This window comes from Paenibacillus sp. FSL R5-0912, assembly GCF_000758605.1.
Taxonomy (GTDB): Bacteria; Bacillota; Bacilli; order Paenibacillales; family Paenibacillaceae; genus Paenibacillus_AQ.
Map to the genome: position 1 here is coordinate 4,323,852 of NZ_CP009282.1, position 115,343 is coordinate 4,439,194.

The 115,343-nt window shown below is 51.3% G+C and carries 110 protein-coding genes (1 of these 110 only partly in view); 26 read left to right on the forward strand and 84 right to left on the reverse strand.

Annotated features, from left to right (window positions below):
* Nucleotides 1-10 precede the first annotated feature (10 nt).
* The 16 genes from R50912_RS18155 to R50912_RS18230 all read right to left on the reverse strand — a co-directional run bounded on the left by R50912_RS18155 (nt 11) and on the right by R50912_RS18230 (nt 16,167).
* A complete protein-coding gene (locus tag R50912_RS18155; RefSeq protein WP_042137854.1) occupies nt 11-1,567 on the reverse strand; it encodes an ABC-F family ATP-binding cassette domain-containing protein in 1,557 nt (518 codons plus the stop codon).
* Nucleotides 1,568-1,712: 145 nt separating this feature from the next.
* Entirely contained in the window at nt 1,713-3,242 is a 1,530-nt protein-coding gene (locus R50912_RS18160; protein WP_042236873.1) for a serine/threonine protein kinase, read from the reverse strand.
* A gap of 117 nt (nt 3,243-3,359) precedes the next feature.
* A complete protein-coding gene (locus R50912_RS18165) occupies nt 3,360-4,391 on the reverse strand; it encodes an SAM-dependent methyltransferase (RefSeq protein WP_042242689.1) in 1,032 nt (343 codons plus the stop codon).
* A gap of 32 nt (nt 4,392-4,423) precedes the next feature.
* Nucleotides 4,424-5,206: an ABC transporter ATP-binding protein gene (locus R50912_RS18170; protein WP_042236875.1), complete on the reverse strand. Its 783-nt coding sequence runs from the start codon at nt 5,204-5,206 to the stop codon at nt 4,424-4,426.
* Nucleotides 5,206-5,529: a thioredoxin family protein gene (locus R50912_RS18175; RefSeq protein WP_042236877.1), complete on the reverse strand. Its 324-nt coding sequence runs from the start codon at nt 5,527-5,529 to the stop codon at nt 5,206-5,208. Before R50912_RS18175 ends, R50912_RS18170 begins: the two co-directional genes overlap by 1 nt.
* Nucleotides 5,526-5,867 carry a cyclic-phosphate processing receiver domain-containing protein gene (locus tag R50912_RS18180; protein WP_042236879.1) on the reverse strand — a complete coding sequence of 114 codons (342 nt, stop codon included), beginning with the start codon at nt 5,865-5,867 and terminating at the stop codon, nt 5,526-5,528. The genes R50912_RS18175 and R50912_RS18180 overlap by 4 nt, the downstream gene beginning before the upstream one ends.
* Nucleotides 5,867-6,724: a deoxyribonuclease IV gene (locus R50912_RS18185; protein ID WP_042236881.1), complete on the reverse strand. Its 858-nt coding sequence runs from the start codon at nt 6,722-6,724 to the stop codon at nt 5,867-5,869. The genes R50912_RS18180 and R50912_RS18185 overlap by 1 nt, the downstream gene beginning before the upstream one ends.
* Nucleotides 6,714-7,529 carry an Fpg/Nei family DNA glycosylase gene (locus R50912_RS18190; protein WP_042236883.1) on the reverse strand — a complete coding sequence of 272 codons (816 nt, stop codon included), beginning with the start codon at nt 7,527-7,529 and terminating at the stop codon, nt 6,714-6,716. The genes R50912_RS18185 and R50912_RS18190 overlap by 11 nt, the downstream gene beginning before the upstream one ends.
* A 45-nt stretch (nt 7,530-7,574) precedes the next feature.
* A complete protein-coding gene (locus tag R50912_RS18195) occupies nt 7,575-8,363 on the reverse strand; it encodes a TIGR01457 family HAD-type hydrolase (RefSeq protein ID WP_042236885.1) in 789 nt (262 codons plus the stop codon).
* 293 nt (nt 8,364-8,656) lie between these two features.
* The gene (gene rnz, locus R50912_RS18200; RefSeq protein ID WP_042236886.1) at nt 8,657-9,607 is read right to left on the reverse strand and encodes a ribonuclease Z; all 951 of its coding nucleotides are present in this window, start codon (nt 9,605-9,607) and stop codon (nt 8,657-8,659) included.
* 226 nt (nt 9,608-9,833) lie between these two features.
* Complete coding sequence (gene metH / locus R50912_RS18205; RefSeq protein ID WP_442950524.1) at nt 9,834-13,211, reverse strand: methionine synthase; 3,378 nt, start codon at nt 13,209-13,211, stop codon at nt 9,834-9,836.
* Between the two features lie 178 nt (nt 13,212-13,389).
* Nucleotides 13,390-13,812 (reverse strand): FixH family protein, encoded by a 423-nt coding sequence (locus tag R50912_RS18210; RefSeq protein ID WP_042236891.1) that lies wholly within the window; start codon nt 13,810-13,812, stop codon nt 13,390-13,392.
* Nucleotides 13,813-14,038: 226 nt separating this feature from the next.
* Nucleotides 14,039-14,824 (reverse strand): HAD family hydrolase, encoded by a 786-nt coding sequence (locus R50912_RS18215; RefSeq protein WP_042236893.1) that lies wholly within the window; start codon nt 14,822-14,824, stop codon nt 14,039-14,041.
* A gap of 34 nt (nt 14,825-14,858) precedes the next feature.
* Nucleotides 14,859-15,386, reverse strand: coding sequence for a hypothetical protein (locus tag R50912_RS18220; protein WP_042236895.1), 528 nt, complete (start codon nt 15,384-15,386; stop codon nt 14,859-14,861).
* A 47-nt stretch (nt 15,387-15,433) separates the two neighbouring features.
* The gene (locus R50912_RS18225; RefSeq protein ID WP_042236897.1) at nt 15,434-15,643 is read right to left on the reverse strand and encodes a DUF896 domain-containing protein; all 210 of its coding nucleotides are present in this window, start codon (nt 15,641-15,643) and stop codon (nt 15,434-15,436) included.
* Between the two features lie 110 nt (nt 15,644-15,753).
* Nucleotides 15,754-16,167 (reverse strand): LysM peptidoglycan-binding domain-containing protein, encoded by a 414-nt coding sequence (locus R50912_RS18230; RefSeq protein ID WP_042236899.1) that lies wholly within the window; start codon nt 16,165-16,167, stop codon nt 15,754-15,756.
* Nucleotides 16,168-16,363: 196 nt separating this feature from the next.
* Here R50912_RS18230 and lexA point away from each other — a divergent pair, with 196 nt between their 5' ends.
* A complete protein-coding gene (gene lexA, locus R50912_RS18235) occupies nt 16,364-16,990 on the forward strand; it encodes a transcriptional repressor LexA (protein WP_039299199.1) in 627 nt (208 codons plus the stop codon).
* 194 nt (nt 16,991-17,184) lie between these two features.
* Nucleotides 17,185-17,523, forward strand: a complete 339-nt coding sequence (locus R50912_RS18240; protein ID WP_039299202.1) for a L,D-transpeptidase — start codon at nt 17,185-17,187, stop codon at nt 17,521-17,523.
* An 87-nt stretch (nt 17,524-17,610) separates the two neighbouring features.
* On the opposite strand, the gene R50912_RS18245 is transcribed toward R50912_RS18240, so the two are convergent.
* From R50912_RS18245 to R50912_RS35025, 5 genes are all read right to left on the reverse strand, one after another.
* On the reverse strand, nt 17,611-18,168 hold the full coding sequence (locus R50912_RS18245) for a hypothetical protein (RefSeq protein ID WP_042236900.1): 558 nt from the start codon (nt 18,166-18,168) through the stop codon (nt 17,611-17,613).
* Between the two features lie 490 nt (nt 18,169-18,658).
* The gene (locus tag R50912_RS18255) at nt 18,659-18,844 is read right to left on the reverse strand and encodes a hypothetical protein (RefSeq protein WP_042236902.1); all 186 of its coding nucleotides are present in this window, start codon (nt 18,842-18,844) and stop codon (nt 18,659-18,661) included.
* A 53-nt stretch (nt 18,845-18,897) separates the two neighbouring features.
* The gene (locus R50912_RS18260; RefSeq protein WP_305954185.1) at nt 18,898-19,122 is read right to left on the reverse strand and encodes a hypothetical protein; all 225 of its coding nucleotides are present in this window, start codon (nt 19,120-19,122) and stop codon (nt 18,898-18,900) included.
* Nucleotides 19,123-19,226: 104 nt separating this feature from the next.
* Nucleotides 19,227-19,586 carry a hypothetical protein gene (locus tag R50912_RS18265; RefSeq protein ID WP_042236903.1) on the reverse strand — a complete coding sequence of 120 codons (360 nt, stop codon included), beginning with the start codon at nt 19,584-19,586 and terminating at the stop codon, nt 19,227-19,229.
* Nucleotides 19,587-19,601: 15 nt separating this feature from the next.
* A complete protein-coding gene (locus R50912_RS35025) occupies nt 19,602-19,778 on the reverse strand; it encodes a hypothetical protein (RefSeq protein WP_156123184.1) in 177 nt (58 codons plus the stop codon).
* Between the two features lie 549 nt (nt 19,779-20,327).
* Here R50912_RS35025 and R50912_RS36475 point away from each other — a divergent pair.
* A complete protein-coding gene (locus R50912_RS36475) occupies nt 20,328-20,585 on the forward strand; it encodes a DNA-directed RNA polymerase subunit alpha C-terminal domain-containing protein (RefSeq protein ID WP_425497131.1) in 258 nt (85 codons plus the stop codon).
* Nucleotides 20,586-20,916: 331 nt separating this feature from the next.
* Nucleotides 20,917-21,261 carry a hypothetical protein gene (locus R50912_RS18270; protein ID WP_042137886.1) on the forward strand — a complete coding sequence of 115 codons (345 nt, stop codon included), beginning with the start codon at nt 20,917-20,919 and terminating at the stop codon, nt 21,259-21,261.
* 323 nt (nt 21,262-21,584) lie between these two features.
* On the opposite strand, the gene R50912_RS18275 is transcribed toward R50912_RS18270, so the two are convergent.
* From R50912_RS18275 to mutS, 19 genes are all read right to left on the reverse strand, one after another.
* Nucleotides 21,585-21,977, reverse strand: coding sequence for a hypothetical protein (locus R50912_RS18275; protein WP_042236904.1), 393 nt, complete (start codon nt 21,975-21,977; stop codon nt 21,585-21,587).
* A gap of 10 nt (nt 21,978-21,987) precedes the next feature.
* Nucleotides 21,988-22,218, reverse strand: a complete 231-nt coding sequence (locus R50912_RS18280; RefSeq protein WP_042236905.1) for a M15 family metallopeptidase — start codon at nt 22,216-22,218, stop codon at nt 21,988-21,990.
* 2 nt (nt 22,219-22,220) lie between these two features.
* Nucleotides 22,221-22,364, reverse strand: a complete 144-nt coding sequence (locus R50912_RS35625; RefSeq protein WP_197072940.1) for a hypothetical protein — start codon at nt 22,362-22,364, stop codon at nt 22,221-22,223.
* 147 nt (nt 22,365-22,511) lie between these two features.
* A complete protein-coding gene (locus tag R50912_RS18285; RefSeq protein ID WP_042236906.1) occupies nt 22,512-22,844 on the reverse strand; it encodes a hypothetical protein in 333 nt (110 codons plus the stop codon).
* Nucleotides 22,845-22,990: 146 nt separating this feature from the next.
* On the reverse strand, nt 22,991-23,503 hold the full coding sequence (locus tag R50912_RS18290; protein WP_042236907.1) for a hypothetical protein: 513 nt from the start codon (nt 23,501-23,503) through the stop codon (nt 22,991-22,993).
* 342 nt (nt 23,504-23,845) lie between these two features.
* Nucleotides 23,846-25,174 (reverse strand): type I glutamate--ammonia ligase, encoded by a 1,329-nt coding sequence (gene glnA / locus R50912_RS18295; RefSeq protein ID WP_039299225.1) that lies wholly within the window; start codon nt 25,172-25,174, stop codon nt 23,846-23,848.
* 29 nt (nt 25,175-25,203) lie between these two features.
* On the reverse strand, nt 25,204-25,614 hold the full coding sequence (locus R50912_RS18300; protein ID WP_019910684.1) for a MerR family transcriptional regulator: 411 nt from the start codon (nt 25,612-25,614) through the stop codon (nt 25,204-25,206).
* 278 nt (nt 25,615-25,892) lie between these two features.
* Nucleotides 25,893-26,429, reverse strand: coding sequence for a P-loop nucleotide/nucleoside kinase family protein (locus R50912_RS18305; RefSeq protein WP_042236908.1), 537 nt, complete (start codon nt 26,427-26,429; stop codon nt 25,893-25,895).
* 349 nt (nt 26,430-26,778) lie between these two features.
* Complete coding sequence (locus R50912_RS18310) at nt 26,779-28,032, reverse strand: methionine gamma-lyase family protein (protein WP_042236909.1); 1,254 nt, start codon at nt 28,030-28,032, stop codon at nt 26,779-26,781.
* Between the two features lie 176 nt (nt 28,033-28,208).
* Nucleotides 28,209-29,498: a GTPase HflX gene (hflX, locus tag R50912_RS18315; RefSeq protein WP_042236912.1), complete on the reverse strand. Its 1,290-nt coding sequence runs from the start codon at nt 29,496-29,498 to the stop codon at nt 28,209-28,211.
* 35 nt (nt 29,499-29,533) lie between these two features.
* Nucleotides 29,534-30,505 (reverse strand): AAA family ATPase, encoded by a 972-nt coding sequence (locus R50912_RS18320; RefSeq protein WP_042236913.1) that lies wholly within the window; start codon nt 30,503-30,505, stop codon nt 29,534-29,536.
* A 90-nt stretch (nt 30,506-30,595) separates the two neighbouring features.
* Complete coding sequence (locus tag R50912_RS18325) at nt 30,596-31,252, reverse strand: YdcF family protein (RefSeq protein ID WP_042236915.1); 657 nt, start codon at nt 31,250-31,252, stop codon at nt 30,596-30,598.
* A 2-nt stretch (nt 31,253-31,254) separates the two neighbouring features.
* On the reverse strand, nt 31,255-31,809 hold the full coding sequence (locus R50912_RS18330; protein ID WP_039299253.1) for a ribonuclease FAU-1 family protein: 555 nt from the start codon (nt 31,807-31,809) through the stop codon (nt 31,255-31,257).
* Between the two features lie 179 nt (nt 31,810-31,988).
* Nucleotides 31,989-34,640 carry a PBP1A family penicillin-binding protein gene (locus tag R50912_RS18335; protein ID WP_042236916.1) on the reverse strand — a complete coding sequence of 884 codons (2,652 nt, stop codon included), beginning with the start codon at nt 34,638-34,640 and terminating at the stop codon, nt 31,989-31,991.
* A 139-nt stretch (nt 34,641-34,779) separates the two neighbouring features.
* Complete coding sequence (hfq, locus tag R50912_RS18340; RefSeq protein ID WP_042236917.1) at nt 34,780-35,019, reverse strand: RNA chaperone Hfq; 240 nt, start codon at nt 35,017-35,019, stop codon at nt 34,780-34,782.
* A gap of 496 nt (nt 35,020-35,515) precedes the next feature.
* Complete coding sequence (gene miaA, locus R50912_RS18345; protein WP_042236919.1) at nt 35,516-36,472, reverse strand: tRNA (adenosine(37)-N6)-dimethylallyltransferase MiaA; 957 nt, start codon at nt 36,470-36,472, stop codon at nt 35,516-35,518.
* A complete protein-coding gene (locus R50912_RS18350) occupies nt 36,456-37,241 on the reverse strand; it encodes a class I SAM-dependent methyltransferase (RefSeq protein WP_042236921.1) in 786 nt (261 codons plus the stop codon). Before R50912_RS18350 ends, miaA begins: the two co-directional genes overlap by 17 nt.
* 42 nt (nt 37,242-37,283) lie before the next feature.
* Nucleotides 37,284-39,395, reverse strand: a complete 2,112-nt coding sequence (mutL, locus tag R50912_RS18355) for a DNA mismatch repair endonuclease MutL (RefSeq protein WP_042236923.1) — start codon at nt 39,393-39,395, stop codon at nt 37,284-37,286.
* A 111-nt stretch (nt 39,396-39,506) separates the two neighbouring features.
* The gene (gene mutS / locus R50912_RS18360; RefSeq protein WP_042236925.1) at nt 39,507-42,248 is read right to left on the reverse strand and encodes a DNA mismatch repair protein MutS; all 2,742 of its coding nucleotides are present in this window, start codon (nt 42,246-42,248) and stop codon (nt 39,507-39,509) included.
* Nucleotides 42,249-42,516: 268 nt separating this feature from the next.
* Here mutS and R50912_RS18365 point away from each other — a divergent pair, with 268 nt between their 5' ends.
* A complete protein-coding gene (locus R50912_RS18365; protein WP_042236927.1) occupies nt 42,517-43,314 on the forward strand; it encodes a GNAT family N-acetyltransferase in 798 nt (265 codons plus the stop codon).
* Between the two features lie 151 nt (nt 43,315-43,465).
* On the opposite strand, the gene R50912_RS18370 is transcribed toward R50912_RS18365, so the two are convergent.
* The 7 genes from R50912_RS18370 to R50912_RS18400 all read right to left on the reverse strand — a co-directional run bounded on the left by R50912_RS18370 (nt 43,466) and on the right by R50912_RS18400 (nt 51,093).
* A complete protein-coding gene (locus R50912_RS18370; protein WP_052416483.1) occupies nt 43,466-44,965 on the reverse strand; it encodes a putative amidoligase domain-containing protein in 1,500 nt (499 codons plus the stop codon).
* Nucleotides 44,966-45,195: 230 nt separating this feature from the next.
* Nucleotides 45,196-45,753: an outer spore coat protein CotE gene (locus R50912_RS18375; protein WP_042236929.1), complete on the reverse strand. Its 558-nt coding sequence runs from the start codon at nt 45,751-45,753 to the stop codon at nt 45,196-45,198.
* Nucleotides 45,754-45,997: 244 nt separating this feature from the next.
* Nucleotides 45,998-47,020 (reverse strand): HD-GYP domain-containing protein, encoded by a 1,023-nt coding sequence (locus R50912_RS18380; RefSeq protein ID WP_042242696.1) that lies wholly within the window; start codon nt 47,018-47,020, stop codon nt 45,998-46,000.
* A 215-nt stretch (nt 47,021-47,235) separates the two neighbouring features.
* Complete coding sequence (locus tag R50912_RS18385) at nt 47,236-48,225, reverse strand: aromatic acid exporter family protein (protein ID WP_042236930.1); 990 nt, start codon at nt 48,223-48,225, stop codon at nt 47,236-47,238.
* 94 nt (nt 48,226-48,319) lie between these two features.
* Nucleotides 48,320-49,072, reverse strand: a complete 753-nt coding sequence (locus tag R50912_RS18390) for an ABC transporter permease (RefSeq protein ID WP_231637906.1) — start codon at nt 49,070-49,072, stop codon at nt 48,320-48,322.
* An 80-nt stretch (nt 49,073-49,152) separates the two neighbouring features.
* Entirely contained in the window at nt 49,153-49,932 is a 780-nt protein-coding gene (locus tag R50912_RS18395; protein WP_042236932.1) for an ABC transporter ATP-binding protein, read from the reverse strand.
* A 150-nt stretch (nt 49,933-50,082) separates the two neighbouring features.
* Complete coding sequence (locus R50912_RS18400; protein WP_442950489.1) at nt 50,083-51,093, reverse strand: ABC transporter substrate-binding protein; 1,011 nt, start codon at nt 51,091-51,093, stop codon at nt 50,083-50,085.
* A 381-nt stretch (nt 51,094-51,474) separates the two neighbouring features.
* Here R50912_RS18400 and R50912_RS18405 point away from each other — a divergent pair, with 381 nt between their 5' ends.
* Entirely contained in the window at nt 51,475-53,220 is a 1,746-nt protein-coding gene (locus R50912_RS18405; RefSeq protein WP_042236936.1) for an alpha-amylase family glycosyl hydrolase, read from the forward strand.
* On the opposite strand, the gene R50912_RS18410 is transcribed toward R50912_RS18405, so the two are convergent.
* Nucleotides 53,207-53,875, reverse strand: coding sequence for a hypothetical protein (locus R50912_RS18410; protein ID WP_156123186.1), 669 nt, complete (start codon nt 53,873-53,875; stop codon nt 53,207-53,209). The two genes, R50912_RS18405 and R50912_RS18410, sit on opposite strands and share 14 nt — an antisense overlap.
* A 181-nt stretch (nt 53,876-54,056) precedes the next feature.
* Between R50912_RS18410 and R50912_RS18415 the strand changes: the two genes are divergently transcribed.
* Entirely contained in the window at nt 54,057-54,296 is a 240-nt protein-coding gene (locus tag R50912_RS18415; protein WP_039310083.1) for a hypothetical protein, read from the forward strand.
* 132 nt (nt 54,297-54,428) lie between these two features.
* On the opposite strand, the gene R50912_RS35630 is transcribed toward R50912_RS18415, so the two are convergent.
* Nucleotides 54,429-54,566: a hypothetical protein gene (locus R50912_RS35630; protein WP_197072941.1), complete on the reverse strand. Its 138-nt coding sequence runs from the start codon at nt 54,564-54,566 to the stop codon at nt 54,429-54,431.
* A 329-nt stretch (nt 54,567-54,895) separates the two neighbouring features.
* Here R50912_RS35630 and R50912_RS18420 point away from each other — a divergent pair, with 329 nt between their 5' ends.
* Nucleotides 54,896-55,522: an FMN-dependent NADH-azoreductase gene (locus R50912_RS18420; protein WP_042236940.1), complete on the forward strand. Its 627-nt coding sequence runs from the start codon at nt 54,896-54,898 to the stop codon at nt 55,520-55,522.
* Between the two features lie 194 nt (nt 55,523-55,716).
* Here R50912_RS18420 and rsgA read toward each other — a convergent pair whose 3' ends face one another.
* The 4 genes from rsgA to R50912_RS18440 form a co-directional block, all read right to left on the reverse strand.
* Nucleotides 55,717-56,808, reverse strand: a complete 1,092-nt coding sequence (gene rsgA, locus R50912_RS18425) for a ribosome small subunit-dependent GTPase A (RefSeq protein ID WP_042236941.1) — start codon at nt 56,806-56,808, stop codon at nt 55,717-55,719.
* 762 nt (nt 56,809-57,570) lie between these two features.
* Nucleotides 57,571-58,242 (reverse strand): HAD family hydrolase, encoded by a 672-nt coding sequence (locus tag R50912_RS18430; protein WP_042236943.1) that lies wholly within the window; start codon nt 58,240-58,242, stop codon nt 57,571-57,573.
* Nucleotides 58,243-58,396: 154 nt separating this feature from the next.
* A complete protein-coding gene (locus tag R50912_RS18435; RefSeq protein ID WP_042236946.1) occupies nt 58,397-58,855 on the reverse strand; it encodes a DUF3939 domain-containing protein in 459 nt (152 codons plus the stop codon).
* A 120-nt stretch (nt 58,856-58,975) separates the two neighbouring features.
* On the reverse strand, nt 58,976-59,572 hold the full coding sequence (locus R50912_RS18440; protein WP_042236947.1) for a DUF2087 domain-containing protein: 597 nt from the start codon (nt 59,570-59,572) through the stop codon (nt 58,976-58,978).
* Between the two features lie 220 nt (nt 59,573-59,792).
* Here R50912_RS18440 and R50912_RS18445 point away from each other — a divergent pair, with 220 nt between their 5' ends.
* On the forward strand, nt 59,793-60,776 hold the full coding sequence (locus tag R50912_RS18445) for a YpdA family putative bacillithiol disulfide reductase (RefSeq protein WP_042236949.1): 984 nt from the start codon (nt 59,793-59,795) through the stop codon (nt 60,774-60,776).
* A gap of 20 nt (nt 60,777-60,796) precedes the next feature.
* Nucleotides 60,797-61,240 carry a DUF441 domain-containing protein gene (locus R50912_RS18450; protein ID WP_042236951.1) on the forward strand — a complete coding sequence of 148 codons (444 nt, stop codon included), beginning with the start codon at nt 60,797-60,799 and terminating at the stop codon, nt 61,238-61,240.
* Nucleotides 61,241-61,349: 109 nt separating this feature from the next.
* Here the strand turns inward: R50912_RS18450 and R50912_RS18455 are convergent, their stop codons facing one another.
* Nucleotides 61,350-63,098 (reverse strand): ABC transporter ATP-binding protein, encoded by a 1,749-nt coding sequence (locus tag R50912_RS18455; protein WP_042236953.1) that lies wholly within the window; start codon nt 63,096-63,098, stop codon nt 61,350-61,352.
* Between the two features lie 120 nt (nt 63,099-63,218).
* Between R50912_RS18455 and R50912_RS18460 the strand changes: the two genes are divergently transcribed.
* On the forward strand, nt 63,219-63,734 hold the full coding sequence (locus R50912_RS18460; RefSeq protein WP_042236954.1) for a hypothetical protein: 516 nt from the start codon (nt 63,219-63,221) through the stop codon (nt 63,732-63,734).
* Nucleotides 63,735-63,863: 129 nt separating this feature from the next.
* On the opposite strand, the gene R50912_RS18465 is transcribed toward R50912_RS18460, so the two are convergent.
* Nucleotides 63,864-64,181, reverse strand: a complete 318-nt coding sequence (locus R50912_RS18465) for a HesB/YadR/YfhF family protein (protein ID WP_042236956.1) — start codon at nt 64,179-64,181, stop codon at nt 63,864-63,866.
* A gap of 487 nt (nt 64,182-64,668) precedes the next feature.
* Between R50912_RS18465 and R50912_RS18470 the strand changes: the two genes are divergently transcribed.
* The 3 genes from R50912_RS18470 to R50912_RS18480 all read left to right on the forward strand — a co-directional run bounded on the left by R50912_RS18470 (nt 64,669) and on the right by R50912_RS18480 (nt 69,980).
* Nucleotides 64,669-66,417, forward strand: coding sequence for an ABC transporter ATP-binding protein (locus R50912_RS18470; protein WP_042236958.1), 1,749 nt, complete (start codon nt 64,669-64,671; stop codon nt 66,415-66,417).
* 67 nt (nt 66,418-66,484) lie between these two features.
* Nucleotides 66,485-68,581 carry an ABC transporter ATP-binding protein gene (locus tag R50912_RS18475; RefSeq protein WP_156123188.1) on the forward strand — a complete coding sequence of 699 codons (2,097 nt, stop codon included), beginning with the start codon at nt 66,485-66,487 and terminating at the stop codon, nt 68,579-68,581.
* Nucleotides 68,582-68,720: 139 nt separating this feature from the next.
* Nucleotides 68,721-69,980, forward strand: a complete 1,260-nt coding sequence (locus tag R50912_RS18480; protein ID WP_042236963.1) for a winged helix-turn-helix domain-containing protein — start codon at nt 68,721-68,723, stop codon at nt 69,978-69,980.
* 86 nt (nt 69,981-70,066) lie between these two features.
* Here R50912_RS18480 and R50912_RS18485 read toward each other — a convergent pair whose 3' ends face one another.
* The 5 genes from R50912_RS18485 to R50912_RS18505 form a co-directional block, all read right to left on the reverse strand.
* Nucleotides 70,067-70,531, reverse strand: a complete 465-nt coding sequence (locus R50912_RS18485; protein ID WP_042236964.1) for a hypothetical protein — start codon at nt 70,529-70,531, stop codon at nt 70,067-70,069.
* Between the two features lie 34 nt (nt 70,532-70,565).
* The gene (locus R50912_RS18490) at nt 70,566-71,276 is read right to left on the reverse strand and encodes a hypothetical protein (protein ID WP_156123190.1); all 711 of its coding nucleotides are present in this window, start codon (nt 71,274-71,276) and stop codon (nt 70,566-70,568) included.
* Nucleotides 71,273-72,238 (reverse strand): ATP-binding cassette domain-containing protein, encoded by a 966-nt coding sequence (locus tag R50912_RS33375; RefSeq protein ID WP_052416485.1) that lies wholly within the window; start codon nt 72,236-72,238, stop codon nt 71,273-71,275. Before R50912_RS33375 ends, R50912_RS18490 begins: the two co-directional genes overlap by 4 nt.
* Before the next feature lie 214 nt (nt 72,239-72,452).
* The gene (locus R50912_RS18500) at nt 72,453-72,800 is read right to left on the reverse strand and encodes a four-helix bundle copper-binding protein (RefSeq protein WP_042236968.1); all 348 of its coding nucleotides are present in this window, start codon (nt 72,798-72,800) and stop codon (nt 72,453-72,455) included.
* A gap of 93 nt (nt 72,801-72,893) precedes the next feature.
* Nucleotides 72,894-73,904, reverse strand: coding sequence for a CobW family GTP-binding protein (locus tag R50912_RS18505; protein WP_042236970.1), 1,011 nt, complete (start codon nt 73,902-73,904; stop codon nt 72,894-72,896).
* A gap of 181 nt (nt 73,905-74,085) precedes the next feature.
* Here R50912_RS18505 and R50912_RS18510 point away from each other — a divergent pair, with 181 nt between their 5' ends.
* The 5 genes from R50912_RS18510 (at nt 74,086) to R50912_RS18530 (ending at nt 78,536) form a co-directional block, all read left to right on the forward strand.
* Complete coding sequence (locus R50912_RS18510; RefSeq protein WP_042236973.1) at nt 74,086-74,601, forward strand: MogA/MoaB family molybdenum cofactor biosynthesis protein; 516 nt, start codon at nt 74,086-74,088, stop codon at nt 74,599-74,601.
* Nucleotides 74,602-74,807: 206 nt separating this feature from the next.
* Nucleotides 74,808-75,848, forward strand: coding sequence for an ArsR/SmtB family transcription factor (locus R50912_RS18515; RefSeq protein WP_081956566.1), 1,041 nt, complete (start codon nt 74,808-74,810; stop codon nt 75,846-75,848).
* 31 nt (nt 75,849-75,879) lie between these two features.
* The gene (locus R50912_RS18520; RefSeq protein WP_042236977.1) at nt 75,880-76,677 is read left to right on the forward strand and encodes an ABC transporter permease; all 798 of its coding nucleotides are present in this window, start codon (nt 75,880-75,882) and stop codon (nt 76,675-76,677) included.
* Nucleotides 76,678-76,698: 21 nt separating this feature from the next.
* Nucleotides 76,699-77,721, forward strand: a complete 1,023-nt coding sequence (locus R50912_RS18525) for an ABC transporter ATP-binding protein (RefSeq protein WP_442950490.1) — start codon at nt 76,699-76,701, stop codon at nt 77,719-77,721.
* A complete protein-coding gene (locus R50912_RS18530) occupies nt 77,718-78,536 on the forward strand; it encodes an ABC transporter permease (RefSeq protein ID WP_042236979.1) in 819 nt (272 codons plus the stop codon). The genes R50912_RS18525 and R50912_RS18530 overlap by 4 nt, the downstream gene beginning before the upstream one ends.
* A gap of 139 nt (nt 78,537-78,675) precedes the next feature.
* Here the strand turns inward: R50912_RS18530 and R50912_RS18535 are convergent, their stop codons facing one another.
* The 4 genes from R50912_RS18535 to R50912_RS18550 form a co-directional block, all read right to left on the reverse strand.
* Nucleotides 78,676-79,197: a hypothetical protein gene (locus R50912_RS18535; protein ID WP_042236982.1), complete on the reverse strand. Its 522-nt coding sequence runs from the start codon at nt 79,195-79,197 to the stop codon at nt 78,676-78,678.
* A gap of 123 nt (nt 79,198-79,320) precedes the next feature.
* Entirely contained in the window at nt 79,321-79,920 is a 600-nt protein-coding gene (locus R50912_RS18540) for a DUF1349 domain-containing protein (RefSeq protein WP_042236985.1), read from the reverse strand.
* A complete protein-coding gene (locus R50912_RS18545; RefSeq protein ID WP_042236987.1) occupies nt 79,920-81,131 on the reverse strand; it encodes an MFS transporter in 1,212 nt (403 codons plus the stop codon). Before R50912_RS18545 ends, R50912_RS18540 begins: the two co-directional genes overlap by 1 nt.
* A gap of 1 nt (nt 81,132) precedes the next feature.
* On the reverse strand, nt 81,133-82,170 hold the full coding sequence (locus R50912_RS18550; RefSeq protein WP_042236988.1) for an ROK family transcriptional regulator: 1,038 nt from the start codon (nt 82,168-82,170) through the stop codon (nt 81,133-81,135).
* Between the two features lie 269 nt (nt 82,171-82,439).
* Here R50912_RS18550 and R50912_RS18555 point away from each other — a divergent pair, with 269 nt between their 5' ends.
* Genes R50912_RS18555 through R50912_RS18570 form a run of 4 tightly spaced genes read left to right on the forward strand, consistent with a single transcriptional unit; the run spans nt 82,440 to nt 87,366 of the window.
* Nucleotides 82,440-83,123, forward strand: coding sequence for a response regulator transcription factor (locus tag R50912_RS18555; RefSeq protein ID WP_081956568.1), 684 nt, complete (start codon nt 82,440-82,442; stop codon nt 83,121-83,123).
* Nucleotides 83,120-84,283, forward strand: coding sequence for a sensor histidine kinase (locus tag R50912_RS18560; RefSeq protein ID WP_042236992.1), 1,164 nt, complete (start codon nt 83,120-83,122; stop codon nt 84,281-84,283). Before R50912_RS18555 ends, R50912_RS18560 begins: the two co-directional genes overlap by 4 nt.
* Nucleotides 84,273-86,603 carry an FtsX-like permease family protein gene (locus tag R50912_RS18565; protein WP_042242707.1) on the forward strand — a complete coding sequence of 777 codons (2,331 nt, stop codon included), beginning with the start codon at nt 84,273-84,275 and terminating at the stop codon, nt 86,601-86,603. Before R50912_RS18560 ends, R50912_RS18565 begins: the two co-directional genes overlap by 11 nt.
* 4 nt (nt 86,604-86,607) lie before the next feature.
* The gene (locus R50912_RS18570; RefSeq protein WP_042236995.1) at nt 86,608-87,366 is read left to right on the forward strand and encodes an ABC transporter ATP-binding protein; all 759 of its coding nucleotides are present in this window, start codon (nt 86,608-86,610) and stop codon (nt 87,364-87,366) included.
* 71 nt (nt 87,367-87,437) lie between these two features.
* Here the strand turns inward: R50912_RS18570 and R50912_RS18575 are convergent, their stop codons facing one another.
* From R50912_RS18575 to R50912_RS18640, 14 genes are all read right to left on the reverse strand, one after another.
* On the reverse strand, nt 87,438-89,744 hold the full coding sequence (locus R50912_RS18575; RefSeq protein ID WP_042236996.1) for a thiamine pyrophosphate-dependent enzyme: 2,307 nt from the start codon (nt 89,742-89,744) through the stop codon (nt 87,438-87,440).
* Nucleotides 89,745-89,770: 26 nt separating this feature from the next.
* Nucleotides 89,771-90,781 (reverse strand): 2-oxoacid:acceptor oxidoreductase family protein, encoded by a 1,011-nt coding sequence (locus tag R50912_RS18580; protein ID WP_042236998.1) that lies wholly within the window; start codon nt 90,779-90,781, stop codon nt 89,771-89,773.
* A gap of 419 nt (nt 90,782-91,200) precedes the next feature.
* Nucleotides 91,201-92,430, reverse strand: a complete 1,230-nt coding sequence (locus tag R50912_RS18585) for a family 8 glycosyl hydrolase (RefSeq protein WP_042236999.1) — start codon at nt 92,428-92,430, stop codon at nt 91,201-91,203.
* Nucleotides 92,431-92,822: 392 nt separating this feature from the next.
* Nucleotides 92,823-94,274, reverse strand: a complete 1,452-nt coding sequence (locus R50912_RS18590; protein ID WP_081956569.1) for a nicotinate phosphoribosyltransferase — start codon at nt 94,272-94,274, stop codon at nt 92,823-92,825.
* A 126-nt stretch (nt 94,275-94,400) separates the two neighbouring features.
* Nucleotides 94,401-94,943 carry a cysteine hydrolase family protein gene (locus R50912_RS18595; protein WP_042237001.1) on the reverse strand — a complete coding sequence of 181 codons (543 nt, stop codon included), beginning with the start codon at nt 94,941-94,943 and terminating at the stop codon, nt 94,401-94,403.
* A 48-nt stretch (nt 94,944-94,991) separates the two neighbouring features.
* Nucleotides 94,992-95,762, reverse strand: a complete 771-nt coding sequence (locus tag R50912_RS18600) for an NUDIX domain-containing protein (protein WP_042237003.1) — start codon at nt 95,760-95,762, stop codon at nt 94,992-94,994.
* A gap of 136 nt (nt 95,763-95,898) precedes the next feature.
* Nucleotides 95,899-96,315 (reverse strand): YlbF/YmcA family competence regulator, encoded by a 417-nt coding sequence (locus tag R50912_RS18605; protein ID WP_442950525.1) that lies wholly within the window; start codon nt 96,313-96,315, stop codon nt 95,899-95,901.
* 60 nt (nt 96,316-96,375) lie between these two features.
* A complete protein-coding gene (gene miaB / locus R50912_RS18610) occupies nt 96,376-97,959 on the reverse strand; it encodes a tRNA (N6-isopentenyl adenosine(37)-C2)-methylthiotransferase MiaB (protein ID WP_042237005.1) in 1,584 nt (527 codons plus the stop codon).
* Between the two features lie 268 nt (nt 97,960-98,227).
* Nucleotides 98,228-98,611 (reverse strand): cytidine/deoxycytidylate deaminase family protein, encoded by a 384-nt coding sequence (locus R50912_RS18615; protein WP_052416487.1) that lies wholly within the window; start codon nt 98,609-98,611, stop codon nt 98,228-98,230.
* Between the two features lie 603 nt (nt 98,612-99,214).
* On the reverse strand, nt 99,215-100,309 hold the full coding sequence (locus R50912_RS18620; RefSeq protein WP_042237006.1) for an NADH:flavin oxidoreductase: 1,095 nt from the start codon (nt 100,307-100,309) through the stop codon (nt 99,215-99,217).
* A gap of 98 nt (nt 100,310-100,407) precedes the next feature.
* On the reverse strand, nt 100,408-101,253 hold the full coding sequence (rhaD, locus tag R50912_RS18625; RefSeq protein WP_042237007.1) for a rhamnulose-1-phosphate aldolase: 846 nt from the start codon (nt 101,251-101,253) through the stop codon (nt 100,408-100,410).
* A gap of 101 nt (nt 101,254-101,354) precedes the next feature.
* Nucleotides 101,355-102,611, reverse strand: coding sequence for an L-rhamnose isomerase (gene rhaA / locus R50912_RS18630; protein ID WP_042237009.1), 1,257 nt, complete (start codon nt 102,609-102,611; stop codon nt 101,355-101,357).
* Nucleotides 102,612-102,631: 20 nt separating this feature from the next.
* Nucleotides 102,632-104,107 carry a rhamnulokinase gene (rhaB, locus tag R50912_RS18635; RefSeq protein WP_042237011.1) on the reverse strand — a complete coding sequence of 492 codons (1,476 nt, stop codon included), beginning with the start codon at nt 104,105-104,107 and terminating at the stop codon, nt 102,632-102,634.
* A 29-nt stretch (nt 104,108-104,136) separates the two neighbouring features.
* The gene (locus R50912_RS18640; RefSeq protein WP_042237012.1) at nt 104,137-105,288 is read right to left on the reverse strand and encodes an iron-containing alcohol dehydrogenase; all 1,152 of its coding nucleotides are present in this window, start codon (nt 105,286-105,288) and stop codon (nt 104,137-104,139) included.
* A gap of 468 nt (nt 105,289-105,756) precedes the next feature.
* On the opposite strand from R50912_RS18640, the gene R50912_RS18645 reads away from it, so the two are divergent.
* Nucleotides 105,757-106,512, forward strand: a complete 756-nt coding sequence (locus tag R50912_RS18645) for a DeoR/GlpR family DNA-binding transcription regulator (RefSeq protein WP_042237014.1) — start codon at nt 105,757-105,759, stop codon at nt 106,510-106,512.
* Between the two features lie 216 nt (nt 106,513-106,728).
* Nucleotides 106,729-107,784 carry an ankyrin repeat domain-containing protein gene (locus R50912_RS18650; RefSeq protein ID WP_042237016.1) on the forward strand — a complete coding sequence of 352 codons (1,056 nt, stop codon included), beginning with the start codon at nt 106,729-106,731 and terminating at the stop codon, nt 107,782-107,784.
* A gap of 20 nt (nt 107,785-107,804) precedes the next feature.
* Here R50912_RS18650 and R50912_RS18655 read toward each other — a convergent pair whose 3' ends face one another.
* From R50912_RS18655 to zwf, 4 genes are all read right to left on the reverse strand, one after another.
* Nucleotides 107,805-109,094, reverse strand: coding sequence for an L-cysteine desulfidase family protein (locus R50912_RS18655; protein ID WP_042237018.1), 1,290 nt, complete (start codon nt 109,092-109,094; stop codon nt 107,805-107,807).
* A 141-nt stretch (nt 109,095-109,235) separates the two neighbouring features.
* Nucleotides 109,236-109,442: a hypothetical protein gene (locus tag R50912_RS18660; RefSeq protein WP_042237020.1), complete on the reverse strand. Its 207-nt coding sequence runs from the start codon at nt 109,440-109,442 to the stop codon at nt 109,236-109,238.
* A 222-nt stretch (nt 109,443-109,664) separates the two neighbouring features.
* Nucleotides 109,665-110,558 (reverse strand): phosphogluconate dehydrogenase (NAD(+)-dependent, decarboxylating), encoded by an 894-nt coding sequence (gene gnd, locus R50912_RS18665; RefSeq protein ID WP_042237021.1) that lies wholly within the window; start codon nt 110,556-110,558, stop codon nt 109,665-109,667.
* A gap of 45 nt (nt 110,559-110,603) precedes the next feature.
* A complete protein-coding gene (gene zwf / locus R50912_RS18670) occupies nt 110,604-112,142 on the reverse strand; it encodes a glucose-6-phosphate dehydrogenase (RefSeq protein WP_042237023.1) in 1,539 nt (512 codons plus the stop codon).
* A 198-nt stretch (nt 112,143-112,340) separates the two neighbouring features.
* On the opposite strand from zwf, the gene R50912_RS18675 reads away from it, so the two are divergent.
* Nucleotides 112,341-112,655, forward strand: coding sequence for a winged helix-turn-helix transcriptional regulator (locus tag R50912_RS18675; protein WP_042137990.1), 315 nt, complete (start codon nt 112,341-112,343; stop codon nt 112,653-112,655).
* Nucleotides 112,656-112,745: 90 nt separating this feature from the next.
* Here the strand turns inward: R50912_RS18675 and R50912_RS18680 are convergent, their stop codons facing one another.
* A complete protein-coding gene (locus tag R50912_RS18680; RefSeq protein WP_042237025.1) occupies nt 112,746-113,978 on the reverse strand; it encodes an MFS transporter in 1,233 nt (410 codons plus the stop codon).
* Nucleotides 113,979-114,868: 890 nt separating this feature from the next.
* Nucleotides 114,869-115,343: the 3' portion of a glycoside hydrolase family 52 protein gene (locus R50912_RS18685; RefSeq protein ID WP_042237026.1), read on the reverse strand. The gene runs 1,643 nt beyond the window's last position; only the last 475 of its 2,118 coding nucleotides appear in the window; the start codon falls outside the window, past its right edge; the stop codon is at nt 114,869-114,871.

A 115,343-nucleotide genomic window follows, 5' to 3' on the forward strand; every position in this document is an offset into this window, starting at 1 on the left:
TGTAATTCATCTATACAGTCTGAGCAGACCACTGCTCCACATTCCATACCTTCGTTACCCAATCCTCGTAGAATTCCGGTTCATGGGAGACAAGCAGAATCGTCCCTTTGTATTCCTGCAGCGCCCGTTTGAGTTCTGCCTTGGCTACAATATCAAGGTGATTCGTAGGCTCATCGAACAGAATCCAGTTGCTCTCGCGCATCAGCAGCTTACACAGACGTACTTTGGCCTGCTCGCCACCGCTCAGCATGCTAAGCGGACGGGTAATATGTTCATTCTTCAGCCCGCAGCGTGCCAGATGGCCACGTACTTCATTCTGGGTGAGACTTGAGAATTCATTCCATACATCTTCAATAGGGGTAATATTCTCCGCCTTCATTTCCTGCTGGAAATACGCTGAACTCAGGTAATCCCCCAGATAGGTTTTGCCGCTGTAGGTCGGGATAACACCTAGAATCGTTTTGAGCAGCGTGGATTTGCCGACACCATTGTACCCGACAATTGCAATCTTCTCTCCGCGTTCAATCATCATATTCAGCTTGCTTGGCAGCAACGGACGATCATAACCGATCTCGAAGTCAACGCCTTCGAACACGGTCTTCCCGCTGGCCCGGCTCTCTTTGAATTGGAAGGTCGGCTTCATCGCCTCTTCCGGACGGTCAATCCGTTCCAGACGTCCAAGCTGCTTCTCACGGCTCTTGGCCCGGCCCGATGTGGAAGCCCGCGCTTTATTGCGCTGGATGAAGTCTTCCTGCTTTTTGATGAAATCCTGCTGCTTCTCATACGCATCAATGTGCTGGGCTTTGTTCATCCCCGCCATTTCCAGGAATTTCTCATAGTTGGCCGTATAGCGGGTCAGCTTAGAGAACTCCAGATGATAGATCACATCCACGATTTTATTCATAAATTCCGTATCATGGGAGATCAGCATGAAGGCATACGGATAATTCTTCAGATAATTGGTCAGCCAGTCAATATGCTCCACATCGAGATAGTTGGTAGGCTCATCTAGCAGCAGCACATTCGGTTTCTCCAGCAGCAGCTTCGCCAGCAGAACCTTGGTCCGCTGCCCCCCGCTCAGGCTGGTTACGTCCCGGTCCAGACCGATTGCAGACAGGCCGAGGCCGCCCGCCATATCCTCCACCTTCACATCAATCATATAAAAGTCGCCGATGTCCAGCTGTTCCTGAATTGTGCCCATCTGATCCAGCAGCGTTTCCAGCTCTTCGGGAGTAGCGTCGCCCATTTTATCAGTTATGGCCAGCATTTCAGCCTCCAGCTCCAGCAGCGGCAGGAAGGCATCTTTAAGCACATCGCGTACCGTTTTGCCTGCCGTAAGCTGAGTGTGCTGATCCAGATAGCCGTAACGGACACGCGGAGTCCACTCTAATTTGCCGCTGTCCTTCAACAATTTACCGGTCAAAATATTCATCAGCGTCGATTTGCCCACGCCGTTAGCTCCAACAATTCCTACATGCTCTCCATCCAGCAGGCGGAAAGATACATCCTTGAACAATACCCGGTCCCCAAAGTTGTGGGAAACGTCTTCTACAGTAAGTAAACTCATAAATTCTCCGCAAGCTCCTGTCTATATTATAAATATTACAAATCGGGTTAAGCACATACATCACTCCATTCTAACACACCTATAGACTGCGCCGAAATAGAAAATAAGCCTAATTTCTGCAAAACACGCTGAAAAAGTAGTGATTTCAACTTTTTTTCTGAAATATTCCACTCTTTTTTGCAGAAAATCGTTTGTCCGTTCCCAGTCCAAGCATCTCTCCAACCGCTTGACCCAGCTTCCCTCTATGCTTAAAAGGGTCCTGCTGAAGCGGCAGGCTGCACACTTCGGCCTGTCCCAAAGCAGCAGCCAGAAGCGCTGCCGCAGAACCGCCGGCCAGCGGCAGACAGATCCGCCAGTCCGGCTGAGGAGTGAGCCCGCTGCGGCGCAGCCAGTGCAGCGTATCCTCCAGCCGCCAGTCCGCTCCGGAGGCCACCAGCACCGGCCTGCCGCTGGCCGTGAAGGAGGGCAGGGCCCCTTCGTAACCGCCTGTCCCCAGATCCAGAACCACGAAGGAATACGACTCCCCCGTCCGCTGAGGTAGTCCGTCAGCAGGCGCAAGCTTCCAGAAATCTACATGGTTCCAGGTAAAGGGATGCTCCGGCAGCACTCCACCATGGATGGCACTTCTTTCAGGTACTTCTGCCATTCCTTTAATACGATTAAATACTTGCGCATCAGGAGCGCATTCCACCCAGGCGGTGTGGCCGGTCCGCGACAAATAATGGCTCACAGCCAGTGAAGTATGCGTTGTGCCCAGTCCCGGAGCTACGCCCAGCACAGCCACTACTAAGGTCTGCCGCGACTGCAGCCTAACAGAAACGGCCTGTAAATCCGGCTTATGCTCCGGGGCTGACAGCTCCGAGGCTCCGGCTTCAAGCGGTTCAAGCGCTGACAGCACCTCCTGGGCACTGCCGTACCGCTCCTCCGGATGATGACGCAATAGTCGCCGGATTACCGGAATCAACCGGTCAGGAATGCTGCCATGCAGCTTCCGTTCCATTCCCGGCTGCCAGCTGCTGAATTGTCCGCCGGAAGCCATGTACAGCAGCAGCGCACCCAGCCCGTACAGGTCAGACAGCGGGCTGCTCTGTGCACTGCCATATTGCTCCGGGGCAGCGAAGCCGGCGGTTCCCAGCTTCTCCGTGTCTTCATCAGATCCGTTTCTCAGCTTACGCGCAATACCGAAATCAATCAGCCGCAGCTCATGAGGCCCGGTCAACATAATATTGGAGGGCTTCAGGTCACGGTATACGATCGGCGGATGATGACTGTGCAGGTATTGCAGGACCTCCAGCAGCTGCCTGGCATAGCTGATAATCCGCCCTCCCGTAAGGGCTGCCGGATGCTCAATCATGGATTGATGAAGGGTTACCCCTTCAATGTAATCCATCACCAGATAACTATAGCCGTCACGGTCCGGCGGGAAGAAATCGCCAATCCGCGGCAGCTTAGGATGATTCAGTGAGATCAGCAGCTCTGCTTCTGCCTGGATGGCTCCAATGCTATGCCCTCCACCTTCCCGTATCACACTTTCCTTAACCGCCCATACCTTTCCCGGCAGCCGCAAATCCTCTGCCAGATATACACGGCTCATTCCTCCTGCACCGATAAGTCCGGTAATCCTGTAACGTCCTCCAAGGATTTGTCCGGTTGTCAGCTTGCCTGTTACATTCATCTTTATTCCTCCTTATTGTCAAACAAAAAAGGGAAAGCATCCGCCGTCAGCACTTAGTACCGGCATAAAGCCGGCGGTGCAGATAGCGGGATGCTTTCCCTTTATCCATGAATCTAATTAATATTTAATCATATAAAGTGTTATTTCATCACGGTTGTGGAACAGCTGCTTCGCGCGCTGAATCTGCATCCGTTCACCTTCGAACATGGCAATAATCTCTTTGATCATCGCCAGCGGCTTCTTATGCATCAGCTTTACCGTTACAATGGCTGTACCGCCCGGGGTTAGACTATGGAGCAGTCCGGTAACCAGCTTCGCCATCAGCTTGGGACTCCAGCTCATATCGCAGACCAGCAGATCAAATTCATTCTCGCGGAATTTGACCTCCCCGGCATTTTTACGCAGAATCTTGAGTCCAGGATAATTACGCAGCGATTCATGCATTAGTGCCGGATCTACAGCGGTTACCTTAAGGCCGCGTTCCAGCAGGAAGGAGGTCCAGCCGCCCGGAGAAGCTCCGATATCCACCGCATTCTTGAAGCTGTAGAACGGAATCGCGAATTCCTTCTCCGCCTCCATCAGCTTGAACTTGGCCCGTGAGATCTGCCCGTCCTCCTTGCGGAAGCGGATCATCCCGCCGTTCCAGCTGGAGAGATTCTCTTCCGGCCGGGATACACCGGCATAGAGGGCTTCTCCATCTGCATATACAGACACCACCCATGCGGGATCCTGCACGGTGAATTCTGCACCCAGACTGTCAAGCCGGCCCTGCAGCCACTCCCGCAGCTCTCCCGGGCTATCTTCCCAGAAGGACGTGCTGCCCTTGCGGACATGCAGCGAGACCTTCTCGCCCTCCAGCTCTGTCCGCCGGCTTAAGTATACGGCCAGCCTTTCCATAGCAGACATATCGCCTGTGTCCTGGAACTGCACCGGCTGGATATGCCGCAGGAAGATCGGCAGGTTCTGTGCCAGCATCCGCGATACCTCTTCAGGCTCTGCCTCCAGTGTTGCCAGGAACACTTCTCCCGGCAGCAGCAAAGTACTTTTCACCGCTCCGAACAGGCGGCGCAGCTCCTCTTGTGCATAGGGAGCAAAGCCGTGGTTCGCGGTGCAAATGTATCTTGAAATTATTTTCTCATCAGGAGCCATGTTTGGCTCGAGGGGTTCTTGCGTAAAATCATTCAAATCGATGTGCCTCCAGGTCTTATTTTTATCCAGGGACGGCCGCTATCCCATTCAACATCAACAGGTATATCGAAAGTCTCCATCAGCATTTCCCTAGTCAGCACTTCTTCCTTGGGGCCGGCTCCCGCCAGCTTCCCGTCACGGATAAGCGCTACATGGGTGAAGAGCGGTACAATCTCCTCTACATGATGCGTTACGTACACTACAGCCACATTGCGCTGCTTCAGCTTGTCGATCTCTGCCAGCATCTTCTCACGCTCGTAGAGATCAAGGCCGGCGCAAGGCTCGTCCATGATCAGCAGCTTGGGCTTGGCTATCAGGCAGCGTGCCAGCATCGCTTTCTTGCGTTCCCCCTGGGACAGGGTACCAAACGGATGGTACGCCAGTTCGCTGAGATTCATATCGTCCAGCAGCTTCAACGCCTGATCCTGCACACTTTGCGGGATGGCCTGATAAAAGCGCAAGTAGGCATAAGCGCCAGTTGCAACGACTTCCCATACGGGATCGCTGAGCGAGAGCTTTTCCATCAGGGACGGACCAATATAGCCGATTTCCTTACGCACCTCACGTACATCACACTGGCCGAATTTGTAGCCCAGCACTTCAACGGAACCCTTGCTTGGGAACAGGTAACCGGTCATCATTTCCAGCAATGTGGTTTTACCGGAGCCGTTACGCCCGAGAATTACCCAGTTCTCGCCTTGCTTCATTTCCAGAGATACATCATCAAGAATCAGGCTTTGTTCCCTGCGCAGGGAAAGATGTTGTAAAGATATCATTATGAGGTCACTCTCCTTATGTAATCCAGTACCCGTTCTACCGAGCCCATTGAATAAAAGATTTCCGTTTCAGCGCGGCGGTCCGCCGGCACTACCATCAGTGCAGGCACACTGGATATACGGTACGAGTTTACAAGTCCGGGCAGCATATTAACGTTGCCCTCAACAATCAGAAGTCCGGGCGGCAGCAGATGCTGCGCAACCTCCAGCATACGACGTGCGGCCTTGCAGGTCCCGCACAGCGGGGTATACAAGAACACTACGAGAGGTTCTCCCGGCCTTTCGAGCAGCTCCATCAGCTCTTCCTGATTCATATCCTTCATCCAGCCGCCGCTCCTGCAGCAATTTCCTGCAGCCTCTCCAGCCCAAGCGGGCCATTGTGCAGCTGTGTGCCGGCAGGCACGGCCGGATATAAGATTTCGTACATTTCCTTGCGCCCCTCAAGGCTGGAGGTGTGCAGATAGATTTCCCGCGGGAATAATCCTTCAAGTACCATCCTTTTGGCCACTTCACCGCCGCAGAAGTCGTCCGGGCCCATATCATAATCAAGCGACAGAATATCAACCGGTCCGCTGCGCATCATCAGCAGGCATTCTCCGGTGGTTCTGGCCAATGCAAAACCGGAAGGCCGTCTTCTCATATCATCCATATATATATTCATCACGATTCATCCTCCGCTTCAAACCAATGCCTGACTACAGCAATTTCCGCCCTGTGAGTGCCGTCAGGCCCTTTTTCTGTTTCCATCGCAATCGCTGCCACCTTACGCAGAGGAGCAGAAGTCAGCAGTTCTCTCAGCGCCTTAACGCCAATATGGCCTTGCCCGATCTTAGCATGCCTGTCCCGCTTCGAACCGCAGGGGAACAGGGAGTCGTTCAAATGTACGGCAGCAAGATGCGGCCAGTAGCCGAGCGCTGCGCCCCGCTGCAGAAACTTGTCAGTATGCTGCGGATTCCATACCCCTGATGCAAAGGCATGACAGGTATCGAAGCAGAAGCCGATTTTCTCCGGATAGCGGCTCAGTTCACGGACTTTGACCAGCTCCTCCAGCGTCATGCCTTCTTGGCCGTGATTGCCTGCCATATTCTCAATCAGGAGCTTCGTCCGGCCTTCCCATCCTGACAGGGTGTCATTTATACATTGTATAATATTTTGATAGCCTTGTAATGGCTCCATTCCGGAAAAATGGCCAAAATGTACCACAATGCCCAGGGATCCGCAAGCCTCGGCGATCTCCAGATCATTGCGCAGCGAAGCAGCCATAACGGCTCTGCCTGCGGGATCTGCGGCCAGATTAGTTGGATAAGGGGTATGGGCAATGGAGACCATCCCCTGTTCCCGGCAATAATCGGCACAGCTGTGCGCATCCCGGTAGTCAACCGGCTTAAGCTTCAGACTGCGAGGATTCTTCGGAAAATATTGGAAACATGACGCACCGCTCTCCCTGGCGGACCGGGCAGCCTGCCCGTATCCGCCGCGTATGCTGACATGTGCCCCTATACCAGGATTACGCGTCATGCTGGCAATCCGGGCAATAAAACACCTTGCGTCCGGACTGCTCTGTCTTGATAATCGTTCCCCCGCCGCGCAGGCAGGGTTCGCCGCCGCGGTCGTACACTTTACAAGCATCGTTGTAAGAGCCGGTAACCGTATCTCCGGTCATGAACGGCATTTCCATATAACCGCCAATCTCGGTTGCCTCCGTCAATACCTTGCGCACACTGTCATACAGCCGGGTTACTGCCTCCGATGACAGATTCTGAACGAGCGTAGACGGCAGAAGTCTTGCCTCAAAGGCAATCTCGTCGGCATAACAATTGCCGATTCCGGCCATAACTTGCTGGTTGACCAGCAGGCTCTTTAGCGCACCGCGGCGTCCTTTGAGCAGTCCGGCGAAGCGTTCAGCCGTCATTCTCCGGTCCAGCAGCTCCGGTCCAAGCTTACCCATTGCCGCTTCGCTTTCCTTAACAGACAGGAGATGCAGATATCCCAGGCGCAGACCCATGAAGTAGAGGATATGCTCTCCAAAAGCCAGTTCAACCTGAGTAGTCCGGTCCGGACGCTCTTCCTCTGTACCATAGAACAAAAGTCCTCCCAGCATCAGATGAAGCAGCAGTCTTCTGCCGTCATGCAGATGAAAAAGGATATGCTTGGCACGGCGCTCTACGAACACTACACGCGCACCAACCAGACCGTTCACGAAATCCGCTGTCTCCATATTGATTGTTTTTTCTCTGTTTACGGTTACCCCCGTAATTGGAACATTTATTAGATGCTGGCTCAGCAGCTTTCTGTAATTCTCCATTTCCGGCAATTCCGGCATATTGTCATCTTCCCTTCCAGGTTGGTAAAAGGCATACCTTTGTCATTATACACCGAGCAGTACCATTAGTTCAGCTAAATCAGCACAAATTTCATCCGGCTTAACTCCTGTAACAGTCTGGTAGTGCTCCAGATTATCGCGTGTGGTCAGGCCTGTCAGCACCAGTATCGTGCGGCAGCCTGCATTCACACCGGCAGAAATGTCTGTTCGCATGTTATCTCCGACTACAACCGCTTCCTCAGGTGTGATCCCCAGCAGTGAAGTCGCGTAGGTAATCAGATGGGATTCCGGTTTGCCGATCACTACAGGTGACACTCCGCTGGCTGCTTCGATTGCAGCCCCAAGGGTTCCGGCGCCGGGCATCACCCCGCCATCGGAGGGGAGCATCAGGTCCGGGTTGGTCAGCACAAACCTGGCTCCTTCCCGTATCCAGCGCGAGGCCCGGGCCAGCGATTCATATGTAAAAGAACGGTCGATGCCCTGGACAACATATTGCGGATTCTCCGTGACCAGAATCAACCCCGCCTCGGCGCAGGCCTGCACCAATCCCTCTTCTCCAAGTATCGCCACGGTTGCTTCCGGAGATTCCCCAGCAATGTAGCGTGCCGCAGCAAGTGATGAGGTGCAGACCTCTTCCGGATTCGCCTCAATTCCCATCCCGCGCAAATGTGCAGCAACACTTGCCGGTGTGCGTGAAGAGTTATTCGTGACAAACAGGAACGGAACAGCCGCTCTACGCAACGCCGCTATCAGCCGGTCTGCATCCGGAATCATCCGGCCGCCGTGATACAAGGTTCCGTCCAGATCAATTAACAAACCACCTATATTGTTCATAATTCCCCCTGTTTGAAGCCCATTTATTAATTCATCGGATTAATAGTTAATGCTATAAATAATCTTCGCAATTTTCTAACCATTTCCCGCTATAGCCCACTGTTATTGAGTTTTTTAATGGCATCCTAACTTTTCCGCTACTCCGTTTCGCCAATTTCTCTTCTGCTTCGTACGCTTAAAGCTCTCCAACTATTTAAAATTTAACATACTTCGTCGAACGATAGCGAACCGCAGTACCGGCAGGCTTTTTATGGCACCGCCCTGTCATTTCCTGCGCTTTCCCGGAAAATAATTCATTCCCCGGGGGCATTCCCCGTAGTTCTCCGGTGGACCGGGAAGGTGCAGAATTCCTCCGCCAGCAGTGTAGCCGGGAAGATGGCCTGCGCCTCTTCCAGTAGTGGAATCAGCTCCTCCTGTGAGCTGTACCGCGAGCTGAAGTGGGTCAGCAGCAGTTCGCGCCCGCCTGCCTGGCTTGCCAGTTCCGCAGCTTGCCGGGCTGTGCTGTGATGATACTGATAGGCCATATCGGCCAGGTCATGGGCAAAGGTCGCCTCATGAATGATCAGGTCGGCATCCTGTGCGAGCGGCAGTGTTCCCCCGCAAGGACGGGTATCGCCCAGAATAGTAACAATGCGGCCGCGTTTCGGCGCGTGGATCACATCCGCTGCCCGGATCACAACCCCGTCTTCAGTTGTGATATCTTCACCTCTCTTCAGCTTGCCGTACAGCGGCCCGGGCTTCAATCCGTAACTCTTAAGCAGCTCTGCATCGAGGTTGCCCGGACTGTCTTTCTCCGTTACCCGGTACCCATAGCTGTCAATTCTATGCTCAAGCAGTCCCGCCTCAACCTTGAACGTGTCATCCTCAAACACAAGTCCACCGCTGTGCTCGATAATCTCAAGCTTGTAGGGGATTCGCGACTGGCTTGCAGACAGTGAAATATCCAGATAAGCTTTGATCCCAGGAGGTCCATACACTGTAAGCGGTGATGTACCGCCCTGATAGCCACGGCTCGACAGCAGCCCCGGAAGGCCGAACAAGTGGTCACCATGCAAATGGGTGATAAACAGCTTCTCCAGCTTGCCCAGCCGCAGCGGTGAACGGAGAACCTGATGCTGTGTCCCTTCTCCACAATCGAACATCCAGAACGTGCGCCGTTCTTCAAGCAGCCTGAGGGCGATTGAGGTTACATTCCGCTGCAGTGTCGGTACTCCGGCATTTGTTCCCAAGAAATAAATTTCCATTATGCCCCTCCTCTCTTCTCTCGTACTTCTTACCTTATTTTTATCATGCCGGTTCTTATGAAAAGAATTCTACTCTGTTTTGGCGCTGAAAGCATCTTTCAAGTGGAACCGGCTATAAGCGAAATATATAAATTCTTATATTTCCAGCAAAAAACCTCCCGGTGACGGGAGGTTCCGCTATGACGGGCACAAGCCCTTCTGACGGGTGATGATCAATCAGGGCAGTTTACAGCTTCTCCACATTGAAATACTGCGCTTCAGGATGTGCAAATACCATTGCCGATACCGAAGCCTCCGGCTCCATCATGAAGCCTTCAGTAAGATGAACTCCAATATCCTCCGGAGACAGCAGCTTGAATAACGGCCCTTGATCCTCCAGATCCGGGCAAGCCGGGTAGCCAAAGGATACACGGATTCCTTGATAACGCGCCCCGTGTCTCTGCTTCATTGTCATATCCGCCGGGTCCGGGAACCCCCAGGTATCCCTCATCATATGGTGAACGCGTTCAGCCAGTCCTTCTGCCACCTCCAGCGCTACTGCCTGCAAGGCATGGGAACGGAGATAATCTCCCCGGTCCTTAAGCTCAGTGGACAATTCACGTACCCCATGTCCGGCGGTTACGACCAGGAACCCGACGTAATCCATAACCCCGCTGTCCACCGGCTTCAGGAAGTCGGCGAGGCAGAGATACGGCTCAACGTTCTGCCGCGGGAAGGTGAAGGTATGCAGCACATTGGCAGGATTCTGCGGATCATAGATCAGGATATCATTCCCGCTCGACTGGGCCGGGAAGAACTGATACATGGCATGTGGAACAATGGTACCTTCCAGCATCGCCTGATGCAGAATATCGTCTACGGTTTCTTTCAATTCCACTGTACGCGCATCCCCCGCTGCCAGCTGCGCTTCCACGGAACCGCGCAGTCCCAGATGATGGCCGAGCAGCATCTGCATGTTCACATAAGGAATAATATGTCCAAGCGGATAATTGCGCAGGACATGACGTTCCAGATCCGGCGGGGTAAACACAGGGGCATCCGCCGAAATCTTGGAGCGGACAGCTCGGGTCAGCTCGGGAAGCGGCTGCTGCGGAGCCACAGCTACGGCAGCCTCCTCCTCTTGGCGTACCTCTTCCTCAATCTTGCCCCGCTCCAGCGGATTCATCAGCCGGTTGGCGATATCCAGACCGTCCATGGCATCCTTGGCGTATAATACCAGACCGTCATATTCAGGCCGGATACGGGTCTTGGTGAACTTGCGGGTTAATGCCGCACCGCCGACCATAATCGGCACATCGATACCGGCAGCGCGCAGATCCTGCGCCGTCAGTACCATCTGCTGCGCCGACTTCACCAGGAGGCCGGATAATCCGATGGCGTCTGCTTTTTCCTTGCGGAAGGCTTCAATTATATTCTCTGGCGGAACCTTTATCCCCAGATTGACGATCTCGTAACCATTATTGGAGAGGATAATCTCCACAAGGTTTTTGCCGATATCATGCACATCGCCCTTAACGGTTGCGAGCATAATTCTTCCTTTAACCGAGGTCTCATCCTTTTTCATAAACTGCTCCAGATGACCGACCGAAGCCTTCATCACTTCAGCGCTTTGCAGCACTTCAGCAACAATCAACTCATTGTTATTGAACAATCTGCCGACTTCCGACATCCCCGCCATCAGCGGACCATTAATAATCTCAAGCGGACCGGATAACTTCAAGGCTTCGTCCAGGTCAGGAATAAGTCCTTCCTTAGTTCCCTCAACGACATACGAGGCAAGACGTTCTTCCAGCGAGAGATTGGAGATCTTCTCTTTCTTCTCGACCTTCTTCTCCCGGAAAGCGGCTACGAACGCAGACAAAGTATCGTCATTCGTATTATAAATCAGCTGTTCGGCAAGCTTGCGTTCTTCTTCCGGAATGGAGGCATAACGCTCCACCTTTTCGGTATTCACAATCGCATAATCCAGCCCGGCTTTGGTGCACTCATAGAGAAACACCGAGTTGAGCACTTCACGGCCCGCTTCCGGCAGTCCAAACGATACATTGCTTATGCCCAGAATCGTATGAACGGAAGGCAGGGCTTCCTTGATCAGGCGGATACCGTCAATCGTCTCTTTCGCAGAACCGATATATTGTTCGTCCCCTGTTCCGACAGGGAATACAAGGGTATCAAAGATCAGATCTTCAGCGGCCAGCCCATATTTGTTCACCAGCAGATCGTAAGAACGTCTGGCAACCTCCAGCTTGTCCTTAGCCAGGATCGCCTGCCCGGTTTCATCAATGGTGCCCACAACGATCGCAGCACCGTATTTATGAATCAGCGGAGTCACGAGCTCGAATTTCTCTTCCCCATCTTCAAGGTTAATGGAGTTAATAATCGCCTTCCCTTGGCAATATTGCAAGGCCAGATCAATCACCTTCGGATCAGTGGTATCGATCATCAGCGGGACTTTGACTTTCTTCACTACCAGCTCTAGGAAGCGTTTGATATCCTCCGTCTCATCACGGTCAGGGTCCTGCACGCAGACGTCAATGACCTGCGCTCCGCTCTTCACCTGTGCGCGGGCAATCTCTGAAGCTTCCTCATACTTGCCTTCGACAATCAGCCGCTTGAACTTCCGAGATCCCAGCACGTTGGTCCGTTCACCGACCATGTAAGGACGGTTATCGCTCTCAATGTACACAGGCTCTATGCCGGAGAGTGCCGGTGGATGAATGCCATCCAGCCCGCGCGGCGGATAAGCCGATAGGGCTTCGGCCATCGCCCGGATATGATCCGGGGTTGTGCCGCAGCAGCCGCCGGCAATATTCAGCCAGCCCTTCTCGGCGAAGCCGGCAAGCTTGCGGGCAAGTGAATCCGGAGATTCATGGTAGTTGCCGTTCTCGTCCGGAAGCCCGGCATTCGGATAGCAGCTAACCGCTGCCGAAGAAATAGCCGACAGCGAACGGATATGATCGCGCATGAATTCCGGTCCGGTCGCACAGTTTAATCCGACAGAGATCGGCTTAAGATGCTCCAGCGAAATGTAGAAGGCCTCGATGTTCTGCCCCGCAAGCGTAGTCCCCATCGGTTCGATGGTACCTGAGATCAGCACCGGCAGTGTAATTCCGCTTTTCTCGAAGGCATTGTGGATGCCTATGCTTCCGGCCTTCACATTCAGCGTGTCTTGGGAAGTCTCCAGCAGCAGTGCGTCTACCTTACCGTCGATCAACGCGACCGCCTGCTCCTCATAGCTGTCCACAAGCTCCTGGAACGTTACTCCTCCGGTTACTGAGAGTGTCTTCGTTGTCGGTCCCATTGCCCCTATAACGTACCTTGGTCGCTCAGGTGTGTCATATTTATCTGCAGCATTACGCGCAAGTCTGGCAGCCTCCAGGTTAATCTCCCGGGCCCGCTGCGGGATATCATATTCTGCAAGCACCACAGAGGTGGCGCCGAATGTGTTGGTCTCAATCAGATCCGCACCGGCTTCCAGGTATTTCTCATGAATATCCTGAATCACCTCCGGCCGGGTAAGCACCAGCATTTCATTACAGCCATCCAGCTCATCCCCGCCGAAATCCTCGCCGGTAAGCGGCACCTGTTGAATCATCGTGCCCATGGCTCCGTCTAGTATTAATATGCGTTGCTGCAAGCTTTCTGCAAGTGTGAATTTGGCCACTTTCAATCCCCCCAGTAAAACATTAGAGTAAGTTTAGCAGAATAAAGGGAATTCGGAAAGCCTTCCTTTCCACCCTGCATTATTTGTATTGACAGTATAACTACAGCTCACAAATTCATCATGGCTGTACCGTGAGTTCTTTAGACGGCATAGAGTGCTGTGTCCGGGCAGTAACATGGGAAGTGACCGTATAGCTGCCGGCTTGCTCAAATGCACGTTCACTTATATAAGCTCCCTCTCCGTCACTTGCCCCTTTCAGCTGAGTGCTCTTGCCTGGCTCAGTATTATCTACAATTTCGAAGATCACTTCTTTGGCGTCCTCAACAACTTCTCCGTCCTGACTAATGACAGCTTTAAAAGTCACCTTGTCGTTAACGGATATTTCTTCCGGACTCCAGCTTAGCTCTACCTTGATAGGCACCATCGAGGAATCAGCAGCTGCATGCATATACATATCCTCTTCATTATTCCCTGAACAGCCGGCAAGCGTCATACCCATGACAATGCAAATGAGACCTCTAAGTATCTTTGGCTTAATCATCTGGAGCCCTCCCGGTTCATCGATAGATTCATCTTCATGTTAACAACGAAAGTCAGATTGCTTTCTTCCTTATTATACACATTTTATTCAACTTGTCGGAAATAAGCTTCATTAACGGCCATATCACATGATAATAGTCATATACATGAACTACATTCATCTTGATCCTCGCAGGGATATTAAAAAAGCCAATATCCTATAAGGATACCGGCTTCATCTAAATCAGTTATAGGGAGTGTACCAATGGCAGAAGCTCCGAAAGATGCCTGATCTGATAATCCGGAGTGATGTCCGGGTCAGGAGTCTTGGCCGTCCGGTTGATCCAGACCGTCGTTAGACCTGCAGCCAATCCACCGAGAATATCAGTCGTAAGCTTATCTCCGACCATTATCCCTTGCTCAGGCGTAATATCCAGCAGTCCGAGGGCATGCTCGAAGATTGTCTTGTCCGGTTTCCCTTTACCGAAGCTTCCAGAAATGACAATATGGTCAAAATACGGAATAAGCTCAGGTACACCATCAAGCTTCTCCTGCTGGAGTGCAGGACAGCCATTCGTCAACAGCAGCAGCTTCACCTTGCCGCGCAGCTCATCCAGCACCTGAAGCGTCTCTTCATATATATAAGGACGGCTGCGGCGCTCAACGGCGAACTTGGCAGCGAGGCGTGCCGCCAGCGCTTCATCGTCCACTCCAAGAGAGGCAAGTCCGCGGCGCCAGGATTCGGTGCGGTAGGCCGGAGCAAGCTGTTCCAGCTGGCGGAATTCCGGCTGGTCTCCAGCTGTGAAGTTAGCCCATAGTGCCTCAAAAGGATTAATCCCAATCAGCTTCGTGAACGGAAAAGTCTCGTAAGACTCATAAAGCGCACGCGCTTCTCTGCGCACCGCCTGTTCAAGCTCTTGCGGATCAACAGAATCCCCTGCAGCCTCAGAGGCGTAGCGGAATGCTTCTTCCACACTTCGATCATCCCATAGCAGTGTATCGTCAAGGTCAAATAGTACGGCGGTAATCGGCATTTCGTTCTCCCACTCCCTATGCTGGTCTATCTTACTATTCGTGCACTACTTCAATGTTGTTGTTCTTGCCGAATTGTTCCAGGCGTGCAGCCATGGCGGCGGTGTCATACCGGTTGATCAGCTTGGAGAAAATCCATTGCTTGCGCTTGCCTTTATACTTAATGGTAACTACACTGCGCGACAAGGTAATCTTCTCAATTTCAGTTGCTGGCAAAAAGCGTTCGCGGTTGTATTTAATAGTAGACAGACGGGCGCGTTCCACCTTAAGGAACGGACGGCGGAAGAATAACAGCGCGGCAAGCAGGAAGTACAGTACTACCCCCAGCCAGTTGGCCAGTATTCCGCTTCCTTTCGCTTCATCAATGGAACCGACTACCCAGAACATAATGCCAAGCAGCATTAACACGACAGGGAATACAATATTCCGGCCTTTGAAAATATCGACGCTCTTTGCAGCAGCTTTAGAGCTCGTCCCATAGATCGTCTCTTTTCCCTGCTTCTTTCTTTGCTGATTGATTTGCTTGGTGTTGCGTTGAACCATTCTTTCCCAAGAACGGGCCATGTTAGTTCCCCCTAGTCATCCTGTATTATCTATGAAAAGGCCGCAGACTAAGCTTTACGTCCGTTGTTGCCTTCTTCATGCTCCGGATCATCCACAATCTCAATGGTATCAAGCTGGGCCCGGAAATTGCTGCGGATATTGCCCAGATATATCTCGCGGAGTTTGGCGCGTTCTGCCAATTCTTCCTCATTCAGGCCGCCATTCTTATGTTTGCGTGCCAATTCATTAATGCGTGCGACCAATTCGTCAATATTCAATACGTTCCCCTCCCCTATAAATTCATTCTAACTTTGCCATGAGAAAAAGAGCTTGTCAAGGTCTACCCCCTGAAAGCTCTCTTAGTCAAACACCAGTATGCTTCTTTCGGTTAATATACCGGCACGGTCAGTATATCTCCTGCCTTAATTCCGCTGTCCTTCAGACCATTTGACTTCTTGATCCCTTCTATATATACAGCAGTCCTCATATCATCCGGTTTATTCTTGAGTGCAATGCTCCACAAGGTGTCTCCGCGTTCAACTACGATCCGTTTCTCAGGCTTCATTAAAGTGACAGAACCAGCGAACACATTACCGACTACTGTAAATCCGGAGATCGTGAGTAATAGTATCAGAGATATCTTAACAAAGCTGACCTGGCGGAATATCGAGGTAAGTACAGACAGCAGGCGAAGGGTCTTGTCTCTGAATTGTGCCAATGGATTATGGGGTAATGGATTACCGGGAGCGGACACCTTGATATCCTCATTGTAGATACTATTGTAGGTACTGTATTTTAACATAAATATCGTCCTCCAAACACTTGTTCTTACTTTCGAAAATAATATAACACGAACATGTGTTTTGATCAATAGTTTTTTCGAACAACTGTTCCCTTTATTTTTCGGGCTATTATTCTCACAATTTAGAACTTATGTTTGTACGAACGGCAGTTCTATGTTATAATTTTCCCAAACATAGTATATGGGGTTGATTCCGATGTCAAAGATTTCGAGTCGCCAGCTGGCGATCCTGGAATTTATACGTAACGAAGTCCGCAGCAAGGGTTATCCTCCGTCCGTTCGGGAAATTGGTGAAGCTGTTGGCCTGGCCTCCAGTTCTACAGTGCACGGTCATCTGGACCGGCTTGAGAAGAAGGGCCTGATCCGGCGCGATCCTACGAAACCGCGGGCTATTGAATTGCTCGGACAGGAAGATTCAGAGAATGTACATCAATTCGTCCAGACGGTTACCCGCATCCCAGTAATTGGTAAGGTCACTGCTGGTGTTCCTATTACCGCTACAGAGAATATTGAGGATTACTTCCCGCTTCCTACTCATTACGTAGGGGATAACAAGGTATTCATGCTTTCTGTACTCGGCGACAGTATGGTTGATGCCGGGATTATGAACGGCGATTATGTTATTGTCCGCCAACAGCAAACCGCTGACAATGGTGACATCGTTGTTGCGATGACCGAAGAAGATGAAGCAACCGTTAAGACCTTTTACAAAGAACGTGATCATATCCGGCTGCAGCCGGAGAATCCGGCTTACGAGCCTCTCCGCCTTAACCGCGTTACTATTTTGGGCAGAGTCATTGGATTATTCCGCGATATCCATTAATCCTTCTCCTCCATAATCAGGCTGCTCCGCATCACGCGAAGCAGCCTTTTTCCTATTTAGATCCTGTTACGCTTGCCTAAAATGCCAAAAAACCAACGCAGGAACATTTGTTCCCATAACGGTTTTTGGCATTTTTTACTCCGAACCGCTTTAGCTATCCGCACATATCCTGATTACAAAGGAGTGCTGATCCCATGCCCAACTATCGAATTATTGTCGACCTTTCACAGCGCATGCTTTATCTGCTTGATAATGACACCGTAACCAGAGGATTTCCTGTCGGCATTGGCCGGATGCTGACCGTCTCGCCGGTAGGCGAGTACACGATCATTAATAAGCAGCCCAATCCGGGCGGACCGTTCGGAGCCTTCTGGATGGGCCTGTCCAAGCCGCATTATGGAATTCACGGAACGAATGACCCTTCCTCTATCGGCCACATGGTCTCCCACGGCTGTATCCGCATGTATAACCAGGACGTGGTCGCGTTGGCTGCCATCATTCCCATTGGTACCCGTGTAACCATCAGGGAGTAGCCGCAATCATGCAGCCACCTATAACTCCCTATATTTGAACACAAGAACCCCTCTGACGGGTTTTCGCCAAAGGGGTTCTTCACAGAATTATTGCACAGTTTGCTCATAACCAAGCTCGTCCAGAATACTTTCAGCCAGACTCCACTGTTCCGCAGGTGAGTCTTTGCTTTTTTTGGCGTAGACCAATGCACTCTTGGTAACTTTCTCGATCAGCCTGCGTCCCTGCTCTTTGGTGATGGACACTTCCATCCCGGAGCGGCCCACCACCTCAGACAGACAAAAGAACGCAATCCGCATCGCGTAATTGTCTCTGCTGAGGAAATAGAATAGATGAGGCACGTTCTTGAGCAGACGGTCAACCCAGTTCGTAATCTCCCGCACCTGATAAACTTCCCGGCGATCCTGCTCATACCCATTGAATATAATTATGATTTTGCCCCGTAGCCGCTTCTTCTCATATTTCTTAAATTCACGCAAATAGCTCTCGAGCCGCCCCTTCTCCACATCTTCTCTGGAGACATTCAGCACGGTGGTTCCGGCTGCATCCAATTTAGAACTTTCTTCCAAAACCATATCTGCGTTAACAGACAGTGTTCTATCCTGTAATTCTGGCAGTCCCAAACGCTGCCGTAATTGATCGTCCATTCTTCACACCTTCCTGTATCAAGCTCTTGTGCAGCTTGTTCACCATATCTCCTGGTATATATCGTCCCTCAAACCTCTTACTCTTCATTGATCAATTATACTCCGTGCCTTCTACAGTCTCAATCGTACGGCAAAAAAGACATCCCGGGAGGATGTCTTTGATTGGATACTTTTCCCCTGACTACAGACTACAATACGCTGCGCAACGACCGGATAGCAATAGTGTTTAAACGAATCGCTTCACGTATAGATGCTCTGGCAGCCAGCAATTCTCTTCTGGCACGTGAACCACTTGGAAATCTGCGCAGGTTCTCATTAATTTCCTCAAGTCTTTCAAGCAGGATTGCTCTCTGTGCGAGCAGTGCATTAATTGCTCTGCGGATTCTGTTTCGTTCTCTTTGCGTCATCATTACACCTCTTTTACGTTTTATAGTATAAGAAATGCAAAGATTAGCTTCGGAGACTGTGTGATTTGGCAGTAATATTAAAATTAGCTTTCTTTGACCTTGATAGAGATAATATTGACAGGATTAAGATACTTGCCTCCTGCCGGAATCCAGCCTGTCAAACCACCGGATGTCAGATAGGTTCTGGCTTCTCCCGCCGATTCAAACACAGATTCAAGCTCTTCAATTTGCCCATTCACATACTGAAGCTCAAAAATAACTTTACTCACTTGCGACCACCTCCTCAGCTACTAATTCGTTACCCCGAAGCGTTTACCTGCTTTTACTTCTTGGGCAGCCTTACCCGGAACTCAAATTCGTCACGTCTATAGGTCATTCCGGCCAGCAATACATACTCCGGCGTCCATTTCTGTACAGGTCCGGCGTAATCAGCTATAACATGCGGTTTACCCTCGATCAGTTGAACGACATAGACCTTCACCTGGGCAAGTGCCGCCGCGAATATATCAGCATCACTTGAAAGAACTTTATACGCAGTATTCAACATCTTTCCTCCTTAGTGCACACGCAAGAATAATAAGGATTCATAGAGCAAACAAATCAGTTCAATTATAACGGGTTCTGGAACAAAATGTATACCCTATTTAGAGCTTAGAGCTTGATGAAAATGATCTTAAACAGCCCGAGGTATTTGCGCTTTGCCTTAATATCACCGATAAATGTCTTACTATCCTGAATATCAGGTATGCTGAATGTGGAGAACAGAATGTAATTTTCCCGGATAGTAAACGATTCGACCATAGGCTGAGCGACCATACTGGTAATTTCTCCAGCTAGCCCTCCCCCCAGTGTTTCCTCCAGATGATTCACTGCGTATTCTCCAAAGTCCTCTTTACCCGGATTCATGACCGCTAGTAAAACCAGTACTACTATAATTACGAAAGACAGTTTCGCCGCTGTTTTCTTGCGGGCTCTGGGTTCAGGCTGCGGAGCATCATATCGCGGGTTCATGTTTATTCCCTCCAGCTATAATATTTCTTGAATCGTGAACACTAACGGACTCACAATAAACCTGCAGATTATAACCAGTACATCAACCGGCCCGCTTATCCCCACATCCATTCCGCTCCAGTCCGGACTACCTGCTAACGGTGAATCCAGCCCATATTGCTCTATAATCCGTTCCCTGGTTTCAGTTGACATGCCAGTTCCTTCTGCAGCTCCAGCCTGAGAACAAATTAGCGTTAATAATAGGATCATTGCAATAATACTTACATATTTATTTCTCATTTCATACCCCTATGTAACTTATTTATTAAAAAGGAAATACCGGCACCGCAACAACCACGGCCAGTATCAGCTGTAACAGCAATAGTCCCCAAGCCCAAACCCTCTAAACACATGCTTCACTTCAGCCTATCCTTAGTCATAAAAGTGATTCTCAGGGTAAGCACCTGCAAAGGGTTCCTTTAGTGTGTATATGATCCAGTATATAGGACATGGTACATTATGTAAAATAAACCATCCGGCTAACCATTGGGATGTAGATAAAATAACACGTCAGCCATTAGTCCGGCGAGTCGCTTTAATTCAATAGCTCTATTAAATATCTATTATCCTAAATAATAATTTTGTATTTTATGTGTATTTTGTAAAAAAAGGATTGAAATATATTCTCATATATTTATAATAATTACCAGATATATGAAGGGAGACATCACGAGATTGTCCACTAGAGATACTCTTCCCCTCATGTCTTACATTGAAATTGACCGTAGACTATATCCACGACCTATTCACACCTTAAGACAGAGATCGACCAGAAACCCTAAAAGCATTTCTCGTATTCTTAATTCGTTATATGAGAGCAATTACATCACCGTGGGTGATTTGATGAAAGCTTCATTGGCTGAATTGCGTTGCTTAAGGAATTTTGGCGTCACGGGGCAAATGATTGTCGTCGAGTTGTTAGAGGCCCATACCAAACAGTTGTCTGAGATTTCCCGCTAAGGACCTTTTAAAGGTTCTTTTTTTATTATCTCTTTTCTCCAGCTTAATCTGCGCTGTTCCCGCAACAATTAATCCTACGATTATTAGCACAATGCCTTTTCTATTTTTCAAATAATGCTCTTAAGTTATTTTCATTCCGCTTCAAGCTCCGATCATTTAGTCCTAGGCAATTACAACCATTTTAATACATTTTATTATTTTTCGACTTATTTATATACATTCTTACATAATACCGCATTTCAAATCATCCTTACTACTCATATACATTATTATCCATTAGGAGTATTGTTTTTCATGAAACTAAATACTTTTTTGGGAGGATTATCTATTTATGAAAAGGAAATTGCTTATTGGACTTTTAACTATTGCCGCATGTTTTACGGTAGGATCGACATCATTTGCTGCTGAAGCTCCATCTTCTACTCTTAGCTCTTCAACTTCAATTTCTCCAAATGCTGTAATAAAACCAATTGACGAGACTCAGGCTATTGTTAGAATGCAAGTAGGCGAAACTATATGGTTGACTGGCTATAATTTTTGGTATATTAACTATGACGGATCCATTGAAATAATACCGGCTGAAGGAAAGTTTACTGCCTTACATCCTGGAACCAGTACAGTCGCAGCTGACTTTGGGAATGGTATTACATTTTATTATATTATCTTAGTTAACTAAGTCTTGACGATGCTCAAGAAATGATAATTCTGTCATCCAAACCGACAATTTATTAATTCAAAAAATAACCCGTCAGGCATAAGCCGGCGGGTTATTTTTTGTATGCTCTGAATTTAACAAAAAACACGGTTTTTCGAATAATTCCTATACATGAATGAACCATCCTTCTTCCCGCTCCCCTCTATTTCTAAAAGTATGTAATAAAAAGACGCCCAAATCGCTCCAAGACCAAACTTAAAACACCCTTAAAGCAGTTTAATGTGATAAATGAATTTTTAATAGAAATGCACCTCAAAAAATTCCGAGGTGCATCCATGTTAGATTTAAAAACTTATGTTGTAATGAGCAAAATTCAGATGATACTGCGTCATTGCAGTGAAGTTGGGATTATCTACGACCACATATATTGTTGCTCCAGGCGGAAGCAAAACATTACTAAACGATTGCGCTTCAGCAGTTCCTGCCTTTCCTGTGTAAAGTGGGCCCAGTTCAGTGAGACCATTATAGTAATTAATAATTATACCCGCTCTTGTAGGACCGTTACCACTAAATCCTCCCACATGAACACCAATTCTTTTGAGATTTGTTGTTGTATTTGTCCACTTAAACCAATCTTGATCGGTAGCACTTTGGATGAACAAATCATATATCGCACCACCGTATTCATTCGGTGTAATGGTAAGACCAAACTTGTATGAGGCGTATAAAGCTTTCACTTGAGACTGACTATTTACAACTGGTCCCGCCTTTAGCGTTGGTTACGACCTGCCCGGGCTTCGTACGGCCCTGCGCGTATAATGCATCCTGCTCCGAGATAGTCCGCAGCCCCTGAGTAATGACTATATTGACTCTCCGGGCGTAGCAGCGCTCGATCAGCGCCACTGTAGCAGTCACCCAGGACCGTATGCAGCCCAGCCACGACAAGGATTTAAGCTTTACCTGTTCAAGCGTCAGCATCTTTATAGCCCCCCCTCTTTGACGGCCGGGAAGATCATAAACAGATCCTGCCGCCGGGTATACATGAGATACGTCAGGATCAGCAGGCCCAGGGTTGTGCCGGTTTGAGCTACGGCCAAGGCTGTGGACTTCAACGCAGCATACACCGCTGAATCACCGGAACCGTGTGTGGAATTACAAAAAAAAGCGCGGCTATAAGCAGCAGCGCACAGATGAATGAAATCCCATATGCATGTGCGATTGAAAAGGCAACCCTGCGGGATGCCTGCGCCAGCTCCATTTCTCTTTTTGTGCTAGGGCGATAGACGTTTGAACAATACTCCACACGGTTGTCCTCCCCTATCCTCATCATTTCCGCTATTGGCGGAATGATCTGCCTTTAATCGCTGCAGCACTTCAAGGGTTGGCTGCGTAAAAGCTGCCCGTTCTTTGTCCAGGATATCCTGCAGGCGGTCATTGTCCTCCAGGGCAAGATCCAGCATCTCACGCGGAACCAACTCGCCTTTTGAGACAGCCCGCCACTGAATATAAGCAAATATGATAAACAAGAACAGTAAGACAACCGACAGCCCACACTCTTCAACCAGTGGCAGCAGCTCTTGTATTGTGGATACCTCTGTGCCCATCCCCCGCTCCCCTTTCCTCTCTCTAATGTAAAAGCCCCCGGATCGACTCCGAGGGCAAAATAAAAACGCCTTCGTAGGCGCTCTCATCCATTCCTTATTCTAAAAAAAGCACCTCTTAAATTCAAGAGGCGCTTGCACTATAACCGTTAAAAAGTGTAGGCTGCAAAATTAAGATGGTACGAAGGAGGTGTTGTGAAATTAGGTGCATCAACTACTAAGTATACTGTGGCTCCAGGTGGGACAAAAATATTTCCCAAGACTTGCGTATTTGTAGTGTTTGCCTTATCAGAATAATACAAATCAGTCTCACCGAAACTGTTGTTATAATTGATTTTGAAGCCCGCTCTGATAGGACCATTTCCACTATAACCACCTATATTAGCAGCAACCCTCCTAAAACTTGAAGATGTATTGGTCCACTTAAACCAATCTTTCTCGGAAGCGTCTTGTATAAAAAGGTCATAAATAACACCACCGGTGGCCACATCAACCCCATTACTTAGCACAAGCGATATTGCAGATGCCTGAGAATCACCAATACCTATAAGAAATGGTGTTACCTCAGCGGCATTTGCATTGGATTCTGCAAAGGCTGATGCCGAAGGTATCATAAGAACAGCTGAGACAAGAAGTGCAGATAGAATCTTTTTAAATTTCAATGATCTTCCGCCTTTCGATAATTTCGTTAATCGGCCGATTACAAAGTTAATATTATCCTTTTATATGTTTATTTTCCATGGTTCATTAGAATCCATTTTTTATCATAAATATGTAATTTATTGATAATATAAAATGCCTAAATATGACTATTTTTGATATATAATGTCATTTTGTTTACAACCACTCTGCAAACAGCTACATGAAATCTATCCTCGAATAATTCCCACTATTTATTTGTGGGCATTTTGTGGGCACCACCATTAATTTAAGCAACCCCCACCACCCTCACGCCCACAAACAAAAAAGCCCCCGGCGCTTAGAGCGCCAAGGGCTGCTGTATCCTAGTAAAGCGTCATGTACTGATCTCTTTCCCATTCGTGAACCTGGGTCCGGTAAATATCCCATTCAATTTCTTTAAGTTCGTAGAAGTGGGCCAGCGCATGTTCACCCAGAGCTTCGGTAATAACATGGCTGCGGATCATTTCGTTGAGGGCTTCCTTCAGATCGGACGGCAAGCTTGGGATGCCTTCTTCAATCCGCTCTTCCTCAGACATCACATAGATGTTACGGTCGATTGGAGCCGGAAGATCAAGCTGGCGTTTGATTCCATCCAGACCTGCCTTCAACATTACAGCAAGTGCAAGGTAAGGGTTAGCTGCCGGGTCCGGGTTACGGACTTCAACGCGTGTACTGAGCCCTCTGGAAGCGGGAATACGGATCATCGGGCTGCGGTTGCTCGCAGACCAGGCCACGTAGCAAGGAGCTTCATAACCAGGCACCAGACGTTTGTATGAGTTGACAGTCGGGTTAGTGATCGCAGCAAAAGCACGTGCGTGCTTCAGAATCCCTGCCATGTAATAACGGGCTGTTTTACTCAGACCCAGTGTGTCACTTTCGTCATAGAACATGTTCTCGTTGCCTTTGAACAAGGATTGGTGTGCGTGCATACCGGATCCGTTCATGCCAAATAGCGGCTTAGGCATAAAAGTAGCATGCAGGCCGTGCTGACGGGCTACCGTCTTCACGACAAGCTTGAAGGTTTGAATCTGGTCCGCTGCCTTGATAGCATCGGCGTATTTGAAGTCAATTTCATGCTGGCCGGAAGCCACTTCATGGTGGGAGGCTTCCACTTCAAAGCCCATTTCTTCAAGCGTCAGCACGATTTCGCGGCGGCAGTTCTCCCCAAGATCCATCGGCGCCAAATCGAAATATCCGCCCTGATCGTTCAGTTCAGTGGTCGGGTTACCCTTCTCATCTGTTCTGAACAGGAAGAATTCAGGTTCAGGTCCAACGTTCATAGCAGTAAAGCCCATTTCTTCAGCTTCGAGCAGACAACGTTTGAGGATACCGCGCGGATCTCCGGCAAACGGTGTTCCGTCTGGCATATACACATCACAAATCAGACGTGCAACACGACTATCCGTCACCCAAGGGAAAATCACCCAAGTGCTAAGATCCGGATACAGGTACATATCGGATTCTTCGATCCGGACATAACCTTCGATGGAGGAACCGTCGAACATCATTTTGTTGTCGAGTGCCTTTTCCAGCTGACTTACGGGAATTTCCACATTTTTGATTGTTCCGAGCAGATCGGTAAATTGCAGGCGAATAAACCGGACGTTCTCATCCTTGGCAATACGCAGAATATCCTCTTTAGAAAAGCTCACTTTACCCTCTCCCTTTCAAAATCTCTATGTTATTTATTAAAAAACCGGGATAGCTCGCCTTGGATTAGAGACACTTGTCCCGGTCTTTTACCGGAAACCAGTTCCTGCTTAAGCAGACGGTGAAGCTGTGAATCGGATAACTCTCTACGCCGAACCTCTGTATCAGGGGTAATGACTGTAGCTTCTTCGGATTCCTTCGAGACAGGATTCATCACCTGCTTAATGCCGGCAATATTAACACCCTTCTCAATCAATGCCTTGATCTCTAGCAGACGTTCAACATCATTAAAGGAGAACAAACGCTGGTTGCCGGATGTGCGCGCGGGTACGATCAGACTGTGCTGTTCATAATAACGAATTTGTCTGGCAGATAGATCGGTTAACTTCATTACGATTCCTATAGGGAATAATGCCATATTTCTGCGGATTTCATCACCCATGACTCATCCAACCTTCCAATGATCTTTTTCTCATCTCATTGTACATTTCCTTATATGGCGTGTCAATGGTATGTGAGTTTTTCTCACAAGATTTCTTTAAGCCAATGAGAGATTAAGTGAACAAAGTGTCAGCTACATGGGACCTGGCTTCCCGCAGTATATCACATAGATCAATCCTCAAGCAAAAGTTCCGTACTGGAAAACAGTTTCGCTCAAACGCGCATCATGCACGACTCCAACTTTTCAGAAACTCCTTATTCAAAAGAAAATGTGACTGGCTAACCTTCAATCACCAGCTCCCCTTCTCCTGCCGGGGTCTCAAATCCGCTCAAAAAACGGGTCAGAATCTCTTCCGTGATTGGAAAAGCGGCATTAGCATCAAAACGCCCGCTCCGGATCTGAAGCCTCCGGCGCAATTCGTCCGGATGGACTTTTAAATGGATCAGTGCCCAAACGCTTCCATGACGCTCAATCAGTTGTTTATATTCATCCCGCTTCTGCCGCTGCCAAAAGCTGAAATCGATAACGACATGACGCTTCGCCTGAATCAGCTTCACCAGTTCCCCCCGCAGCCTGATTTCCGATTGTTCCTTAAAGGATTCATAAGCCTGCTCCGGATAATCTACACCAAAACGGCCATGTGTACTCCAAATATCCTCATCGATCGAGAGCCGGACGAATCCCGCTTTCTCCAGCTTCAGCGCAAAGGTTGTTTTCCCCGAGCCAGCCACACCGCACATCATCACTATAACGGGAGCTTCACTCACATTGTTTTGTTGCGTTAAATATTCTATCGCTGCCGCTTCATTCAGCATAGACTTCATCTCCTCTTCACTTAGAGCATAGGGGAACGCTTCTCCTTAAACTACGTAGATATAGTATAAAACTACTACGGGGTGACTTCTATGAACCAGAATAATCTCATTTGTAAAGCTTGCGGAAATAATACTTTTGCTGAAGGAAAATTGGAGGGCTACGCTAACGTAAGGCCTGTAAATAACTACTTCTCTTTTGGTTCGAAGCTTACATTAACAATTTGTAAAAAATGCGGTGAAGTGGCTTCAATGAAAGTAGATAAATTTGAGAAATTCTAATTCAGTCCTCCAGTGCAAATAACCGGACAGCAATCAGCTGAGTGTCCGGTTATTGTACGTTCACAATTAATTAAAGTAAATTGCGTTCTCTCATGCTTTGCAGGGCCATTAATACCCCGTATTTTACATGAGAGTAAGTTAATCCGCCCTGCATATACCCGATGTACGGCGCCCGGATTGGTGCATCCGCAGATAGCTCCAGACTGCCGCCCTGAATGAACGTCCCTGCCGCCATAATGACCGGATGCTCATAACCAGGCATATCCCATGGCTCTGGAACAACGTGGCTGTCTACTGCCGCTGCACGCTGAATTCCCTGGACGAAAGCAATCAGATGCTCAGGTCCGTCAAATGCTACCGCCTGAATCAGATCCGTCCGCGGCTCATCCCAGCCCGGCTTGGTCGTAAACCCGCAGCGTTGGAATACAGCGGAAGCGAAAACACTGCCCTTCACAGCCTGCCCTACGGTATGAGGAGCCATGAAGAGCCCCTGATACAGTCCACGAGTCGTCCCCAGCATGGCACCGACTTCTCCGCCTATCCCGGGAGCAGTCAAGCGGTATGCGGCCAATTCCACCAGATCTGCCCGGCCGCAGATATACCCGCCTGTCTCGGCAATTCCCCCGCCAGGATTCTTAATCAATGAACCGGCAACGAGGTCAGCGCCAACCTGTGGGGGCTCCAGAGTCTCGGTGAACTCTCCGTAGCAGTTGTCTACGAATACAATTACATCAGGTTTTAATGCTTTCACCTTCGATACCATCTCACCGATCTCAGCAACAGTGAAGGAAGAACGCCAATCATAACCGCGGGAACGCTGGATTCCAATAACCTTAGTTTTATCGTTTACCGCTATAGCAACCTCATCCCAGTCAATTTTACCGTCAGCCGTCAGTGCAGTCTCGCGGTAGCCGATGCCAAAGTCCGCCAGAGAGCCTGTCCCGTCGCCGGGCTTGCCAACTACCTTATGTAGTGTATCGTAGGGGCGTCCTGTAATGTATAGAAGCTCGTCTCCGGGACGGAGCACACCAAAGAGCGCCGTTGATATCGTATGAGTGCCTGAAGCGAAATGCGGGCGTACGAGCGCCGCCTCCGCGCCGAATACTTCGGCATAGACCAGATCCAGCACCTCACGGCCCCGGTCATTGTAGGCATATCCCGTAGATCCGGCAAAATGAAAATCACTGACATGCTGGCGCTGGAAGGCTTCAATGACCTTCCACTGATTATGATCTACAATTTTATCCAGCCGTTTAACGGCAACTTCAATTTCAAGTTCCGCAGCTTCCGCTGCCTGTAATAAATCCTCTGCAAATACTGCCATTTCCTCTTAACCTCTCCCTACCCTACTTTTACTTTGTCAAAGCTGATAATATCTACGCGATTCCAAGAGGAACGGTGTCCATTTCAGCGAGAAACCCCGCACAGCAGCGCCTGCCCCGAATGATACGAAGCAGAACCGAGGCTGTGCGGGGACTTGTAATGCCTGTACCTATGCACTTATTGCGGTTCGATGAACTCAGCTAGCTTGTAGCTCCATTTATCGTAGTCCTCTTTATTCAGACGAACATTATAGAGTACGTCATTCCCGTCATAATTCTGCTCAAGTACTTCTCCAACCCGGTAGAGCAGTGATGACAGGTCTCCCCGGTCCCCGGGAATCCGGAAGATCAGGGTGTCCCCGGCCAGTTCATCGCTGATTATCTCCGTAATCCGGGTCAGGTCATCCTGATTAAAAGCACTGATCTTCAGGAATCCCGGACCTATAGGAAGCATTTCCAGCTGCTCCGGCTGGCACAGATCGGTTTTGTTGAACAAGACGATCTGCGGCTTTCCTGCGGCTCCCAGATCCTGCAGAATCGACTGGACAACATCCATCTGCTCTTCACGCATCGGCGAAGAGGAATCAACGACATGCAGAACCAGATTCGCTTCATTCACTTCCTCCAGTGTAGCCCGGAAGGAGGCTACCAGATCATGCGGCAGATTCTGAATGAACCCTACAGTATCTGTAAGGACAACTTCTTTGCCCCCTGGAAGCTGGAGCACGCGAGATGTCGGATCGAGGGTCGCAAACAGCTGGTTCTCAATATAGACATCCGCATCTGTAAGCTGCTTCAGCAGCGTGGATTTGCCGGCGTTGGTATAGCCAACAAGTGCCACCTGGACAGCGCCGCTCTTACGGCGGCGTTCACGGTGCAGCTCACGCGTCTTGACGACCTCATCGAGCTGGCGTTTCAGCTCGGTAATCCGGTCGCGGATATGACGGCGGTCGGTCTCCAGCTTGCTCTCCCCTGGTCCTCTCGTACCAATCCCGCCCCCGAGCCGCGACAGATTCTTCCCGTGTCCGGACAGACGCGGAAGCAGATAGGAGAGCTGCGCCAGCTCTACCTGAATGATGCCTTCCCGGGTTTTCGCCCGTCCCGCAAAAATATCAAGGATCAGCTGGGTCCGGTCAATAATCTTCAGATCCAGAGACTCCTCCAGATTCCGCACCTGTGCTCCGGACAGCTCCTGGTCGAAGATCGCCGTATTGGCACCCAGTCCGTCAGCGGCCATCCGCAGCTCTTCTACCTTTCCCTTACCGATGAACCATTTGGAATCCGGGGTTTCCTTGTTCTGCCGGATGACATCGAGCACCTCCACCCCGGCCGTTTCAGCCAGCTGGACCAGCTCCTGAAGTGAAAGCTCGGGATCAATGCCCGTGCGTTTGATTTTGTCCGTGACCAGACTGACGAGTATTGCCCGGTCCTGAACATCTGTTTGGGTATCATGTGTGGTGATTGCCATTAATTAAGTGCTCCTTATCTGTATGCATTCATGTCTTACAATTTGAAATCCTCCGTCCGCAGGGTCATCAGCTCCTGCTTGCCGGGACTTGTGCTCTCATACTGATTCAGCAGCCGTACCGCCTGCGAGCGCACCGCCTTCTCAATACTGTTGCGCACATACCTTGCGTTGCTGAAGGCATGCAGACTTTCTGTTTTTTCAAGCAGTAAAGCCTGCTTAAGTTTGAGTATGGCCTGCGGCATCAGAATATAATCGCGTTCCTTGGCCATTAGCTCGGCAATCTGCAGCAGCTGGTCAATCGTATAGTCAGGAAATTCCACCTGAATCGGAAACCGTGAGGGCAGACCGGGGTTGCTCATCAGAAAATAGTCGATTTCCCCGGAATAACCGGCCAGAATCAGCACAAATTGGCTCCGGTGATCCTCCATGGATTTCACCAGTGTGTCGATGGCTTCTTTACCGAAATCCTTATCTCCCCCGCGGGCCAGACTATAGGCCTCATCGATAAAAAGTATGCCCCCCAGCGCCTTTTTCACCAGATCCCGCGTCTTCTGGGCAGTGTGCCCGATATATTCGCCCACCAGATCCGCCCGTTCCACCTCAATGAGATGGCCTTTGCTGAGCACACCCATCCGCTGGAACAGCTTCGCAACAATCCGTGCTACGGTTGTTTTGCCTGTACCGGGATTTCCCTTGAAGACCATATGATAGGCCTGGCCCCCGCTGGCAAGTCCAGCTTCACTGCGCATCTGTGCTACCTGGAGCAGGGCATATATCTCAAAAACTAGCTCTTTGATATTATCCAGACCTACTAACGCGTCCAGTTCCCGGCTGAGTTCCTGGAACAGTCCGCTGTGGCTGTGGTTTTTTAGGGGTACCGGGCCGCTGGCACTGTCTGCGGGTGAGCTGGCCACCGGCGCCGGATCCTGATTCCTCAGCACAATATTGATCTGCCGTGACGGTCTTCCTTCATCCCGTCCACTTGCCGCCGCTACATGTCCGTTCACCTTATTCACCTCATTATACAGGGCTGACTTGCTCTAAACAGTCTATTCCGGTACAGGGGGTGTTATTAGCAGTTTCCGAAATTAGCAGATTTATAAAGATAACTGCTGCATTTTCCATTTGGTATAGGCGAGAATTTCGCGTGTCTTGTACTTGAACATTGACATGACCTTAGACTCCGTAACCCCAAGCTCCGGGTTCGTGAACTTAAGCTCACGTGCAATCTCCAGCGCACGGCGGCCATGGAAATCATGCGTAATGATAACCGCAGAAGACAAGCCCTCCTGCTGCATGACTGCCTTACTGAACAGAAGATTCTCATAGGTGCTGGTAGACTGCTTCTCCAGATAGATCACATCCTCCGGAACACCATGTGCCGCCAGATACCTCTTCATTCCCTCGGCTTCAGTATACTTGTTATCCGGGTGATCCAGACCTCCTGAAACCACAAAATGGGTGAATGCTCCTGAACGATAGAGCTCAAGCGCGTAATCCAGCCGCTCCTTCAGACCCGGACTGGGTTCATCCCCCCACATCGACATGCCCAGAATTACACCCGCATCCGCTTTCACCATTGGCGCGGTTGTTTCTGCACCATTAATTCTGCTAAGTGCCACAGCGCACCAGATCAGTCCGGCAACGATGAGCAGAATCAGTGCAGCCCACAACATTCGCTTCATACGGTAATGGCGCTTCCGGGTGACTCTGCGAATAGGGGAGGATCCTCTTTGATAGACATACCATTCCATTATTATTTCCTCCTGAACTCTCCGTGATGAAATAATTCGGCACGGTGCTTCAGTGAAAGGGAGAAATAAGGGAAGGCATGAGCATCGATACTGCGCAGTATCGTATTTGCTGTAGACCAGGCTAAATTATAGTCACTGTCTGTTATGTCGTCCCGTTCCAGCGCTTCCTCCAGCTCATCCTCATCCAGCAAGAACACTTCACCGTTCCACAGCACCACAACATCCAGGTATAAATCATCAAACCAGGGAACCCCTTGGTCAGTTACTCCCTGAACCTTGCAGGTGTCGATATACCATTGTACAATATTCTGCCGTTCGTCAAACATGGCCGTCACAATATAGTGGCTGTCTTTGGGAAAATACTGCAGCCATGAATACCCTTTGTCCGCAATGCGGTATGTATGCCTGCCATAGCTCTTCCACAGCGGCTCCTTCAGCCCGTAAATGGTATACAGTGTAATGTACCCACTGAATTCCCGGGTTTCCACATAGCGGCAGGCAAAATGGCGGCGCGTAATCCGGCGCCAGTTGGCCCGGTCTCCGAATTTACGTTTCATATGAATAACCCTCTCAGATAATGGTGCCTTCAGCTTAACACATTTCGCGTAGACACTCAAAATATCACAGTGATCCAAGTCACCAGAAAACCCCGCCAGCCGGGAATTCTGCAGCATGCAGAGCGCTCCGGACTGCCGGGGTCAAATGTTTCCATGGATTTCAATTAAACCGCTGCTACCTACTGCGTAGTATTAGCGCCTTCTACAAAACCGGCGTTCGGATCGCTGCCCGGATCTGTAGCGGGATCCGTTACAGGTTCGCCAGTAGTCGCGGTTGCTTCCGGAGCCGGCGTTGGCAGCGGTGTGCTTTGCACTGGAGGCGGTGTTATTTCAGGCGGAGGTGTTACTGTTCCGCCGTTATTGCCGCTGCCTCCATTGCCGTTGCCGTTACCATTACCATTACCATTACCATTACCGTTACCATTGCCATTACCATTACCATTTCCGTTCCCGTTGTTGCCGGAGCCGTCATCACCCGGAATACCGCCGTTTCCGGAGTTGCCGCCGTTGCCAGTGTCATCCGTAGGCAGATTCGGATCGAGTGTTGGTTCAGGTTCCGGCGTTTGTAGTTCATCCTGCACGGACACTGTTACGATATCCGAAGGCTCACTTTCCACATCAAGCTCCGGATAATAAGCTCTTACATAATATTCATAAGACAGTCCCGGCATCGCACTTATATCACCAACACTAGCAGCGCTCGTGTTAAGAAGCTGAGTAAAATCTGCTTCTGAGGTTTCCCGGCGGTATATGCGGTAGTCCACCCCTGCAGCTTCAACCGGGTTCCAGCTGAGGTTGACCGTCATGGTCGAGGCATCATAAGCCGCCTGCAGACCGGTTACAACCGGAGTCGCCTCAGGTGTCGGTGTGGCTTCAACCTCTGCCGAGCCTTTGGGAACCGGGAACGATTTGGCAGGAACGCCTTCCAGCGCTTCCTCCATGACCTTGCCCCAGAAGGCTGCCGCAAGCGGACTGCTGTTCTTGAGCAGATGTTTCTTGCTTGGCTTGTCATAGCCCATCCAGACCGCGGCTGTCCATTCCGGTGTATAGCCGACGAACCAGACATCGCGGTTAGAGCTGATTCCTTCGTAGCCGCTCTGGGTGGTTCCTGTCTTACCGGCTACCGGACGGTTAATTCTAGCTTTTTTACCAGTGCCGTCCTGTACGACCTTCTGCATCATCTCAGTCATCTGATAAGCCGTGTCCTCGCTCATCACCCGTTCAGCGGTGGTATTGGCCTTATAGACCGTCTTGTCGTCGCTGTCGGCAATCGACTTAATGGAGTAGGCATTCCGCAGCTCTCCACCATTGGCAAATGCGCTGTAGGCCTGGGCCATCTCCAGTGTATTGGTCCCTTCACTCATCCCGCCGAGGGCAAGCGACAGGTTCTTGTCTTCATCCTTCAGATTGATGCCAAGCTTCTTGGCGAACTGGAAGCCGGTGTTCACACCGATCTCATTCAGCAGCCATACCGCCGGAATATTCTCTGATTTCGTCAAGGCATCCGCCATGCTAATCGTTGTCGAATAGCCATGCAGGTTGTTCGGGCAATATTTGCCGAAGCACTGCTTCTCATTGCTCAGCCTCGAATCATTCGTGAACTTGCCGGATTCCAGCGCCGGTGCGTAGGCAACCAGCGGTTTGAACGCTGACCCCGGGGAACGGCGGCTGCCGTCAACGCGGCTATAGCCTTTCTTCTCATAATTGCGACCGCCCATGAGCGCCACAATACTGCCGTTCTCCTGGTTGATGATCGTCATCGAACCCTGCACCAGCTCATCGTCCACGCTTTTCTCGAAATTCTCACTGTCGGCAAAAGCATCCTCAATGGTCTCCTGGGCATGCTTATCCATCGTTGTATAGATCTTGTAACCGCCAATATTCAGATCATCTTCGGTAAGCCCGAATTTATCCTCAGCCTCGTCAATAGCATAATCAATAAATGCCTGGTAATGCTGCTTGCTGCTCTCAGGTGGCGTATAGTTATAGTCAACTGCCTTAGCCTCATCCATCTGTTCCTTCGTGATCGCTTTCTGATCATACATAAGCTGCAGCACAACCGCGCGGCGTTCCTTGGACAGCTCCGGATTACGCAGCGGATTATAGCGGGAAGGCCCCTTCGGCATGGCAGCCAGTGTAGCCATTTGCCACAGCTCCAGCTTGTTCAAATCACTTTCACCGAAATAACGGATAGAGGCGGCCTTGATGCCGTAGATGGTTCCCCCGAAAGGTATCCGGTTCAAATACATCGTGATAATTTCTTCTTTGGTATGCTTATTCTCCAGCGCAACAGCAATCGAAACCTCTGTCGCTTTGCGGAAGAAGGTCTTATCCCGGGTCAGGAAGATATTTTTCGCGAGCTGCTGGGTGATGGTGCTTCCGCCTTCAACCATGCTGCGTGCCGCAATATCCTTCACCGCTGCCCGTCCGATGGACCAGATATCTACACCTTTGTGATCGAAAAACCTTTTATCCTCGGTAGCTACAAAAGCGGTGATCAGCATCTTGGGAAGATCCTCGTATTCTACGGGATCACTTTTCTCCAGGGCGAGCTCCCCGATCAGATTCGCATTCCGGTCAAAAATCTGCGTCGGTGGATTTACCGTCAATTTGCCCTGGTTCTCCTCCAGCAGCTTCTGGCCGTTCAGCATAATGAACAAATAGCCGCCCAGCGCACAAAAAATCGCCAGTGCCGTTGCAAAAAACAAACTCCACAATACACGTTTCTTGGTTAGAAATTTTTTCTTTTTCTTTGGTTTCCCTTTGGAATTCGGCGTATTGCTACCTCTGTCTCTATTGCCGCCATTCCTGGTTAGTTGGTCTCTGGACATGTTGCCTCCTGACTCCCTTAGCGGAAAAATCATGAATTATGGTCATGAATGAAAAGAACAACCTTCACAGGTTGCTCTCTCACACTCTCTATTCAAACGATTGATAAACAAAAAGGTTTCGCTTCAAGACTGTAAAATCTTAAATCTCGGTATTATTGTCCTGCATCAGCGATACGCTGCGCTGTGGTGTAAACGTGGAAATCGCATGCTTGTACACCATCTGCTGGCGCCCGTCGCTGTCGATGACAATCGTAAAGTTGTCGAAGGCTTTGATAATTCCCCGGATTTGGAAACCGTTGGTCAAATATACTGTAGCAGGGATATTCTCTTTGCGTAGTTGGTTCAAGAACGTATCTTGGATGTTAATGGACTTGTTCATATGACGTACCCCCAATGGTTCAATTAGATTGTTCGTAAGTATATTCAACACCTTAGAGAAACTTTCCTGCTATTATACCATGTATTCTGCAAGCACAGCAATGTAATAAAACAGGCTTAGATATGGTATGTAAAACGTTAACACATAGATGAAATCAGCTCATTTATTAAACCCCTCCACTACATATTAAATCTTCGGAGCCCTTCCGGTCAATCTCCATGCCTTCAGCATCAGCTGCGGTCCCGCTTTCAACCGGTTTATCCGGCACAGCAAATCCTCTAATTCAGCAGTGACGCGGGAAGCTTCCGCATAGTCACTCTGGGCAGCTGCTCTGATCCCGTCTTTTCATTTGGGTCCCCCGGTTCTTTGTACATTCGGCAAAAAGAGGCATGAAGCGGGATGTAAAAAGATGCTTCCGGTAAAGCGCGAATACGCTTTGGAAGCATCCTACATGTTCGTGCAGCCAAGAATGGATTTAATGGGGTAACCTCAAGAGTTATATTGAATTTGCAAAGGTTTGCGCAATTTTATGCTGAATGATTGCGAAAATCTCATGATAGTCCAGACTCTCCTCCACGTCGATCCACTGAATCTCCTTCATGTGGCGAAACCAGGATAACTGTCTTTTGGCAAAACGGCGGGTATCGCGCTTCAGCAGGATCACAGCTTCCTCAAGCGTTGTCTCTCCCTCCAGATAGGCGGCAATCTCTTTGTAGCCCAGTCCCTGCATAGATACAAGGCTTCTGCTGTAGCCGCGCTCAAGCAGTCCCTGAACTTCAGCGACGAGTCCTTGCGCCACCATCTGATCAATCCGTTCTTCAATACGTTTATATAGTTTTTTACGGTCCATAGTCAGCCCTATGAGGCATAACTCATAAGGGGATTCCTTCTTTTGCTCAGAAAGAGAGTCGGAAAGCGGAATGTTAGTCTGATGATAGATTTCCAGCGCGCGGATAATTCTTCTCCGGTCATTGGGATGCAGCCGCTCCGCACTGGCCGGATCTACCGCCGCCAGCCGGGCATGCAGCGCTTCCGCCCCATGCTCTTCAGCGTAAGCATCCTGCTCGCTGCGGAAGGCCTCATCCGCCACCGCCTCGGAGAAGCGGAATCCGTAGCACAGGGACTCAATATACAGTCCTGTTCCGCCAACAATAAAAGGCAGCCTGCCCCTGCTGCTGATCTCTTCGATCAGCCGGGTTCCCTGCTCCTGGAATTCTGCGGTGGAATAGGCATCAAGCGGATCATGAATATCAATCAGATGATGGGGAATCCCCTTCATCTCAGCTTCGGTGATCTTCGCCGTGCCGATATCCATACCACGGTAGACCTGCATGGAATCCCCTGATATGATCTCGGCACCGAAAGCTCCGGCCAGCTCCAGGCTCAGCCTGGTCTTCCCGACTGCGGTCGGACCGAGCAGCACGAGTACCTTGCGTTTAGTCTCTGTTGTCAATGGTGATCACCCCGTACGATGTTTTGGCGCTCGTTCTCAGCAGCTCCGTGAAGCCCAGACGGGCGAACTCTCCGCTCAGCGCCTTTTCCTTCAGCAGCACAGTCTTGCGTGCAACCCTGACCGCTTCAGCCACGCTCTCCGTCGACAACGCGGCGGGATTGGCGAACTTACGCAGCGGTGAAATCGCCGCTGAATCCGTCATCGGCACCCGGAACATCGGGTCGAAATAAACAATATCAATGCTGTTGTCCGGCTGAGCCTTCAAATACTCCAGATGGTCGCCCAGCCGGACGTCGATGCGGCGCAGGGCTTCATTCACCTTAATCTGGCCTGAAACATATTGGCTCATCCCCTCCAGCAGCAGCGCGTATAACGGCAGTGAGCTCTCCAGTGCCGTAACCCGGGAATGCTCCCCACCAGTGACGGCAAACAGCAGGGAGTCTCCCCCCAGCCCTGCCGTACAATCCAGCACGCTGTCGCCGGGCAGCATGCCTGCTGCATCAATCATGGGGTCTGACTCGCCTCTTATAATCCGCTTCGCCCGGACAAACCCCATGCTGGGATGGAACTCCATAGGTGGCATTTCCGGCGTGATCAGCCGGACCGCCTCCTGCAGAACGACCAGAACCTGTTCGTCCCCATAGTGATCCACAAGCTTCGCCATGGATAGCTTGGCACGGGGCGCATAGAGACAGCCGGTGCGCTCAGCCAGAGTCCTGGCCCGTTCTACAATTTCCGGTATCGGGTTAAAGCCCGTGGTTATAATCATGTTGCCTCCGATCTTGCTCTCTTCAAATGTACAGTGCTGCCACTACATCACGCGCTTAAACAGCTTCTCCAGATCATAGGAAGAAAAGGAGACCACTATCGGCCGTCCATGCGGGCAGGTATAAGGCTGGCGGCAGGCCGCAAGCCGGGAGAGCAGCGATTCCACTTCCAGCTCTGTGAGCTTCTGATTAGCCTTAATCGAGGCTTTGCAGGAGCAGAGGATAGAGGATTTCTCGCGCAGCTTGGCGAGGTCAATCGACCGTTCGCTCAGCACCCACTCCGCCATCTCCTCGATAACCGCCTTCTCGTCACCTTCCGGGAACCAGTACGGCAAGGAACGGACCAGGAAAGTCTGTCCGCCGAAATGCTCAAGAAATACTCCCGCCTGCTGGAACCAGTGCAGCCGTTCGCTGAGCTGCCTGCTCTCCGAAGGCGTGAATTCCAGCGTAATCGGCAGCAGCAGCTCCTGCGATGCATCTTCCGGCTTGCCGAATTTCTCATAGTAGAATTCATAATTCACCCGTTCATGCGCAGCGTGCTGGTCGATCAGATACAGCCCGCTGTCATTCTGGGCGATAATATACGTTCCGTGATGCTGGCCGATATAATTCAGCTCGGGAAATTGCGGGAGTCCCGTGTCTTCGCTTCCGGCAGGAGCAATAGCAGGGGCGTATAACTCCTCTGCGGTTGGCATTTGTCCCCGGTCAGCCGCAGCTGCCTGCGGGCGGTAGCTGTCGCGCGGACGGGATGACGGCTGTGCTGCGGTCCCGTTCCGGTAAGGTGCGGGCGGAATGATACCGCCGCCGTATGCTGCAGCCGTCTCCCTGGTCTGAGACTGCGGCGGCAGAGAATTGCCGCCGCTTGGATAACGCTGCGGAGCCCCGGCAGCGGCCCCACCACCGAACAGCGGACCACTGCTGCCGGTTAGCGGGGCAGCACTGTTCCCGCCAGGGCGTGGCTGGCTGCTGCCTCCCTGCAGAGCATCAGCATCAGCAGGCATCCCTTGGATAGGACCGCGGCCAGCAGAAGCTTCCGCAGGGTTAGCTGGCTCAGCACCTTGCTGCGGAGCTCCCGGAACCGACCCTTTGGAAAAAGCGAACTGCTCCTGAATGAAGGAGCTGCTATTTTTGCCCCCGATAATTTCCTTGTTTGGACGCGGTATCAGACTCTGTCCCATGAGCAGGCTGCGGATCTGCTGCTCCACGAATGCGTACAGCTCGGTCTCCTTGCTGAAACGAACCTCCAGCTTAGCCGGATGCACGTTGACATCGACCAGTGACGGATGCATGTCGAGCTGCAGCACCAGCAGCGGATAACGGTTAATCGGCAGCAGCGTATGATACGCTCGCATGATCGAGGCATTCAGTCCGTTGCTGCGGATATAGCGTCCGCCGACAATTGTCGTAACGGCATTACGGTTCGAACGCGTCCATTCCGGACGGCTGATATAACCGGAGATCTTATAATCCGGATCCTCGGCTGCGACCGGCAGCATCGCCTTGGCAGCGGAGGTGCCATACACGGCGGCAATAACCTGCAGCAGATCGCCGTTGCCCAGCGTATGCAGCAGCTGATTGCCGTTATGCTGCAAGGTGAATGAGATATCCGGATGGGCCAGCGCCATGCGGTACATCGCATCCGAAATATGGCCCAGCTCCGTCTGGATGCTCTTCATATACTTCAGCCGTGCCGGGGTATTATAGAACAATTCCCGTACGGTGAGATCACTTCCCCGGCCGGAAGGCGCATCCTCACTCAGGATCAGCTTCCCGCCCTCAATCTCCAGCAGCCGTCCCTTCCCGTCATCACCGCTGGCAGTCAGCAGGGTCAGCTTCGATACCGCCGCGATACTCGGCAGTGCTTCCCCCCGGAACCCGAGGCTGGTGATCAGGAACAGATCACGGCCGTTGGCGATTTTGCTCGTTGCATGGCGGTAAAAGGCCGTCTCGCAATCCTCCGGCTCTATGCCGGAGCCATTATCCTTGACGCGGATGCTCTGCAGTCCACCCTCTTCCACAGAGACCTCGATACGTGTGCTTCCCGCATCAATCGCGTTCTCCACAAGCTCTTTCACTACAGATGCAGGACGCTCCACTACCTCTCCGGCCGCAATCTGGTTGGCAATATGCTCGTCCAGCACATGAATCTTAGCCATATTCGTTCACCCCGCAATTAATAAATAATGTAGCTGCAAACTCATAGTGTTATCTGAATGGAGCCCGCTAAAATCATAATTAGCCCGCTCGCTTGTATACACTTCTCAGGTTTATAGCTCTCTAGCCTTCATCTTCAGCTCATTCAGCAAGCCCATCGCCTGCAGCGGCGTCATATTCATCAGATCAGCGCCTTGCACAGCTGAGATCAGCTCTTTCAAGAGCGGATTTTCTTTGGCTGCCGGTGCTGCGACCCCGCCTTTGCGGTTCTTGCGCGGCTCGTCCTCACCAAAAATCGAAAGCTGCACAACCTCATTGTCCTCTTCCTCCGCAGGGGAAGCAAGTGAAACAGCGGCTTCCAGCTGAGCCGCAGCCATGGAAGCCACAGCCTGCTTCTCCTGAATCACAGATCCGGGACGGTCATTATAGCCCGTACCGTAGTTCAGCGGCACGCTGCCCGGCGGAGACGCCTGTTCGATGCTCTGAAGCAAGCCGTACGCTCGGTCGATAATGCCTTCCGGCAGTCCCGCCAGTCTCGCACAGTAAATTCCGTAGCTGCTGTCCGCCGCTCCCGGCACAAGCTTGCGCAGGAAGTTGACCTTGTCCCCGCTCTCCTGCACCGCCATGGAATAGTTGCGGAGTCCGTTTAGACTCTGCTCCAGATGAGCCAGCTCATGGAAATGCGTCGATACCAGCGCCTTACAGGCGATAGTATCATGCACATATTCAATCACCGCCTGGGCGATCGCCATACCTTCACTGGTTGAGGTACCCCGGCCCAGCTCGTCAATGATGATCAGGCTGCGGGCCGTAGCTTTTTCGGTCATGACCTGAATATCAGCCATCTCAACCATGAAGGTACTCTGGCCGCCGATCAGGTCATCCGCTGCTCCGATCCGCGTGAAGATGCGGTCAATCAGCGGAACCTCGGCACTGGATGCCGGCACGAAGCAGCCGATCTGGGCCATGATGCAGATGAGCGCAACCTGGCGCATGTACGTGCTTTTGCCTGCCATATTCGGTCCGGTAATCAGCAGGATATTGCCCTCATCCTTGCTGAGTGTGCTGCCGTTCGCAATAAAAGCGGAATCCTTCAGCACTGCCTCAACCACCGGATGGCGCCCGCCTTCGAGCCGCAGGTCATAGCTGTCGGACAGCTTCGGCTTCACGAAACGGTGCTCGGCACTAACCGCCGCGAGACATTGATACACATCAATCTCGGCCACCTTCTCGGCAAGCGCCTGCAGCCGGGGAACCTGGGCGCTAATCCGCTCGCGCAGCTCGGTAAACAGGCTGTACTCCAGGTCTGTCATTTTGTCCTGGGCCTCCAGGATCAGTGCTTCCTTCTCCTTCAGCTCCGGGGTAACATAACGCTCGGCATTGGCCAGCGTCTGTTTCCGTTCATATCTGCCTTCCGGAAGTGCAGACAGATTGGAGCGGGTAATTTCAATATAATAACCGAAGATTTTGTTATAGCCGATCTTCAGGGATTTGATGCCTGTCGCCTGGCGTTCCTTCGCTTCAAGCTCCGCAATCCAGCGTTTGCCGCTGCTGCTGGCTTCACGAAGCTCGTCCAGCCGCTCATGATATCCGCCGCGGATAATTCCGCCGTCACGTACAGATACCGGAGCATCCTCAACGATGGCCCGCTCGATATCCTCCCGGAGCTCTGCGCACTCATCCATGGATGTGCCGATCTCCCGCAGGGTGGCCGAACCGGATGTCAGGCACATCTCCTTCAGCGCCGGAATCTGCGCCAGCGACAGCTTCAAGGCATTCATGTCCCGGCCGTTGGCACTGCCGAAGGCAATGCGTCCGACGAGCCGCTCCAGATCATAGATTTCTTTCAGTGCTCCGCGCAAATCCACGCGGACAATAAACTGGTTATACAGATAGTCAACAGCTTCTAGGCGGCGTTCAATCGGTGCGCGCTGCAGCAGCGGCTTGTCGATCCGGCGGCGCAGCAGACGCCCGCCCATCGAGGTTTCGGTGCGGTCGAGGAGCCAGAGCAGCGAGCCTTTTTTGGAGCGCTCCCTTACGGTTTCGGTCAGCTCCAGATTGCGCCGGGTGAACGGATCAAGAATCATATAATTTCCGGGCTCGTAGGGAGAAATCTGGGTGAGCTGCCCAAGTGACCGGCGCTGGGTCTCGCTGAAATAAGAGATCAGCAGTGCCAGACAGCGGCCGCGTTCCTTCTCCAGGCGTACCCAAGCCGCTTCGCCGAACTGGCGGCGGGCAAGTCCTTCCTCCTGCTTGTCCCACGGTGTATAAACTACCGGCTTAGCCAGCAGGGAGGCTTCACTGCGCAGCAGCTCCAGGAGCGCCGCGTCCCCGATAATCTCTGCCGGCTCATAGATGCCGATCTCATCCCGCAGCCATTCGGTGCTGGAGAGTACAGAGGTGACATACAGCTCACCTGTTGTTAAATCGCAGGCTGCCAGTGCCGTCATGCCATCTTCCTCAGTCACACAGACGAGGTAATTGTTGCTTTTGTCCGTTATAATTTTGCCATCCATCACGGTGCCCGGTGTAACTACACGGACGATATCGCGGCGGACCATTCCTTTGGTCACCGCAGGATCATCCAGTTGCTCGCAGATAGCGACCTTGTAGCCTTTCTCAATCAGCCGCTGTATGTACCCCTCAGCAGCATGATGCGGCACTCCGCACATTGGAATCTTTTCGCCGACCCCGCCATCACGGCCTGTTAATGTAATCTCAAGCTCTTTCGAGGCAAGCAAGGCATCCTCAAAGAACATTTCATAGAAATCGCCCAGACGAAAGAAAAGGAAAGCGTCTTTGGCCCCTTCCTTCACTTTTAAATACTGCTGAATCATCGGCGTATAGTTTGCCATCGTCTACCTCCATGCCTACTTCATACTGTTCTCTATTATAGCAGAAACTTCGCTCTCAAAGTTACCCGCAGCCTCTCACGGTCTCCTGCTAAAACCTGGTGCGAACCTATTCTCACGATTGGCAGAAGATGATTTCACGGTAGGCATGGCTTTCCCTTACGCACGCTGTAGGTGTTTTGAACGAAATTATATTTTCAAGAAACCCTATCCTATAATATTATCTATAGTATTAACAGTACACTCTATCTGCTAAAAGGAGGAAGTATTCGTGATACGGAAGCTAAATGAAGCCGACCGCGATCCGCTGATGGCACTGCTTCTCAAAGAACCGGCCTTAAATTTGTTTATGATTGGCGACTTGGAGAATTTCGGGGTTGAACAAGACTTTATGGAATTATGGGGCGAGATGGATGAACCGGATAGCCGGATCAAAGCGGTTATGATGCGTTATTACGGAAGTTATTTGTGTTATGCGGATGGTTCTTTTGACGTGGAGGGTTTCGCGGAGGTGCTAAAAAAAGGCGGGAAGGCGGAAATGCTCTCCGGCTCTTCTGAAGTGGTGAATCAGTTCTGCGAGGTGTTGAGCTTCCGCACAGAGAAGCAGATGTACTTTGCCGAGCTTAAAGAAATGAATGAGCAGCTCCATAAGGCGGCTTGCGCCCCGGGAGAATTTCAACGTGCGACGGTTCTGGATGTAGAAGATATTTGTACCCTTACGGACCGGATTGATGAATTCTCAGACAACTCGGCGGATTCGCGGCAAACCCTGAGTAAAACACTGGAGAGTAAGACCGGACGCACCTATTTCACCAAAAAAGACGGCCGGCTTGTAGTGACAGCATCAACCGCAGCAGAAAACTCCATGTCGGCTATGGTTGTTGCTGTAGCTTCGCATCCTGATTACAGAGGACAAGGTTTGGCTACGCGCCTGGTTGCCCGCTTATGCACCGATATCCTGGAGGAAAGCAAATCGCTGTGCCTCTTCTACAACAACCCGCAAGCCGGACTTATCTATAAGAAGCTCGGATTCCGCGATATCGGCAACTGGTCGATGCTGTACATATAAGCAGATCAAAGAAGGTTGGAGAACACATATAGCGTTCAGAATACCAACCCCTTTATGCATCTCTCAAAAAGACAGCCGCCGTGTTCACGGATTCCCGCACCCTGTGGTACGGAGGAATCGTGACCGGCGGCTGTCTGCCATTTTGCATGCCCTATTGAACCGATTCTCCGGGCCTCGAAGGAGGCGTCCCGGAGACTGACGGGGCGCTGCCGCACCACAAGCCGCGGATATCACGCGACTCGTCCCAGGTCTGCTGCGCGGCTATGGAGCGCAGCAACGGCTCTATGTAGCTGGCGGCGGCTGCGTAGCCGCCCAGTGCGCGAAGCTGCGCCTCCAGGGGAGGCCAGGCTTCGCGGAGCGGTTGCTTGTCGCCGCTGTAGAAGGCGGCATGCAGCTTCTCCCGGTCGAGCGGGTGCAGCGGCAGCTCTTCATAATGGCTCACGATCAGGTGAGCCAGGCAGACCGCGCCTTTGGCGATGACCGGGGACACCAGGAAGCTCGGCAGCGTCCGGTATTCGAAGCCGCCATGCGGCTGCCGCCGGAAATCGCCGAGCACGCCATAGCGGGGACGCCGGGCCGCAGCCCGGACGTCCTCGAGCAGCAGCATGGGCAGCGCGAGATAGTTGTCGAGCGCGCGCAGCAGCGGCGCGCACAGCGTCACGCCGCTGAAGTGCAGGTGGCCGCCGAGGGCCCAGCCCCGCAGCGGCATGCCTCCCGCCCGCCAGCGGAGCGAGCGGTCTGTAATGAGCCGGTCCGCCTCGCGCGCGGCGGACATCAGCTGCGCCAGCAGCGCGCGCGGTTCCCCGCGCGGCGCAGGGCGCAGCTCCGCCACCGGGAACACGCCGCGCGTTCCCGGGGGTCCGGCGTCGCAGCCCGCGGCGCCGTCCATGGGCAGGTACCGCGACGCCGGCACGACGCGGCCCGTGGATTCCCGGAGCAGAATGAACTCCGGGTCCATACCCATAAGCAGCCCGGCACGGCCTGGCTGCTCAAGGGCAAGGGAGCGGGCCAGCTCCCGCGAGGCTGTCCGGTACGGCTCAGGCAGCGGCTTGCCGGGAACCGGCATCAACGGAGTGATGCCCGTCACCACATAACGCCGCCCGCCCATGGCCCGCAGCTCCACCTCGCCGCTGTCCAGCCCCAGGCTGTACAGCGCCCGGACCGCCGTTACACGGATAGCTCCTGCTACCCCGCGCATCTCACCTACGCCACCCGCTCCGCGATAACTGTTCCCGCTATCACTTCTAGCATCCGTTTCCTCATAGCTGTTCTCGTCATGCCCTTCAATTTCCGCTCCGCCATTCCCGTATCCGCCACCGCCTGCTCCATTAACCCTGTTCCCGCTCGCGCCAGCACCCGCTCCGCCATAATCGCCCTCTCCTCTCACCGGCCCCAAATAGACAGCATTCATAGCCGCTCCTGCACCCAGAGGCTGGCACTCCAGCACAGCCAGATTGAAAATAACCACCCGGTAGTGCTGCCTGTAACTAGCGGGGTCTTGTCCATGGGAATATGTATGACTCTCACTTGCTTCCTTCCGCCGTGCAGGTCTGCCGATAGCCCCCGGGTCCGCTTCAATCCCGCAGCGCCGGAGTCTGCGCATAATCTGCTCCGGTGCCAGCTGAAGGAATAAGTTAAGCCCTTCGTTCATCCTTATGCCACCGCCCATCAGAAATTCTTCATGCAGCGCCTACAGCTGCACCATCCTAATGACCGGATAGCTCGCCCTTCAGCAGTACGCAGATGAAGCTTTTGGTGCTGAAACCTAACCCCAAAATATTTTAAAAAAAAGAGGGCATTCGCCCTCTACGCCGCTGCCCTCTCATCATATAATGGATCATAACCCACACAGTAACAGAAAGGCAGCGGCGTATTCCTTCCTTACAGCTCATCATCCAGGGCGTCAGGGTCCAGATCATCGTAATCAAAAGTCTCGCCGTCAAAATCATAATCCTTGTCTTCCAGATCATCACTCTGATCGCTGACATACACGCGGACCTTGGTCTCAGCCACCAGCTCCGCCTCGAACTCCCGTTCCACCCGGAGCGTCACACTGCCGCCGCCCGGCGATACCCCGGCTTCCACACAATTGGGTTCCTGCGTTGCCTCCGCAGAGACCTGTGCCGTGGAAGCACGGTGTCTCGGGTCCAGATACGACAAGGGAATAAGCTCCACATAGGAGACCGTTTCCTTGGCAACCTCGGTCTGCTTGTTTTTGTCGTACGAGTACCAGATGTTCACATCATAAGTACCGATTACTTCGATTCCGTTCCCGGCGGCAACCGCTTCGTACTGGTGGTTAATAATCCAAGCCCCCAGAATACTAGTCGGATGATGTGGCGGAGTCACGGTATGGGTTGCGGTAGAGAACTTACGACCTTTGCCGCAAATTGCCTTCGTAATGATCTCCCTTGTTTGACGTTTATGGCTTAATGACATCTTTGAACCTCCTCCATACAATCATTCACTATCAAGTGTATGCACGTTCTGGGCATTTGTTGATTGTTAGAGTAGAAATAAATTTGGGTAAGCCCTCGTGAGAGTCTAATTAAGCCTCCTGCTTCATTTTATTGCTGAATTTAGCCAGTTATGAGTCCCGCCTCCGAAAAAACAAAAGGCAGCCCTTCCCCAAAATATGGGGAACCGCTACCTTTTTTTCGTATTACGATATTGCACCCTGTGCTTATTGCGGAATTACACGCACAATACCCAATTGCCTGTGACGGCTCAGATCAATGAAATCGTCATCGATATTCACCAGGGGACGCAACGGATCATGGGCCAGAATCATTATGATTTTGCCAATCCGTCCGTCTGTGAGCAGTACCTCATTGCCGATCATCGATTGCATCAGCTTGTTGATGAACACGCTGCAGATATAAGGGTCCAGCTTGCCGTAGACATTATCATCCATCTGCCTGAGCACCTCATACAAAGGGGCGGCCGTGCGGTAGAAGCGGTCTGAGGTCATCGCATGAAAAATATCCGCCACCGCAACAATTTTGCTGAAATCGGTAATTCGGTGCCCCAGCACACCGAAGGGGTAGCCGCTGCCGTCCATCCGTTCATGATGCTGCAGCGCAACAAGCGCCTGCATGTGAGTGGTGCCCACGGTATCCCGGATCATTTCATATCCAAAGGTGGTATGCTTCTTCATTAGCGCATGTTCTTCCACACTCAGCGGGCCGGGTTTGGTGAGAATTTCAGCCGGAATCATAATTTTGCCGATATCATGAAGAGTCGCTGCGATGGTCAGCATGCTTAGCTCTTCCGGCTTCAGCTTCAGCCATTTGCCAAGCAGTGTGGAGATAATACCAACCGCAACATTATGCCTGTATGTATAATCATCCTTAGACTGCAGTGCAGCCAATATTCCATAGAAATCGTTCTTCTCACTTACCTGCTGGATAAAAGGAATGACTTCATTTCGGATCTCAATCATCGGCAGCCTTTTGGTCTTGGTATAGCGGAGCTGATCAAAAATGCTCTCCATCGCTGCTGTGCAGTCATCCACAGCCAGCTGATAGAATGCCGCGTTGTCCACCTGAAACACATCATGCGGCTCTAAGAGGATCTTGTGCTGGGAGATCAGCCGGATATGCTCCCCGCTTAATAAGGTCATCGCCGGCAGAACAAACACACCGCTATGATTAAAAAGATTGGCTGCAAGCTGTTTGCCGATATATTGTTCATTGCTGTTGTTCATGTTCCTCACCTGCCAGTGCAGCCGTCCACCGGAGTGAACCGCTGCTGTAATTGGAAGCTTCGCGGCCTCATGTACAATCTTATCCTGAAATGTGTTTATCTGTCCCGCACAGAAAATGAACATAGCTATAGAGATAAGCTCACTTTAAGTGCTTATATATCTTATCGTTAATTCACACCGTAATGTTAATACCTGAGACATATTTACCTTCCTGCTCAAGCTTTTCCCTTTGCGGGCAGCTTGTCCTTCACCGGCCTCGGATCGACCGGACTTTTATAGCGTTTGGCAATTTTGAGATAGAGCGCAAGCTCGCGGCATAACTGCAGAATAGCGGAGCGGATCTCAAAGACCTCACGGGAATCCGGGAGCTCCATCTGCTGAAATTCCTGCTGCAGATCATCCAGCAACTTCTCGGTCCGGCCGGTATATTCCTCGGCCAGCACATCGCCGCTAAGCTGATCGAACAGCTCCGCAACCATATCACCATGCGGCAGCTGGCGGTATACCTGAGAGAGAAGCTGCATCATATTCTGGATCGATTCCAGCTGCTCCTTGCGCATGTAGAAGTACACATTCCAGGCTTCATCCGGATGGATCACATGATTCTCCATCTCCCTCGAAGCCGCGGTCAGACCCTTCTGCACCGCTTCACCGGCTCCGATCAGTTCCTTCCCGTCCCACACATACGCGGGATCACGCAGGGTTCTGGCAATCTGCCGGAAAATAACCGAGAAATAGCTGTCCACCTCTTTGCGGATCCCGGCAATCATGCCTCCGGTCTGCGGCATATAGATGAAGTTGACGAGTCCGGCCGAACCCAGGCCGATAATCAGCAGCTCAATCTGCTGCAGCAGGATGTGAACGGTAATGTCAGCTTGTCCAAAAACACGGAACACAATAACGGAGCTGGTGACAATCCCCTCTTTGAAGCCGGATTTGACGATAAGCGGGAAGCCGAACAGTACATATAGTCCGAGAACCCAATAATGAAAGCCCAGGGTAAAAAAGAGAATACAACCCAAAAAGAGTCCCACCAGCGAGGCAAAGAAGCGTGCCGTGATCGTGCGGAGACTCCTTTTGCGCGTCGTTTCTACCCCGAGAATAGCCAGCAGTCCCGCGCTTTGCGCATTGGGAATACCTGCGGCGGCTGCCAGCAGAATGGACAGCAGAGTTGCAGCCGCCGTTTTGATAATACGAAATCCCATGTTAATACCTCTCCTACAAAGTTCAGCTTCAATATTCAGGTAAAGATATAGTCATGGTACAAGATTTTGCCGGGAGACACAATATTACATTATTCTACCTCCGCGACAATAACAGCTTCTCTACATACACAACAAGCTGATACATGGCTGTAGCCACCGCCGCGATGATAAGCAGACTGGACATGACTAGAGTGAAATTGAACACTTGAAAGCCATAGATAATCAGATAACCCAGCCCCGATTTGGCCACCAGAAATTCCCCAACAATGACTCCGACCCAGGACATCCCGACATTCACCTTCAGCGTGGAGACCACTGCGGGGAAGGACGCCGGAAGAATCACCTTGTTGAATTCCTGTACTCTGGAAGCGCCGAATGACCGGACAACCTTAACCAGATTCGGGTCCACACTGCAAAAGCTGTTGTACACCACCAGAGTGGTAATAATCACCGTAATGGATAACGTGGTGACCACAATCGCAGTGAAACCGGCGCCGAACATAACAATGAAGATCGGACCCAGCGCAACCTTCGGCATACTGTTGAAGACGACCATATAAGGATCAAGTACGGCAGACAGAAAAGGCGACCACCAGATGATCACAGCCAGCAGCGTCCCTAGCAGGGTTCCGAGAATAAATCCGACTACGGTCTCTCCTACAGTCATCCCCAGATGAGGCCAAAGACTGCCGCTGACCATGTCATCCCAAATTTGCCGGAACACTTTCGTCGGGTAGCTGAAGAGCAGTTCATCGATCCAGCCCAGCCTGGCCCCCGCTTCCCAGAGCACAAAGAACAGGATCAGGATACTGCCTCTTACGATCAGAACCTGAGTCTTGCGGCGCAGCTTCTTCTTCCTGTAGTCCGCATGCTTTTGTTCCAGCCAAAGTGCACGGGAGGCCGCCACTTCTGCGGGCAATTCGCTCTTCACACGCCTTCCCTCCCTGCCAGCTCCATTTCCTTCCACACTTCATGAAAAAGCTCCGCGAATCCGGGCAAGTCCCGCGCATACAGCGGCGGGGTACTGCGGATGGCTTCCGGAACCTGAAAAATCCTGCGGATCTTTCCCGGATTCCGCTGGAGCAGAATGACCCGGCTGCTGACGGCGATCGCCTCAGACAGGTCGTGAGTAACCAGAATGGCCGTTGTTCCCCGGCGCATTAGCGTCTCCGAGACCAGATCCTCCAGCTGCAGCTTAATCTGGTAATCCAGCGCGGAGAACGGTTCATCCAGCAGCAGCAGGCCGGGATCTGTCGCCAGCGTCCGCACCAGAGCGACGCGTTGGCGCATTCCGCCCGAGAGCTGAGCCGGAAAGGCAAGCTCCTTGCCCGCTAGCCCCATATCGGCCAGCAGCTGCAGGGTTTTGCTGCGCGACTCTTCATCCAGCCTTCCGGTCAGCTCCAGACCAAGCAGTGCATTATCCTGAATGCTCCTCCAGGGAAACAGATAATCCTGCTGCAGCATATAGCCTACTTCAGGAGACGGCCCATCCGCTGAGCGTCCGCTGAGCAAAACTTCGCCACGCGAGGGCCGCAGCAGCCCGGCAATGATCGACAGCAGCGTCGTCTTGCCGCAACCGCTGGGCCCGACGAGGCTGACGAACTCACCCTGGCCCACGCTGAGATTGAAATCCTCGATCGCAAGCGAAGCCTCGCGGTCTCCCAGATAGGCGTGCGTGATTTCCTTCAACTCCACTACTGGAAGCATATCAGCCCTCCTAAAAGTTTTGCGTAAAAATCACATCCTCGATTCTTCTTTGCAGCAAAACTCGCTTCGGAAGCATCAACTTAGTTTGTGAGCATTACTTCTCACGATTTTGCTTCGAACAAACTAGCTCCGGAAGCATCACAACCCTACTTAATGCTGCTCTTTCGCTTTTTCAGCAAAAGTGTTATCCACAATCTTGCTCGAAGGGACACGTTCCTTCAGCTCACCGGCGTTATCGATCACATCAAGCAGATTGTTCCATTCTTTATCATCAATAACCGGGTTTACCGCATAGGTGTCCTGTTCTTTATAGCGGCTGATGGCAGAGACGACAATATTCCGGTCCGTTTTATCAAAATAAGGCATAACCGCATCAGCGATTTCTTCCGCGCTATGATCCTTCACCCACAATTGTGCACGCTGGATGGCATTGGTGAATTTCTGCACCGTGTCTTTGTTTTTGCTGATGTAGCTCTCCTTGGACATGAACACGGTATACGGGAGATAACCGCTCTCTACACCGAATGAAGCGACAACCTGGCCCCTTCCTTCACTCTCGAAGATCGATGCCTGCGGTTCAAACAGCTGTACATAATCCCCTGTCCCGGAAGCAAAGGCGCCGGCAATATTGGCAAAATCAATATTCTGAATCAGTGTCAGATCCCTGGTGGTATCAATCCCCTTGTTCAGGAGGGTAAATGCGCCGGCCATTTGCGGCATGCCGCCTTGCCGTTGACCCAGGAAGGTTGACCCTTTAACTTTGTCCCATGTGAAAGTACTGTCCGGTGTACGTGCGAATAGGAATGTTCCATCCCGCTGCGTGAGCTGGGCAAAATTGATCACAGGGTCATCCGCTCCCTGCTGATACACATAAATCGAAGTTTCCGAACCGACCAGCGCTACATCTATAGCTCCGGAGAGCAGCGCCGTCATCGTTTTATCCCCGCCCGGTATGGTCTGCAGCTCCACATCCAGCCCTTCATCCTTGAAGAAATTCTGGGACAACGCCACATACTCCGGCGCGTAGAACACGGAGCGGGTAACCTCACCGATCTTCACCTTCACTACAGCCGAATCACCGCCACACCCGGCGAGTACTGCAAAACACATGACAATCATCATGAGCGGCAATGACAGTTTTTTCTTGAGATTCATCTTCATTCTCCTTTCTTCCCGGGTCTTTCGCCCTTGCTCTATGCATATGCGGTTGCCCGCCGAAAGGTTAAAGACCTGTATTGCTATCGTTTGCACAAAAAAACTGCATTCTATAAAGCGATTTGTATATATTTTCGGTCGATTTTCCGGATAGGCATTAATATAATGGTCATATCAGGTAATAAAACAGACTAAATCAAAGCATTAAAGCGATAACTCCAGATTAACTTGGTCAAAACCGATCCTATGACAGTATATATCAATATTCAGGTTGTGCAAACGTTTTACCAATAGTAGGGTTTCCAATAAGATGTAACAATAAAGCGCTTACGAAGTTACATATAATGAAGCGAAATATCCCGAATGCCTGAAAGGAGTTTTAATTCTATGTCTCGTTCTTCATCAGTTATGCCAACAACCCGTTTGGTGCATGCCTTAGCAATCACTGGCCTGGCTGCGGTGCTGCTGGCCGGTTGCAGCAGTACTGCGCGCACAGGCGGAAATCAAGCTGCCGGTGTCTCATCCGCACAACCTTCCTCCCCCGTTCACAGTACAGAACCGGAATCAGGGACAGGAATACAGAACAACGGCGCTGGGCAACCTGCCGCTAATCCGAATGCAGCTGTAGACGAGCAGCCTTCCACCGTATTTTATGAAATCTTCGTCCGCTCCTTCTACGATTCTGACGGGGATGGTATCGGTGATCTGCAGGGGATCACGGAGAAACTGGATTATTTAAATGACGGCGACCCGGGGACCCATGAGGATCTGGGTGTAGGAGGAATATGGCTGATGCCGGTTAACCCCTCGCCCAGCTATCACGGTTATGATGTAACCGATTACCGGAGTATTAATCCGGACTATGGAACGCTCGAAGATATGCAGACACTGATCAAGGAGGCACATAAACGGGGCATCAAGGTAATTATGGATCTGGTGGTGAACCATACGTCCAAGGCTCATCCCTGGTTTGTGGATTCAGCCAGGAATCTAGGCAGCCAATACCGCAGCTGGTATATCTGGGCAGAAGATCAGAACCGCCCGGTCAGTGGAACCAGTGCTGCCGGCAGCGGCAGTCCGTGGCATGCTCTGCGGGGAAGCCATTATATGGGGACTTTCTGGGAGGGAATGCCGGATCTCAACTTCGATAATCCTGAGGTCCGCCGAGAAATGAAGAGCATCGGTACCTACTGGCTGGAACAAGGCGTCGACGGGTTCCGTCTGGATGCTGCAAAGCATATTTATGAGGATCTTCTTTCGGACAAAAGCACTGCGACAACAGCCAAGAATGTAGCCTGGTGGCAGGAATTCCGCACAGCCATGAACGGGGTGAATCCGCAGGCTTATATCGTAGGTGAGGTCTGGGAGAATTCCGCTGTGTCCGTAGGGGCCTATCTAGATCAGGCCTTCAATTCCGGATTTAACTTCGGGCTTGCTGAAACGCTGGTCCATTCGGCTCAAACGGAGAAAGACAGCGGAGCCGCGTTCACCCTGGAACGGACCTACAAGCTGTATTCGCAACTCTCAGGCGGTGCTTTCACAGATGCGATTTTCCTGACCAATCATGATCAGAACAGGGTCATGAGCCAGCTTGAGAATCAGCCAGATCATGCCGCAATGGCGGCAGCCATGCTGCTGACCCTGCCGGGTAATCCATTTATCTATTATGGGGAAGAGATCGGACTGCTGGGTGTGAAGCCGGATGAAGGCATCCGCGAGCCCATGAAATGGACGCCGGACGGACTGGATACAGGTCAGACTTCGTGGGAGCCGGGCAGCAATAACGCTGCGAATCCCGGGGCCGATGTAGAGAGCCAGCAAAAGCGCATGGGTTCACTTTTGGTGCGCTATCGCGAGCTTATTCAGCTGCGGGAAGAGGTGCCGGCCCTGCGAGACGGGGACATACGTGATTACCCTTCCGGGAACGGGGGAATAATGGCTTATGAACGGATAACCGCCAGGCAGCAGGTCCTTGTTATTCATAACTTAACGGGATCGGCACAGACGATGCAGCTTCATAGCGGAACTGGAGGCATTATATACGCTGGTATCCTCCGGACAGTTGGCGGCAAGGCTGCACTCGGCAGCGGCGGACTCACACTTCCTGCTTACACAACAGTTATTCTGGAGTAAAAATCGGAGTAGAATGCATGACCCACTCATAAAAGGCGCAGCACAGCTCCGCCTTCGTGAGCGGAGCGGCGATCAGATAGTCCCGCGTGGGCTCGGAGCTCATCCGAAGGAGCCAGCCGCCAGCAGCGTTCTCAAAATATGAAGCCTGCTGAAGGCTCCAGCCGCTGCCAGTTCGGGAGCATAACCGCAGTTCTCCGGTCATTTCCGGGCCTAACATAACCTTGGCCAGTTCAGTTGAACTGGCCAAATCACCTGTCTCCTCCCCCAGGTACTCAGCCAGCATACACAAACTGCAGGACCCTGCTTGTTGTTTAATCTCCTCATACCTGCTTCTGGACAGGAAGAGTGCAGGAACAGACACCATGCGGGTCTCTGCATATTCAAAGCAGTTAAAAAGATAATAACAGGCGCGCTTCATCTCACTTGGCTCCTTCAATTCATAACCGAAGGGGTCTTCTTCCAGTATACCGGTAACAACTATTTTATCTTTATGTATTTGCATGCATACATCCTGCGAAGTTTCGCCTTCCAAATACTTCACCCTGCAAATCCCTACTGCGCCAGAGACTGTCTGCAGGATATCCGCCACCACTTTCCGCTCTGTTTCACCGGGGAACAGAAACTGTGCTAAACAGATTACATCTTGAGTTTTCACATCCATATATCCTTCCCTATTCCCATAAATCTGAAATTTATTGTCAATGAGTGGCTTTCAAATAACGGTAAAACTATAAAACTTGCAATCTTTATGTTATCATAAGCTAATTTTAAGGTAAAATTAAGAAATGCAGGGTAAGATCAATACCATGAAATACTTTTAGCGAGGTGATTTCAAAATGAGAATGCTCATCACATTTCAGAACAAGCTTGTACCAGTATATTTCACAACAGAAAACAAACAGCCTACCCAAAAAGTACTTCGACTGCTTAACAGCACACTGGAGCTCAAAATTCAAAAGGGGAAAAACGCCCTGCAGAAATGTTTGAATTCTCTGATCAGTATCGAAATTAAAGGCTCAGAAGCTATATTGCACAGTTATAGTGAAAATGATTCACTGGCTTTATCCCTCTATTAATAGAGGGATATTTTTTTGCCTGAATATGTACTTGATGCAGATCCGGTGAAAACCATACAAAAAAGCACACGCCTGCATCCAGGAATGTGCCCTCTCTATATAATGCTCTGTATGATCAGTGAATGCTCTGCCTCAGCCAATCCTGAGTTTCCGTTTCTCTTCATTCTCAGCCTTTTGAATCCGCAGCTTGAACAACTTCACCAGGTTGCGCCGGGTATGCTCTTCGTGACAGTTGTCCAATTTCTTAATAATAAACCGGTCAATGGACATGTCAATCGCTCCTTTGGAATGGGATCGGAATCCTGTTGTAGAGAGAGGAAATCATTTCCTTGTCTCCTTGTAACACCTATATAACCGGGTCCCGGATGGCTTAAACCAGCCAATATCGCTGCTGCAAACAGCTGCGAAATTAGTCTTACTACATATTGACGGTTCTTCTGTGAATGGATTCCTGGATCAGGAGATATGGTATCTGTGCAAAAAAAAGCCTGTTTGTGTCGGCAAAATAAAAATATTATCCGACGGATATTTACAAACAATTTATTAAATGCTATATTATCTATAGTTAATATTAAATATATATTTAAGGAGAAATCATAATGTCTAATGTCCTGTTTATCAAAGCAAATAACCGCCCAGCCGAGCAATCTGTAAGTGTTCAGCTCTATAATGAGTTCCTGGCGAGCTACAAAGAATCCCATCCGCAGGATGAAGTTACTGAATTGGATTTGTTCGCTGAACAACTTCCATACTACGATAATACGCTGATTACAGGCGTATACAAAGCAGCACAAGGCTTCGAAGCAACTCCTGAAGAAGCTGCCGGCGCCGCTCTAGTTAAGAAATATCTGGACCAGTTCCTGGCCGCTGATAAAGTGGTATTCGCCTTCCCGCTCTGGAACATGACTGTTCCGGCTGTACTGCACACTTACATCGATTACCTGAACCAGGCCGGCACCACCTTCAAATATACTGCTGAAGGTCCTGTAGGATTGCTGACAGGCAAAAAAGCAGCTGTACTGAACGCCAGAGGCGGCGTGTACTCCGAAGGCCCGGCAGCAAGTGCTGAAATGGCTGTTAACTTCATCATGGGTAACCTGAACTTCTGGGGCTTCAAGGAAACTACACAAGTTATCGTTGAAGGACACAACCAGAACCCGCAGAAATCCGCTGAAATTATCGCTACCGGTCTGCAATTGGCAAAAACTGCAGCTGTATCGTTCTAATCCGCCAGCGCTAAAAGTCCGGTTTCACCTTTAGAACCCCGCACTTTTATCAGGCATCTGCCATAACATCAACCGGACTTTTATTTATATATAGATCCGTCGGTGCATCCTCCGGGACACCCGCCGGACCCTACAGGAAGAGGCCCTGCAGCTGTTACGTCAGCTGCAGGGCCTCTTTTGTGCTCCGGAAAGGCTTAATACTCTTCCAATACCCGCTGCCAGCTGCTGCCTTTGGCACGCGGAGGTGTACTTTTGGAGGAGGCAGCTACGGTTTTGCGCTTCTGCTTCACTTCCTTGCTGTTCTGGAACTGCAGTTCCTTCTGCGTCTTGCGGTAATTGAGCAGCCGTTTCTCATCCAGTGCACCGCTTGCTACTGCCTCAAGCACCGCGCAGCCTTCCTCCCGAATATGGCGGCAGTCACTGAAGCGGCAGTCTGCCGCGAGCGAGCTGATGTCACCGAAGGCCAGATCCAGGCCTCCCTCATCTTCCCACAGCTGCAGCTCACGCATCCCCGGCGTATCCACAATGATGCCGCCATCCGGCAGGACAAACAGCTCACGGTGTGTGGTCGTATGCCGCCCGCGGCTGTCCCCTTCACGGATATCCTGGGTAAGCTGCAGATTCTGTCCGCTGAGCCAGTTGACCATCGTTGATTTGCCGCAGCCGGAGGAACCGGTCAGGGCTACGGTCTGACCGCGGCCGATATAAGGCAGCAGTTCCTCCCGCCCATCGCCGAGCAGTGCGCTGACCGCATGTACAGCTACCCCGGGAGCCGCCCGCTGCATCTCGGCAATTTTATCCGCCGCGTCCGAACAGAGATCTGCCTTGGTCAGCAGAATCACCGGATTTGCCCCGCTGTTCCAGGCCATAATCAGATAACGCTCCATCCGCCGTACATTGAAATCATCGTTCAAGGCGCTGACCAGGAACAGGGTATCGACGTTGGAGGCAACGATTTGTTCCTCTTGCGTCACCCCTGCCACCTTGCGCGAAATTACGCTGCGGCGGGGCAGGATGCCATGAATCACAGCATGCTCCCCGCCGTCCTGCATGGCCAGAACCACCCAATCACCAACCGCCGGATAATCACCGGACCCGGTCAAGGTATGTCTGAGCTTGCCGGATAACTCTCCCCAGATCTCTCCTGTGCTTGCGATAACCCGGTACTTGCTGCCGAAATCACCGACAATACGGCCCGGCTCAAGTATCCTGGCCTCGAGCTGCTGCAGCTTCTCTGTCCACTTATTTTTCCATTCATCGTTCCAGCCATACTGTTCTATATTCATACAAATCCTCCTGGTTATTGCTTCGTATTAAGCTTTAAATATTTCCTTTTTTGAGATTTAGGATCAGCCGCCACTGCGGTGGATATTTGGGCTTTCGGCCGCTGTTAGGTTTGGATTTCATGATTTATCACCGAGTTCACGGTGGAAATCCAAACCTAAAGGCGAACGCTACCGCTCCTCCAGCCCAAAATCCCCCTCCGCCACTCCTTCTCTTTTCTCAAATATTCAATTCTAAACCAATAGCTTCACTAGCCTGCTTAATCATTCAAGTGTATTTCCGGGAATCAGTAACCCATCCAATCCTTTTAGCACAGCACATCATTTACTGCGTGCAGCATATAATGGCTGCTGTTTCAACAAAAAAACCGCCGGAACCCAAAGGTTCCGGCGGCGGAATCGAACAAAAAGCTGAAGTACTCCCCACGTAAGGAGAGCTGACTCAGATTTCTGGGCGTGCCACAGACCAGGATATATTCAAGCGCATGAATATACACCTGGCAATGCACGCAAAAAAGCCGCCGGAACCGATACGGTTCCCGGCGGCTCTAAAAGGCATCTTAGAGCTTACCCGCTAAGCTGGGAATCTTATTCCACAGCCGCTGTTCCCGGAAGACACGTATCCACAACAGTTGCAACTGATCCTGATAACACGGTATAAACTGTCATTTGACATCGTCTCCTTCCGAACTAATATGCTGTTATGATAAACGCGCTGCCAGCTGTTTGTCAACAGGCTCTCTTGAATTTTTTAACAAATTCGAATTAAATAATGCCTTCAAGCTCATTCAGCTCATGAATAGTGGCCACCGGCTGCACGTTCAGCGACTCATCCCAGGCATGGTTACGCTTCAGCCAGATGGTATCCATTCCGGCCCGGACTGCCCCCCAGATATCATTCACCGGATGGTCCCCTATGAACAGGGTCCGGTCTGCCGTTGAACCTAGACGTTCCAAGGCCAGCCGGTAAATCTGAGGGTCCGGTTTGCTGATTCCGACTTCTCCAGAAATAACGATGGTACGGAAATAGCGGCGCAGACCGAGCAGATCGATTTTGCTATATTGAATATCCCTGCTGCCATTCGTTACCAGTCCCAGCGGATAGCCGCGGCCTTGGCAATATTCCAGTGTCGCCACCGCATGCTTCATGATTGCCCCGTGGTGAATATATGTTTCGTCGTAGTATTTCCGGATGTCCTCTGCCGACCGCACAGTCTGCCAAGGGAGAACTTCGCTTAGTTCTGCAAAAAAGCCATCCTTATCACGGTAACCGTCAGCATCTCTGATAATCATATCTTCAACCACCTGCGCGGCCTCTTCCCCTTCCAGATGCCCGAGGAAATCCTGTACAAATTTCATACTGAAGCTGCGGAAGGTCTGATCACGGTCCATCAGCGTATTGTCGAGGTCAAACAGTAAAGCTTGTACTTCCTTCATTCTTTCGTTCCCCTTATTTCATCAATTTCTATGATCCAACATCAGAAATTCATTGTACTATGCACCGGGGAACAAAGAAAAGACCATTCTGTTAAGAAGAACAACCGCTTCTTCCACAGGATGGCCTCTATTTTCAGATTCAGGTCCGGAACGCCTAAGATTCAAAATGCTCTGCGCGATGCGTAAGCATCATTTCCTCTTCCGTAATGTAAAGCGGGAATGGCGGCGTTTCCTTGAGATAACGTTCCGTGGAGAGCAGCCGGTAATGAACTTCTGGCAGCCAGGCATCTTCTAGCAGCGGGAGCTTGCCCGTATCACTGATATAGTTGTCTACAGCCGACTGCACCATATCGAGATAATACGGTACCAGCTTGTCAGCTTCCTCAAAGATTTCAAAGGTTTCGCGGGACATATAGAACTTCTGTTGCGGGACCCCGCCCAAATATCGTTTAAGCCGATTAAGATCAATACTTTTATCGTCCATAATCAGAGCAGTGCGGTTAATCGGCGCAGGCATATCTTCTTCAAATTGCCTAACAGCCTGCTTGACTTGCGGCAAGGTAACGGTGAGATGAACAGACGGCATATTTTTTTTGGCGCGTTTGAATATCATACTGAAAGTCTCCTTTCGAAGTTTATGTCAGATAACGCTTACAATTCCATTTTATTCGTTATTCAAACATTTAATCAGCAGATTCGAACTTGTCACACAAAATCCCCATTTATTAGATCATTATTTGACATTTTCCCAGTGAGTCCACAACTCGGGCGGATTCAGCTCATACTTCTCGTTCTCCCGGTACATGAATTGATGCATAATGAACTCCCGGCGGATCGTCGCATAATCCTCGTGAAACGGCTTAATGAATTCATTGATCTCTTTTTCGGAATAGACTACACCCGGCTCCAGCTTCTCCACCATATACTGTAGGGCGATCAGCTTCTTCTTATACTGTGCGGGAATCTGCCGCAGGCGTCCGTCCTTCGCAAAAAAATTACGCAGCACCGATTCCTTCAGACTGCTCTCCGGCGACGCTTCCTCCATCTCTTCCACCCCCTTGGCAAAAATAAATTTCAGCGAGGCCTCTGAGCCTGCCTGAATAAACTCAGGATTCAGCTTGAAATATACCGTATTCTTATCTCTTCTCTCCAAGATCAGCGCAGCTTCGCGCAGTTTGGCGGCATGATGGGTTACGGTGGGCTGTGACAGGTTCAGCTTCTCGGCCAGCGCATGTCCGTGAACCTCGCCTTTGGACAAAAGCAGCAGAATCCGCAGCCGGGTCGGATCGGATAACGCTTTATGGTAAGCAACAATTTTATCTAACTGCATCGGAACACGCTCCTATAGACATTTGAACATTCATAAACCCTATTTTATAAAAATAAATACTGTTATCTGCTGCATTGTGTTTAGATATATATCTAATTATATACCTTTTTCAATGATTGAGCAATGCTTTTGTTACTGGAAACACCGGGGAATGGCATAAATCTAAAATATAAGGTACCATTTACTGAAAAGAATACTTACCCGAAAGGATGCAGCTATTATGAAAGACGTTATTATTATCGGTGCGGGTCCCTGCGGACTGTCTGCAGCTATAGAATGCCAGCGCCAGGGGCTCTCCAGCCTGATCATTGAGAAGAACTTCATCGTCCATTCTATTTATTTATATCCGACGAATATGCAGTTCTTCAGTACAACCCCGCTGCTTGAAATCGGAGATGTGCCCTTCACCTCCCCAAACGACAAGCCGTACCGCCATGAAGCCCTGGTCTATTACCGCCGCGCAGCCGCGCAGCATGACCTCGACATCGCCGCCTATGAGGAGGCACTGTCCGTTCTGCCGCAGGAGGATGGCAGCTTCATCGTACATACACGCAACAAGCGCGGAGAAGAGCAGCACCATAACGCCGCGAATGTAGTCATTTCAACCGGTTATTTCGACCAGCCGAATATGATCGGGATTCCCGGGGAAGAGCTATCCAAAGTAACCCATTATTTCGGTGAAGCCCATCCATATTCCGGCATGAAGGTTGCCGTCATCGGGGGAAGCAACTCAGCGGTTGATGCCGCTCTGGAGCTCATCCGGGTCGGTGCCAAGGTGGATATGGTCTACCGCGGAAGCAGTATTTCGGAGAATATTAAGCCATGGGTGCGTCCGATTTTTGAGAGCATGGTCCAGAAAGGGAACATTGCGCTCCATCTGGAGTCACGGGTAACGGAAATCACCCCGTCTTCTGCAGTAGTCACGGCTAGCAGCGGGGAGACCCGCATCCTGGATAATGACTTCGTCCTTGCCATGACCGGCTTCCGTCCGAGCAGAACCCTATTATCCTCGGCAGGTGTGCTGATGGATGATTCCCTGGATAAACCTGACTTCAATCCTTCTACGATGGAGAGCAATATTCCCGGTATCTATGTCGCAGGCGTTATCGCGTCCGGACGGAATGCCAATGAGGTATTCATCGAGAGCGGTCGCGGGCACGGCAAACTGATTGCCGATCATATAATGAGCAAAAGGCTTTCTTAGAGAAGGAGTGCTTCTAAGCTATGGATATGACCTCGTTACTGCTGCTGGGTCTGGCCGCACTGGGGATTATCAGCAGCAATTCTCCGGTCACGATTGCCATGGTCGTTCTGCTGCTGATACGGGTGCTGGGCCTGCAGCAGGCTTTTCCCTGGCTGGAGAAATACGGGCTTACCGTCGGCATCATCATCCTCACCATCGGAGTGATGACACCGCTGGCCAGCGGTAAAATCTCGCTGCAGACGATCGGCCAATCGTTCCTGCACTGGAAATCGCTGGCCGCAATCGGCATCGGGATTCTCGTCGCCTATCTCGGCGGTCGCGGCGCGGTGCTTATGGGCAGCCAGCCGACGATTGTGGCCGGGCTGCTGATTGGCACCGTCATCGGCGTCGCTTTTTTCAAAGGCGTGCCGGTTGGTCCGCTGATTGCCGCCGGTATCCTGTCGCTGCTGATTGGACGGATCTGAACCCAGCCACAAATGAAACAGGCTGCATCTTCACCTAATCGGGTGGAGTATGCAGCCTGTTTGTTGTCCTGCCTAATAAGTTGCGCTCTGCTGTCGCTTGGGGACCCTGCTAACCATCCAGCCGCTGGACATTGAACAGGCGTGCATAGCTGCCCTCCAGCACCATCAGCTGTTCATGGGTTCCGCGTTCAGTAACGGCCCCGTTCTCCAGCACAACTATCAGATCGGCATAGGTTATGGTAGACAGTCTGTGAGCCACAATCAGTGTGGTCCGTTCTGAGGAAAGGGCCTGCAGCGACTGCTGAATCAGATGCTCTGATTCAAGATCCAGCGCTGAGGTGGCTTCGTCCAGAATCAGCACTTTGGGGTCCTTCAGGAATACGCGCGCTATCGCCACTCTCTGCTTCTGGCCTCCGGACAGCTTCACTCCGCGCTCTCCTACCTCCGTATCATAGCCTTCCGGCAGCTGCATGATGAAATCATGGGCATTAGCCGACACCGCCGCTGCAATGACCTCCTGCTCCCCTGCCTGCGGATTACCGAACAGAATATTATCCCGCACGGAGCCGCTGAACAGGAAGTTATCCTGCAGCACCATGCCCACTGCCTTGCGCAGACTCTCTTGTGTCAGCCCTCTGATATCCTGCCCGTCCATCCGCAGGCTGCCTTCACTGATATCGTAGAACCGCGGAATCAGGCTGATCAGCGAGGACTTGCCGCCCCCGCTCATCCCGACAAAAGCCACCGTCTGCCCCGGAGCAATACGCAGATTAATATCGCGTAGAACCCACTCATTCTCATCGTTATACTTGAACCATACCTCGCTGAATTCAATCTCTCCTGCGGGTGCCAGCAGCGGCTTCGCCCCTGGGGCGTCTACGATATCATAAGGCTCGTTCATCAGCTCCATCACCCGCTCCAGCGAAGCAGAAGCCTGGGTCAGCGCAGTCGAGGAATTAATCAGCCGGCGGAGCGGTGCATACATGCGGTCCAGGTATCCGAAGAAGGCTACGAAGGTTCCCAGAGTCAGATTACCCTGGATCACCTGGTACCCCCCATATCCAATGACGAGGAGCGGCGCGATATCCGTCAAGGTGTTGATAATCGCGAAGGTAAAAGCGTTCCAGCGCGTTTGCGCCATCGCTTTTTCCAGAAATCTGCCGTTAATATCCTTGAACTGCTGCTGATCCACCCGTTCCATAGTGAAGCTGCGGATCACCGCAATCCCCTGAATCCGTTCATGCAAGTAGCCCTGAATAACTGCAAGCGCCTGGGACCTGTCCTTGGTAAGCAGCTTGAGCCGCTTATACAGGGTGTTCACGGCAATGCCGTACAGCGGCAGAATCGCAATCGAGACCAGCGCCAGCACCGGATTCAGGTAGAACATGAACCCGAGTGCAAAGAGCAGCGTGAACATGTCCAGCCAGACATTCATCATTCCGACCTCAACGAGATTCTTCGACTGCTCCACATCGTTAATAAATCTGGAGATTGCCTCGCCCACTTTGGTATTCTGGTAATAACGCAGCGACAGTCGCTGCATATGTCCATACAGCTTATTGCGCATATCGAAGAGGATCTTGCTTGTAATCAGCTGGGCAAAATACTGGCGGTAATACTCTACCGGACCTCTGATAATCACGAACAGCACAAATGCGCCGCTGAGCACGATCATCAGCTTGGACACCCGTTCAGCAATGGTTAACGCAGGGTTGCCCAGCAGATCATCTACTACATACTTCAAAATCATCGGCAGCGTCAGCGGAATACTGAATTTGATCATCCCGATAATTAATGTGAGCACAATCCATTTCATGTAAGGCCGTACGAAGGTATAATAAGATTTCCATTGTTTCACAGCCTCTTACGCCCTTTCCCGTTAATTGGTTTACCCGGACACTGTTGACATTTGCGCTCCGCAGTGTTTTTATAATTTTATTAGTTACGATCGCAGTACCTGAAATCCAGGAGGATAATGATGCCCAGACAATTTGTGACGGAAGCCGTCATGATGGCGATTTACGGCCAGCTTCTCGCACCGCGGAGCCCTGTAGAATATATAGTGCCTTACACTACAATTATGGAATTGTACGAACTACGGGACAGTGATGAGCCGGTGATGAGCCACGCTGACGATGACCAGCATGTGAAGCTGAGAATCCGCGAGCTGATCAACTATTTCGAGGAACCGCTTAATTCCAAGAAGATCAACCGCTGCCTTAATGTCCCGTGGGCCAAAAGCTCCGGCATTCTGCTCGGAGGACAGGCGCAGATTACTATCATCAACAGCTTGGACAACGCTTCCTACGGAGAAACCTTTGATCCGATCGAGACGGAACTGCTCCTGGCCTCCCAGCGTGAACAGGTACCGATTCTCACCGACCAATTCGAGCTGATTCAGCGTATCATCGAAGGCGGAGTGCCGGTACAGGTGTTTGATATTGATGATTTCGAGTTCGCGATGGAAGAAGAAACATTCCGCAGTTCTCATTGATGCTGCAGCAGATGATGTAGGCGGAATGCCTATCCGCTAATGCGTTCTCACGTAAAATCCCTTGCCTCATGGCAAGGGATTTTTACATCTTTCACCGTAATGGGGCCTGCACCATTCCTTACTTCCGGGTTATTCCTTTACCCCTCCGGCGACCGGCACAGACTCATACTTATACTCGATATCATCCTCAGCCTCCGAATAGACAATCGACAGGCTATACCCCTCCATGTACCACAGATCCTGCTCTTCCATATAGAAAATAAGGCTTCCCTGCTCGAACTGAACAGCGGGACGGCCCGGCGGTTCTGTAGCTATTCCCAGCGAGAATCCGGGATGCAGTCCGCCCCCTGAGCTATACCGGGGAAATATACGGACATACGCTCCATTCTGGAGGCTCAGCTCTCTCTTGAACCAGGCGGCAGCTTCCGGACTAATTAACATGTTCATCTCTCCACTCCTCCCGCATAAGTTTATTTTATCATACAGCTTATTCGCAATTTGTTCAAAATTACATTTGACAATTCTTGAAGGGTGATGATAAACTCGGAACATAACGAAGCGTCTTCAAGTTATTACCAAAATCAAATCAAAGAAAGGGTGAGCGCGGTGTTTACTATTGTTCCAGCATATTTCCTAACTATTGTCGGCAAATCCACACAACTGAATACCGAAGCAGCCCGAGTAATGGATAATTCCTGAGTATCATGCGTGTTACGCGTACCGTATGAATTCAGGCTAAGCAATTCTCTTCCATGTCTCTGTGCTGCGACAAGCACCGTGGACATGATAGCCGTAAATGACAGGCGTATCATCCGTTTTCGGATGGTACGCTTTTTTGCATGCTTTGAGAGAGTTATCCATTGTTCTACAGCCCCACAATTTCCTTACCCAAGCCGGCAAACAACATTCTCAACACGAAAGGAAGGGATTTCCCTTGTTCTCCGTTCTCCGCGATCTCGGCTGGTTCTTCCGCCGGGAAAAAAGGCGCTATGCTATAGGCCTTATACTCCTAATTGTGGTAGGTGTGCTTGAATTGCTGCCTCCGCGTCTCCTCGGTAACGCCATCGACGATATTGTCAGCGGCGCCATTACTGCAGGTTCACTGATGAAATATATTGGCATGATCGTGCTCATGCTGCTAATTATTTACTGGATCACCTACATATGGATGCACAAGCTGTTCGGAGGTTCAAACCTGGTGGAGCGCCTGCTGCGCTCGCGTTTCATGAATCATCTCATGACGATGACACCGGCTTTCTTCGAGCGCAACCGCACCGGTGATCTGATGGCCCGTGCCACCAATGATATCCGTGCGGTATCAGCTACCGTAGGCTTTGGTATGCTGACCCTCGTCGATTCGACAGTCTATCTGACAGTAGTGTTGTTCGCCATGGGGTTCCTGGTCAGCTGGAAGCTGACACTTGCCGCAGTTATCCCGCTTCCGCTGATCGCGATAGCTATGGTCTTCTACGGCAAAGCCATTCACGACCGCTACAGTCTGGCGCAGGATGCTTTCGGTGACATGAACGATCAGGTGCTCGAATCCGTATCCGGTATCCGCGTTATCCGTGCCTATGTGCAGGAACGCCAGGATGAGAAGCGTTTCTCTGATATCACCGAAGATGTGTACCGCAAGAATATGGCCGTAGCCCGGGTCGATGCTTTCTTCGAGCCGACTATCCGCTTTTGCGTTGGCCTCAGTTATATTATTGCACTGACCTACGGAATCAATCTGGTCTTCCGCAATCAGATCACACTTGGAGATCTTGTCTCCTTCAATATGTATCTCGGCATGATTGTCTGGCCGATGTTCGCCATCGGCGAGCTGATTAACATTATGCAGCGCGGCGGCGCCTCGCTGGAGCGGATCGATGAGACACTGCATGCCAAACCTGATGTGCAGGATGTCCCTCACCCAACACCCGTAGAACATCCGTCATCTATTGAACTGAAGGATGTGACCTTCCGTTATCCGACCTCAACCATCGACAACCTGAGCGGAGTCAGCCTTTCCTTGTCGCAGGGCCAGACACTCGGTGTGGTTGGACGGACCGGCAGCGGCAAATCGACTCTGCTGAAACAGCTGCTGCATGAATATCCGACCGGCCAGGGTGAGATATTGATCTCAGGTGTTCCGATCGGGCAGATTGCCCTGGATCAGCTGCACAGCTGGATGGGCTATGTGCCGCAGGAGCAGATTCTGTTCTCCAAATCGGTACGCGAGAACATACAGTTCGGCCATTCGGGAGCCAGCGATGAGCTCATTATGCAGGCTATAACGGCTGCAGCATTCCAAAATGACCTCGGCACCTTGTCCGACGGGCTCGACACGATGGTTGGCGAACGCGGTGTTTCCCTGTCCGGAGGACAGAAGCAACGGGTCTCAATCTCCAGAGCCTTCATCTCTAATCCGGATATTCTGATTCTCGATGATGCACTGTCTGCTGTTGACGCGCGGACAGAAGCCAAGATCATCGAGAACATCCGTGAAGAGCGCAGCGGTAAAACCACGCTCATCTCCACCCACCGCCTCTCGGCTATTGAACACGCCGATCTGATCGTGGTGCTTGACGGAGGACATATTACGGAACGGGGTACCCACCAGGAGCTGCTTGAATTGAACGGCTGGTACCGTGAGCAGTTCGACCGTCAGCAGGTTGAGAATAACCTGACGAATGAATAACCCAAAAAATACGTTTTCACGTGCATCATATCCATTCTAATGTTCTGAAATATAGGAGGTGTCACCGTTGACACAGAGTACAGGCAAACGTCTGCTGCAGTACGCACTGACTGCCAAAAAAACATTCATAGCAGCCCTTCTGCTCCTCACCATCGGGGTAGCGGCTGAACTGGCGGGGCCTTTCATCGCCAAGAGTATGATTGACAATCACCTGCTCGCGATTGAGCAGCCTTATTTCGTGACTGCTTCGCCTGAAGATGCTGCTGAATATAACAACAACTATTACAAGCGCGGTGACCGGTTTGCCGCAGATGAAGTCAAAGGCCAGGAAATCCGCCTGCTTCAGGCTGGCAGAAGCTTCTATTTCATTAATGAAGCTGTAGCCCAGACTGAAGGCGAGCGGAGCTTCTCGGACGGGAACCTGCGTATCCAATATGGCGATCAGGCGACGATCTATCCGGCCGTCAGGCTGTCGGCTGATGACCTGTTTTCATTCTACAAACCAGAGTTCCCCGGGATTTATAAACTAGTCGCTCTATACGCCATGTTCCTCGTCATCTCCATAATTGCGGAGTTCGGCAAAACCTACTGGCTGCAATCGTCAGCCAATCAGGTCATCCGCAAGCTGCGGACGGATGTGTATGCCCATATCCAGCGCCTCCCGGTGCATTTCTTCGATAATCTGCCTGCAGGCAAGGTGGTGTCCCGGGTCACCAATGATACGGAAGCGGTCAAAGATCTGTTCATTGCTGTATTGTCCAACTTCGCAACAGGGATTATTAATATTACGGGTGTATATGTCGCCCTCTTCCTATTGGACGTGAAGCTGGGGCTAGTCAGCTTGTTCATCGTGCCGATTATCATTGTCTGGATTGTGCTCTACCGCAAAATTGCAACGAAATACAATACGATCATCCGCTCACGCCTTAGTGAGATCAATGCCATTATCAATGAATCCATTCAAGGAATGTCCATTATCCGGATCTTCCGCCGTCAGAAGCAGAGTAGTAGCGAATTTGAACAGCTGAATGATGACTATCTGAAATACCAGAACAAAATGCTTAACCTGAATGCCTTCACGTCTCACAACCTGGTGAACTCCCTGCGCAGTCTCTCCTTCGTGCTCGTGCTGTGGTATTTCGGCTTCGGCAGTCTCGACGGTTCAACCTTCGTATCCCTGGGCGTTCTTTACGCTTTCGTTGACGTACTGGGACGGATGTTCCAGCCGATTACAGGAATGGTCAACCAGCTGGCGAACCTCGACAGCTCGATGGTATCCGCAGGGCGCGTCTTCACGCTGATGGATGAGCCTGGTGAGCCGGTAACCGACGGTTCGATGCCGCGTTATAAAGGTGATGTGGTCTTCAAGGATGTATCCTTCGCCTACAAAAAAGACTTCGTCCTGCGTGATATCTCCTTCGAAGCGCGTCCGGGCGAGACTGTCGCTCTGGTCGGTCATACCGGCTCGGGCAAAAGCTCGATCATCAATCTGCTGTTCCGCTTCTATGATCCGCAAGCCGGAAGTATCACTATTGACGGCCAGGAGGTCAAGGATCTGCCGAAACAGTGGCTGCGCAGCCATATGGGCATTGTGCTGCAGGACCCTTACCTCTTCACCGGAACGATTGCCTCGAATGTCAGTCTCGGGGATGAACGCATCAGCCGGGAACGTGTAGAGCGTGCCTTGCGTGAAGTAGGGGCTGACAAATTGCTGTCCCATCTGCCGCAAGGCTTCGACGAACCGGTAATTGAGAAAGGCAGCACATTATCCGCTGGCCAGCGGCAGCTGATCTCCTTCGCCAGAGCGTTGTCGTTCGATCCTGCGATTCTGATTCTGGATGAAGCGACCTCCAACATCGATACCGAAACGGAGAGTATCATCCAGCAGGCGCTGGAGGTGTTGAAGAAGGGCCGGACCACATTCATCATTGCCCACCGGCTGTCCACCATCCGCAGCGCAGACCAGATTCTGGTGCTGCACCGGGGCGAGATTGTTGAACGGGGCAGCCATGATGAGCTGATGGCGCTGGGCGGACGTTACTTCCGCATGTATCAGCTTCAGCTGGGTGCCGGTGCCGGTAACGGTACGGATGCACCAGCCCCAGACCCTGTCTCCTCTTCCACTTCCGCTGCCGGACTGCGTCCGTCACTGGAGCAGATTTAATCTTTGAGGTTCAGCCATCCTCTCTGCTGATTAACAAGCCCCCCTGATGCTGTAGAAGCTTCAGGGGGGCTCTTTCACTTGAGTTCAGAACATTTGTTCCGTATAATGGAAAGCAATACATAGGGATGGGGTGAAGGACTTGATAACCTATAGTCTGAGCAAGCGGCAAGCCCGGCTGTTCCTGCTGCGTCACCAGCGGCTGGTCACGGGAGGACTGAAGGAGGGTAAGATGAGCATCCACGAATTCGTCCGCCACGTGGGCTGTATTCAATATGATCCGCTGAGTATAGCCGGACATAATCATGAGCTTGTGCTGCAGGCCAGACTCCCGGGATTCCGGCCGGAAATGGCCACGGAGCTGCTCTATAAGGACAGGCTGCTGATTGACGGCTGGGACAAGAATATGTCGATCTACTGCACAGAGGACTGGCCTTATTTCCAGCGGCGCAGAGAAGCCGCCGCCAGGCATCAGGACAATGAAGCCATGGCTGCCATGGTCACCCATGTCCGTGAAGAACTGAACTCACGGGGTCCGCTCTCTTCGCTTGATCTGGAGAGCAAAGAGAAGATCGACTGGTCTTGGGCTCCGGCGAGACTATCCAGGGCAGCAATGGAGAGCATGTATTTCTGGGGAGAGCTCTCCATACACCACCGGGTGCATACCCGCCGTTATTATGATTTTACGGCTAAGCTGCTACCGGCCGGACTGCTCAGCACAAGCGACCCGAATGTAACCATGGAGCAGCACCATGATTGGTATGTACTGCGACGGATCGGCAGCATCGGGCTGCAATGGAACAAATCCGGGGACGGCTGGCTCGGAATCTCCGGCCTGAAGAGCAAGGAGCGGACAGCAGCCGTGCAGCGACTGCTGCTAAGCGATAAGCTCCGCGAGGTACGGGTCGAGGGCATCAAGCTCCCGCTGTACATGCGGACATCCGATGCCCCGGAGCTGGAAGCGGTACTGCGGCTGGATGACGCCGCTGTTACGGACGCTGACACACAGGAACTTACGTTTGCAGCGGCGCTGGCTCCGCTCGACAACCTGCTGTGGGATAGAGAGCTGATCCGCCAGCTGTTCGGCTTCCATTACCGCTGGGAGGTATACAAGCCTGTGCTTGAGCGGGAGTACGGTTATTACGTACTTCCCCTGCTATATGGCGACCGCTTTATCGCCCGGCTTGAACCGGTGATGAATAAGAAGAGCGGAATTCTTACCATTGTCCGCTGGTGGTGGGAAACCGGAGAATCGCTTGTTCCGGACATGCTTCCCGCGCTCGTCAAGGCTCTTACTTCACTTGCCCGTTCAACCGGAGCGTCCGGTATCCAGTTTGCGCCGGAAACTGTCCAATCCTGCGGGCTGCAGGAACTGGAATCCGTGCTGTCCTCTCCACAATAACCGCACAACGTAAAGAGACTCCTCTTATCCGCAGTGTTTTTCTGCGTAAAGAGTGAGTCTCTTTGGTATGAACTGATAGGATGGCGTTACTTGATATGCTCTTCTTCAAGACCCAGCTTGCTGTACATTTCTGTACAATAGCCCTGCAGCTTAATCTCCAGTCTGCTTGCCTTGTTCTTAAACCGTTTCAATTCGCGGATCATATGGGCCCGTCCCGCCGGAGTGAACGTCTCCTGAATCCGTTCCTTGAAATAATCATGGACAATGTGGTTGCGTTCTTTCCATACTGCCTGCAGCTGACTCGTTTCTTCCTCCGAGAATGGAAAGTGATGCTGGATTTCTTTGATGAGTTGGCCGAGTGAATTGCTAAGCTTGCGTTGATACAATTCTGATATCTCTGCATCGGTTGGCGTTTTGCCCTGTGACAGCTTGGTCAGCAGCAGCAGATTGGTCAATTGCTGCTCCAGCGCCTGGCAATAATAAACGGCCAGCCCAAAATAAGCAAATAGCTCTTTGGATTGTTCACTCTCCGGTACATGTGTATCCTTCATCTTTCCTCCCGTTCTTGATCTGGTTATTTGTGGCTCATGTTATTTTGTTATAGTCCATGCGGCCGGAGCGGTAAATGTAGAATCCGGTCAGCAATATTATGTATACCAGCGCGTGGGCATAGGCGCGAAGCAGGGTTGACACCGGCAGCGTATCCGCATTCATCATTGCATCCATCACCGGAAATACGGGCGGCAGCAGCACCGGAACAACAGGTCCGGGCACCAGCTCAGCAACCTTGCTGGCGCTGATGGACAGAATGATTGTGATGAGCATCAAGCCGGCGGCGTAGCTGGTTCTGGACACCCACGAGGACTGCAGGTACAGGGAGACTACAATACCCAACATACCAAGTAGAGCATGTCCCGTAAAAGCAAGCAGGATCCGGTCCAGTCCGGCCGGTTCATTGAAACTCCCGGTCACCACCGGATAGATGACAATGAAGAGATCCAGCAGTAAGGTGAGCAGGCCCAATGTAAGAATACCGCCGATACTGTAACGGCGGGCACTGCGGAGCTGGACGATAACCACCTGTTTCTGTACCGCATGCTCATGATTCAGAAAGCTTAACCCCAGCCAGCAGCAGGCTACAAATAGAAAGACTGCCGTAGCCGAGTAGCTGTTCATTACAGGATTAGGCTTATAGGAATACAAGATTAACACAGTTATAATAATGCCGGCAATTGGACCGAAATACCGCTGGGAGATACTGTAGCTGCGCAAAAAATATCTGATGAGAGCCTTCACCCGCATCCACTCCCGTTCTCTTCCTTCGGGTCCATCCACTCTGTTATACCGCTTAAGCCCCCAAGACGTTCAACCGAAACAATTGAACCGCCTGCTGCAAGAATCTGTTGCAGGCAAGTATCTGCCATCTTCTGGTCTACAGTCAATCCTGTACAGGCTGCACCTGCAGAATCCGGTACTGGGTGCATATGGAGCACTCCAGGCAACGCCTTTACCGCCTGTTGTTCCACTGGCGGAAGGTCTGTGTAGACGATATGTACTGACGGCACCGTCCGCAGGTTCTCTGCTCCATGGATTGTCCGGATCATCCGCCCTTCCTGCAGCACATACACGGCATCCGCCAGAGCTTGTACGGTCTGAGGCTCGTGCACGGAGAAGACCAGTGCCGTCCCTTCCGACTTCAGCTCCTGCAGCAGTTCGGTCAGAGTATGATGAGCCGGAAGATCCAGTCCAGACATGGGCTCGTCCAGAAGCAGAAGCTGCGGACGGATCAGCAGGCTCTGGATCAGATTGACCTTCTGCAGCATGCCCTTGGAGAAGCCTGCCAGGGGGTGGCTGCGGGACGCTCCCAGCTTAAAGATATCCAGAAGTTCGCTCACCCGCGATACCGCTGCCGCCCGGGAGAGCCCGGCAATACGGCACATGTCGTGCAGATAATCTTCTGCTGTTAATTTCAGTCCCGGAAACGCTTCGGGCGCATAACCCGTAGTCAGCCCTTGACGGCCGTATGTAAGTTCACCGGAGGACAGCCTCAGCAGTCCCGCGAGAATGGAGAGCAGAGTACTCTTGCCGGAGCCGTTCCTTCCGATGAGCGCCGTCGCCGTGCCAGGGTGGACAATCATTGATATTTCATGAAGAACCGGGCGGCCTCCATACCGCTTGGCTCCCCGGGTGAGTGTAATAAGCGGGCGTGCATCCGGGTCTTCCGGCATATTAATTCTGTCTGTACTCTGAAGGAACATTCGTTTATAGCCTCCTTCAACTTACGCTAGGGCAACGGCCGCACGAAATGGCAGCCAAAGTTCTTTATTTACTACATTCGCCGGAAGCTTCCTTTTCTCCTTTTGGATTTCGCAGATTACTGAATATCGGATACAAAAAAACCAGACAGGTGCAGAATGATTCCCGCACCTGTCTGGCCCCTGCTTTTTTATAAGGAAGTGCTTAAAATCTGTATTATGCGTATACCTCAACAGCTCCGCTTACCAGTCTGCAGGCCATTGCCGCACTGCGGCAGGCATCAATGCATTTCTGGCAGTGTATATGCTCATGTCTGCTGCTCGTATCCGCACAGCGCTCACAGATATCAGCACATAACCGGAGAATCTCCACCACGAACGGGCTCTGGCGGGTCATTGCCTGGATGGCGAAAGAACACATATCAGCACATTCGCGGTCAAGCTGGATGGTCTCCCTTAGTGCTGCCAAATCATATTCTTTCAGGCTTGAGACATAGCTATAGTTACAGGCATCCATACATTTCATACAAGCATCAATGCATTCCTGATATTGAATTCGGGTCATAGCCTTAAACCTCCTGCAATTATTATAGGGTATGCCTATGTATTAACCTGCAAGAAAAGGAACGAACCAATCCCCCGGACTCAGGGGAAGGTATTACAGGCTTCTTTTGACGGCAGCCGGTCTTGCCAGCAGACGTTTCTCCAGCCGCAGAAGCTCTGTGCGCAGTTCGCTGGAAGAGAAATGTTCACCGATAAATACGGCGACATCAGGTACCTCGCCCTGGGGGGTGATTTTCATGAAATCCGCTTCCCTGTAAGCATATTGAAACAGAAACCGGCTCGAGGTGTCGTTAAAGGATACAATTCCCTTAGCCCGGTAGACGTCACGCGGCAGTTCCTTAACAAACCGTTCGAAGGCCTCGCTGTTCACCGGATTCTTGAAATAATGCGTGTATGCCATCACATGATCATGCGAAGCATGCATTTGCCTGGCATCTCCATCATGTTCACTATGCTCATTCTCTTCTGTTACACCACGTTCTTCCGAATAAACTCCACCGATATTGCCGAGCAGGGCTTCCGGCTCCAGCTCACAGCGTACAGCGGGCAGTATCTCTGCATACGCATTCCATTTGCGCAGCACCGCCGAGATCTCTTCAGCTTCCTCTGCACTGATCCGGTCTGTCTTATTCAGAATAAGCACGGAGGCGCAGCGGATCTGCTCCTGCATAAGGCGGTAGGTAGCCCCCTGCTGGGAACGGTACAGTTCTAACAGATGGGCCGCATCGACGACCGTGATCAGTCCTTTCAGCTCCACCTGCTGATATAGTGAGGTTTCGGTAACAGCGTCCACAATCTCCAGCGGATTCGCTGCGCCTGTCGCTTCAATGACAACTACATCCGGTGATTCTTTTTTGACCAGAGTGGTCAGCTCTGTACTTAAATCGCCCCGGCTGGTACAGCAGATACAACCGCCCAGCATCTCTGCCATCGGCACAGACTGCTCTACCAGCAGACCATCCAGATTAACCTCGCCAAGCTCGTTCATGATTACCGCCGGCCGGAGGCCTTGCGTTTTCCAATGCTCCAGCAGCCGCTGCAGTAATGTAGTCTTGCCGCTGCCGAGAAATCCCGACAATATGTAAACTGGTAATGTGTGTTCCAAGTTCAATCGCTCCCCGCAAAAATCAGTTATGGTAGCGAGTGTACTACAACGGACGGCTCTACGCAAGACATCTGCAGCTTCCGGGGTATCCGCCTGCTGCTGCCTGAACTTGTCTTTGCATTCCCCATCCCCTATCATGGGATTACAAGCCGTTCATAACACCATTAAGGAGCTGGTTCGCATGTCATCCGTTGAAGAACACCGGCGTGAAGCCCCCGATTCAGTAGCTTGCTATATCATTACGGTCTCGGACACCCGGACCATGGAGACCGATACCGGAGGACTGCTGATCCAGAATATGCTTGAAACAGCAGGCTATACGGTTTACGGCCGCACGATCATTAAGGATGATTATGAGGATATCCGTGAACTGGTCTACAAAAGCTCTGTTCATTCCGGCATCGAAGCTGTACTGCTGACCGGAGGAACAGGCATTTCCCCCCGGGATACCACTTATGAAGCTGTTGCTTCCTTGCTCGACAAGTCGATGCCGGGGTTTGGAGAGATTTTCCGGCTGCTCAGCTTTACCGAAGATATCGGATCCGCTGCCATGCTCAGCCGGGCCATTGCCGGTACAATCGGCAGCACAGCAGTCTTCTCCTTGCCCGGCTCTACAGGTGCAATCAAGCTTGCCATGGAGCGGCTGATCCTTCCTGAGCTGCGCCATGTCATGCGTGAGATCTATAAGCGCTCCTAAGTACGGATTGCTGCACTCTATGTATTATTTTATTGAAGGCAAACCCTGCAACCGCGTTTTTAACGAGGCGCGTTGCTTGCAGGTTTGCCTTTTTTGGCATGGATCAATAATGGCATTGACAACTTCTGGAGATCTCCTTATACTATTGAACACTTTACGCGAAAGTGTTTTTTGATTAACTAAATGGTTAATCGGAAAGGAAAGAGATGAGCTCACTCCAACAATTGCAACGCAAGATCAAAACGGTTGCCTGTCCCTATCATGAAATGCTGTGCAGCCTGCATGTACTCCATCAGCCGGAGCATCACCCCAAACGCCTGCAGTGGGCCGTTGAGATGCTAAGTGTAATGCCTTCTTCGCTGGTTGAAGGGATACATACTATCGGCCGGTTAACCGACAGCTGGATGGGTCTTATGCTTACCGGGCGAAACGGAGCGTTCCCGTCAAGCCTTGCGGGCATCCGGCAGCTGAAAGCATTGCCTGATACAGAGCTTCTCCACGTGCTGCTGAACGGCAAGGTTTCTCTCGGCACCATTCTGGAGTGGCAGTATGGACTGCATCTGGGGAGCGGTACGGCCGGAGGTCCGCCAGATGAACCTGCCCGATACCTTTTGCAGCATCTGAAAGAAGTACGCACACAGCTGTTCACAACGCTGGAGACCTATGAACGTGACTACTTCCGCAAAGAGTGGGAGTATGTTCAGCCATGGATCCATACTGCTGCCGCAGAGTTTCAAGACTTGGTCTCCCGTTCTGCAGAGCGGGCGCTGAATTCATTGCATCCACGGCTGCTGGCCGCAGAAGGAACCATCACTGCGCAAAAGGCGGTCACCTATCATTTTGAATATGAACAGTTGCAGCTGATCTATGTGCTTCCCTCCACCTTTATCTTCCCTCATCTGCTGATCGATTGGACCGGAGACAGGCTTGTGCTGCCGCTCGCTGTCGATATTCCCGGCCTGTCCTTCAGCGAAGCGCCTCCGGCGGATCTGCTGCGCCAGTTCAAGGGACTTGGCGATGCGACGCGCCTGCGCATACTGAAGCTGCTATGGCAGGCTCCGCACTGCACGAAGCAGCTTGCTCCCATAATGGGCATCTCGGAGGCAGCGGTATCGAAGCAGCTCAAGCTGCTGAGTGAAGCCGGACTCGTTAGTTCACAGCGCAAGGGGAACTATTTGTTTTACTCCAGTTACAAGGAGGCGTTCGACAGCTTGATTGTTCTGCAGAGGCAGTATTTTGAACAATGAAGCTGATCCCTGAATAAGGAGTTGTTCACACGTGTGGCAAACCGCAATTGCAACAGCGCTCAGGAACCAGAGAGCCAATCTCAGGGCTTTTCCCTGGAACTTCACTTTAGGGCATATTATTGAAGGGGCTTATCTGGTCCTGGTCTCTTATTTCTCGTATGTCTATTTAATACAAGGCGATTTAGATGACAGGTTCGCACTCTATACCGGAACCAATAACTATCTGGCTTTTGCCATCATTGGCGGTACTATGAATATTTTCTGCATCAGCATGATGATGAACGTATCGCGGGCGCAGATTACCGAATGGCGGGAAGGAACGCTTGAGGCGCTTCTGCTCTCCCCTTCAAGCCGGAATGGCTATTTTCTAGGAACAGCCGTTCAGCAATTTTACCGCAGCGGCATTGTGCTGATCACTGTACTGGCTTTTGGCATTCTGGCCGGACTGCGGCTCCCCTCTCCTCACCTGCTATCCGTGCTGTTAGGCGCATTGTTGTTTATTCTCTCTACCTATGCCATGGCGCTGGTGCTGGGCAGTGTAATGCTGTTCACACGTGATACATACATCGTACAGAATACACTATTTGCCGTAACTACCCTGCTCTGCGGTTTCCAGTTTCCAAGACAGTATCTCCCCCGTTCCCTGCAAAATGTAGCGGAGATCTTCCCGCTGACCTCCTCGCTTCAGCTTCTGCGCGGAGCACTGCTGACCAGTAACGCGGTATCATTTCCGGATATGCTGCCTGCACTGCTACTTAGCCTGGTCTATATTGTAGTTGGATTGTGGTGCACTAACCGGGTTGAACGCAGTTTATTCGAGAAATTCTAAACTCAGGAGGCTGATATTCAAGTGATCTGCATGAACGAGGTAACCAAAATCTATCAGACCAAACATAGACTCGGTCTGTTCCGCTCCGAAACCAGGATACAAGCGGCAGTCAAAGCGCTGACCCTGACCATTGCACCGGGTGAGGTTGTCGGATTGCTCGGGCTGAACGGGGCAGGCAAGACTACAACCATCCGCATGCTCTCAACCCTGCTTGATCCGACTTCAGGAAGTATAGAGGTGGATGGACTCTCCATGGCCGATAACCGGAAAGCTATCCAATCGAAGGTAAACATGATTCCCGGTGGTGAACGAATGCTGTACTGGCGGCTCACCGGCAGGGAGAATCTGGAGTATTTCGGCAGACTCTACGGTCTTAGCAGCACTGCAATCCGGATGGAAAGCACCCGGCTTCTGAATGAAGTCGGGCTGGCGGAAGCAGCTGACCAGCCTGTAGAGCAGTATTCCAAAGGGATGAAGCAGCGGCTCCAGATCGCCAGAGGATTGATTAATGACCCTGCCTACTTATTCCTGGATGAACCTACACTTGGACTCGATGCACCGATTGCCCGTCAATTGCGTGGCACGGTTCGGACGCTAGCCCAAGAGCAGGGTAAAGGTATTCTGCTGACCAGCCATTATCTTCAGGAGGTTGAAGAGCTATGTGACCGGGTATACGTACTTAGCCGCGGGGAACTTCTGCTGTGCGACAAGCCGGAGGCTATTGTCCGGCAGATTGCCGGTTCTCAATCTGCCCATCTCGAGGTAAGCGGATGGGATGAGCAGCTTCGTCCGCAGCTGGTGTCTCATCTGACTGAGCTTGGGCATCCCGCACAGCTGGTTGTCGGAGAGAATGCCGCCAGCCAGACTTCTTCCGGAGAAGATACAACGTACCGGATTTCTGTACAAACTCCGGTAGCTGATACGCTGATCACAGAGCTGCTCCCCTGGGTAAGTGAACACGGGCTGCGTATCCACAGTTTCTCCTGCGATAAACCAACGTTGGAGGATGCCATTATTCTGCTGTCGGAGGACCGGGCATCATGAGACCCGGTGGATTATGGACGACGATTGCCGCCGAGCTGTCCAAGCAGCACCGGAACCGCAGGAAAGGAAGGGCAACCTTCTTCTCCCTGCTATTCTGGCCTGCGCTCAGCTTCCTGACCTCCTATTACACCATGAAGCCCTACAGGACCGGGGAAGGCTCCGTCCTCTCGCGGATCATACCGGATGAACGCATTCCTTTGTTTTTGCTCAGCGGGTATCTGGTGTTCCAGCTGTTCTGGACGGTGGTTGAAGCTGCCTGGATTTTTGAGCAGGAACGCAAAGACGGTACTGTGGAGACGGTATTCCTTACACCTGCTCCCAAAATAGCCTTTCTGTACGGACGCTCCCTGTATTCGCTTATGCACGGAATCTGGATGTTCGCCGTCTTCTCCCTGCTGACCTTTGTATTTGTGTCTGATATTTCAAGCGTCAATTGGACGGCGCTGACGCTTGCGCTGCTGCTGATTATGGTTGCGGCCGTGGTCTGGGGTGCTCTGCTCAGCGCAGTGTCGCTGTTCTCCCGTGAATCTTCATTTCTCTACTATATCTTCCAGACACCGATGGAATTATTCGGCGGAGTACGGATCCCCCCAGCGGTCTTCCCGGCCTGGGCAACCGGAGTCTCCACACTATTCCCGGTGACCTACAGCCTAATCCTGGTACGAGGAGCTTTGTACGGCACCATCGGGGCCACCTGGTGGTGGGCTCTTGGCATCCTGGCCGCGGGCAGCATAGTACTTGCGGGATGCACCCGTTATGTGCTGTACCGTGCGGAGCACCATGCCAGACTGAAAGGCAATTGGAGCTTGTTCTAGCGCCGGCCCGGATCTCCAGGGAAATGAAATTCACCGGAAAATAACGGATATGCATCACAAAAAAACGCCCGCAGGCTTCATGCAGCAATGCTGTCATAAGGTCTGCGGGCGGTTTCTGTACGGCTAGCGTTTTCATGTATTAATGAGCATGTGTGCCCAAATGTTCCAGAAGTCCAGTGAAGAGGCTCTTTACCTTCTTCGAGTATTTCCCCTTCTCCTTGCCCATGGATGTATAGACGAGCGAGGTATTGTCCTTGTTGTAGATCTCTGTTCTGGCCCCGGAAGTTTCCGATACCTGCAATCCGCCATACCAATTTGCAATCCGGCTCACCCGCTCAGGCTTACTGCTGAATACATGCAGGGTAATATTCTGCGCTGGCTGGCTGTTAATCAGATACTGATAACTCGTGTTTCCGCTGTTGTCTTCAGTAAATTTCTCATCCGTCAGCTTAATTTGTTCTCTGGCAAAAGCCTGATGCATCTCCTTGCGGAACCGGCCGTCCAGTCCCTTCCCTTGTGAAAGGGCCAGCATCGTACCATCCTGATAGGCTTGCGTCGTGTAGCTTCCCGCTTCCTTCTTGTCCTGCTCCCCGGAACAGCCCGCCAGCAGTGTCCCGGCAGTCAGTGCGGTAGCCAGCATGGCTGCTAATCTGCGCTTCATAGCCAAAAGCCCCCTTTTCCAAACACTCAGGTTCATTCCTGTTAGGTATAGGATGTCTGAGCGTGTGAAAAATATGCAAACCGCTGCCATTCACATCTGCGTGCTGCCCAGACCGAAGTACCGTTACCGTACAGGCGGATCTGTATGCACATCAATATCCGGGGCTGAGACTGACCAGCGGGTGAAGGTCACCTGAAGCCCTGGCCGGGTTGGTGCGCACAGGAACGGACCTGCCTGCTTGCCATTCTCATGAGCAAAACGTGCTACCCGGATCGTCCGCCAAGGATGATTCTCTGTTCTCGCCCTAAGGATAACCGCATCCTTCATCCGTGATGCCCGTAGAGTCACCACCTCACCTGTCCATTCCGGAACTGGTGACAGCGACCAGTCTGAGTACGTATCCGTCACAACCGCGCCGATATGCGGCACGCCATCATTCAGTTCAATTCCGGCTTTGATCCATATGTCATCACTATGCCACAGCATTATTCCCGCCTGATCGTAGAGCCCTGTAAACCCGTCCAGTACAAAGCTGACCTCAACAGCTTCCGAGTCGTCCCAAGGTGCGAGCAGCGCATGCCCGTTGTCATGCTGGAAGCCGTACATCGTTTTTTGCCAATAATCACTGCCTTCTGCTGCTTCCACCACAAGCTTGCCAGAGATCTTTGTGCTGGACACCGGTTCGTTGCTCCATACTCCATCCTGCCACTCTACTATGCTCATTACAGGCTCACCTCTTCTTTCCGTTTTTTCATCATACTGTTGATCTGCTCAGAACTTAACATCATAACAATAATATACCCGATCATCACAAGCGGAAGAATCATAAAAGTGCTGCGGGCAGCTACCCACCCGAGAAGTGGAGGCAGAAAAGCACCGCCCGTATAAGCCAGTGCCATCTGGTAACCCATAATCTTCTGGGAATTCTCTTTCCCGAACCGGGCCGGTGTCTCATGCAGCATGCATGGGAAGATCGGCGCCGAACCCAGACCAATCAGAATAAACGCAACCAGTGAATAGACAGCAGGCAGCGGCATAGCCAGCACCAGCGCACCTAGCAACGAAATCAGAAGACCGCCGCGGATCAGCGCACGGTTGCTGAATCTGAAGGTAATGAATCCGGTAATCAGCCGCCCAGCAGTGATTCCCCCGTAGTACAGCGACACCCAGCCAGCCGCCGTAGCCGGGGATACATCCTTGACATTCACCAGGTAGCTGCTGCCCCATAAACCTACTGTCGCCTCAACACCGCAATAGAACAGGAAGGTGATCATCGCCAGCTTTACTCCCTTAATCCGCAGCACATTACCGGAAGAAGCATTCGTAGCAGGCACTGCCACCAGCCCTTCCTGAACTTTTTCACCAGCTTGCGGACTGCTGCTCTTACCAGCTCTTTTCCATAACGGGAGACTTGCGAACAGCAGCACTACAAGGGCAAACTGGATCATGCTGACCATGAAGTACCCTTCTCTCCAGGATTCGCCGCCTGCAATATAACGCGACATAATGATCGGCCCGAGCATTGCCCCGACGCCCCAGAAGCAGTGTAGCCAGCTCATATGATGTGCTTTGTAATGGGTAGCCACATAGTTGTTCAGCCCTGTGTCGATCGAACCTGCACCGAGTCCCAGCGGCAAGGCCAGCACCGCTAGCCAGACTACAGAGGAAGAATAAGAGAAACCCAGCAGAGCCAGAGCGGTCACAGCCACGCTGATAAAAGTAACCATTCCTGTCCCGAACCGTTTCAGCACGCTGCTGCTGGCCAAACTTGATATAATTGTGCCTGCGACTACGATCATGGAGAGCAGTCCTGCTGTATCGACCGGTGCCCCATAATCAAGCCTCATCATCGGCCAGGCTGCGCCCAGCATGGAATCCGGCAGCCCCAAACTGATAAACGCTAAATATATAATAATTAAAAATACTGTTGCCATGTCAATATCCACCCTGCCCTTCAGATTTCGTCAGCTTCAGCCCCTGTTCCAAAGTCCCTAAGGTCTGCACAATCATACCCTGAATATAATCGGCGGCAAAATCTTCTGATAGCAGCACCCGCGGAATAGCGGCGTCCGGCAGAAGGGCCCCGCATTTCTCCGCAAGCGCCTGCAGATGCCCTTCATTCAGGAAGCTCCCATACAAGATAACTGCATCCGGGTTCAGCACACTGCTGACAGCTACCGCCAGTCTGGCAATCGCATCAGTCAATTCTGCAAAGGAGGAGATCAGACGGGGATCTCCCCACGGAATGCCCAAGGGTATGTTGGCCACTTCTCCAGCAAAGCCCCGTTTGCCTTTATAGAGCTTACCGTTAATAAAGATCCCTGCCCCCGGTTCAAACCGGTCGGGAAAATACAGATAAATAACTGAACCTTCCTCCTCCTTCATTCTGCGGCAATACCCGATCACTGCAGCGTTGACATCATTCTCAATCACTACGGGTTTGCCGTAACGCTGCCTGAAATGCTCTGCCACCGGAACACCGAGCAGTGCATCATAATCGGACACAATCATTTTGCCATCCACTTCAGCACCAGGCAGTCCTAACCCTATTGCCTGTATAGCGGGGCACATCTGCAGCGAGCTGTCTATTACGGTTTCAAAAGCCGCTAGATCAACTCGCAGAACAGCCGTTTTGTCTTCAAACAGGCAGCGACCGGCAAGCGTAACGATGGTTCTGTGAATATAGATGACATTCTGTTCTTCATGTGTAAATACAATCAGTGCTAGAGCGAATTCTTCGTTATATATGTATTGCTGTGACGGTCTCCCGCCGCTTGAGGAAACCTGCCCACCCAGAGTTACCTCATTCCGCTCCATCAGAATCTGCAGTACGGTTCCTACAGTAACGATACTTAGCCCGGAATACTCGGCGATCTGCCGCTTGGTAGCCTGCCCTCTTTCCTTCAGCACCTGCCGCACCAGATTAATATTTACTTCTCGAATGACCAGAGCGTTGCCGCCAATCTTCTGCATCTGCTTTCACCTCATTAATATAATACTTTATAAAAGTATTTAAATAAATAGACAAATTGAAAACTCCGGCTTCAGGAACGCTATAACGGTACGCACCTCCACCCAACGCTGCGGCGGTGAGTCCCTGCATATTATTATGCTTTGGACAGCCGTTATCGCTGGAATATCTTAAGACAATGTTAAGGTTAGTCATATTTTACTGAAAGGCAAGGCAACTATAATGAACTTACGACCCCGAGGATATGATGAACAGGAAGGGAGGTGAACTCGTGAACAAAACGATTCTGGTTGTAGATGACGAGAAGGAAATCCGTGAGCTTCTACGGTTGTATATCGAGAAGGACGGCTACTCCGTAATCCAGGCTGCTAACGGATTGGAGGCGCTTAAACGGGCTGCGTCCACACGGATTGATTTGGCGGTTATCGACATTATGATGCCTGAGCTTGACGGCTATCAGCTTATTAAAGGTCTGAGAGAACACAGTAATCTTCCTATTATTGTCGTCAGCGCCAAAACGGAAAATCACGAGAAAATTCTGGGGCTTGATCTTGGCGCAGACGATTATGTAACAAAGCCTTTTGACCCTTTGGAGGTTACTGCCCGGATCAAAGCTCAATTACGACGTTATGACGGAGGTGTGTCGGATCGAGAAGCGGATCTGCTGACGGCAGGCGCATTGTGTATGGATGTTTCGGCTTGCATTCTTAGCCTTGGCAACGGGGCAATTCCTCTTACAGCGACAGAATTTAACATAATGAAGCTGTTTATGCAAAGTCCCGGTCGTGTATACACCAAACAGCAGATTTATGAGGCTGCATGGCAGGAGACCGCCATCGTAGACGACAATACAGTGATGGTCGCCATCAGCAAGCTGCGCAGTAAACTTCCCGGAGGCGCGGTATCCATTGGAACTGTGCGGGGATTAGGTTATCGTCTGGAGGTGCGTACATGAAGAACAGACGCAGTTTCAAAAGAGTCATCATACACAGATTCATAGGTTACACCATCGGAATTGCACTAACGCTTCTGGTGTTGGAGTTTTTATTCAGTCTGTATACATTGAATAACGGGATGAATCTCTCGGAGCTGGCGTCTTCCCCTCTGGGCGAGGGGACAGAATCTCTTCAAATCACACTTTCAGTATTCTGGAATCTTATTACAGCTGGAGTATATCTGATTGGGATTGTCCTTTTTGGGCGCGGAATCAACAAGAGAATCATGGAACCCATTCAGAAAATGGAAGAAGGCTTCAAGGCAGTTACCGCCGGCCACCTGGACACTATACTAGACTTTGAAACAGAAACGGAATTTGGGGACATGCGGGACGCCTTCAACTATATGGCGCGAAAGCTGAAAGATTCCGAAGAACAGCGAATGACCATGGAAAATGAAAGGATGCGGCTTTTCTCGCACATTGCCCATGACTTAAAAACCCCCATGACGACGATTTCCGGATACGCTGGGGCTTTGGCAAGCGGTATGGTTGAGGAACCTGACAAACAGCGGGAATACCATCTGGCGATTCAAGCGAAATCCGGACAGATGAACCAATTAATTGACCAGTTGCTTTCCTATTCCAAGCTGGGTACGCCGAAGTACCGGTTAAATGTTGCCAAGGTTGACCTTGTAGAGCTGCTTCGCGCATCTTGTGCCGCTTTGTTCGGTGAAATCGAAAACAAGCTGATGAACTTGGAGCTGCGGTTGCCGGATCATCCAGTATTTCATATGGCGGATTCGCTGGAAATTGCCAGGGCTATCAGCAATCTGCTGACCAACGCAATCCGCCATAACCCGAGCGGCAGCTTATTATACGTGGGGCTGAAGGAGGAATCCGGCTGTATCGAAATACATGTTGCCGATAACGGAACAACTATCCCCAAGACGATTGCCGGGAGTCTGTTCGAGCCTTTTGTATCCGGCAGTGATTCAAGAAGTACCAGCAGTGGAACAGGACTTGGGCTAGCCATTGTAAAAAAGGTGATGGAACACCATTCTGGTGAGGTCTTTGTATGGGACGCCCCCTCACCCTATACCAAGATGTTTGTCCTGTGTTTCCCCAAAGTTTCAAAGTTTCAAGACACAGAAAGACTGAGGGATGAAGATGTATCGTAAAATGATCAAAAATGATATACGCAAAAGCAAGCTGATTACCGCGATGATTACGGCATTTATCCTGATTGCCGCCATGCTGACTGCTTTGGCTGCATCGCTGACAGTAAACCTGTTCGGTGCTATCGACAATATGCTTCTTTCGGCAAAGGCGCCCCACTTCATGCAGATGCACACAGGCGATATTGATATGGAACAGTTGGGAAGCTTCGCGGACGCTAACGACAGCGTAGAGGACTATCAGGTGCTTAAGTTCCTTAACCTTGAAGGTGCGGACATTGTCATCGGGGACGGTTCCCTTGTCGGGAGCATACAGGATAACGGCCTTTCCGTACAGGGCGAGAAATTCGACTTCCTGCTTAACTTAAACGGTGAAATCATCCAGCCGGCCGACGGCGAAATCTATCTCCCCATCTATTACAGGCAGGCTGGAAACGCGGCACTTGGCAACAAGGTGATCATTCATGGCATTTCCTTTACCGTCGCAGGATTTTTACGGGATTCTATCATGAACGCGGCGATGGTAAGCTCCAAACGGTTCCTTGTGAGCCAAGCGGATTTTGATAAAGTCCGTGATTTCGGACAGTTAGAGAACCTTATCGAGTTCCGGCTGGCGGAGGATGTTTCCTTCCCTGCTTTCGAGGCAGCCTATCTTAATGCGGGGCTTCCGTCGAACGGCCCCCCCGCGATCACTTACCCACAAGTAAAGATGATAAATGGCATTACAGATGGTATAACCATTGCCGTGCTGGTGTTGATAGGCACCCTCGTAATCATCGTGGCATTTTTGTGCATCCGGTTAACGCTTCTGGCTAAAATTGAAGAGGATTATAAGGAAATAGGCGCACTGAAGGCTATAGGGATACGGGTATCACAGATTAAAAAGCTTTACCTTGCGAAATACGGTGCTATCTCAGGGGCAGCCTGCGCGCTGGGTTATCTCGCCTCCCTGCCGCTCCAAATTCCTTTCATGCAAAATATCCGTCTATATATGGGAGAGAGCAGCAGCCCGTTACCCGGCCTGCTCTGCGGTCTTGCGGGGGCCACAGTTATCAGCGGGGTTGTCATGCTGTATGTGAACGGGGTGTTGCGGCGTTTCCGCAACATATCTGCAGCGCAGGCGGCGCGGTTCGGCTCAGCGCCGGAACAATCGAAACCTGCCAGAAGCTTCCGGCTGAGCAATAACAGGCTTTTTTCCCGGAATATCTTTCTTGGAATCAAAGATGTTCTTACCCGGAAAAAGCTGTATGCCACCATGCTGATGGTACTGGTCATATCCTCATTCATTATGATTGTACCGCACAATATCAGCAGCACAATTTCTGCGGAAAGCTTCATCACCTACATGGGGATGGGAATTAGCGATGTTAATATCGGGGTGATGCGTACACAGGTGGAGGATGTATCGGGGAAGGCGGCTGAAGTTGCTGAAATGCTGGCGGAGGACAAGAATGTGGAAAAGTATGCTGTGTTCACCGGTATGATGTTAGACCGGAAAGCGGACGATGGAACGATGGAGAAGCTGCGGGTGACGATTGGTGACTACTCCGCCTATCCTATCACCTACTCCAAGGGCCATGCGCCGCAGTCAGAATCGGAAATCGCCCTTTCCGTCCTCAATGCCGAAGACCTTGAAACAGCCGTTGGGGATGACATCATTTTGATCGTTGACGGAGCAGAAAAGCATCTGACGGTGTGCGGGATTTACTCTGATGTCACGAGCGGTGGCCGAACGGCGCAAGCCACTTTTACCGTTAACAACAGAGAGGTATTGAGCGTTGGGCTGGCCGCCACGTTCCGTGACCGTAAGAGTGTACAGACAGCAATATCACAGTACAGGGAACAGTTGCCCTTCGCCAAGGTTACCGGCATCGACGAAAGCATTGGGCAGATGCTCGGATCTATACGGGATTCCATCAAAATGGCTTCCGTTGTCGCTGCCTTGGCAACCGTCCTGCTTACACTGCTGGTTACGGTGCTGTTTATGAAAATGCTGGTAGCGAAAGACCGATATCCCATCGCCATCCTGAAATCAATGGGCTTCACCTGTGCGGATATTCGCGGGCAGTATCTTACACGCTCCATAACCGTGCTGGCGCTGGGCGTCTTCATCGGAACGCTTCTGGCAAACACGCTGGGTGAGCTTGTGGGTGTAGCCATCGTCTCTTCCTTTGGCGCAGCAACCTTCCATTTCGCGGTAGATCCATGGTTTGTCTATCTCGCCTCACCTCTGCTGATTACGGGTTGCGTCATCTACGCCACCATGCTGGGCGTCTCCGGCATCCGTACACTACAAATTTCCGAACATATTAAGGAGACTTAACCTTATGAATAACATTATCACAGGCAATAATATCGTGAAAACCTTTGGCAAGGGTAAGGAGCAGGTCACGGCATTGAACGGAGTAAACGTGGAAATAGCAAAAGGCGAGTTTGTTGCCGTGATGGGGCCGTCAGGTTCGGGGAAATCCACACTGTTGTTCGCGCTCAGCGGCATGGACGAGATTACAGGCGGATCGGTGAAATTTGGCCATACCGAACTATCTAAACTCCGCGAAAACGCGCTTGCAGATATTCGCCGGACAAAGATGGGCTTTGTCTTTCAGCAGCCCACTATGCTGAGAAATTTAAATCTGTTGGATAATATTATTCTCCCCGCCGCGCATGAGGGCTACAAGGATACAGCGAAAATCTCACAAAAGGCCAAAGCCCTAATGAAGAAAACGGGAATTTCCGGTTTGGAAGGCAGGGATATCACAGAGGTATCGGGTGGCCAGCTCCAGCGGGCCGGCATCTGCCGCGCCCTGATGAATGCGCCGGAGATACTCTTTGCCGACGAGCCGACCGGCGCGCTCAACACAAAGTCAGCGGATGAAATCATGGGGCTACTGGTGGTTATTAATCAAGAGGGCACAGCCATATTGCTTGTGACCCATGATGCGAAAGTCGCGGCCAGGGCTGACAGGGTTCTGTTTACGAAAGACGGAAGTATCGTTTCCGAACTACCGCTACCAAAGTTCAGCGGCACGGATATGGAGGCGAGAGGGGACAAGGTACTCGCCGGGATGGCGGCTGTGGGTATTTAAATAGCCCGGCAGAGAATCTCTGCCGGGCGGGTATGAATGATGGCTAATTATAGTGGTGCTTAGGTTAAGCCTTACAAATCCGGATGCTCATGTTTCGCTTTGAGACGGCTCCAGCGGCGCTGTACCTCATTCTCGAAGCTACGCAGTGCAGGCTCGTTCTCCGGCTTCAGCAGATGGCGCGTTTTGCCCATAGTCTTCAGCCAGGCGGAGACTTCAATCCGTTTCTCCTTGTCTTCCGGGTTATACGTGATGTTGGTCATGCCCTGCTCTACTTCATAGAGCGGGAAGAAGCAGGACTCAACGGCCAGGGAGACGATATCTGTACCGTCTTTGTCTTCACTCATCCAGTTGAGCGGACAGGCGATCAGAATCTTGCCATAGACGAGACCTTCATTCTGAGCATACCACTGAGCCTTCGCAGCCTTCTTCAGCAGATCCTGCGGGTAAGCTTCACAGCCGGTGAAGACATAAGGGATATTGGTCGCAGCCATAATCTGTGCAGTGTCCTTATGCTGGGTCAGCTTGCCCTGCTGGGTTTTGCCGATGCTCGAAGTCGAAGTACGGTGTCCGAGCGGTGTGGAATAGGACTGCTGTGCACCTGTATTCATGTAGCCCTCGTTATCGTATTCCACGATAATCATCTTGTGGCCGCGCAGCGCAGCGCCAATCGCCGGACCCATACCAATGTCCATACCGCCGTCACCGGTTACCATAACGAAGGTGAAGTCATCCTGCAGCCCCAGGCCGTCCAGCTCGCCGCGGCGTTTGCGTTCCCAGAACATTTCGACCACACCGGACAGCGTAGCTGCACCGTTCTGGAAGAGGTTGTGGATGAACGTTGATTTATGTGACGAATAAGGATAGCCGGTAGTTGTAACCATGGCACAGCCGGTGTGATACAGCGCTACGATATCCCCTTCAATCCCTTTGAAGAACAGCTCCAGGCCGGAGAAAATACCACAGCCCGGACATGCGCCATGTCCCGGAGACAGACGTCTTGGCTTCTTCATCAGGGAGCGGATCGGCGGAATCTTCACGGCCAGCTTACCTGTTTCTTCATTCTTGTTCACCGTAATCAGTCCGGTCTTCAACAGATCAAAGTTCATCGGCTTCAGCAGACGCTTCGGCGCATTCTCCGGCGCTCCCGGATTATGTCCGTAGTAATCAAACGGCACTTCTACGCGGTCCGCTACCACGGCATCCATTGCGAGCTGGAAGAAGTGATGGCCGTCTTCAGCATAGAAGTCTTTACCGCCCAGTCCGTAGATACGGCTGATTACCTTAGTGGTAGTGTTGCCGTAGGTGAACAATGCAGCCTTAATTTCGTTAACCATATTGCCGCCGTGTCCGCCGACGGAATCCGCACGGTCACCTACAGTAATGGCTTTGACATTCTTCAGCGCTTCAGCAATCTGCTTCTGCGGGAACGGGCGGATCATATTCGGGGAGATCGCTCCCGCTTTGATTCCTTGCAGACGCAGCTGGTCAACTACATCCTTGATAATCTCCGAAGCGGAGTTCATCAGGAATACGGCCACATCGGCATCCTCCATCCGGTACTGCTCGATCATGGGATAATGGCGGCCTGTCAGCACAGCGAATTCCGCTGCGATCTCTTCAAACACGTCACCGGCATTGTACATGGCTACCGACTGCTGATAACGGTTGTTGATATAATCCGGTTCGTTCATATAAGGACCTACAGTAACTGGGTTATTGCGGTCCAGCGTATCTGTGAAGCCAACTGGCGGCTGCTCGCCTACGAACTTGTGAACATCCTCGCGGTGGGCAAAAGCCTGCACACGGCGCTTCTGGTGAGAGGTGAAATAACCGTCGGAAGCAACCATAACCGGAAGGCGGACCTTGGCATGCTCCGCAAGCTTCAATGCCATCAGATTCATATCATATACGGACTGCGGATCACGGCACATCAGGATCGGCCAGCCGGTGTTCAGGGCGAAATACAAGTCGGAATGGTCACCGTGAATATTCAGCGGACCCGAGATCGAACGGCAGATCAGGTTCATAACCATAGGCATCCGCGTACCTGCTTGTACAGGCAACTGCTCCAGCATGAACATGTACCCTTGAGCACTGGTAGCATTGAACACACGGCCGCCTGCTGTTGAAGCGCCGTAACAGATCCCGGCGGAGCTGTGCTCCCCATCGGAAGGCACCAGCATAATGTCATGCTGGCCGCTGGCTTTCATGGTATCGAGGAACTGGGCAACCTCCGTCGACGGCGAGATCGGGAAATACCCCATAACATGATAGTTAATCTGATGGGCGGCATAAGCAGCCATTTCATTGCCTGATTCATATAGGAATTTCTGCTCCACTTTTGCGGAGCCTACTTCTTTTTCATAATCAATAGCCACAATTCATTCCACCTTTCTTCCGAAATTTAGACTTGAGTAACCAGATCAAACGTATGCTTCACGGTATGGCTGTCTGCATAGCCTTCCTTCTCCCGGGTGCTGGAGAGCGCCGAGGTCGGGCAGGCGCCGATGCATTTCAGGCAGCCTTTGCAATATTGATAGTCAATGCCGAGCAGGAACATCTGTGAACGGCCCTTGCGGTCCAGCCGTTCTTCCCATACGAAGCATTGATCCGGACATACCGTGTCACACTGTGCGCAGTTGATGCAGGACTCATTCTCATAGACCGGAAGCATACCGGAACGGGAGATGCTGAGGTTCTTCAGGAAACTGCCGCCCGGGTTCGTGATGGTGCCGCCTATCGGCTGAGTCTCGTAGCCGAGAGCGGAAATATCGGAGCGGACATACACCGGCATGCTGTCGCCGGCAGCCAGCTCGAAATGCAGGAATTTCACTTCATTATAGCCACGGTCAAAGGTCGTAATGGCCGACTGGACCGCCTGCGGATATTTCTTGCCGAGCGATTTCTCAATAACGCCCTTCATAATATCGGTATCCAGGAACGGACAGAGCCGGAACAGCGCGCCAAGCATCGCCATATTCACCCGGTTCTTCTCTTTCAGCGCGATGCTGGTGGCATCGATTACTGCAATCGTACCGGCCTTCATCTTCAGCAGTTCTTTGAGTTCTTCCGGCGTCTTGGCCGAGTTCACAAGAACGGTACTGTGTTCATGAATTCCGCTGGTTACGTTAACGGTCTTGGCAAGCGCTTCGTGAAAAACACCTACAACATGCGGACGTTCTACCGGGGAGGTATCACGGATATGAGTGTCCATATCGCAGAAACGGATATGAGCTTTAACCGCCGACCCCTTCTTTTCCGAACCATACGATGAAAAACTGACGCCATTGAGTCCTGCGCCGACTACACCCGCTTCTGCGAGCATCTTACCGGCAAGGTTCGCACCCAGGCCTCCAATAGATTCGAGACGAATCTCAAAGAAACCGAGCTCATTTACTTTTGGCAATTGTACCACCGACATAACCCCTTTCTTAGTGTCAAGAAGAATAACATCCTTTTGACTTTTTCAACGATTGTAACTTGAAATTGTAAGCCGCGAAGTGACATATCTTGCATTTTCCACGCTTTGGGAATCACAATTCTTTATGGATTTCAATGGATTTCTTTATACGCGACAGCGCGGCGTTACTTCAATAGAAGGTAATCTGCCATAAAAACGACAAATTGTGAAAATTGTGTGTAATTCCGCGTTTTCCCAAGGATGAAGTGGAACCAATGTCACCCTTAATTTAGCAATAAAATTAAAAATTAAGATGTTAAATTTATCACAGATTTCATGATAAATGTCACAGGCGCCCATTATGAAAAAAGACGAAACCCGTGATCAGAGATCACCCGGATTTCGTCTTTGGATCATATCAAGAATAAAAACGCTTAGTAAGTCCACCAGTTACCGGACATTACGATCATGGAGAACAGCTTAATGCTGTCTTCATAATAATCCTCTGCCGCGCTGCCTGACGTATGGCTCCAGAGTGAATTCAGCCAGCTCTGGTTGCCTGATGAAGTCATCGCACTTACGCCGAACGGAGCATAGAACGCGCCGCTGTTGTAGCTGCCGAAAGTGGTTCCGTTCAGCTTGTAGCCGTCCTTGATGTTGCCCGGAGTATTGCTTACCTTAGTCTTGATCCAGCTGTTCAGCTGATTCAGCTGGGACAAGGCACGGTTATCGCCTGTGAGCAAATAATCGGTGGTAATCCGCCACGGGGTACGGCATGAATTGTAGTTATAATTGCCGTCGTTGGCATCCTCCAGGAAATTCGCTGCGGCCGGTTTATAGGTGTTACTGGAGTAGACTACGAAATCTGGCAGCAGACCGGTGGTAGAGCTATAACCGGTATAGAGGTTGTTAATAATCGTATAAGTCTTATCCGTTACATTCTGCCAGCGGGCATCGCCGGTAGCGGACTGGAAGGCCTTCAAATGGCTGAGCATGAAATCGGAAGGACGGGTTGCTGTATTGTATGAACCGCTGTTCGCCCAGTCCCCCAGGCGGATGGTCCACTGGGTCTGATTGATCTCATTATCCATGATTGCATTAATGATGTTAGTAGCTGCCTGCAAATAGTTGATCGTCCCGCTGCTTCCCCATTGTCTGTGAGCCAGCAGCAGCGAGTACGCAATATCCATATCACCATCCGTTGCGGAATCCTCGCCTTCGATATTCTGGAAGCTGCTGTTCTGTTTCCAGGACATCAGATAAGGATTGATGGAGCTTGGATGTGCTGTGTAATAATTGTAGAGTCCGTTATAGTAGTTCTGCGCATTGGTGTCGTAACCGGCCATCAGGACAGTGAACAGCATGCCGTAGCCATGCGCTTCAGAGACGGTCTCCCCGTCTGAATTATATTTAACATAATATTTGCCTGTCCCGGCCGGTTTGAGATATGCACCCTTCCAGGCATCCCATTTGGTCTTAACCGCATTATCCATAACCGTCTGCGTAACATTATTCGGTTTGATGGTTCCGGCCGTATAGGTCGTATGCTGCGGGAACGGTTTGTTCACTGCGGCGAAAGCGGACCCGGCAGGCAGGATAAAGAGCGCCAGACAAAGAAGCATCAGACTTTTCCAGTGCAGCTTGCGTTTCCCTTGCTTATTCATAACGCATTCACTCCTCATGATTTGGTCGATATGGCTTCGAATCCATTGCAATCACAAACGAACTGCCTTAGGAAAAGCTCACCCCCTCACATGGAGTATTCGCCCAACTGTCTGCCGGGCTAAAGTTAAAGCGCTTTAACTTTAGCTCCAAAAAATAACCATTTCTGTAAAAATTGTATTTAAGAACATATTTAATATATTATTCCAGAGACTTCGTGTCAATGAGCATATGGTCCTGCGTATTACGTGTCTATGAAGATATACGCAGCGGGCAGGGGGATGAGCCTGCCTGTCTTCTGCCCACACCCCGGCAAAAAGGCCTTCCCGGTCGTGGATTATCCACCGGCCGAGAGGGCTAAGTTAATTGAGTATATTTCTATATAACAATCAGGCTATTCCACATCCGTCATCATATGCTCCGCGATCAGCTGCTGCTTGCGGTTCCACAGCTGCTCGCTGAGATTCACGCGGAATACTTCAGGGTTCAGCTTACGCAGGTACTCCGGCCAGAACAGATCAAGCTGCTCCTGATGGTAGCGGCGGATCTCGTTCAGATCCGGCAGCTGATAGACCTGGAAGCCGTTCACTACAATCGGCTCCAGCATTGGCAGCGCTTCATAGTGCTCCACATGTTTTCTCATATAAGGATGCAGCGGATTGAACAGCTTGAGCCGGACACCGTTACGCGGCGCCTCTTCCCCGGAGAAGCTGATGTAATCTGCCAGGGCTTTACCGTTCTGCCCGATAATGCGGTAAACGGCCTTTTTGCCGGGAGTCGATACCTTCTCGGGATTAGAGGAAATCTTGATCGTTGGAATCATCTCTCCGCTTGGAGATTCAATCTCGACCAGCTTGTATACTCCGCCTAGAGAAGGCTGATCGGAAGCTGTAATCAGCTGGGTTCCGACCCCCCACGTATCAATAGCCGCCCCTTGCGACTTCAAGTTCATGATCGTGTTCTCATCCAGGTCATTGGAGGCAACGATCTTCACATACTGCAGGCCGGCTTCATCGAGCATTTGCCGGGCTTTGCGGGATAAATAGGCTAAGTCACCGCTGTCGAGCCGGATGCCGTTCATCCGTTTGCCCTGCGCCTCCAGCTTCTTGGCGGTGTTAATCGCATTCGGCACACCGCTGCGCAGGGTATCGAAGGTATCGACCAGCAGGGTAACGCCGTCCGGCATTACTCTCGCGTAAGCGTCGAAGGCTTCCTGTTCGCTCGGGAAGCTCTGCACCCAGGAATGGGCATGGGTGCCCTTCGTAGGAATGCCGAACATTTTGCCGGCCAGCATGTTGGAGGTCGCATGGAAGCCGCCCACATACGCTGCCCGGGCACCCCATACGGCCGCATCTGCTTCCTGCGCACGCCGCGTTCCGAACTCAAGTAGCGTATCATTCGGGGCCACTTGCTTGATCCGGGAAGCTTTGGTCGCAATCAGGGTCTGGTAGTTCATGAAGTTCAGGATGGCTGTCTCCACCAGCTGAGCCTCCATAATCGTGCCTTCCACGCGGATCAGCGGCTCATCCGGGAAGACAAGCGCGCCTTCCTTCATCGAATGTATGCTGCCCTGGAAATGGAACTGCAGCAGCTCCTCCAGAAACGCCGGTGCATAATTCTCCTCCTGCTCCGACAAGTAGCGGATATCATCCTCTGTGAACCGCAGTTCAGCAATATACTGGGCAATCCGCTCCAGGCCTGCAAATACCGCGAACCCGTTGCCGAACGGCAGCTTGCGGAAATAAGCTTCAAATACAGCCCGGCGTTTGTGCGTGCCGTTAACCCAATGGGCGTACATCATATTAATCTGATATTTGTCTGTATGTAGAGCAAGTTCTCTCCTCAAGTCCTCATCTCCTAATAGTTGCACTGCTGTAGCGGGATCTGCAGCTGCTGTTGTGTTATATAATCCAAATTTCCCCTTCGTTCCTTACAGCTTTTGATATTATCTTCGTTCAATTATATTATTTATCTATGTGATAGCGACTACCTTCGCTCCGAGACTGCCCCGGAAATGTCCCAGTGCCCAAGTATGCCCGTCCGGGTTGAAGCTGGCTACCGCATCCTCGTGTACAATAATGCTGAATCCCAGATTATACGCATCCACTGCCGTATGCAGCACACAGATATCCGTACATACTCCGATCAGGTGCAGCTCGGTAATGCCGCGTTCACGCAGCTTCAGCGCGAGATCCGTGCCGCTAAAAGCGCTGTACCGGGTTTTGTCCATCCAGTAGATGGCTTCACGGTTCGCTTCGTACACGGCCTTCAGGTTGCCGTAGAGCTCACGTCCTTGACTGCCCCGCAGATTATGCGGCGGAAATAATTTACTCTCCGGATGATATGGATCATCTGCTTCATGCAAGTCTACAGCCATCACAACATAATCCCCGCTCTGCACGAACTGTTCCGTGAGCTGGCTGACCCGTGGCGCAATCTCGATACCGGGCTGCCCTACCGGCAGACTTCCGTCAATGAAATCATTGGTGAAATCAATTACGATTAGTGCTCTCATTAGTTGATAGCCTCCTCAAAGGGTTGTGAGCATAAGCTTCCCAGCAGATTAGGTATAAATCGATAATAAAGGTTCATGGTCCGTGAACATATAGAGCTGTGCCGGACGCTGGGAGTATTGATTGGAGCTGAGCGGATTGCCCGCTTCATCACTTACTTCCTTTAATATACCCTGCCGGCTGCGTGTTGACGTAATTTTACGGATAAAATTCGGTTCCTTGAATTCAGGCACGACCGTCTGGATCACCTGATACAGCTCACTTAGCGTGAAATGGCGCGGCAGAAACTGCCGTGCAATCGTAGTCTGCAGCATTTGCTGCTGAATCCGCAGATAAGCGTCGGTAATAATATCATGGTGGTCAAAAGCCAGCTCCAGCTTCTCCAGCGCTTCCTGCAGGGTGAACAGGCCAACCTCCCCTGCATCATCAGAGGCCTGACGCTGCTCCAGCATCCACTCCTCGACCAGTGCAAAAAACGCATGGCTGATGATCCAGCCCCGCGGATCGCGCCCCGGCTTGCTGTAGACACCGAGATATTCCAAATGGCCGCCGTCTACGCCGGTCTCTTCCTTCAGCTCACGCGTAGCCGCATCATAGATCGATTCATCTTCCTGGCAAAAACCGCCCGGCAAAGCCCACATACCTGCATAGGGCCATTTCTTGCGCCGGATCAGCATAACTTTCAACTCCCGCAGCGGGAGTGTCTTCGTGACCGTCTTCCGTTCGCGTTTGGTCAGCGTAAACATGACAATATCCGCCGGAACGCCGTCCGGAGTGCGGTATTTTTTGGAGTTATAGGTTTGTTCCACGTTCTCGCTCACTTTAGATCATCCTTTGCCGCAGCTATATTTGCTGTTCGTATCTTTTAATGTACCAAACCTGTCCTCTTAAAATCAACCGCAGTTCGCGCTATATATGAAAAAGGGACGGATTCTCATCCGCCCCGGGGGTATTCAATTAGTCACCGCAAGTGGATGGAGGCGCTTCTGTGCCTGCTTCCACATTGATTTTGTCCGAGACGGTATCCCTGATAACGGAGATAACCAGCTGCAGCAGATAGTTAATGTCGCTCTGGCTCTGCTGGAACTCGTTCACGACCGGAATACTGTCTATTTCATCCTGCAGCACTTCAATTTCCTGTTCAATCTTGGCGACCATCGCCTGATTCTTGAAGCTCTCAAAGGCCACAATCTCCTTCTGCTTCTTCTTAATGGTAGCAATCAAACCCTGTACACGATCGTGATTCAGAATTTTCTGCTCGGCCTGCTGGAAATGCCGGACCTCTTCACTGGTGGAGATGAGTGTAGCCAGCTCCTTCGCTTTGCCCATAATATCCTCTCTTACGATTAAATCACGGGTGTTGTGGGTCTGCATGCCGTATTCATTCAAACGCGCTTCTTCCTGGCTCAATCTTCTCGCCCCATTTCTCTATAATTAGAGGACTGCTGCAGCTTCCGCCAGATAGTCCCCTTTGATGTACCATGTCTTCGTACTGGTAATTCTCACCTGCACCATTGTGCCGATCAGTGACGGCGGGCCTTCGAAATGCACCAGCTTGCTGTCACGGGTACGTCCAGCGAGTACGTTGATGTTGTTCTTGCTGTCGCCTTCCACCAGTACCTCGACCAGCTTGCCGAGCATCCGTTCATTGCCCTGCCGGCTCTGTTCTTTGATCAGATCGTTCAGACGCTGCAGGCGCGCGCTTTTGACTTCCGCCGGAACGTTATCTTCCATAGCAGCAGCCGGAGTACCTTCGCGCGGAGAATAAATGAAGGTATATGCCATATCATACCCTACTTCGCGCACCAGCGACAGTGTCTCCTCGAACTGCTCTTCGGTTTCACCCGGGAAACCGACAATAATATCGGTAGTCAGCACCGCGTCTGGCACGCCTGCTTTGATCTTGCGGACCAGCTCCAAATATGCTTCACGGGTATACTTGCGGCTCATCTGCTTCAGGACGGCTGTACTTCCCGACTGGACCGGCAGATGGATATGTTCCACCAGATTTCCGCCCTTGCCAAGCACTTGAATCAATTTATCGTCAAAATCACGGGGATGCGACGTCATGAAGCGGATACGCGGAATATCGATCCCCCGCATGTCGTCCATCAGGTCCCCGAATGTATAGTCAATGTCGGTAAAATCCTTCCCGTAGGCGTTTACATTCTGCCCCAGCAGCGTAACTTCCTTGAAGCCCTGACGGGCCAGCTCCCGCACTTCGGCAATGACATCTTCAGGACGCCGGCTGCGCTCCTTACCCCGGGTGAACGGCACAATGCAGTATGTGCAGAACTTGTCACAGCCGTACATAATATTCACCCAGGCGCGCAAACCTTCTCTTTTCTTCGGCAGATTCTCAATAATGTCGCCTTCCTTGGACCAGACCTCGATCACAAGCTCCCTGCTGAACACCGCTTCCTTAATCAGCTCCGGCAGCCGGTGGATATTATGCGTACCAAAAATCATATCCACGAAGCCATAACGGTTCATGATCCGGTTAACTACGCCTTCTTCCTGGGACATGCAGCCGCAGATCCCGAGCAGCAGCCCCGGCTTCTCCAGCTTGAGCGATTTGAGATGACCCAGCTCTCCGAACACCTTATCTTCCGCATTCTCGCGGATTGCACATGTATTTAATAGAATAAGATCAGCATCTCTGCGGTCATCAGCCGGCCGGTAACCCAGTTGCTCCAGCATACCTTTCATCGTTTCGGTATCATGTTCATTCATTTGGCAGCCGTAGGTGGTGATATGATAGGTTTTGCCTTGGCCGAAATCCTCCATCTCCGGCGGAATCTCGAAATGGTAGAGCACCTCGATCTCTTCCTTGCCGCGGCGCTTGCCTTCCCTGTAGTCGGGCTGGCTGTTTATCTGAACGTTTCTTCCTTTTATGCGATAGGTGGTCTTGCCCTCTTGCTCACTTATCACTTTAGCATCGGTAAAATCAAAATACTTGGAGTAATCCTTGCCCTTGGTGGAGTTGAAGTCCGCTGAGTTCCGGTTCTCCTTCGTCATCAGATTTACACTTCCTTTATAAGTAATTCATGAATTCAGATACACCCGCAATCAATTCAAAATTATATCACAGATAAGGATAATCTAACCATCTAATCCATTGATCCGATTCAGCCTTTAGTACAACAATTCCGGATTTGGGCCGGTAGGATGAGGAAAATGTTGTATTTTGGGCAGGAATATATAAACAGTTACCGGAGCTCTGCGAAAAAATTTCCTGAATGACAAAAAAGCCCCGACAAGGCAGAGCTTTTCGTGAATTTTACGTTTAATGATACGGTATCAGCTCTTGGATGCTGTACTTCTCCACTCCATTTCCTGTTTGCACCAGAACCTGAATATTCGGAGCATAACGTACCAGCATCTCCCGGCAATTGCCGCATGGAGGAAGCAGAATTCCTCCTTCGCTTTGCGCTCTGGTAGCAACGATAGTCTCGAATTCCCGTTCTCCTGCTGTAATCGCCGCGCCGATAGCAATAAACTCCGCACATGAGCCATGAATCGAGTACAAATTAACTCCTGCATAAACTTTGCCATTCGCGCAGCGTACTGCTGCACCTACCGTGTGACGCTCGTTCACTTCATCGAAGTTGCGGTCTATTACCTTAATGGCTTCCTGGATCAGTTCCAGATCTCTCTGCTCAACTTGCATTGTATTAGTCTCCTTATGTATCAATTCCACTAGCTTCCTTATAATACTAAATATTCTTTATATTTCATTGAAGAATATCACTGCATCATTCCATTCTATCCACAGCAATAAACCCGGCCCAAGCTTATGGTTCGGGACTTATTCATTAAACTCTGCTTGCCATAACCGGGCTCAGCACGGTCCGACACTTAATTTTTCTTACACATACAGGGACCGTACTCCAATAAGGCTGTAGTCCAAGATAGGAACATCGAATTCCTCGGTTGTATTTCGGCCGTCTATTTTTGACTGTTACCGATTGAGTCGGGCGGGTGCCTGTGCTGTTTACCACATTGTTCTCGCTAGGTCCCGTCGATAGAATCGCCATCTCTCACTCTCCTTCTTCTGAATTTACAAAGGTCCTCCTTATAGCAATATTCTAGAGAAAGGTAAGGATGCTCGGACAATGGCATTATTTCAGGAAATTGGACAGTAGTATGCTGTAATGGGGCTGATCTGCGCAAAAAACACCCGATGTGGATGGACATTAGCGGATAAACACGAGGTTTGCCGCAATTCCCAATTCACCGGGTGCTCTGGCTCAAACTATGTGAATTAGTATTCTTAGTATAATGTCTTGGTTGCGTCAGAGGTGAAATGAATGATCTCACCAATTCTGCCAGCCTGCACTTTAGCAGCCCACGCCGGATCGCTGATCAGGGCTCTGCCTACCGCAACAAGATCGAACTCTGCCTTGTCCAGCCGCTCCAGCAGAAGGTCAATATTATCCTCCTGATTCTTCTCGGTTACCGGGCTGGGAAAGGCACTGTCGAGTCCCACAGAGCCTACTGTGATTGTCGGTTTGCCGGTAATCTTCTTCGTCCAGCCTGCCAGATTAAGATCTGACCCTTCGAACTCCGGCTGCCAGAAACGCCGGGTGGAGCAGTGGAAGATATCCACACCCGCATTGCTGAGTGGTGTCAGGAAGCGCGCCAGGTCTTCAGGCGTCTCCACAAGTCTGGCGTCATAATGGCCACCCTTCCACTGCGAGAAGCGGAGCACAATCGGGAAGTCCGGTCCTACCGCACGGCGGCAGGCATCGATCACTTCAACCGCGAAGGTTGTCCGTGCCTCAAGATCACCGCCATATTCATCGGTACGGTGGTTGGTCTTCTCCCAGAAGAACTGGTCGATCAGATAACCGTGGGCCCCGTGTAATTCAATGCCGTCGAAGCCAATGGCCTTGGCATCTTTGGCGGCCTTGGCAAAGGCGCTGACAATCCCCTGAATTTCATTCTTGGTCATCGGCTCGGTAACTTGCTCTCCGGCCAGATTAAGCCCTGAAGGACCGATAGGAAGCGCTGAAGCATTCGGCAATTCACCGATGCTACGGGCCATGCCGACATGCCACAGCTGCGGAATAATTTTGCCTCCGGCAGCATGCACTTCCTTGACTACCTGCGCCCATCCCTCCAGAGAGGCTTCGCCGTGGATATTCGGAATATCCGGATGGCTGACCGCCGCCGGATGATCGATAGCTGTTCCTTCAGTAATGATCAGACCGACGCCGCCTTCCGCCCGGCGGCGGTAATAAGCCGCTACCTCCGGACTAGCCACGCCTCCTGGAGACTGAACCCGTGTCATCGGTGCCATTACCACACGGTTGGTCAGGGACAGGCCCCCTCCCTCAAAGGGTTCAAACAATTTATTGGTATTCATGATCGGCCTCCATTTCATAATATAATTACTTTAAGTAAGCATATTATGACTGTTCTCAGCGGCAAATGCAAATGAGTGCCGGGATGATCCTAATTAACCTACAGGTCCAGAACGCCGGCCTTCGGAGTTACCCGGAATGCTGCGGCCAGATCGGCCAGCTGTTGATCCGTGATTTTCTGTTTGATTTCACGTCCGCCGATCAGATTGTAGACAATTGCCGCTTTTTCAATGGTTTCTACCAGACCGAAGGTAGCATCCATGGTAGCACCCGTAACAAAGATACCATGCTGTGGCCAAATCACTACACGATAGTCTTTCATTTTATCCGCTGTAGCCCGTCCAATATCACTGCTTCCCGGAACCATCCAAGGAATGACGCTGACGCCATCCGGGAAGACAACCAGACATTCTGTGCACATTTCCCACAGGGTCTTGGTGAACTTCAGTTCATCCAGATCATGGGTGAAGGTCATGGCAATCACATTCGTTGCATGGGTATGCAGCACGATGCGGTGCGAAGGATCTACCTTCAGCCGTTCAATATGGCTCATGAAGTGGGAAGCAAGCTCACTGGTCGGTACCGCTCCGTTACGCAAGCCCCAGAGCACTTCTACACTCTCACCGCTGCCGCTGACACGCAGCACGCCAAGGTTCGCTTCCGGGTCTTTGATGACGTTGCGGAAGTATTTACCGGAGCCGGTTACGATGAAGGTTTTGCCGGCCAGCTCGGTCACAGGGAAGGTAAGGGCGATTGTACGCAGCGGCTCGCGGATGTTAATATACTTGGCTACTTCTTCTTCATCCAGCAGATAGCTGACGTTGCCTCCATTCAGCTCATCCCAGCCCAGCGACCACATGTGGTGGGTGATCTCCGACATTTCCTGGATAAACGGCGCTTCAACATCGGCGATATAACCTTTAGATTCTACTACTGAAGTACTCATATGTTATCTCTCCTCTATATGCTCGTATAAGTGCGTAGATACATTCAATTACGCTATATCAAATGACGCTGTGTCTATGATTCAACAGGACAAAATCCCATTTATCTTGCAGCCAGTACTTCCTGCTCGTAGCTCTTCACTTCAACCAGCCATTGCTCACGGACCGGAGTGCCCTGTGATGCGCAGTAGTAATCCCAAACTGCGCCGAACGGATAGGACTTGAATTCTTCTACCAGCGCGAGGCGTGAAGTATAGTCTCCTGCCAGTTCAATGGCGCGAAGCTCCTCAACCGGCTCCAGCATAGCGCGAAGCAGCGCCTTAATGGTGTTGCGAGTTCCAATAACCCAAGCCGCGAGATGATTGATGCTGCCGTCGAAGAAATCAAGGCCGATGTTCGTGCGCGGCAGCAAATCTCCGCGAACCAGTTCACGGGCAATTTCCAGCAGCTCATCGTCCATGGTGACAACATGATCGCTGTCCCAGCGGACCGGTCTGCTGACATGCAGCAGCAGCTGTTCTGAGAACATCAGGATCGAGCTGAGTTTATTGGAGATGACTTCGGTCGGATGGAAATGTCCGGCATCGAGGCAGATCGCCTTGCCGCGGGTTAGGCCATAACCCATGTAGAATTCATGTGATCCGACAACATAGCTCTCAGAACCGATACCGAACAGCTTGCTCTCAAGTGCATCAATATTGTACTGCGGATCAATTTCCTCACTGAAAATTTCATCCAGGGATTCCTTAAGACGCACACGCGGTGCCAGGCGGTCAATCGGAGTATCCTTGTAGCCGTCCGGTACCCAGAAATTCGTTACACAAGGCTGTCCCAGCTCGCGGCCGAAATGCTCGGCGATGCGGCGGGAAGCCTTGCAGTGTTTAATCCAGAAATTGCGGATTTCGTCATTGGCATGACTCAGGGTGAAGCCGTCAGCAGCCTTCGGATGCGAGAAACAGGTTGGATTGAAATCCAGTCCCAGCCCCTGCTCTTTCGCCCACTCTACCCAGCTTGCGAAGTGGCGCGGTTCCAGCTCATCCAGATCGACCTGTTCGTCAGTATCAGCATAGATTGCATGCAGATTGACTTTATGTTTACCCGGAATCAGCGACAGGGCTTTCTCCAAATCCTTGCGCAGCTCAGCCGGTGTGCCGGCACGTCCGGGATAGCTGCCAGTCACAGCAATCCCGCCGCTGAGCTCTTTGTCTTTGAACAGGAACCCTTGAACATCATCGCCTTGCCAGCAATGAACGGAAATTTTGATCTTCGCAAGCTTCTCCAGCACCTCATCTACGTTAATTCCATGGGCTGCGTATAATTTCTTCGCTTCGTTATAGCCACTGGTGATGCTCTGATCCATGCTGTTGCCTCCTAATAGTTCTATATATTCTCAATCGTACTTGCCGCAGAATGGAGCTTATTCCAGCGGGCCAGTAGCTGATTCAGCCGGGGAACCGGCCGCGGCAGATACGACTTGATTGCAAAGGAAGTGCCGATGACGTCCCGGGCTTCATGGATGTCGGCCATTCGGCCCGCCTTGATCATCTGCACGGCCAGATTGCCCAGTGCCGTTGATTCCGTCGGACCTGCCAGTACCTCTCTGCCGATCATATCGGCGGTCAGCTGACACAGCAGTTCATTATTGGCGCCGCCGCCGACGATCTGCAGAACTTCAATCCCTTGGCCCGTGAGGTCTTCAAGCTCGGCCAGATAGCTCCGATAGGATAGAGCCAGACTGTCAAATATACAACGGGCTAGTTCACCCGGCGTCTCTGGAACAGGCTGGCCGCTCTCCGCGCAGGCCTGGCGAATCTCTTCTATCATATGGTCCGGATTCAGGAAACGCGGATGATTGCATGGAATCAGGCTGCGGAAGCCTTCGCTGCCTCCGGCCATTGAGGCCAGCTCGGCGAAGCTGTATCTTGCCCCATCCAGTCTCCGTACTTCCTGGATCAGCCAAAGGCCCATAATGTTCTTAAGGAAACGGTAAGTGCCGTAAGCTCCCCACTCGTTCGTATAATTGGCTGCCAGAGCTTTGCTGTCATTAATCGGGTGATCCAGCTCCAACCCGAGCAGAGACCAGGTGCCGCTGCTGATGTAAGCTGAGGATCTCCCTTGCTGCGCAGGCACACCGAGCACGGCAGAAGCCGTGTCATGTGTGGCGGCACAGATTAGGCGGCACTGCGGCAGATCATGCTGGTGCATCAGCTCCGCCGTGATGAAGCCGAGATCTTCTCCCGGCTCCGTAAGCAGTGCGAACTGCTCTCTGCGGAGATGCAGTAAGGACAGCAATTCCGGATCGAAATCACGGGTAGCAAGGTTCAGCAGCTGCATCGTGGAGGCATTGGTCACCTCGTTGATCTTGCGGCCGCTGAGTCTATAGTAGAGATAATCCGGAACCATCAGAATCTGATCTGCTGCTTCCAGCTCTTCCCGGTCATGCGCATACAGCTGATACAGCGTATTGAAGCTAAGCTGCTGAATCCCTGTCTTGGCGTAAACCTTCTCAGGCGAGAGCAGCTTGCTGACTTTCTCCATAACCCCATCAGTGCGGCGGTCACGGTAAGCATAGACTTCCTGCATCCGCTTGCCTTCCGCATCCAGCAGCACATAATCTACTGCCCATGTATCAATACCCAGTGTACATTCGTTAATTCCTGCGCTTTTTGCTTGATGAAGACCGCTGATAATTTCATTAAACAAATAATCAATGTCCCAGAAGCAGGAGCCCTCCTGCTCAGTGAATCCATTGCTGAAACGGTGAAGCTCCTCCAGCTTGAGACTCCCGTCCACGAGGGTTCCGAGTACAAGCCGCCCGCTGGAGGCGCCGATATCGACGGCGATATGATTGTTCATAGGGAATCTCCTTATCTATAGAAGGTAAATTACAGAATTTTGCGGAACAAGGCAATAACTTCTTCTTTGGTAGGAATGAAAGGGTTGCCCGGTGCGCAGGCATCCTTCATCGCATTCTCAGCCAGCAGATCCAAATCCACTTCATCTACACCCAGCTCGGACAGTTTGGCCGGAATACCAACTTCCTTGGACAGGGCTTTGATCGATTCGATGACGAAATCCGCGCATTCCTTGTCGTTCTTGCCTTCGACCTGCAATCCGATCGCTTTGGCAATCGCTCTGAATTTCTCAGGCACATATTTGGCATTCTCTTCTTCCACATGTGGCAGCAGCATCGCATTACAGACGCCATGCGGAAGGTCATACACGCCACCGAGCTGATGTGCCATGGCATGCACATAACCAAGTCCGGCATTGTTGAAGGCCAGGCCTCCCAGGAAGATCGCATACACCATCTGCTCACGTGCTTCGATATCATGTCCGTTTGTTACGGTACGGGCCAGGTTTCCAAATATCAGTTCAACAGCCGCCAGTGCAGTAGCGTCAGTTACAGGGTAAGCGCCTGGTGTAACCAGTGCTTCAATTGCATGCGTCAGTGCATCCATACCTGTAGCCGCGGTAAGTGCAGCAGGCTTGTCGATCATCAGTTCAGGATCATTCACCGAAATGGTGGCGATACTGTTCTTGTCGACCATTACCATCTTGATCTTGCGTTCTTCATCTGTAATTACATAGTTAATTGTAACTTCACTTGAGGTTCCTGCAGTAGTGTTCACGGCTACGATAGGCAGGGATTTGTTCTTGGACTTGTGAACGCCTTCATAATCAGCAATATATCCGCCGTTGGTTGCTACAATCCCGATCGCTTTAGCAGTATCCTGCGGCGATCCTCCGCCGATAGAGATCAGATAGTCGCATTGATGATCATTCAGGAAATCAACGCCGTCATGGACATTTTTGCAGGTTGGGTTCGGCTTCACTTCATCATATACGACATAGTTAATCCCTGCTTCATCCAGGACAGCCAGCAGTTTGCCGGCGATCCCGCTCTTCGTCAGGAACTTATCCGTAACCACGAGCGCTTTCTTCAAATTCAGTTCTTGAATATAGGGAGCGATTTCCTTCAGACAGCCCTTACCCATAATGTTGATGGACGGAACATAATAGACATGAGTACTCATTGCTTGACCAGCCTCCCAGGCAAATTAGTATAGAACGATTACAGTAAGCTAAGTATCTCCACTGATAGTAGGAAGTACATTCTGGCTGCGGCGCCTCAGGCTGGTCACTGAGGTTAAGCAGCAGACCGGCTGCGGCGCTTCCGTTGGGAACCGGCATACGCTTTCAAAGAGATTATTAGCATCCTCATCGTATCGCCAATAATCTGTGTTGTCAACAAATTAAATATTAATTATGTTGTTTTCATTTGTTTAATGTCTGTTTTGCAAAGAACATAATATAATACATGTTGTTTTTCTTATATTCATTGTACAACACAGAAATAACGGTCTATATTTAAATATAAGAATCTATCTGTTTCACACGATAACTTATCCTTATAGTATTTCTTGCTGAAACGTTACCGTCCCTAAAAAGGACGGCCAAGCCGTTTCCACTTGAAGCTATAAGCTACCGGAAAGGTGATACGTATGCTTGCTGCCGAAAGACGCAAAAAAATAATAGATCTTGTTCATCAGGATAAACGTGTGCTTGTGTCCGATTTGAGCCGGATGTTCGAGGTCACAGAGGAAACGATACGCAGAGATCTGGAGAAGCTGGAGAAGGACGGAATTGTCAGCCGCACCTACGGCGGAGCGATGCTAAACAGACATACCAATGAAGATCTGCCGTTCCTGACCCGGGGGGCGCTCAATACGGATATCAAACGCAATATCGCGATTAAAGCTCTCAATCTGATTAACGACGGGGATACGCTTATGGTAGATCCCAGTTCTACCTCGTTTGAATTCCTTAAGCTGCTGGGCAATAAAAGCAATCTGACAATCATCACGAATTCGATCAACATTCTGCATGAATTCGCGAGTTCCAGCCTGAACATTATTTCCACCGGGGGTTCGCTGCGCCACCGCTCCCTGTCGCTGGTCGGCCCTGTAGCCCACGATACCACCCAGCGCTATAATGTGGACATCGCTGTGATCAGCTGTAAAGGCATTGATATGGAGCACGGAGTTACCGATTCCAATGAACCGGAATGCGAAACGAAGAAATACATGCTGCGCCAGGCGGAAAAGGTAGTGCTGCTGGCCGACCATACCAAGTTTGACAAAACCGCCTTCGCCAAGCTGGTCGAGCTGAGCCGGATCGATGTGCTGATTACGGACCGCAAACCTTCGGATGCATGGCTTAAGCTGCTGTCCGGGAAGAATGTGGAAGTGTTATATTAAGTAGACCTGACGCAGGAATCAACAGGCCAGTCCCCTATATAAGTGTATAAAAGCAAAAGGCAAACCCTCTCTTCCCGGATTCGGGATCAGAAGCTTTGCCTTTTTGCATACTCTCCATTCCATTGCAGTCTATTCCTGACTCTATTGGAATTCACTTCCCCTATATGATAAACTTGCAGAAATTATCTGCTATTCATAAAGGAGCGGAAAAATGCTATGGGGAAAAAGAAGCAAGCCTTACCCGCCGATTTTGGCGAGCGGGTCAAAACGAGTGATATCGCAGCGCTCAAGGCCATCTTTGAGGAGTGCGAATGGGATGCCCGCGGGGGTTACAGCAAAGGAACCGCGCTCAGCTTCCGGCAGATCCCGGATGAGCTGGTCCGCTGGCTTGTAGAGCAGGGTGCCGACATCAACGCCCGGGACAAATATGAGCACACTCCGCTGCACTCCCAGGCTGCAACCTGGTCCGGAAATATCCCGTTACTCCTGGAATTAGGCGCGGACCCCGATGCCCTGGATTATCAGAATGAGACACCGCTGCACGCAGCGGCAGGTTATTACCGTACCCGGGCCATACAGGACCTGGTCGCCCATGGTGCAAACATCCATGCGGAGAATAAACGGAAACAAACACCGCTCGCTAAGGGATTATCCCAATGCCGGAATATCGATATAGCTAACATGGTGGAAATCTCGAAAATCCTGCTGGATGCAGGAGCAGCAATCACGCCGGAGATGAAAGATTCCGTGCGGCGGATCGGCAAGGATCTGGAATTTGTCAGAGCCAGCCACAGTAATGATGAGCTGGATCAAAAAGCATCCGCACTGCTGGAGCTGTACCGGCTATTCGATGTCGAGCCTGTTGCGAAACAGGTGAAGCACGATGGAACCTCCCCCATCAAGGCTGCCACAGCGGCATGGTCCGCTCAGCATCAGGAGCTCTGGGATTACCTTGTCCCTGCTTCAGGGCACGCGCAAACTGTACAGGGAGAGGTTATCCGTATTACCGGACGGGTCTCTCATGAAATCCTGGATAACGGCGGAGGCAACTGGGATGACAATTACCGTAAAATGCTGGATGCCCTTATCCGGCACCTGGGCACAGGTACACCGTTATCTCCCGCCCTTCTCCAGGAGGCAGCTTCATTAACCAATAGTCTGCGCAAAGGCTCCGGCTACGATGAACCGGCAAGATTAAGCGAACTGGCAGTGCAGTGGGTACTGGCCAATCCTCAGCCTGTCTCAATGGAACAACCGGATTATACCCGTTAAGTCTAATATATACGGACGTATTACGATACCGCTCCTTTGGAGAGCATGATGTTCAGGATGGCCTGGTCGGTTGCCGCAAGCCCTTCCTGAACCAGTGTCTCCATATTCTTAATTGTATCTTCAACCTTCTCAAAGATTACCCCGTCATTCAGACTGGCTGAAATGTCGTTCATCGCCAGTGTTGCGGATTGGATTGCCGCATTCGTGGCGGTTGAGATTTTGAGCGCGCAGGTCGGTTTCGCACCATCGCAGATCATTCCGGAAGTAGAAGCAATAGTGTTCTGGATGGAGCGCTTGATCTGATCCAGCGTGCCGCCCATCAGGTAGACAATACCGCTCCCTGCCCCTACTCCCCCGGCAATTCCCGATCCGCACAGCGGGGAAAGACGGCCGATATAATGCTTGACGTGAATGGTAATCAGATTGCTGAGCGCCATCGCTCTTGCCAGTGTCTCCTCATCTTTGCCAAGGAGATCAGCAAGGGCAATTACCGGCATCGTGCAGGCAATGCCCTGATTTCCGCTTCCCGCAGTGGTCATGACAGGCATGGCGCTGCCGTCCATCCGCGCATCGGATGCCGCTGCCGTGGCGGCAATAATCCGGTTCGCCACATCCCCCCCGAACAAATTCACCGCCGATTGCTGGCTCATCTTCCTGCCCACCTGCAGGCCATACTCCCCGCGCAGCCCCTCATCCGAAATCGCTTTATTCATCCGCGCTCCTTCCAGCAGAAACCGCAGCTCAGTGAAATCCGCAGTCTGGATGAATTCATATATTTCTTCCAATGAAACCGAATATACCTCCGGGTCCAGCATGTCTGACTCCTCGCAATCCGCCTTGTCCTTCCCCGGCTCCAGCTTAACGCCGTCTTTGGACAGGAATACTACATTCGTATGCTCTTTAGATACAATTGCAGTCGCTGTATGATTCAAGCTGCTCACCCTGGCTTCAATATACAATTTCTCAGGGGTATCCTTCAGTTCCACATTCAGCAGCTTCTGCCCGATCATCGCATTAGCCTTCGCCAGCTCTTCGGGAGTAAGTCCGGATAGAATCTCCAGCTTGCGATGAGAACGGCGGATCACTGCGCCCAAGGCTGCTGCTATCGGCAGACCGGTCTGCCCGGTGCCCGGAATCCCTACACCCATCGCATTCTTCACAATATTCCCGCTGAGGAACAGCTGAATCGAAGTAATCTCTCCCTCAACCTGTTCAGCCGCCAAAGAGACTGCATAGGCAACCGCAATCGGCTCAGTGCAGCCTTCTGCCGGAACAATTTCTTTGATCAATACTTCCAGTAGGTTAACCATACGCGAATCACCATTCCTCTATCTCTCTCTATATAACTATTCCTATATAGTACCTCAGATTGATAGCCTGGGGGAATCCCCGTTATTAACCATTAACCAGCGGGTTATTCAATTTCCATCCGGCTGAACTCGTGAATTCTGTTATTTCCCAAGTAACAACCCGAGTTTCCCCAGCCTCTTCAGCCCTTCAGTACAGGCCCATCCCCCCGCACCCGCCAGAATAGCATTGTGAAAAATTTTCAGTGCCAGTGAATATGTCATACTGCCTAAAACAATTTCAACTGCAATAAACCGGATGATATCGCCCTTAGTGATCAGATAGACTGTAAATTCCTGATTACGAGACACTGGTTCATCCCCCGTCTGCTTCTCTTTCTGTACCTATATGCTCCGTGCGGGTTGTCTAATTCGGGATGCCGCAAGGTTGAGCCGCTATCTGCCCACTCCTCAGACTCAAAGACACTACCCGGCACCAAAAAACAGCAAATCCCCAAAGGATCTGCTGCTCTTTTCACACTTCTATTATCTTATAGGACCAGAGTCCGGCAACTGCCGCCCCTGCTGCTTCCTTTACTTCGTCTCCACAGCATGGCCGCCGAATTCATTTCGCAGCGCAGCAACTACTTTGCCGGTGAAGGTATCGGTCTCCAGCGACCGGTAGCGCATCAGCAGCGCCATGGCGATAACCGGCGTAGCCGCCTGCAGATCAAACGCGGTCTCCAGCGTCCATCTGCCTTCCCCGGAAGAATGCATGATTCCCTTGATCTCATCCAGCTTGGCATCCTTGGAGAAGGCGCGTTCGATCAGCTCCATCAGCCAGGAGCGGACGACCGATCCGTTATTCCAGACGCGGGCCACCTGCTCGAAGTCGAAGTCATAGCCGCTTTTCTCCAGCACCTCAAAGCCCTCACCTATGGCAGCCATCATGCCGTACTCAATCCCGTTGTGGACCATCTTCAGGAAGTGTCCGCTGCCGGATTTGCCGGCATACAGGTACCCGTTCTCGACCGCAGTATCCCGGAAAATCGGCTCGACGACCGCCCACGCTTCCTCATCTCCGCCGATCATATAACAAGCGCCATTGCGTGCGCCTTCCATCCCGCCGGAGGTTCCGGCATCCAGGAAATAAATCCCGTGGGCGCTAAGCTCATCGTGACGGCGGATTGACTCCTTATAATGAGAATTCCCGGCTTCGATGATGATATCCCCCTCCGACAACAGCGGCGTCAGTTCTGTGATGACCGAATCCACAAAGGTGTGCGGGACCATGATCCAGAGGATACGCGGGGATTCCAGCTTGCCTGTAAGTTCTGCCAGACTTCCCGCACCGGCGGCTCCTTTCGCTTCCAGCACCTGCACCGCACCGGCGTTCACATCATAAGCCACGACTTCATGTTCGTGCTCCAATAGATTCTGGCCGAGATTGAAGCCCATTTTGCCTAATCCAATTAAACCAACTTTCATTGCAAATCCCTCCGAATGTTATAGATTAGATGATTATGCCGCTACTCACGCACCAGGCCGGATAGCTTCCGGGTCCAGCTCCTGTGTCTGGCGGACCCCGGAATGCTCCACAGCCTCCGGTTCATCAAGCCACCAGTGATGCTCTCCAAGCAGTTCATCGGCAGCCCGGGGTCCAAAGGAACCGGCTGGATACAGATGAAGCGGAAGCGTCCCTTCTGCTGTTGCTTCGATTATAGGCTGAACCCACTGCCAGGACAACTCAACTTCATCCCAATGGGCAAAGAAGGTGGCATCTCCGAGTAAAGCATCATAAATCAGGTTCTCATAGGCTTCCGGCAGATCGGGGTTGCCCGACTCATGCTTAATGCTGACCGGCTCGAGCTGTCCGTGCTGGCGCGGATTTTTGGTATTTAGGGTAAGGGAGATCCCTTCGTTCGGACCAATATCAATCACCAGCAGGTTAGGGTCCAGGGCAAGCTTGCTTCTGTTCTTATTATGCAAATCATTAAACGGCTCTTTGAATTCTATAACAATCCGCGTCGATTTCTCCTTCATGCGTTTGCCGGTGCGGATATAGAATGGCACGTCCTTCCAAAGCGGGTCATCAATCCACAGCCGGGCGGCGATGTAGGTCTCATTCTGTGAAGAGGCTTCTATGCCGGGTTCAGCCGTATAAGCGGGAACCTGCTGCCCGCGCAGCTCACCCGCTGCATACTGGCCGCGTACCACATGCTGCGTCACTTCCTCACGGAGCAATGGCCGTACCGAACGGATCACATGGCGCTTCTTGCTGCGGACATCTTCCGGGGTGCTGCCTTTGGGCAATTGCATAGCCATCATCATAAGCAGCTGCAGCATGTGGTTCTGGAACATGTCGCGCAGCGCGCCAGCCTTGTCATAATACCCAGCCCGTTCTTCCACACCGACCGTTTCACTAGCCGTAATCTGTACGCTCTCGATATACCGGTTCTGCCACAATGCCCGCAGTACCGGATTGGAGTATTTCAGCACCTCAAGGTTCTGCACCATCGGTTTGCCGAGGAAGTGGTCAATCCGGAAGATCTCTTCCTCCTTAAAAGCAGTGTTCAGGCTGTCATTAAGCACCCGTGCCGACTGCAGATCCCGTCCGAACGGTTTCTCGATAATCAGCCGCTTCCATCCCTTCGTGTCACCAAGTCCGCTGGCGTTAATGTTACTGGCAATCTCACCGAAGAATTCAGGACCGACGGATAAGTAGAACATCCGGTTCTGCGGAAGGCCCAGCTCTTCCTCACGGCGCTGCACATGGCCCAGCAGCTTCACATAATCTTCGGGGCGTCCGACATCCAGCACGCTATATTCAAAAGCCAGCAGGAAATTCTGCAGCTCTGCTGAATCCTCAACCGGACGCCGCGAAAAGGTGCGCAATGAATCCAGCACCTGATGCTGGAAGGTTTCATTCGACAACTCTCTTCTGCCGAGACCTATGACTGAGAGAGGACCAGAAAGCTTGCCATCTTTGAACAGGTTATATAGGGCGGGGTATATTTTTCGTTTGGCCAAATCCCCGGTTGCGCCAAATAGTACGAATGATGATGATTCCACTTTCATTCCTCCCGTAATTATCAAATGTTTATGTGGTTACTTATTATTACTCACAAACTTTATAACACTCATCATACGACTGCAGAATCCATTCGTCAACCTCATTTCGACATTTACGAAAAGTACTTATTTTCACGCACTTTCTACTATGTTATAGTAAGGTGGGTATTTATAATAACTACACAAGGGGGAATCCGCATGACACAGGAGCTTAAGCCTTTGCTCGCCAAAGTCGAGCATGTTCATCATATTATCGGCAAGAAGTGGGTGAATCTGATCATCCATGTGTTAATGGAGGGGACCAAACGGTTCAGTGAGCTGCACACGGTCATCCCTGATCTAAGCAAACGTATGCTCAACGAGCGCCTGAAGGAGCTTGAAGAATGCGGCCTGATCAGCCGCGAGGTCATTCCTGACCGTCCGGTAAGGACGGAATATTCGCTCACTGCCAAGGGGCAGGAGCTGGGCACGGCGCTCCTGCCCGTCGAGGCATGGGCGATGAAGTGGCTGTAATGCCGCTGCCCTGAACACGCTAAACAGCAGGCCTCCGAGAAGAAGACCTGCTGTTGTTAGCTTTTATAGTATAAATTAAGCCTTTCAGAATCAGGACACCAGGGTCTTCTCTCCGTCTGCTTCGCTGCTGCCTGCCCGTACATACTTAGTGTTGAAATAGAGCAGCACGATATTGGATCCCAGCAGCGAGGCGCCCGCAAAGCACCAGATGAAGGCATACCCGAGATTCTTGGCCATGATCCCCAGGATCAGCGTAATCAGGAAACCGGCGAGTGATTTGAGCGCTGACAGCCCGGAGGTGAAGGTCGCCCGCTTGGCCCCGGGAATGAAATCCTGTACCCAGACACCTGTAGAAGACATATCCATCCCGAGCCCGAATTCAAACAGCACCAGACCGGCAATAAATACAGCCTTATGCGGAAACAATCCGACCAGCAGCAGTCCGAGTGCAGAGATTACAGTTCCGCAGACGATGATCCGGACGGCAGCAACCTCTTTTTTGGCCAGATAGGAGACCAGGAAGCTCGATACACTAATTACTCCCATGAACAGAATCAGCAGCACCCCGAGGGAACTGACCGGAAATTCCAGCTCATTCACCCCATATACCTGCCAGGACAACAGAAAGACCAGCAAGGCGGTATGTGTCAGGATGCTGCGCAGAAGAATAAACCGCATCTCTGTGCTGCGGGCGAAATCGGCCGAACTGGCATAGATCTCCCGGCGGATGCTGCTCTGCGTTCTGCTTCCGTAGTTGTCGCTGAAGCTGAGCCAGGTATATACGCCGAGTCCTACCGCCAGCACGCCGGCAATAGCCACCGGAAGAACATAATGTACGCGGCTGCTCACCGTACCCATCAATGCACCGACGATGGCAAACGCCGATACAAACCCGCTGATGCGGGGCAGGGCGATTTTTTTATAATCCGGCATTCCCAGCTCTTCCAGCTGATCAATGTACCACGCCTGCGGAGAACCCGAAATCATCGCAACTCCCAGAGACATCACGATGGAGGCGGCGATGAATAAGGCAAGACCGTTAGCAGCGGCAAAAATCCCGAGCCCCGCTCCCCACACCATGAATCCGGCCGCCGTCATGCGCTTTCTTCCATAGATATCGGACAGATTCCCGCTGGGGTAATCAAAGATAGCCATGGACAGTGAAGAAACGGCAAACACGATACTGATCTGAAAGGCATCCACGCCGCGCAAGCTCATCAAAATGATAAAAACCGCGCCATAGAGCTTATCAGCCACATTATACCCCGACAATATGACGCCCAGAAATACACTGTATTTCCGTTGTAGCTGATTGTTCCCCACTCTGCATCCCGCCTTTCGCCTCTCGCCGATATTCCAGTCCGAGTTAATTATTGGGATTATATTATAATTGTTACCTTTTCAAAGTGAATTACTGCACAGCTGACAGCTCCCTCAATCCAATCCCGGGGTAAAAGGATTAGAACCATGAAGCCCTCATATTGCGGATTTGATCTCGAGGACTGCTTCTAGACCATGGAGTGGATCTACGAGAATTATAACCTGTGCCGGATAATCCTTAGAGTAAGGTCCTAAGGATATCACGATGCCGCTTCTGCAGCTGCTCAGCTGCCTTGGAACAGGCGAGCAGTCCCAACTAACTATGCCACCTGGGACCAGCCGGAGCATGAAGCTATTCTGCTGCATGGTACAGGCAGCGGCGACTCCTTCATCGATGTATCGCTGATCTAGGGCGATTATTACTAAGTCGAAGCCGTCGCCAAGCTGAAGTGTTGAAGCACCGTATTTTCTAATCTGGCTATTGGATAACTCAAACAGCGGGCCCCCACATACTGGGGACCCGCTGTTTGTTGTTTAAACTTATGGTTCAAAAGATTATTCAAGTGTTGCAGAATCGCGATTCGATTCCGGTTCAAAATCCTGCACGGAATACAACATTCCCTTCACTTTATTGCCTCAAATCCAATAATGTTGTATAAAATACATCATTCATCTTCTTCCAGACAGCTTAGCGGGAATATTCCTGTATTTGCTACAACAATCCTCCCGAACACCCCAGTATTTAAGGTTCAAAGTTGTAATCTGTACAACACTTTCACCTTAATAGGTGATTATCGCTAACCGTTCGCGGCTGGGCGAAGCTCTGACAACTACACATACGAAATGCTACTGCGGCTCCGCGTGTTCGGATAACCCTTTCAGCTTGCAAATGCTTACCCCCGCTGCTCCTCCAACCACAAGACCGCCGTCACTCCGCGCGGATAATATTTGCTGCCGGTGATCTCGCCGGAGATAATCTGGTCGCTCCAGCTCCAGATCGAGAGCTGCGGATGCGTAAGCCAGGTTACATGTGCCGAATCGGCTGCATGGCCTTTGTCCTCCCACTCCAGACCAAGAATTTGTCTGGCGATGAATTGGCACAGATAAATCTTGCTCAGCCAGCTGTTGTTGCTGGTGGAGGAGATTTTCCAGCCGCCGTCCTCGAACAAGCACACCCCTTCAACAAGCACGGCCTGCAGATGCGTGTCTAGCGCCGCGATGTATTCGCCGAACCGCCCCTCGCGCTCCAATGCTTCCTTACAGCCTGTGAAGTAAGGGAAGACGAGGCCTTCAATCGCCGGAATAATCTTGGAGTCATTGCCTTCACCGATTACAGCCGGGATATAGCCACCCTCGGTAACACTGCCC

Excerpts from the sequence above, each read along its gene's own strand:
- R50912_RS18155 (WP_042137854.1), bottom strand. The coding sequence starts at position 1,567 with ATGAGTTTACTTACTGTAGAAGACGTTTCCCACAACTTTGGGGACCGG.
- R50912_RS18160 (WP_042236873.1), bottom strand. The coding sequence starts at position 3,242 with ATGAATGTAACAGGCAAGCTGACAACCGGACAAATCCTTGGAGGACGT.
- R50912_RS18165 (WP_042242689.1), bottom strand. The coding sequence starts at position 4,391 with ATGGCTCCTGATGAGAAAATAATTTCAAGATACATTTGCACCGCGAAC.
- R50912_RS18170 (WP_042236875.1), bottom strand. The coding sequence starts at position 5,206 with ATGATATCTTTACAACATCTTTCCCTGCGCAGGGAACAAAGCCTGATT.
- R50912_RS18175 (WP_042236877.1), bottom strand. The coding sequence starts at position 5,529 with ATGAAGGATATGAATCAGGAAGAGCTGATGGAGCTGCTCGAAAGGCCG.
- R50912_RS18180 (WP_042236879.1), bottom strand. The coding sequence starts at position 5,867 with ATGAATATATATATGGATGATATGAGAAGACGGCCTTCCGGTTTTGCA.
- R50912_RS18185 (WP_042236881.1), bottom strand. The coding sequence starts at position 6,724 with ATGACGCGTAATCCTGGTATAGGGGCACATGTCAGCATACGCGGCGGA.
- R50912_RS18190 (WP_042236883.1), bottom strand. The coding sequence starts at position 7,529 with ATGCCGGAATTGCCGGAAATGGAGAATTACAGAAAGCTGCTGAGCCAG.
- R50912_RS18195 (WP_042236885.1), bottom strand. The coding sequence starts at position 8,363 with ATGAACAATATAGGTGGTTTGTTAATTGATCTGGACGGAACCTTGTAT.
- rnz (WP_042236886.1), bottom strand. The coding sequence starts at position 9,607 with ATGGAAATTTATTTCTTGGGAACAAATGCCGGAGTACCGACACTGCAG.
- metH (WP_442950524.1), bottom strand. The coding sequence starts at position 13,211 with ATGGGCACGATGATTCAACAGGTGCCGCTTACCGGCGAGGATTTCGGC.
- R50912_RS18210 (WP_042236891.1), bottom strand. The coding sequence starts at position 13,812 with ATGATTAAGCCAAAGATACTTAGAGGTCTCATTTGCATTGTCATGGGT.
- R50912_RS18215 (WP_042236893.1), bottom strand. The coding sequence starts at position 14,824 with ATGCCGATTACCGCCGTACTATTTGACCTTGACGATACACTGCTATGG.
- R50912_RS18220 (WP_042236895.1), bottom strand. The coding sequence starts at position 15,386 with ATGGCCCGTTCTTGGGAAAGAATGGTTCAACGCAACACCAAGCAAATC.
- R50912_RS18230 (WP_042236899.1), bottom strand. The coding sequence starts at position 16,167 with ATGTTAAAATACAGTACCTACAATAGTATCTACAATGAGGATATCAAG.
- lexA (WP_039299199.1), top strand. The coding sequence starts at position 16,364 with ATGTCAAAGATTTCGAGTCGCCAGCTGGCGATCCTGGAATTTATACGT.
- R50912_RS18240 (WP_039299202.1), top strand. The coding sequence starts at position 17,185 with ATGCCCAACTATCGAATTATTGTCGACCTTTCACAGCGCATGCTTTAT.
- R50912_RS18245 (WP_042236900.1), bottom strand. The coding sequence starts at position 18,168 with ATGGACGATCAATTACGGCAGCGTTTGGGACTGCCAGAATTACAGGAT.
- R50912_RS18260 (WP_305954185.1), bottom strand. The coding sequence starts at position 19,122 with ATGTTGAATACTGCGTATAAAGTTCTTTCAAGTGATGCTGATATATTC.
- R50912_RS18265 (WP_042236903.1), bottom strand. The coding sequence starts at position 19,586 with ATGAACCCGCGATATGATGCTCCGCAGCCTGAACCCAGAGCCCGCAAG.
- R50912_RS35025 (WP_156123184.1), bottom strand. The coding sequence starts at position 19,778 with ATGTCAACTGAAACCAGGGAACGGATTATAGAGCAATATGGGCTGGAT.
- R50912_RS36475 (WP_425497131.1), top strand. The coding sequence starts at position 20,328 with ATGTCTTACATTGAAATTGACCGTAGACTATATCCACGACCTATTCAC.
- R50912_RS18270 (WP_042137886.1), top strand. The coding sequence starts at position 20,917 with ATGAAAAGGAAATTGCTTATTGGACTTTTAACTATTGCCGCATGTTTT.
- R50912_RS18280 (WP_042236905.1), bottom strand. The coding sequence starts at position 22,218 with ATGCTGACGCTTGAACAGGTAAAGCTTAAATCCTTGTCGTGGCTGGGC.
- R50912_RS18285 (WP_042236906.1), bottom strand. The coding sequence starts at position 22,844 with ATGGGCACAGAGGTATCCACAATACAAGAGCTGCTGCCACTGGTTGAA.
- R50912_RS18300 (WP_019910684.1), bottom strand. The coding sequence starts at position 25,614 with ATGGGTGATGAAATCCGCAGAAATATGGCATTATTCCCTATAGGAATC.
- R50912_RS18305 (WP_042236908.1), bottom strand. The coding sequence starts at position 26,429 with ATGCTGAATGAAGCGGCAGCGATAGAATATTTAACGCAACAAAACAAT.
- R50912_RS18310 (WP_042236909.1), bottom strand. The coding sequence starts at position 28,032 with ATGGCAGTATTTGCAGAGGATTTATTACAGGCAGCGGAAGCTGCGGAA.
- hflX (WP_042236912.1), bottom strand. The coding sequence starts at position 29,498 with ATGGCAATCACCACACATGATACCCAAACAGATGTTCAGGACCGGGCA.
- R50912_RS18325 (WP_042236915.1), bottom strand. The coding sequence starts at position 31,252 with ATGGAATGGTATGTCTATCAAAGAGGATCCTCCCCTATTCGCAGAGTC.
- R50912_RS18330 (WP_039299253.1), bottom strand. The coding sequence starts at position 31,809 with ATGAAACGTAAATTCGGAGACCGGGCCAACTGGCGCCGGATTACGCGC.
- R50912_RS18335 (WP_042236916.1), bottom strand. The coding sequence starts at position 34,640 with ATGTCCAGAGACCAACTAACCAGGAATGGCGGCAATAGAGACAGAGGT.
- hfq (WP_042236917.1), bottom strand. The coding sequence starts at position 35,019 with ATGAACAAGTCCATTAACATCCAAGATACGTTCTTGAACCAACTACGC.
- R50912_RS18350 (WP_042236921.1), bottom strand. The coding sequence starts at position 37,241 with ATGATTATAACCACGGGCTTTAACCCGATACCGGAAATTGTAGAACGG.
- mutL (WP_042236923.1), bottom strand. The coding sequence starts at position 39,395 with ATGGCTAAGATTCATGTGCTGGACGAGCATATTGCCAACCAGATTGCG.
- mutS (WP_042236925.1), bottom strand. The coding sequence starts at position 42,248 with ATGGCAAACTATACGCCGATGATTCAGCAGTATTTAAAAGTGAAGGAA.
- R50912_RS18370 (WP_052416483.1), bottom strand. The coding sequence starts at position 44,965 with ATGAACGAAGGGCTTAACTTATTCCTTCAGCTGGCACCGGAGCAGATT.
- R50912_RS18375 (WP_042236929.1), bottom strand. The coding sequence starts at position 45,753 with ATGTCATTAAGCCATAAACGTCAAACAAGGGAGATCATTACGAAGGCA.
- R50912_RS18380 (WP_042242696.1), bottom strand. The coding sequence starts at position 47,020 with ATGAACAACAGCAATGAACAATATATCGGCAAACAGCTTGCAGCCAAT.
- R50912_RS18385 (WP_042236930.1), bottom strand. The coding sequence starts at position 48,225 with ATGGGATTTCGTATTATCAAAACGGCGGCTGCAACTCTGCTGTCCATT.
- R50912_RS18395 (WP_042236932.1), bottom strand. The coding sequence starts at position 49,932 with ATGCTTCCAGTAGTGGAGTTGAAGGAAATCACGCACGCCTATCTGGGA.
- R50912_RS18400 (WP_442950489.1), bottom strand. The coding sequence starts at position 51,093 with ATGAAGATGAATCTCAAGAAAAAACTGTCATTGCCGCTCATGATGATT.
- R50912_RS18405 (WP_042236936.1), top strand. The coding sequence starts at position 51,475 with ATGTCTCGTTCTTCATCAGTTATGCCAACAACCCGTTTGGTGCATGCC.
- R50912_RS18415 (WP_039310083.1), top strand. The coding sequence starts at position 54,057 with ATGAGAATGCTCATCACATTTCAGAACAAGCTTGTACCAGTATATTTC.
- R50912_RS35630 (WP_197072941.1), bottom strand. The coding sequence starts at position 54,566 with ATGTCCATTGACCGGTTTATTATTAAGAAATTGGACAACTGTCACGAA.
- R50912_RS18420 (WP_042236940.1), top strand. The coding sequence starts at position 54,896 with ATGTCTAATGTCCTGTTTATCAAAGCAAATAACCGCCCAGCCGAGCAA.
- rsgA (WP_042236941.1), bottom strand. The coding sequence starts at position 56,808 with ATGAATATAGAACAGTATGGCTGGAACGATGAATGGAAAAATAAGTGG.
- R50912_RS18430 (WP_042236943.1), bottom strand. The coding sequence starts at position 58,242 with ATGAAGGAAGTACAAGCTTTACTGTTTGACCTCGACAATACGCTGATG.
- R50912_RS18435 (WP_042236946.1), bottom strand. The coding sequence starts at position 58,855 with ATGATATTCAAACGCGCCAAAAAAAATATGCCGTCTGTTCATCTCACC.
- R50912_RS18440 (WP_042236947.1), bottom strand. The coding sequence starts at position 59,572 with ATGCAGTTAGATAAAATTGTTGCTTACCATAAAGCGTTATCCGATCCG.
- R50912_RS18445 (WP_042236949.1), top strand. The coding sequence starts at position 59,793 with ATGAAAGACGTTATTATTATCGGTGCGGGTCCCTGCGGACTGTCTGCA.
- R50912_RS18450 (WP_042236951.1), top strand. The coding sequence starts at position 60,797 with ATGGATATGACCTCGTTACTGCTGCTGGGTCTGGCCGCACTGGGGATT.
- R50912_RS18460 (WP_042236954.1), top strand. The coding sequence starts at position 63,219 with ATGCCCAGACAATTTGTGACGGAAGCCGTCATGATGGCGATTTACGGC.
- R50912_RS18465 (WP_042236956.1), bottom strand. The coding sequence starts at position 64,181 with ATGAACATGTTAATTAGTCCGGAAGCTGCCGCCTGGTTCAAGAGAGAG.
- R50912_RS18485 (WP_042236964.1), bottom strand. The coding sequence starts at position 70,531 with ATGAAGGATACACATGTACCGGAGAGTGAACAATCCAAAGAGCTATTT.
- R50912_RS33375 (WP_052416485.1), bottom strand. The coding sequence starts at position 72,238 with ATGTTCCTTCAGAGTACAGACAGAATTAATATGCCGGAAGACCCGGAT.
- R50912_RS18500 (WP_042236968.1), bottom strand. The coding sequence starts at position 72,800 with ATGACCCGAATTCAATATCAGGAATGCATTGATGCTTGTATGAAATGT.
- R50912_RS18510 (WP_042236973.1), top strand. The coding sequence starts at position 74,086 with ATGTCATCCGTTGAAGAACACCGGCGTGAAGCCCCCGATTCAGTAGCT.
- R50912_RS18515 (WP_081956566.1), top strand. The coding sequence starts at position 74,808 with ATGAGCTCACTCCAACAATTGCAACGCAAGATCAAAACGGTTGCCTGT.
- R50912_RS18530 (WP_042236979.1), top strand. The coding sequence starts at position 77,718 with ATGAGACCCGGTGGATTATGGACGACGATTGCCGCCGAGCTGTCCAAG.
- R50912_RS18535 (WP_042236982.1), bottom strand. The coding sequence starts at position 79,197 with ATGAAGCGCAGATTAGCAGCCATGCTGGCTACCGCACTGACTGCCGGG.
- R50912_RS18540 (WP_042236985.1), bottom strand. The coding sequence starts at position 79,920 with ATGAGCATAGTAGAGTGGCAGGATGGAGTATGGAGCAACGAACCGGTG.
- R50912_RS18545 (WP_042236987.1), bottom strand. The coding sequence starts at position 81,131 with ATGGCAACAGTATTTTTAATTATTATATATTTAGCGTTTATCAGTTTG.
- R50912_RS18550 (WP_042236988.1), bottom strand. The coding sequence starts at position 82,170 with ATGCAGAAGATTGGCGGCAACGCTCTGGTCATTCGAGAAGTAAATATT.
- R50912_RS18560 (WP_042236992.1), top strand. The coding sequence starts at position 83,120 with ATGAAGAACAGACGCAGTTTCAAAAGAGTCATCATACACAGATTCATA.
- R50912_RS18565 (WP_042242707.1), top strand. The coding sequence starts at position 84,273 with ATGTATCGTAAAATGATCAAAAATGATATACGCAAAAGCAAGCTGATT.
- R50912_RS18570 (WP_042236995.1), top strand. The coding sequence starts at position 86,608 with ATGAATAACATTATCACAGGCAATAATATCGTGAAAACCTTTGGCAAG.
- R50912_RS18585 (WP_042236999.1), bottom strand. The coding sequence starts at position 92,430 with ATGAATAAGCAAGGGAAACGCAAGCTGCACTGGAAAAGTCTGATGCTT.
- R50912_RS18595 (WP_042237001.1), bottom strand. The coding sequence starts at position 94,943 with ATGAGAGCACTAATCGTAATTGATTTCACCAATGATTTCATTGACGGA.
- R50912_RS18605 (WP_442950525.1), bottom strand. The coding sequence starts at position 96,315 with ATGCAGACCCACAACACCCGTGATTTAATCGTAAGAGAGGATATTATG.
- miaB (WP_042237005.1), bottom strand. The coding sequence starts at position 97,959 with ATGACGAAGGAGAACCGGAACTCAGCGGACTTCAACTCCACCAAGGGC.
- R50912_RS18615 (WP_052416487.1), bottom strand. The coding sequence starts at position 98,611 with ATGCAAGTTGAGCAGAGAGATCTGGAACTGATCCAGGAAGCCATTAAG.
- R50912_RS18620 (WP_042237006.1), bottom strand. The coding sequence starts at position 100,309 with ATGAATACCAATAAATTGTTTGAACCCTTTGAGGGAGGGGGCCTGTCC.
- rhaD (WP_042237007.1), bottom strand. The coding sequence starts at position 101,253 with ATGAGTACTTCAGTAGTAGAATCTAAAGGTTATATCGCCGATGTTGAA.
- rhaA (WP_042237009.1), bottom strand. The coding sequence starts at position 102,611 with ATGGATCAGAGCATCACCAGTGGCTATAACGAAGCGAAGAAATTATAC.
- rhaB (WP_042237011.1), bottom strand. The coding sequence starts at position 104,107 with ATGAACAATCATATCGCCGTCGATATCGGCGCCTCCAGCGGGCGGCTT.
- R50912_RS18640 (WP_042237012.1), bottom strand. The coding sequence starts at position 105,288 with ATGAGTACTCATGTCTATTATGTTCCGTCCATCAACATTATGGGTAAG.
- R50912_RS18645 (WP_042237014.1), top strand. The coding sequence starts at position 105,757 with ATGCTTGCTGCCGAAAGACGCAAAAAAATAATAGATCTTGTTCATCAG.
- R50912_RS18650 (WP_042237016.1), top strand. The coding sequence starts at position 106,729 with ATGGGGAAAAAGAAGCAAGCCTTACCCGCCGATTTTGGCGAGCGGGTC.
- R50912_RS18655 (WP_042237018.1), bottom strand. The coding sequence starts at position 109,094 with ATGGTTAACCTACTGGAAGTATTGATCAAAGAAATTGTTCCGGCAGAA.
- gnd (WP_042237021.1), bottom strand. The coding sequence starts at position 110,558 with ATGAAAGTTGGTTTAATTGGATTAGGCAAAATGGGCTTCAATCTCGGC.
- R50912_RS18675 (WP_042137990.1), top strand. The coding sequence starts at position 112,341 with ATGACACAGGAGCTTAAGCCTTTGCTCGCCAAAGTCGAGCATGTTCAT.